Raw genomic sequence first — 112499 nt, forward strand, 5'->3', positions numbered from 1 at the left:
ACTCAACGGCCTCTGTGTCACCACGCCGGAGCGCAGCGATTCCGCACCGAACCTGCCGACGATGCGCGAGGGCGCGCCGGAATTGGCAAAGTTCGACGTCTCGTCCTGGTTCGGCGTGTTCCTGCCGAAGACCGCACCCGCCCCGGTGCTCGACGAGTTGAACCGCCAGGTCAAGGCGATGCTGGAGCGCGACGACGTCAAGAAGAACATCGCCGGCATGGGCGCGCGCGCCGACTACGGCACGCCCCAGCAATTCTCCGATTTCGTCGATGCCGAGACGAAGAAGTTCGCGGCGATCATCGAGAAGGAAGGCCTGCAGATGGAGGTCAAGTGACGGCGTAGCCGTCATTCCGGGACGATGCGAAGCATCGAACCCGGAATCTCAAGATTCCGGGTTCGCCTCTTCGAGGCGCCCCGGAATGACGCTGCAAACATGCGGCTAGACCTATCGGTGGATTACGTTTCGCTAATCCGCCCGACGCTCTGACGCTACGAAGACTTGTTGATCTTCTTGACCTTGGCGTCGGTCGCTTCAATCGACATCGCCAGTTCCATGATCGCGTTCGAGAGCAGCTCGATGGCCTCCTTCTGATCCTGTGATTTGGAGGCGCGGAGCGCGTAGTTCCGTGCGGATGAGAGCGACATCGATTGATCTCCGTGTTGTTCGCGTCTGGTTCAAAAATAAAACCCCGCGGCTTTCACCGCGGGGCTTCGCTTCAGTCGTGTCCGCCGCTCAGTGCGCCAGGATCGCCAGCAGCAGCAGCGCCACGATGTTGGTGATCTTGATCATCGGATTCACCGCCGGGCCCGCCGTATCCTTGTAGGGATCGCCGACGGTATCGCCGGTCACCGCGGACTTGTGGGCGTCAGAGCCCTTGCCGCCGTAGTGGCCGTCCTCGATGTACTTCTTGGCGTTGTCCCATGCGCCGCCACCCGAGGTCATCGAGATCGCGACGAACAGACCGGTGACGATGACGCCGAGCAGCATGGCACCGACCGCGGAGAATGCCGCCGACTTGCCGGCTGCGCCGCCGCCCGCGATCGCATAGATCAGGAAGTAGACCACGATCGGCGACAGCACCGGCAGCAGCGACGGGATGATCATCTCCTTGATCGCCGCCCGGGTCAGCAGGTCGACCGCCTTGCCGTAGTCCGGCTTGTCGGTGCCCTGCATGATGCCGGGCTTCTCGCGGAACTGACGGCGCACTTCCTCGACGATCGCACCGGCGGCACGACCGACTGCGGTCATGCCCATCGCACCGAACAGATACGGCAGCAGGCCGCCGAACAGCAGGCCGACCACGACGTAAGGATTGTTCAGGGAGAAGTCCGGGTTGACGCCCTTGAAGTAGGCATGGGCATTGGCGTCGCTGATGAAGAATTTGAGGTCCTGATTATAGGCCGCAAACAGCACCAGCGCACCGAGACCGGCGGAGCCGATCGCGTAGCCTTTGGTCACCGCCTTGGTGGTGTTGCCGACCGCGTCGAGCGCGTCGGTCGACTTGCGCACCTCCTTCGGCAGCCCCGCCATCTCGGCGATGCCGCCGGCGTTGTCGGTGACCGGGCCGAAGGCGTCGAGCGCGACGATCATGCCGGCCAGCGCCAGCATGGTGGCGGTCGCGATCGCGATGCCGAACAGGCCGGCAAGGCTGTAGGTGACGAGGATGCCGGCGATGATCACGATCGCGGGCAGCGCGGTCGCTTCCATCGAGACCGCCAGGCCCTGGATCACGTTGGTACCGTGACCGGTGACCGAGGCCGAGGCGATCGACTTCACCGGGCGATAGTCGGTGCCGGTGTAGTATTCGGTGATCCAGATGATCAGGCCGGTGACGACGAGACCGACCACGCCGCACCAGAACAGCGCCATGCCGGTATAGTCGACGCCGTCGAGCTTGCCGAAGCCGACCAGCCAATTGATCACGAGCGCGACGCCGACCAGCGACAGGATGCCGGTGGCGATCAGGCCCTTATAGAGGGCGCCCATGATGGACTGGCTGGCACCGAGCTTGACGAAGAAGGTGCCGATGATCGAGGTGATGATGCAGATGCCGCCGATCGCGAGCGGCAGCGTCATCATGTTCACCAGGATCGGCGTCTTGGCGAAGAAGATCGCCGCAAGCACCATGGTGGCGACCGCGGTCACCGCATAGGTCTCGAACAGGTCAGCCGCCATGCCGGCGCAGTCGCCGACATTGTCGCCGACGTTGTCGGCGATGGTGGCCGGGTTACGCGGATCGTCCTCCGGGATACCGGCCTCGACCTTGCCGACGAGGTCGCCGCCGACGTCCGCACCCTTGGTGAAGATGCCGCCGCCGAGACGGGCGAAGATCGAGATCAGCGAGGCGCCGAAGCCGAGCGCCACCATGGCGTCGACCACGGTGCGGCTGCCCGCTTCCAGACCCATGAACTTGACCAGCACCATGAAGTAGATGGTGACGCCGAGCAGCGCGAGCCCCGCAACCAGCATGCCGGTGATCGCGCCCGCCTTGAAGGCGAGCTCGAGGCCGCCGGCGAGCGAGGTGGTTGCCGCCTGAGCGGTGCGGACGTTGGCGCGCACCGAGACGTTCATGCCGATGAAGCCGGCAGCCCCCGACAGGATGGCGCCGATCGCAAAGCCGATCGCCACCGGCAGGCCCAGGAAGTAGGCCAGCACCACGAAGATCACGATACCGACCATGCCGATCGTGGTGTACTGCCGCCGCAGATAGGCCTGTGCGCCCTCGCGCACCGCGGCCGCGATTTCCTGCATGCGCGGATTACCCGCATCCGCGTTCAAGACCGACTGCGTCGCCCAGATCGCGTAGACGATGGAAAGCGCCCCGCAGAGCACAATCAACCATAAAGCTGTCATGTTGCCTCAGATCCTTGATGTAACCCCCGCGCCTTCTTGTGCCGCTAGGGGGGCGGCAGGCGCTTATTTTGCGAGGACAATCCTCCCCAAAAACGGATTGCCTCAAATCGGGCGCGACCTTGCCAAAATCGTTACCGCTGTGCAACGCCACCTGTGGCCGAAAACGCCGATATCGGCAGCTATTTAGAAGGAAAATCGGCGCTATCAGGCGCGGGAAGTCGAGCGCGGCTTCCATTCCGACGGGTTTTCTTAATGCGAACCGGTGCCCGCTTCGCTCGAAAACGCTCTAGAAATGGCTGTAGGACAGCCGCTTCAGCTTCAGTTCCCGGCCCTGCCCGTCAAGGAAGCTCGGTGGCGACAAGCCTGCGATCAAGCCGCCGATTGCGGTCACCGCGACCTTGGCCTGCCGTGCGTCGCGCAGAAACGCGTCGACATGATCGCTCGGGACCGCGCACAAGAGCTCGTAATCATCACCGCCGGCCACCAAGGTCTCGATATCGATCGCCTTGCGTGCGAGCAGCGCTGCGGCCGCGGACGACAACGGGATACTCGTCACGTTGATCACGGCCGCCACACCACTGGCTGCGCAAAGCTTGGTCAGATCGCCGGCAAGACCGTCGGACACATCCATCGCGGCGCTGGCGTGGGTGCGGACGGCTTTGGCCAAGGCGTTGCGCGGCTGCGGAACACGGTAACGGGCGGCAAAGAAATCCCGCCCGACGACATCGTCCGCCAGAGCCGCGGCGACCGGGCCACCCCGGAGCACATCGAGGCCGAGCGCGGCGTCTCCGATCGTGCCGGTGACGAACACACGGTCGCCCGCCTGTGCCCCTGCGCGATGCACCATCGTGCCCTGCGGCACCCGGCCGAACGCAGTGATCGAGATCATCAGCGGCCCCGGCGTCGAGACCGTGTCGCCACCGAGCAGCGGGCAGCCGAAATGCGCGGCGTCCTCGCCGAGCGCCCGGGCAAACGGCTTCAGCCAGGCCTCCTCGGCGCCGCGCAGCGCCAGCGTCAGCACGAAGCCCGCCGGCACCGCGCCCTTGGCAGCGATGTCGGAGAGGTTCACCCGCAGCGCCTTGCGCGCCAGCGTGTCGGGCGGATCATCGCGGAGGAAATGCACGCCCTCGACGATGGCGTCCGTGGTGACCACGATGTCCTCGCCATCTGCCCTTAGCGCGGCGGCGTCGTCGTCGAGCCCGAACGCCCCCGGATCGGTCGCGAGCGGCTTGAAATAGCGCGCGATCAGGGAGTCTTCGCCGGATATCGGTTTGTCGCTCTGCGTCACGATAGCAGCCCCGTCATCCTGAGGTGCGAGCGGAGCGAGCCTCGAAGGATGCACGGCCCCAGCCGGGCCGTCGCCCTTCGAGACGGCCGCCGCGCGGCCTCCTCAGGGTGACGGTCAAGCGATCATATGTCTCCACTCAGCTCCGCACAAACTCGTCGCCGCGGAACTGGCGCGCGATCTGGTCGAGCACGGCGTTGACCATGCCGGTTTCGTCCTTCTCGACGAAAGCATGCGCGACGTCGACATATTCGGAGACCACCACGCGGCCCGGCACGTCCTTGCGGTGCTCGAGCTCGTAGGACCCTGCCCGCAGCACCGCGCGCAGGATGGCGTCGATACGCTTCAGCGGCCAGCCTTTCGACAGCGCCTCGTCGATCAGCGGGTCGAGCCTGGCCTGGTCGCGCACCACGCCGGAGACCACATCGCGGAAAAACGCGGCTTCCGCCGGCAAATATTTCTCGCCCTCGACCTCATTGCCGAGCCAGTGGCTCTCGAACTCGGCGAAGATGTCGTTGATGCCGGCGCCGCCAATGTCCATCTGGTAAAGCGCCTGCACCGCGGCGAGCCGTGCCGCGCCGCGGCGGTTGGCTTTTCTGTCGGGGGCTTTCGCGGGCTTCTTGTTGTCAGCCATGGTCAGGCCTTTGCCAGACGGCGTTTGATCCGCAGCATCGCCAGCGCCGCACGCGCCGCATCGCCGCCCTTGTTGAGCTCGCTGGCGCGCGCCCGCGCCCAGGCCTGCGCCTCGGTGTTGACGGTGAGGATGCCGTTGCCGAGCGGAAATTTCCGGCTGACGGCCAAATCCATCAATCCGCGCGAGGACTCCTGCGAGACGATCTCGAAATGGATGGTGTCGCCGCGCACCACGCAGCCGAGCGCGATCGCCGCGTCATAGGGCTTGCCGTTCGCTTCAGCCGCATCGATCGCGATCGCGATCGCCGCCGGAATCTCCAGCGCGCCCGGCACCGTGATCACATCGTGCGTCGCACCCGCGGCCTTGATCTCGGCCAGCGCGCCTTCTAGCAGCGCATCCTGGATGTCGTCATAGAACCGCGCCTCGACGATCAGCACGCGTGCGCCGGTAATGTCGGTCTGGTCTTTCAGGGGTGCGCGCCGCGCGTCAGCCATTGCAATACCAATCGGAACTTGGGGAGGAGTTGTGCAGCGTTTTAGGCGCAGCAGGGGTTAAAGCCAAGGGCAATACTGCCCTGGATGTCACCGCGATCAGCCCGATTTTTCAGGCCGGGTTCGCTTGCAATGCATAGGCCACCCGGGGCTGAAAATCGCCCGAGGCGAATAGGCAGATAGGGACGTCTGTCTTGGCCGCAATGCCCGAGCCGAAGCTATTTCATCTCCGACAGCCGCGCCGCGTAGCGGGCCATCAGATCGACCTCGATATTGACCTCGCTGCCCGCCTTCCAGCCCCTCAGGGTCGTGACGGAAAGCGTGTGCGGGATGATCAGCACCGAAAAGCTGACGTCGTCGACCGTGTTCACGGTCAGCGACACGCCGTCCAGCGTGACCGACCCCTTCGCCGCGATGAAACGTGCCAGTTCGCGGCTGGTTCGCAGCTCGAAGCGCGCCATGTCGGGCAGATCGTCGCGCTTGACGATGGTGGCGATGCCGTCGGCATGCCCGGCCACGATGTGACCGCCGAGTTCGTCGCCGATCTTGAGCGCGCGCTCAAGATTGAGCCGGCCGCCCTGCCCCCAATGCTTGGCGGTGGTCATGCCGAGCGTCTCGGCCGCCGCATCGACATCGAACCAGGTCTTGCCATCGGCGATGCCGGAGGCGACGACGGTGAGGCAGACGCCATTGCAGGCGATCGAGGCGCCGTCGGCGATCGTGGTCTGGTCGTAGTCGCAAGCAATCCGCATGCGATGCAGCTGCCCCTGCGCCACCTGCTTCAGGCTGGTGATCTCACCGATATCGGTGACAATTCCGGTAAACATTACGCACGCTCGTAGATCATGAGACTGTCTTTGCCGAGGGTTTCGCTAGCACGAAGCCGGAAGACGGGCGACTGCGTGATTGCGTCGAGCGGCATTGCGTCCAGCGCGGGAACGCCGCCGGCACCGATCGCATCAGGTCCGCGCAACAGCCAGATCTCGTCGACAAGGCCGGCTGCCACGAAAGAATTTGCCACGCGCGATCCGCCCTCGACCAGCAGCCGCGAGATCCCCTTCTCCGCCAGCGCATCCAGGACGGACGGCAGATCGAGCCCTTGGGGCGCGCTGGCGGCGACGCGGATCACCTGCGCGCCGGCGGCACCTAACTTCACCGCGGCAGGCGCCTCCGCCATGTCGGATGTCAGCACCCAGAGCGGCGTCTCGCGCGCCGAATGCACCAGGCGGCTGTCGCCTGAAATGCGCAGCGCACGGTCCAGTACCAGGCGCACCGGCGAGCGCGCCGCCATGCCGGGCAGCCGGCAGGTCAAAAGCGGATCGTCGGCCTTGACCGTGCCGATGCCGACCAGGATCGCATCGCTCTGCGCGCGCAGCAGATGCACCCGGGTCCGCGCGGCCTCGCCTGATATCGCAGCCGGCTTGTGGCCATCAGCTGCGATCTTATCGTCGGCGGACACCGCGAGCTTGAGGATCACATGCGGGCGCTTGTCGCGGATGCGGCGGAAGTGTCCGGCGTGGTCGCGCTCAGCTTCCGCCGCACACAGCCCGACATCGACCGCGATGCCGGCGGCACGCAGCTTGGCGTGCCCCTGCCCGGCGACTTCCGGATTGGGATCCTCGATCGCCGAGACGACGCGGGCGAGCCCGGCCGCCACAACGGCGTCGGCGCAAGGCGGCGAGCGGCCGAAATGCGAGCAGGGTTCGAGCGTCACGTAGAGCGTGGCGCCGCGCGCGGCATCGCCGGCGCGCCTGAGTGCCTCGACCTCGGCATGCGGCCGGCCGCCTGCTTGCGTCCAGCCGCGGCCAACGATGACGCCGTCCTTGACGATGACGGCGCCGACCGCCGGATTGGGCCAGGTGCGCCCGAGCCCGCGCCGGCCAAGCGCCAGCGCCAGCTGCATGAAGCGCAGGTCGGCCGCCTTTGCCGCTTCCCTGGCCTCTTTGGCCTTCTGCGCGAACTGGTCTTCCAGAATGCGGAAGATCATTTGCGTAGCGTCGCGAGCCGCGGGTCCTCTTCGCCGGTCAATTCGTCGAGCACGGCCTCGAAGTCCTTGGCCTCGCGGAAGTTGCGATAGACCGAGGCGAAGCGCACATAGGCGACGTCGTCGAGCTGGCGCAGATGCTCCATCACGATCTCGCCGATCGCCTCCGAGGAGACCTCGGCCTCGCCGCCGCTTTCGAGCTCGCGCACGATGGTGGACACCATCTTCTCCACTCGCTCGGATTCCACCGGGCGCTTGCGCAAGGAGATCTGCAGCGAACGCACCAGCTTGTCGCGGTCGAACGGCACGCGGCGGCCGTTGCGCTTGATCACGGTCAGCTCGCGCAGCTGCACCCGCTCGAAGGTCGTGAAGCGGAAGTTGCAGGCCATGCAGACGCGACGCCTGCGAATGACCGCGGAGTCCTCGGTCGGACGCGAGTCCTTGACCTGCGTGTCGAGAGAATTGCAGCTCGGGCAGCGCATCCGACGGGACCTCTGGCAGCGACCTTTTACTGATAGATCGGGAAGCGATCGGTCAGCGCCTTGACGCGCTCCTTGATCGCAGCCTCGACCAGCGGCGCCTTGCCGTCCGGCGACTGCGCCAACGCGTTCAGCACTTCCGCGATCATGCCGCCGACCTGCTTGAACTCGGCGACGCCGAAGCCGCGCGTGGTCGCCGCCGGCGTGCCGAGACGCAGGCCGGAGGTGACGAACGGCTTTTCGGGATCGAACGGGATGCCGTTCTTGTTGCAGGTGATGGCGGCGCGCACCAGCGCCTTCTCGGAGATGTTGCCCTTCAGGCCCTTCGGCCTGAGATCGACCAGCATCAGATGGTTGTCGGTGCCGCCGGAGACGATGTCGAGGCCGTGGCCGCGCAGCGTCTCCGCCAGCGCCTTGGCGTTCTCGACCACGTTCTTGGCGTAGACCTTGAAGTCCGGCCGCAGCGCTTCGGCGAACGCCACCGCCTTGGCGGCGATGACGTGCATCAGCGGACCACCCTGCAGGCCCGGGAAGATCGCCGAGTTCAGCTTCTTGGCCAGCGTCTCGTCATTGGTGAGGATCAGGCCGCCGCGCGGGCCGCGCAGCGACTTGTGCGTCGTCGTGGTGGTGACGTGGGCGTGCGGCACCGGCGAGGCATGCACGCCGCCGGCGACGAGGCCCGCGAAATGCGCCATGTCGACCAGCAGATACGCGCCGACGGAGTCCGCGATCTCGCGGAAGCGCTTGAAGTCCCAGGCGCGCGAATAGGCCGAGCCGCCGGCGATGATCAGCTTCGGCTTGACCTGCTCGGCCTGCTTCTGGACTTCGTCCATGTCGATGATCTGGTCCTCGCGGCGTACCGTGTAGTGCGCGGCCTTGAACCACTTGCCGGACATGTTGACCGGCGAACCGTGGGTGAGATGGCCGCCGGCCGCGAGGTCGAGGCCCATGAAGGTGTCGCCGGGTTGCAGCAGCGCCAGAAACGCCGCCTGGTTCATCTGGCTGCCGGAGTTCGGCTGGACGTTGGCGAAGCCGGCGCCGAACAGCTTCTTGGCGCGCTCGATCGCCAGCGTCTCGGCAACGTCGACCCACTCGCAACCGCCGTAGTAGCGCGCGCCCGGATAACCCTCCGCGTATTTGTTGGTCATCACCGAGCCCTGCGCCTCCAGCACGGCGCGGCTGACGATGTTTTCCGAGGCGATCAGCTCGATCTCGTGACGCTGCCGGCCGAGCTCGCCCTTGATCGCGGCAGCGATTTCGGGATCGGCCTGGGCGAGGGTCGCGGTGAAGAAGGAATCGGGCGCGGAAGCGGTCTTGCTGGATGAGGTCATCGGCGAAATATCTCCACCGCCGCAAGCCTTTAGGCGGGATGCGGACGGTCACAAGTGGCGGTCGAAGCTGGTTTCAGAGCGTTATCACATCGCCCCAAAATGGCCAAGCGGTTGCGGTCCCTGCCGGTCAATTATGCCAGATATGGTGGGGATGGCGGGGATTGCCAGCCGGCCGGACGGCCACCCCCACCGCCCGGTTCCCGCCGCGCGGCCAGCACGGCTGTGGCAGCCGCCAATGGAAGGTGACACCCCTTCCCGGACCGCGCGGGGCCGCGGACAAGACAACAATCGCCTCGAGGTTTCAAAGTCTTGCACGCGCAACCACGCAACTTCGGACTCGCTTGATCATGTCGCGCGCGATCGCGATGCATCGACTCACGAGACGGCGAGACGATTTTTGAATCGTTCGATTTTTGAATCGTTCAACACTGGATCGATTCAAAGCTCTCACGCGATGCGTGCAATTGCGCGTCATACGCCGTTGTCTTCCGGTCACACAGCCAAGCTTTGCGCGCAACTTCGACAGCTTCTAACCGCACGCAGGCTGCTCGCGAAAATCACCGTGATAACGACTCGCTCAAGATTTTTTTACGGAGCGTGGAATAAATGTCGTGCAGGTGGATTCGGCCGCAGCGGTTTGCTGCTTCGGCTGTCGTTGTGTTTTCGGTTGTCGGTGCGGACGATGTCTTCGCCCAGACGCAATTGCCGTCCGTGACAGTCGAAGCGCCGCAGCGGCAAGCGGCGCGATCGCAACAGTCCTCGCAACGGACCACGCGCGCACGCAGCGCCTCGCGCCGCACGACGGCCGCCCCGGTGAGCGCGCAGCCTCAGACCGCTCAGCAGCCCGCGGGCGCCGGCGGCGGGCACGAACGCGCCAACGGCCCGGTCACTGGCTATCTGGCTCGGCTGAGCGCCAGCGGCACCAAGACCAGCACGCCGATCATCCAGACCCCGCAATCGGTGTCGGTCATCAGCGCCGAGCAGATCCGCGACCAGAAGATCGTCAGCAAGTTCGACGAGGTGCTGCGCTACACGCCGGGCGTCATCGGCGGCACCTACGGCGCCGATTTCCGCAACGACTGGTTCATGATCCGCGGCTTCCCGGCGCAGAACGAGTCGCTGTTCCTCGACGGCCTGCAGCTGTTCTACACCTCCTATGCGAGCTGGAAGCTGCAGCCCTTCAATCTCGAGCGCGTCGAGGTGCTGCGCGGTCCGTCCGGCATCCTGTATGGCGGCTCGGCGCCGGGCGGCCTCGTCAACGCAGTGAGCAAGCTGCCGCAGGCCGAGCCCATTCGCTACATCGAGACCGGCGTCAACAATTTCGGCAACGCCTATACCCAGTTCGATATCGGCGGCGCGACGGCGCAGCCCGGCAACGGCCAGGTGCAGTACCGCCTGGTCGGCCAGGCCCAGGGCGGCGGCACCCAGACCGACTATGTCTACGACAACAACTTCTTCTTTGCCCCGTCGGTCACCTGGCGGCCCGATGCCGACACCAGCCTCACCGTGTTCGGCATGGCCTCGCACAGCAACACGCGCGCGCTGAACTTCCTGCCCTATGTCGGCACCGTCACCAACGCGCCGTTCGGCCGGATTCCGACCAGCCTGTTCGTCGGCGATCCCAGCGCCGACCAGTTCCGCCGCGACCAGCAGATGGTCGGCTACCAGTTCCAGAAGAGCGTGACCGACAGCGTCGATTTCCGCCAGAATGCGCGCATGGCGCATGTCGACGTCTATTATGCCGGTCTCTACGGGCTCGGCTACGCGACGACGCCGGCCGCCGCCGACATCGCCCGCGGCAATTTCTACACCCGCGGCATCGCCACCCAGCTCAACCTCGACAATCAGCTCGAATACCGTTTCACCACCGGCGCGCTGCAGCACACCGCGCTGGTCGGCGTCGATCTGAAATATTACGGCATCGACGACCGCCAGGGTTTTGGCATGGGCACCAATCTCAACGTGCTCAATCCGGTCTATGGCACCAACCTGCCGTACAGCGGCCCACTCTATCAGAACGCTTATCTCGCCCAGGGCATGGCCGGCCTCTATCTGCAGGATCAGGTCAAGCTCGACCGCCTGACGGTCGTGCTGTCCGGACGCCAGGACTGGGTCGATCTCACCAACAACAACCGGATCGGCGCGTCCCAGGGCCGCGACGACAGCCAGTTCTCCGGCCGTGTCGGCGCGATCTACAATTTCGACAGCGGCGTTGCGCCCTACGTTTCCTACATGACGGGCTACAATCCGGTCATCGGCACCACCGCGTCCGGCCAATTGCTGCTGCCGGAAACCTCCGAGCAGACCGAGGTCGGCGTCAAGTACGAGCCGGTCGGGCTCAACGCACGGTTCGGCGTCGCGTATTTCGACCTCAAGCGCAAGAACGCGCTGACAACAGATCCGAGCAACCCGCTGTTCCAGACCCAGAACGGCGAAGTCACCTCGCGCGGCGTCGAGCTCGAGGCGGTCGCGAACATCACGCGCGATTTCAAGCTGGTGGCGAGCTACACCAATTACGAGCTGTTCGTCAGCAAGGACCTCAACCCCGCGCTGATCGGCACCGTGCCGACCAACGCGCCGCAGCAGCTCGCATCAGCGTGGACCGACTACACCTTCCGCGACGGCCCGCTCACGGGCTTCGGCTTCGGCGGCGGCGTGCGCTATGTCGGCCCGTCCTTTGCCGACACCGCGAACACCGCACGGGTCCCGGGGGTCGTGCTGGGCGACCTCGCCTTGCATTACGAATGGGACAACAACTGGCGCGCGGCGCTCAATGTCGTGAACGTCACCGACAAGATCTATGTCGCGAGCTGCGCGACCATCAGCTCCTGCTACTACGGCGATCGCCGCCGCATCACGGCGAGCCTTGCCTACAAATGGTGAGCTGAACTTTCCGTTCACGGAAAATCATGTGACCGAGAGGCGGCATTCGGCCGCCTCTCTTTTTTCGCTGTCGTCAGGGTGGTGTCAGCATGTCGCGCTAGGTTTCGCGTCGCGGCGATATTTGCCGTGCCCAGACTGGCCCGCTCCGAAATGCGAGCCCCGGAGCGGGCCTTTTACGGTCTGGTCGCGCCCTAATCCTCGTTCGCCTTGAATCGCCCGAGCCCCTTGAGCACGAACGGCGCCAGCAGCGCGATCAGCGCGATGCCAAGCAGCGTCGCCGACATCGGGCTTTGCAGCAGCACCATGGGATCGCCGAGGCTGATCGCCAGCGCGCGGCGCAGCTGGCTTTCCGCGATCGGCCCAAGGATCAGCCCGATCACGACGGGCGCGATCGGGAAGTCGAACCGGCGCATCAGAAAGCCCATCACGCCGAATGCCGCCAGCATCGACAGCTCGACGACCGACGGCTTCGCCGCGATCGTGCCCATGGTCGCGAACACCAGGATGCCGGCATAGAGCCAGGGCTGCGGGATCGCCAGCAGCCGCACCCAGAGCCCGACCAGCGGCAGATTGAGCACCAGCAACATGCCGTTGGCGATGAACAGGCTCGCGATCAGGCCCCACACCAGGTCCGGCCGCTCCGCGAACAACAGCGGCCCCGGGTTGAGGCCGTATTGCTGGAAGCCCGCCAGCATCATTGCAGCCGTTGCCGAGGTCGGCAGCCCGAGCGTCAACAGCGGCACCAGCGTGCCGGCGGCGGACGCGTTATTCGCCGCTTCCGGCCCTGCGACGCCCTCGATCGCGCCCTTGCCGAATTCCTCCGGATGTTTGGTGAGCCGCCGTTCGGTGGAATAGGACAGGAATGTCGGGATCTCAGCGCCGCCGGCCGGCAGCGCCCCGATCGGAAAGCCGAACAGCGTGCCGCGCAGCCACGGCTTCCACGACCGCCGCCAATCCTCTTTCGTCATCCACAGCGAGCCGCGCACCGGCTCGAGCTTCTCCTCGGCGTGATGGCGGCGCGAGGCGACATAGAGCGCCTCGCCGACCGCGAACAGGCCGACCGCGAGCGTCGTCACCTCGACGCCGTCGAGCAACTCGGGGATGCCGAAGGCAAGCCGCGCCTGACCGGTCAGCTTGTCGATGCCGACCAGCCCGAGCGTGAGGCCGATGAACAGGCTGGTGAGGCCGCGGACCGGCGAGTCGCCGAAGGTTGCCGACACCGTGACGAAGGCGACGCACATCAGCGCGAAGTAATCCTCCGGCCCGAAGCGCACGGCGAAATCGACCAGCCATGGCGCGAGGAATGCGAGGCCGATGGTGGCGATGGTGCCGGCCACGAACGAGCCGATCGCCGAGGTCGCCAGCGCCGGGCCGCCGCGGCCGGCCTTGGCCATCTTGTTGCCCTCGAGCGCGGTCGCCATCGACGCGCTCTCACCCGGCGTGTTGATCAGGATCGCGGTGGTCGATCCGCCATACATGCCGCCGTAATAGATGCCGGCGAACATGATCAGCGAGCCGCCGGGATCGAGCTTGTAGGTCACCGGCAGCAGCAGCGCGACCGTCAGCGCCGGACCGATGCCGGGCAACACGCCGACCGCGGTGCCCAGGAACACGCCGATCAGGGCGTAAAGCAGGTTCATCGGCTGCATGGCGACCGCCATGCCGTGCGCCAGCGCGGCGAAGGTGTCCATCACAGCAGTCGCTCCAGCGGGCCGGCGGGAAGGCTCAGCGTCAACAGCTTGTCGAACGCGAGATAAATCAGCGTCGTGATCACGAGCGCGATGGCGGTGTCGGCCAGCACGGCGCGGCGGCCGAACGCCGCCGACGTGGTGACGAACAGCGCCGAGGTGGCGAGGATGAAACCGCCGCCAAAGCCGATGATGGCGATCAGGAGCGCCAGGCCGCCGATGATCAGCCCCACCGGTTTCGGATCCATGCTCTCGCGCGGCGGCAGGTTGCCGCGCAGCGCGTCGATCAGATTGCCGACCGCGAGGAGGACAAGGCCGATCGCGATGACGACCGGCATCGCCTCCGGCCCCATGCCGTACATGTTGGTGGACGGCAGCTTGCTGGCGTCCCACACCAGCACCGCGGCAAGCCCGGCCAGCGCGGCCGCGATGACCACGCCGGCGCGATCGACGCGTCGCGCCGGCACGGGCGGGAGATCTTCAGACGCCGTGTCCGGCGTCATGACTTCACGAGGCCGACGGACTTGAGCACGTCAGTGACCCGAACGATTTCCTTCTTCAGGAAATCCGCGAAGGCGTCGCCGCCAAGGTAGGCGTCGTCCCAGCCCTTCTGCTTCAGGATCTCCTTCCAGGCATCGGACTTCACCATCTTCTCGACCGCATCGCTCAGCACCTTGCGCTGCTCCGGCGTAATGCCGGGCGGTGCGACCACCGAGCGCCAGTTGGCCAGCACGAGATCGATGCCCTGCTCCTTGAAGGTCGGGATATCGACGCCGGGCAGACGGTTCGCCGACGTCACGCCGAGCGCGCGCAACTTGCCGGCCTTGATCTGGCCTTCGTATTCGCTGAGGCCGGAAATGCCGGCCGTGACCTTGCCGCCGAGAATGGCTGCAAGCGACTCGCCGCCGCCCGAGAACGGAATGTAGTTGATCTTCTTGGCATCGGCGCCGACCGTGCCCGCGAACAGCGCCGCCATCACATGGTCGACGCCGCCGGCCGAGCCGCCGGCAAAGGTCACCTTGGCGATATCGGCCTTCACCGCGGCGGCGAGATCCTGCGCCGTCTTGATCGGCGAGTTCGCCGGCACCACGATGACCTGGGTCTCCTCGGTGAGGCGCGCAATCGGCGTCACCTGATCCAGCGTCACCGGCGACTTGTTCATGGCGAGTGCGCCCACCATGACGAAGCCGTTCACCATCATCTGGTTGCCGTCGCCCTTGGCGCCGTTGACGAACTGCGCGATGCCGACGCTGCCGCCGGCGCCGGGAACGTTAGTGACCTGGACGCTGCGCGCGACACCGGAGGCGACCAGCGCCTGCTGCATCGAGCGCGCGGTCTGATCCCAGCCGCCGCCGGGCGCCGCCGGCGCCATCAGCTTGAGCTCGAGCTGCTGCGCGGGCGCCGGACCGCTCGTCCCAAGCAACAGCGCGACGACCGCGCCGAACAGGCGCATGTGGGACGGCATCATGGGGCTTCCTCCAGAATTTTCGGAAAGCAGCCTGCCGATCGCCGGCTGCATCCGGTCACGTGATCGCATCGCCACTCGGACAGCGCGATCCCTTCGGATCAGGAATCGCTCGCCGATCTCGCGTCTGCGTGTCCCCTAGCGACCATTCGCCACAGCCTTCGGCAAGCCGCAGGGCGCGGCTAGCGAGTGCTGCAAATCGCCGCACCCTCTCGGATCGTTTTTCGCTTGCTTTGATTCGGCGCGGCCCGGCAACGCAAGTTCGGTTCTAGGAACCTTCGCCATTTTCTCTCGTTCCACCTCCGCCGATTGGTACGGCTATTGGAGGAGAGAACATGAAGTTTAAGACCATTGTCGCGGCATCTTTGCTTGCCGCTTTCGTCTCGCCGGCATTTGCAGCGGATGAATTCTACGTCGTGCAGGACGTGAAGACGAAGAAGTGCACGATCGTCGACAAGAAGCCGGTCGACACGACCACCACCGTCGTCAGTCCGTCAGGCACTGTCTACAAGACGCGCACCGAAGCCGAGACCGGCATGAAGAGCGTCAAGGTCTGCAGCTCATACTAGGAGGCGATCGCATGCCAGTCATCATTCTCTGGGCCGTGCCGGCGATCATCGTGATCGGCGGCGGCATCTACCTGATCGGCCATATGCACTGAAGGCAAGGAGACCTCTTATGAAGAAGTTGGCTATCGGCTGCATCATGGCTGCGGCATTCGCCACCGCCGCGCATGCGGCAACCACCATGCCCGCCGCTCCGGCGGACAGTTCGACCATCACCAATTACTACAAGCAGAATGTCTACGACCCGAAGGAATCCAAGATCGGGACGATCGACGACGTGCTTGTCGACAAGTCCGGCAAGGTGACCGGTCTCGTCGTCGGTGTCGGCGGCTTCCTCGGCGCCGGCGAGAAGGACGTGATCGTGCCGTTCACGGCCGTCAAGTCTCAAAAGAAGGACGACAAGTGGTGGCTTACGCTCGACGAGACCAAGGACAGCCTGAAGGCTGCACCTGGTTTCAAATACGATCGCGCCAGCACGACCTGGAAGCCGGAGAACAAGTAACACCGACGGCGTCCCGTCTGCTCACCGAGGGCAGACGGGACGCTGCGGCAGATCACTCACTGGATGGTGGCGCTGTCGAAGCTCGCCCGAAACGCATCAGGTCACGCGCCAAACCACGAAATGGCCCCAGCACCTTTGGGGGCCTGGAGGCCGGTGCTGGGGCCATTTGCCTGATCCGGGGCTGAGCTATTGGAGGCAGGCTCCCCCATCCATCAAGAACCGCGCGGTTCCAGCATTAGCTTATGTAAATCGCCGCCGGGATATCCCAAAGCGAGTGTCTTGCGCGCAACAGCCGATCGGCGGACGGAAGAGAACGCAAAGCCGGCACCTCAAGGCGAGGCCGCCACGACCACCGAACGAAGATTCTCGATGGAGCACTTGGTCGAACCCTGGCAAGTTTCAACCTAACAAAAGCCAGGCCATGGAGGCGATCAGCGCCACAAGCGACACGGTCGCAGCGCTGACAAAGGCAATCTCCACACCGTCGATATGGTGGTGGTTTGTATGCATTGAGCGTCCTCCTAGATGGGTGTCCGCGGACCTTGGGACAGTAGCCACGCCGTCAAATTGGCGGTGGTTTCGTCATGCCGCGCCTGCCTCAAAAGGGTCTCTCGCTCTCGACAGGGAGGAAGGTTCTTGGCCCGTTGACGTAGCCGTTTTGCTTCTTGGGCAAGGCGTTTTTCAAGGGGGAATATCTGCCTAACCCGGCGTCGTCGCTTCATGGCTCCTCTCTCCAACGCTGACGTTTGGCTGCCCCAAAAGCAAAATCAAAAAGCCCGGGAGCGTGAAAAGTTCCCGCCAGCTTCGCGTCAATGAGATCAGACGGAAGGAACTAGCGAAACGGCGTGGAAGTTACAGGGCATGGGCATAGCCAAGGACCTGAAGAAGCAGGCCAAGACCGCCGAGCAGGCGGCGGTGCGGACGGCTGACGAATTCGCGGCCGAGCAAATGAAGAGCCTCGCCCAAGCCTTCCGGGCTCAGGCCGAGGTCGTCAAGCGAAACAAGAAAAAGAAGAAAGATGAGCTTCACCGTAAAAGCTAGGTGCAAGTTTGGAGAGATCGTGCACCGTCGTGGCACGGCCGAGGCAGCTCTGCGCAAGGCAAAGGAGCTCTCACGGTCGCAGTGTTACGACATCCACATCGTGACACCTGAAGGCCGAGACTACGACTCGTCCGAGTTTGGAGATCTTCCCCGCACGCCACTGGCTGTGCGCGTTGCTCAGAAAGGCCACACTTATCCATAGGGCAATAGAGGTTTCAAAAAGGCAGGCTCAAAAAGCGGCCCCGGCTAACCGCATCCCCCGTCGGGTGCGCCCTTCCCCATCCGCCTCGCGCGCGCCATCGGCGAGACAATCAATAGCGGTAGCGATATCCCCGCCGCTGCTGACCATATGCGGCGCGAGGATTGATCCCGCAGGTCACGTTCCTTCCAGAAGCTGACGCGAGACACTGGGCGCGGGTTTGGTACATGCAATCGCCGGGATAGCCGACGCCGCGCCCCTGCACGCACCAGGGATAATCCCGGGCGCTGGCCGGGCTCACATTTGCCAGTTCTGCAACGCCGAACGCCAGGAGAAACGTCAAGACAGCGAATAGGATGGTTGTGCGCATGATCGGCTCCTCACAAGCAATCGAGGACCAACGGAGCGGCAAGATCAGCGTTCCTGTCGGTCGCGGGCGGGCCACAACTCGGAGCGGCCGCGCCGAGCGCAGGAACCATGCTCCGTTGGGCCGGTTGTCGGAAACCATTCATCCCACAGAAGTCACTTGGCATGCCGTCACGACTGCTTTGGTTTCTGGGTTTTCCGGTTCTGGTTGTTCTGGGTGGTTGCGGCGATCAACTCGAGTGCGATTCAATCGAAACCCGGAAGGCCGTGCTCCAGACCATCTCCAACGATCACCGCAATCCGCTTGTCAATTTCGCCGCCAGGGAATCGACGGCAAAGCCCACTGCGGAAAACTCAAAGCCACAATACCTCCTCGATGAAAAGATCGTCACTACGTCGGCCAGTGAGGACAAGCGAACATTGCAATGCAGAGGCGGCATCTCGGTCTCTGTGGGCGACATCAAGGCTTCCAAGGAAGTCGAATTCACCGTGCAGAAATCGAGCGACGGAAAGTTGGCGGTTTCGGTTGCTCCATTTCAGTTTTGAGGTGCGACAAACTCAGTGTCGTCCTGGCGAAAGCCAGGACGACGATCGTGTGTGAGGAGCCCGCACCGTCATCGCCAGGTTGGCGATCCTGTACGCCCGCGGCTTCTCGGCTCAAGCAACGTCTGGAATACTGGATCATCCGCCGAGACAGAGTGCGAAACCAGGCGCGCCGCTACAGCCCGGTATAGCCGGCCTTCACATGGTCGGTACTACCGTCGAGCTGGCGCAGATAGGTCAGCCCGCACACCGTCAACCGATGCGGATCGCGCTCGCCGGCGTCGAACAGCGTCTGCACGTACTCTGTCACCTTCGCCCGCGCTTCCTCGCTCGCAGCTGGCGTGCGGTTGAGCAGCAGATCATACGTCTGCATGATCCGATCGATAGCGGCTTCCATTGAAGTCTCCGGGTTGACGCTCAGGCGACCACCAGCGTCTCGGCCTCGAACTTCGCGATCGCCTTGTTGGCGAGGCGGAGGCGATTCATCTCACCGCGCTGGAACAGCTTCACGATGATGCCGAGCAAGCGCTCATTGGTGGCGAAATTGTCGGGAATGGCGCCGGATTTGCGCAGATAATTCGAGGCGATCGCGTAGGCGTCACCGACGACCTCGACATTCAGCACCTCGATCCCGCGCTCGACCAGCATGTCCTGCTTCTCCATCAGAGCGTTTTCAAGCGAAGTGGACACCGGTTCGCGTGAAGAAAACGCGTCTAAAAAATCCGAGCGTGACGAGATCCGATTAGATTTCGTTCACGCCGGGAGACAGGATAAAGCGCCGGCAACGGCTTGGTTCCTCGCTGGGACCCATTTATTTTCGCAGGTGCAGCATGAAATACGTGCAGCATGAAAAACGCATCGGCCGGGCATAACCGATGCGTTGACTGGAGGAAGGCTGCCGGTCTTCTCGCGCGGCCGGCTTGGCCATCAGGCGAAAACAGGAAGGCTCAGAGGCGATACAGGATCTGGTCGGTCCAGAAGCGCTCGAGGCGATGCAGCGACTTGTTGAGGCTCGCGAACTCCTCGTTCGAGATGCCGCCGACCTGCTCCACCGTCTTGACGTGCTTCTGATAGAGCGCGTCGACGATACGCCGGACCTCCTGGCCCTGCGGAGTCAACCGGATGCGGACCGAGCGGCGATCGACCCGCGAACGCTGATGATCGAGGAAGCCGAGCTCGACGAGCTTCTTCAGATTGTAGGAGACGTTGGAGCCGAGATAGTAGCCGCGGGTGCGCAGCTCGCCGGCGGTCAACTCCTTGTCGCCGATGTTGTACAGGAGCAGCGCCTGCACCGAGTTGATGTCGGCGCGGCCACGACGATCGAATTCGTCCTTGATGACGTCGAGGAGCCGGCGATGCAGCCGCTCCACCAAAGTCAGGGCTTCGAGATAGAGCGGCTGCACCGGAGCTTGACCGGTAGCGCGATCGGCGGCATCCGCCGCCGTTGTCGCAACGGCTTTCATCATGACACTTCCCCTGTTTGTCGTTTTTATCGACTTTATTCGACGAAACTTGTGTCCCGCCTGATAGGTCCAACGTAAGGGGGCCGTTTGAATATCCGCTTAAATAAGAGAATAAAGAGATCATGAATTTAAGACAGTGAATCGTGGATTAAGCCCATGGATCAAAGGCTTTTCGCAACTTTTCATTGACGGTGGCGGACCCTTGTTCACGCTTCGTCTGCCTGCCCTGTCACATTCGGAAACAGCATCGTCTGAATTCGAAACGGTGGCGTAACGGGTATGAGGGAACCCTTTACGGTGACCGATCGGTTACCGGAAAATTCTTTGAAAATTTTATCGGAGTGCATCGGCGGGACGTGCACGCGATGCGCGCAAGCGATGCCGATCTGTTGCGGGGGGCCAGACCGGTTCCGCCGTCGGCCCGCGCAAAGCCGGCCGGCACACGCGCCGAGATCCGGTGAAATGGGCCCCGACGGCAGGTCCCGTAGAGACGTCCCGGAAGGGGTTGTCTCAAACGGATGCGATCTGTCGGCACCCACCTATCAGAACCAGCGATGCTGTCTTCTCGTTGCGCGCACGGCTGCCAAATATTGCCGGCCGCCGTCAGCTATTCGTCGCGCTGTCGCCACGGGGCAACAGGCCATCACTGACGCCGGCCTATGGCGGGCGTTCGCGCGCCGACATCCAGGCCAGCGCGAGATAGGCGGCGAGCATCAGCGCCTCGAGCCCGACCACGGTGAGACTGCCGCCATAGATGCCGGGAAACATCAGCTCGATGACCGCCATCGACACCACGGTGGTCAGCCATACCACGGCGCCCCAGGGCGTCGCGAGCCAGAGCCCGACGGCAGCGACGAGCTCGATGACGGCGAAATAGATCGTGGCGGTCTGCCAGGCCATCGACTGGTTCTCGAAGGCCTCCTCCTCGCCGCCGACGAAGCCGGTCACCTGGGCCCAGTGATAGAGGCCCTTGGCGACCGAGACGACGGCCATGATGCGCAGGAAGATGACGAGGCGCCGCGTCCACGCATTGTCGTCCGGCTCGATCCGGTCGGACGAGATCGCGCTCACCGAGATGGCGTTGTCCCGCGCCTGATCGCGTGCAGAGGTGTCAGACATCCGAATCGCCGCAGAGCGGCTGCAAAATGGGGTTCATGGGCGCAGTCTTGGCCCGCCGGGGACGCAAAATCAATTGCCGTTGCGGCAAATCAAGGGCGCCACGGATGCAATAGCGGCGCAATGACGGCGGCCCTGACAGGTGCTAGAACCGGACTTATATCAGGTCCAGACCAGCCGTCCGTCGAGGAGAAGACAACATGGCGATCAAATTCGGGCGCCCGATCGAACTGCGCGATGCGCCCCGGCGCCAGAGCGATGCCCTCGCCTCACCCTCGCTCGACCTCACGATCCGGATGCGGCGCAATCGCAAGTCGGAATGGGCCCGCCGCCTGGTGCGCGAGAACGTGCTGACCACCAACGACCTGATCTGGCCGATGTTCGTGGTCGATGGCCACAACACCCGCACGCCGGTGGCCTCGATGCCCGGCGTCGACCGGCTCACCGTCGACCAGATCGTCCGCGACGCCGAGCGCGCGGCAAAGCTCAACATCCCCTGCATCGCGCTGTTCCCGTTCACCGAGCCGTCGCTGCGCGACGAGCTGGGCTCGGAGGCGTTCAATCCCGACAATCTGGTCTGCCAGGCGGTGCGCGCGATCAAGAAGGAGTTTCCCGACATCGGCGTGCTGTGCGACGTCGCGCTCGATCCGTTCACCAGCCACGGCCATGACGGGCTGATCGAGGGCAGCAAGATCCTCAATGACGAGACCGTCGCGGTGCTGGTGAAGCAGGCGCTGACCCAGGCCGAGGCCGGCTGCGATGTGATCGCACCGTCGGACATGATGGATGGCCGGATCGGTGCGATCCGCGAGGCGCTCGACGACAACGGCTTCGGCGACGTGCAGATCATGTCCTATGCGGCGAAATACGCCTCCGCCTTCTACGGCCCGTTCCGCGACGCGATCGGCTCGGCCAAGACGCTGACCGGCGACAAGCGCACCTACCAGATGGACAGCGCCAATTCCGACGAGGCGCTGCGCGAGGTCGAGCTCGACATCGCCGAGGGCGCCGACATGGTGATGGTGAAGCCGGGCATGCCCTATCTCGACATCGTCCGCCGTGTGAAGGACCATTTCGCGATGCCGACCTTCGTGTACCAGGTGTCCGGCGAGTACGCGATGATCGCGGGCGCCGCCGCCAACGGCTGGATCGACGGCGAGCGCGCGATGATGGAGAGCCTGGTCGGCTTCAAGCGCGCCGGCGCCGATGGCATCCTCACCTATTTCGCGCCAAAGGCCGCCGAAAAGATCAAGGCGGAGAGCTGACGTATTGCGACAAGTGGGTCGCTTCGCTCCGCTCGCAATGACGGCGTGAAGGTAGAACCGCTCAATCCAGCCCCCGAATCGCCGGAATATTTCGGCTAGTTAATGTTCGCGCAGGCTTGGCGAACGCGCCTCCTGTTCCCATGTCCTGCGCGGGACTTTCATCGGAGGTTGGTCATGTCCTACGGCAATGACGGCGGCACCTGGCGCAACGAGGCCTGGCGCAACGACGGCGGCGTTCCTCCGCATGCGTTCGATCCGTCGATGCAGCCGGACCTGTTCCGCGGCGTGCTAACGCGACGTGTCTTTGCGTTCCTGATCGACCTGTTCGTGCTGTCGGTGCCGGTGATCCTCGCGGTGATTTTCATCGCGGTGTTCGGCCTCGTCACGCTCGGTCTCGGCTGGGCGCTGTTCTGGCTGGTCTCGCCGGCCTCGATCGTCTGGGCGATCGTCTATTACGGCGCCTCGATCGGCGGGCAGCACTCCGCCACCATCGGCATGCGCATGATGGATCTGGAACTGCGGACCTGGTACGGCGCGCGCGGCTATTTCGTGCTCGGCGCCACCCATGCGGTGCTATTCTGGGTGACGATCTCGTTCCTGTCGCCGCTGGTGCTCCTGATCGGGCTGTTCAACGGCCGCCGCCGGCTGCTGCACGACATCATCCTCGGAACCGTCATTATCAACAGCTCGGTTCGGACCCCGGTCGCCCCGGCCGCGCGGACCTCCTATTAGGCCCGCCTAAACCAATTGACCGTTAGCCTCAGGGGGGCGATGCTCACTCGGCTGCCTGTATTGTTTGTGGAGCCCGACGATCTGACGTGACCCAGCATTCGCGTGATACTCCCCAGTTCTATTTGACGGCGCCCTCGCCTTGCCCGTATTTGCCGGGCCGACATGAGCGGAAGGTTTTCACGCACCTGGTCGGTGACAAAGCGGGCGATCTCAACGACTTGCTCACCCATGGCGGCTTCCGCCGCAGCCAGTCGATCGCCTACCGCCCGGCCTGCGACCAGTGTCGGGCCTGCGTCTCGGTCCGGGTGATCGCCAACGAATTCCGCCCCTCCCGCAACTTCCGCAAGGTGCTGGCCCGCAACGCCGACATCATCGGCGAGCAGCGCACCGCGGTGCCGACCTCGGAGCAATATTCGGTGTTCCGGGCCTATCTCGACCGCCGCCATCGCAACGGCGGCATGGCCGACATGACCGTACTGGACTACGCGATGATGGTCGAGGACAGCCATGTCGAGACCCGGATCATCGAGTACCGCAAGCGCAACCCCGACAGCGCCATCACCGGCCGCGGCGACGAGCTGATGGCGGTGGCGCTGACCGACGTGCTCAGCGACGGGCTGTCGATGGTCTATTCGTTCTTCGAGCCCGGGCTGGAGGCCCGCTCGCTCGGCACCTTCATGATCCTCGACCACATCGCCCGCGCCCGCCGGCAGGGCCTGCCCTACGTCTATCTCGGGTACTGGATCGAGGGCTCCAAGAAGATGGACTACAAGGGCCGCTTCCTGCCGCAGCAGCGGCTCGCGCCGTCGGGCTGGCTCCGCGTCGACGCGTCAGGCGAGGTGCTCGCCGAGCCGCAGGACTAAAGCTTGATCCGGAAAAGTGCGAAGCGGTTTTCCGAAAAGATCATGCTCAAACAAAGAGCTAAGGCGCGATGACGATTCAACCTAATCTCATCGCGCTTTAGCTGCCGAAGAACGTATCGATCAGCAGCTTCACGTTCAGGATCACAATCAACCCGGCGACGATCCACGCCGCCACCGCGACGGGACGCGAAATCGCGAGCGCGCCCATCTTGCGCTTGTCGGACACGAAGCGCACCAGCGGGATCACCGCGAACGGCAGCTGCATCGACAGCACGACCTGGCTGAACACCAGCAGCTGCGCCGTGCCGCTCTCGCCGTAGAGAGCGGCGACCACGATGACAGGGACGATCGCGATGCCGCGGGTCACGACCCGCTGCAGCCAGTCGGGCAGCTTGAGGTCGAGGAAGCCCTGCATCACGATCTGGCCGGCCAGCGTCGCCGTCACCGTCGAGTTGAGGCCGGAGGCGAGCAGCGCCACGGCAAACAGCGTCGAGGCGATGCCGAGGCCGAGCAGCGGCGACAGCAGCTCGAACGCCTGGTCGATCTCGGCGACGTCGGAATGGCCGCTCTTGTGGAAGGTCGCGGCCGCCAGCACCAGGATCGCGGCATTGACGAACAGCGCCAACATCAGCGCGATGGTGGAATCGGTGGTCGCCCATTTGATCGCGTCGCGCCGCCCCTCCTCGGTGCGCGGATAGGCGCGGGTCTGTACGATCGAGGAGTGCAGATAGAGATTATGCGGCATCACGGTGGCGCCGATGATGCCGATCGCGATGTACAGCATCTCCGGATTGGTGACGATCTCGCGCGACGGCATGAAGCCGCCGATCACACCGGCAATCGGCGGCGCAGCGGCGGCGATCTGGACCACGAAGCAGACCGCGATGACGATCAAGAGCGCGATCACGAAGGCTTCGAGGAAGCGGAAGCCGCGGCCCATCAGGAGCAGCAGCAGGAACGCATCGAGCGCCGCAAGCAGTGCGCCGCCGATCAGGGGAATGCCGAACAACAGCTTGAGCGCGATCGCGGTGCCGATGACCTCGGCGAGGTCGCAGGCGATGATCGCGGCCTCGCAGGCAAGCCACAGCAGCAAATTCACCGGGCGCGAGTAGGTCGCGCGGCAGGCCTGGGCGAGATCGCGGTCGGTGGCGATGCCAAGCCGCGCGGCGAGCGCCTGCAGCAGGATCGCCATCAGGTTGGAGAGCAGGATGACCGACAGCAGCGTGTAGCCAAACTTCGATCCACCTGCGAGGTCGGTGGCCCAGTTGCCGGGGTCCATATAGCCGACCGAAACCAGATAGCCCGGCCCGGCGAAGGCCAGCAGCCGCCGCCACCAAAGACCGCCTGACGGCACCGCGACGGTCGCGTTCACCTCAGGCAGGCTGCGCACATGTCCGGAATCGCCCCGCCAGCCGCCTGGCAGGGCATTGGGAACGGAAACGGAAGACAGTTCAGGGGTCCGAGCATCCATCCCCCAAGGATGGCCGATCTCTCCCGTTATTGCAACTCATTTGCAACTGCATCTAGGCTCACGAAAATGATATCAGGCGCCCCGCTTGTAAAGCACTGAGGAAGTGCTTTACGTTAGATGCATGATCAAGCTGCCCGTCGAGACGCCCACCGCGACGCTGCGCTACGCCCTCGCCCCTGACCCTTCAGGCATCGAGGCGATCGAGGCGACCTTTGCGGCCTACGACCGGATGATGGCGATCCTCGCCGAGGTCGCCCCTGTCGGTGCCAACCTCGTCTCGCTGCACGCCCAGGCCTACGAGAAGATCCGCAAGGAGACCGGCCTGCCCGCACGGCTGGTGACGCTCGGCCTGCGCGACCGCGCCAATTACATCGCAGGCGCCGCCGTCCGCCGGATACCGCTCGACGACAAGTTGTTTGCGATCAAGGGCCCAACTTCACTGACCATTAGCACTGTCAGCGGACGCGTCTTGGTGCCGTTCGATGTGCCGGGATATGTCTCGGGCTGGGAAAGCCCCTTCCCGGCGCATTTGATCTCGGATGGACGCGGCTACGAAATCCACATCGCCGTCAAATCGAAATCAGCACAACCGGAGGAGAAGACCATGCTTCACGAAGGCATCCTTGCGCGCATGGGCCGGCTTCTTGCCGCCATCGCGAGCCAGACCATCGACAATGTCGAGAACAACAACAGGGTCGCGCTGGTCAAGCAGGCGATCCGCGAGATCGACGCCGGCGCCGACGAGGCGCGCTATGCGCTCGGCAAGTCGCGCGCCGAAGAATTCCGCCTGAAGAAGCGGCGCGAAGAACTGGATACCGAAACGACCAATCTGAACGAAAAGATTCGTCTCGCACTTGCGGAAAATCGCGAGGATCTCGCGCGCGCCGGCGTTGCACGGCAAATTGATCTGGAGTCGCAGGTGATCGCGCTGGAACGCGCGATGGATTTCATCGAGCTCGAAATCGACGAGCAGACCAAGGCGCTGCAGGCCATGCTCGGCGCGCGCCGCGAGGCTGAGACGCGCTTGGCCGATCTCGAACAAAGCCTGATCCGCGAGGCCCAGGACGAAACCAGCCGGGGCCCATCCGCGACCAATACATTGAGTGCTGAGCGTGCCATGGCGGCGATCGCCCGGGTCACGGGCGTTCCCGCTGCAAGCGTGCTCGGCGACAAGGAGCTTGACGAACTCGATCGCCTGCATCGCGAAAAGGAAATCGCGGCGCGGCTTGAAAGGATCAAGTCAGAAAAATGAGTGCAGTTGGCGACATTCTGCTCGCCCCCGACGTGCGGCCCTTCGCGGTCGCAGCTGCGATCATGGTGGCACTTGGCGGTATCGAACTGCTCAGCACCATGGTCGGACTTTCGATCAGCGAATTGATCGGCAAGGATTTCGCGGTCGAGGCCGAGAGCCACAATGCTCTCGGTGGCCTGTTTCTCTGGATCAACGCCGGACGGCTTCCCCTCCTGATCCTGATGATCCTGATCCTCGGCATCTTCTCGATCGGAGGCTTCCTGCTTCAGGGACTGGCGCATGCCGCAGGCACCGCCATCCCGATCTCGCTTGCCGCGGTGGTTGCTGCTGCAGGCAGCATCCCCGTGATCAGAAATGCCAGCCGCGGCCTCGCCCGCATCATTCCGCGCGACGAGAGCTATGCGGTCAACGACAGCGACTTTGTCGGCAAGGTCGCAACCGTGTCGGTCGGCCCGCTCGATCAGGGCCTGCCCGGCCGGGTCCGTCTCAAGGATGTCTTCGGCAACTGGCACACCGTGTCGGCGCGCGCCAGCGCGGAGTCCGAGGCATTGCCGGTCGGCGCCAGCGTGCTGCTGGTCGATCGCGATGCCAGGGGCTTCATCGCGATTGCCGCTCCAGCCGACCTCGTCGAACAACAACGATCTTCCAACAGGGCATAACACATGTGGGAACTTGCTGTACCCGTCGTTATTGGCGTCATCGTCATCCTCGTTATCGGTCTCCTGTTCGCAAAGCTCTACAAGCGCTCGACACGCGACGAGGCCTATGTTCGCACCGGCCTCGGCGGCCAGAAGGTGGTGCTCGACGGCGGCTCGCTCGTGCTGCCGATCTTCCACTCCACCGCGGCTGTGAACCTGAAAACGCTGCGGCTCGAGGTCGCGCGCGGCGGCCCGGACTCGCTGATCACCAAGGACCGCATGCGCGTCGACATCGGCGCCGAGTTCTATCTGCGCGTCAAACCCGACTCGTCGTCGATCGCGCTCGCGGCGCAGACGCTCGGCAACCGCACCAATGACGCCGCCGAGCTGCGCGAACTGGTCGAGGCCAAGTTCGTCGACGGCCTGCGCTCGGTCGCCGCGACCATGAACCTCGAGGAATTGCAGGAGCAGCGCGCGACCTTCGTCAAGGCGGTGCAGGACGCCGTCGGCGCCGACATCCAGAACAACGGTCTCGAGCTTGAATCAGTGTCGCTGACAAAGCTCGACCAGAGCGACATCAAGCACTTCAACCCGAGCAATTTCTTCGATGCGCACGGCCTGACCACGCTGACCAAGATCACCAAGGAGCGTGAGCAGGAGCGCAACCAGATCGTCCGTACCACCGAGGTCAACATCGCCCAGCAGGACCTGGTGGCGCGGCAGACCACGCTGACGATCGAAAGCACCAAGCGCGAGGCCGAGCTCGCCCAGCAGCGCGACATCGCCAACAAGACCGCCGCGATGCGCGCGCAGACGGCGCAGGTCGAACAGACCGCGCTGCAAAACGAGGCCGAATACCGCATCCAGCAGGAGCTCGCGGTCGCCAACAAGCAGACCGAGGCCAATCAGGCCCGCGACACCCGCAAGATCGAGGCCGATCTCGCGGTCAAGCGCCGCAACACCGAGATGGAGCGCGACCTTCAGATCGTGGCGCAGGAAAGCGCCATCGCGGTCGCGGCCAAGAGCAAGGAGCAGTCGGAGGCCCAGACCATCGCCGAGACCGCGCGCGCCGTCGCGATCGCCGCCGAGGAAAAGGTCACCACCGCCCGCGCCACCGAGATCGCCGAGCGCGACAAGATCATCAACGTGATCGCGGCGCGCAAGGCGGCCGAGACCGACGCGATGCCGATAACTGTCATGGCCGAGGCCGAACGCCAGGCCGCCGCCAACAAGGCGGAAGCCACCAACGTGCTCGCCAAGGCCGATGCGGCCGCCGCCACCACCCGCGCTGCCGGCGTCAAGGCGCTCGGCCAGGCCGAAGCCGAGGTCGCGACCATGAAGGCGGAGGCGCGCAACAGGCTGAGCGCCGACATGATCGCCTACGATCTCAACCTCGCGCGGATCAACGTGATCCCGAGCGCGCTCGCCGAGGCGGTGAAGCCGATCGAGAAGATTTCCGACATCCGGATCTTCGACACCGGCAGCATGCTCGGCCGCGGCGGCGCCAACGGCCATGCCAACGGCAATGGCGGTCTCGGGCTCGGCGACGGCCTCGCCGCGCAATTGCTGTCGGTCTCGGCGTTCAAGCCGATGATCGACAAGATCCTCTCGGAGGCGGGCTTCCCCGCAGGGCCCGACGCCATGACCAACCTATTGAGTGCGCTGCGTGCCACTCAAGCGGAAGTGCCGGCCCCGTCCGTCGACAGTCCGGCAACGCCGCCGACCACCATATCGGGATCCGGCCACGCGACGCTTGGCCCGAGGTCGTAGCACAGCGCAGGCGCGATCACGGGCCAACTCGCTTGCGATCCCAATCCTCGATGGCATAGTCAGGTTGTGAACATCGCATCGGCAAGGCCCGCCCTCCCCGGCGGGCCTTTTGCTTGGCGTTGTCGGGAAACGGGTGGGATCGGACGCCCGCCAACCACACACTATGGCCAGATCGAATCTCCCAAGGGTTTTGCCATGTCCGCCGATACGCCTCGCCTGCCGGCCACCTTCAATCGCCTGGCCTGGTCCAATCTCGCCGCGCAATCGGCCGAACAGATTGCGCTTGCGGCTGCGCCGATCGTCGCCGTGCTGCTGCTCGGCGTCGGCGAAGGCCAGACTGGCCTGTTGCAGACCGCGCTGACGCTGCCCTTCATCCTGTTTGCGATCCCCGCCGGCCTCTTGGCCGACCGCGTGTCGCGGCGCTGGGTAATGGCGGGCTCCGAAGCGCTGCGCGCGGTCGCGCTTGCCGCGATCCTGCTGTTGCTGTGGCTCGGCCTGATGACGCTGCCGCTGCTCGCTTTGCTCGGCTTCATCGCGGTCTGCGGCACGGTTGCCTATAGCGTCGCTGCGCCGGCGCTGGTCCCCTCGCTGGTGACGTCACAGCAATTGCCGGCGGCGAACGCCCGCATCGAGCTCGCGCGTACCGTCGCGTTCGCCAGCGGCCCCGCGCTCGGCGGCGTGCTGGTCGGCTGGGTCGGGGCTGCGCCCGCATTCGGCTTTGCCGCGGCATTGTCGGCGATCGCGGTCGTGCTGCTCGCCGGCATCTACGAGCCGGCGCGCCAGCCTGCCCCGCGGCGCCATCCCTTGCAGGACATCAAGGAGGGCGCCGCCTTCGTGATGCACCACGCCTTGCTGCGGCCGGTGTTCATCACCCAGTTCATCTTCAACACCGCGTCGTTCCTGCTGCTCGCCGTGTTCGTGCCCTATGCGGTGCGTCATCTCGGGCTCAGCGCGACCGGTGTCGGCGCCACGCTTGCGATGTACGGCGTCGGCATGGTGGTCGGTGCGCTGTTCGCGACCCGCGTGATGAAGCGGCTGGCGTTCGGCACCGTGATCGGGCTCGGCCCGGTTACCGGCTTCGTCGCCGCAGCCGTGATGGCGCTGACGACCTGGATTGCGACGCCGCTGCTCGCGGGCCTCAGCTTCTTCCTGCTCGGCGTCGGCCCGATCCTGTGGGTGATCTCGACCACCACGCTGCGGCAGTCGGTGACGCCGCCCTCGCTGCTCGGCCGCGTCTCGGCGATCAACATCATGAGTTACGGCGCGCGCCCGCTCGGCTCCGCGCTCGGCGCCGTCGTCGGCGGCCTCTACGGCGCTGAAGCCTGCCTCTATCTCGCGGCCGCGATCTTCGCCGCCCAGGCGCTGGTGATCCTGATGTCGCCCGCAGTGTCGTTGACGCGGCAGCCCGACATGGTCGGCGAACCCGCGCGCTGCTGATCAGCTCGCCAGGTACCGCTCGTATTTGCCGCCGACGACCTCGTCGGCGGCAATCGCCGGATCCAGCGTGTAGAGATCCTGCGCATGGCCGATGCCGCGCAGCACGAAGCGGCCGGTGGAGACCAGATAGTTGCGGCCGGCGGCGTCGAGCCCGGTGCGAAAGTCCGTCGAGGTCAGCAGCTCGCGGTCGACCGAGGCGCACATCGAGGCGATCCGGCTGACCTCGTTGACGGCCGGTCCGACCACCGTGAAATCCAGCCGGTCCTCGCTGCCGATATTGCCGTAGAACACCTGTCCGACATGGAGCCCGACATAGGCCGTGGTGGTCGGCCGGCCCTCGTTCTCGCGGCGATCGTTCAGCACGCGGATGTTATGTCGGAATCTGTGCTCGGCCCGCAGCGCGGCCCGCTTCGCGCCTGCGACGTTCTCGCCGGTGAACATCGCCAGCACGCCGTCGCCGATCAGCTTCAGCACCTCGCCGCCGGCGTCATGGATCGCGTCGATCGAGGCCTGCGCATAGTCGTTGAGGAACGGAATGATCTCGTCCGGGCCGATGCGTTCGCTGATCGCGGTGGAGCCGCGCACGTCGGAGTACCACAGCACGGCCTTGATCTTCTCGGTGATGCCGCGCTGCATGCGTCCGCGCAGCACCTGCTCCGCGGTGTCGCGGCCGAGATAGACCCGTCCGAGCGTGCGGGCGATCTCGACCTGGGCGGCCGACTTGATCGCGAGCCCGAGCACCGGCACCAGGTCGCGCAGCGCCGCCATGTGGCTCTCGTCGAACCCGTCCGAATGGCGGGTGGTGTAGTAGGAGTAGAAGCAGTCCATCTCGCCGATCGTGCCGGCCTCGCCGAAGCGATGCACGAAGGCGGCGAAATGCTTGTGGCCCTTTTCGGCCAGTTCGCCGATCATCGAGAAATCGTGCGAGGTGTCGGCGAGATCGATCACTATCTCGTCATGGCCGTTTTCGAGCATGTGATAGAAGGCCGACCGCCGCCAGGTCTGGCTGGCCTCGCCGGTGCTGGTCGAGCCGTATTCGAAGATGTCGGCCTCGTTGCTCTCGCCGTCGTTCCAGCGGAAACCGCGTCCCTCGAAGATCGGATGCAGGGTATCGATGAAGACGATCGCCCGCGACAGCGGCATGCCCGCGGCCCGGCAGCGCTCGCAGAAACCGCGCAGCAGGTCGTTTTCCGGCAGGCCCGTCAGACCCTGGCGGACCAGCCAATTCATGAGGCGCAAACGGGGCGTCAGTTCCATAAGCTGGATTATGCCGGGCAATTGGTGCGGGAGGAAGGGCTGGTCGTCGCGTGACAGATGCGAACGCCAATGCGGCATTGCAAGGCCGCCCGCCTCACCATTTCGCGCGGAACACGGCCGCCGAATGGTGCCAATTCCGCTTCCTTTTGTCCGAGCCTTCGCGCACAACAGCGCATGGACAACGACGCTGGCCCGCCAAACCCGATCCGACGCCTCATGCAATGGGCGATCACCCCGCCGCAATCCTATGGAGTCTATCTTGTCGGTCTTATCCTGGTGTTCGTCCTGTCGTTCTACGCCGGCACGCTGAAGCCGACGCACTCGCCTGCCCCGCCGGCGGCAACGCCTGCCGCCCTGCGCAGCTGATCAGACCGCTTTGGTTTCCGACGTCGCGATCCAGATCCCGGCGAAGACCGCGATCAGGCCGACGACCAGATTGGTCGTGATCGGCTCGCCGACCAGTTGCTTCGCAAGCAGCCCGGCGGCGATCGGATTGACCGTCATGGTGTTGGCGACGCGGGTCGGCGAGGCCCGCTCGAGCGCCAGCACCCACAGGATGAAGGCCAGCGCGCCGCCGGCTATGCCGAGATAGAGCCCCGCGATCCATTGCGACGCGCCGAACTCGCGCAGCGTCGCCAGGCTGCCAGTGAACGATCCCACCGCCACCAGCGCCGCCGCGCCGGCGCCCATGCCGACGGCAAGGAAACCGAGCGCGCTGGAGCGGCGGATGAACGGCCGCGACAACACGTTGTAGAAGGCCATGCAGAGCACCGCGGCGGCCATGATCAGTTCGCCGCGCCAGGCGCCCACTGGCGCCGCGGCCAGCCCGGATGCCAGCGCCGCCGCCACGCCGAGCACCGCGATCGAGACCCCGATCGATTTGCGCATCGTCAGCGGCTCGATGCCGAGCATGGCGCCGACCACCATGGTGGAGAGCGGCAAGGTCGCCAGCGCCAGGCTGGCGCGCGCCGCCGTCGTGTAGGACATCGCGAGATTATAGAGCACGAAGAACACGCCGAAGAAGGCGACGCCGAGCGCCGCGACCGCCGGCAGGTCTTCACGCCGCGGCCACTTCGCCCCGAGCAGGATCGCCGCCGGAAGCACGCAGAGAAAGCCGATCGCCCAGCGCAGGATCGCCAGTGTGATCGGGTCGGCATTGCCCGCCAGGTAACGGGTGATCGCCGCGGCGGTGCCGCCGAGGCAGCTCGAGACCAGTGCAATCGCAACGCCGATCCACTCGCCCATCCCGATCCCCATGCGTTTTCGGTTCGCTTGTGGCATCTTGCCCGGCGAGATCATTTCGGCAACTACTTCACAGGTATTTATGTCGCAGCAGCGCGATTTTGCAGCCAGCCTGCGCTGGTGGCGGCAGCGTAAGGGGCACTCGCAACTCGAGCTCGCCGGGCGCGCGGATATCTCGCAGCGCCATCTCAGCTTCCTCGAGCTCGGCCGCGCCGCACCGAGCCGCGACATGGTGATCCGGCTTGCCGCAGCGCTCGACGTGCCGTTGCGCCAGCAGAACGCGCTCTTGGTCGCGGCCGGCTTCGCGCCGGTGTGGCGGCAAACCGACCTTGCCGCGCCGGAGCTCGCCCAGATCCGCTACGCACTCGATTTCATGTTGGCACAGCAGGAGCCCTTCCCGGCGGTCGTGGTCGACCGGCACTGGAACCTGCTGCTCGCCAATTCGGGCGCGGGGCAGCTGGTGGAATTCCTGGTCGGGCCACTGGTATCAGGCACGGCGGTCAATCTCGCCGACGCACTGGTCGCGCCCGGCGTGTTGCGCCCCTATCTCACCAACTGGACCGAGGTTGCCGGCTACTTCGTCCGCAGCGTCGAGGCCGATGCGGCCGCCGACGGCACCACCGCGACGGCGGATTTGCTCAAGCGCCTGCTGGCCTATGACGGTGTCGAGGCCGCGTTGGCCGCACCGGCAGGGCCCGCATCCGGGCCGGTGCTGCCGATGCTGTTTCGCAAGGGCGACCTCAGCCTGCAATTGTTCACCACGATCGCGACGCTGGGGACGCCCCAGGACGTCACGCTGCAGGAGCTGCGCATCGAAAGCTTCTTTCCGATGGACGAGGAGACCGCGCAGATTTTTCGAAACTGGTCGAAAGTGAACGCCGCCAAGGCGGCTCAATCATAGAAGTCCGGCGACAGCTTCAGCCCGTCGCGCTGCGCCTTGTCGTGGTTGATCCAGAGCTGCGCCTTCTCTTTCGTCAGCGTATCGGCGATCTTCTGCATCGAGGCCAGGGTCTGCTCCTTGCTCGCGTTCATGCTCGGCGCGCGCCGATTGTCCCAATTATCCCTGAAGTGAACGGCATCGCCGGTCAGCACGATCGCACCGGTCTTCGGCAGTTTCACCAGCAGCGACTGGTGGCCGGGCGTGTGGCCCGGCGTCGACAGGATGGTGACGCTGCCGTCGCCGAACACGTCGCGGTCGCCTTCGAGCTTCGTCACGGGATGCTCGGGCTTGAAGCGCGGCGCGTTGTTGGCGCCCGGCCATTCATATTCCGCCTTCTGCACATACAGCATCGCGGCCGGGAACAGCTCGACATTGCCGATGTGATCGGGATGGGTGTGCGACACGGCGATCGCCTTGATGTCCGACGGCTTGACGCCGAGCTGGTCGAGCTGCGCGGCGAGCGTCTTCGGCCGCCGCCAGGTGACCGCCTTGGGGTCGGCCGGCGCAAGGCCGTTTGGCATTGCCGCCACCGCGTCGGGAATCCCGGTGTCCCACAGGAACCAGCCCTGGGCGTGCTTGATCAGGTAGCAATTGTCGACGAAGTCCATCGACTTGCCTTCATTGACGCCGGGCGACCAGCGCGAAATGTCGCCTGCAACGCCTTCACCGCAGTTGAGGATGTAGAGCTTCTCGACGCCGGATTTCGCCGGCTCGGCGTCCGCATGCGGCAGCGCGCCTACGGCGAAGAACAACATTGCAAGACCGATTGCCTTCTTCACATCGCCCTCCGTTGATCACGCCGGCCATTCGCGCGGTCGCAATGTGCCGTGTCGTGGCCGCCCTTGGAAGACGTGGACATGGGCCGAGCGATCAATTGAATGCGAGTGCGTGGCGGCTGCGTCGGCTAGACCATTTCCGCCGGCGCCAGCCGGCAGGTCTCGCTGCTGATCTCGACCTGCAGCGTCGCGTGGTGGATGCTGAACCGCTCCGAGAGCTCGGCGCAGACATGATGCAGGAAGACATCGTCGTGTCCGCCGGGCCGCACCAGATGCGCGGTCAGCGCGGTCTCGCTGGTGCTCATCGCCCAGATGTGCAGGTCGTGGACCTCGGTGACGCCTTCGAGCGCGGCGAGATAGTCCCTCACCTGCTTGAGATCGATTCCCTTCGGCACTGCGTCGAGCGCGAGGTTGACACTGTCGCGGGCGAGCTCCCAGCCGCTCAGCAGCACCACCACGGCGATGACCAGGCTGATCGCCGGATCGAGCCACTGCCAGCCAGTCGCCATGATCAGCAGTGCGGCGATCACGACGCCGAGCGAGACGCCGGCATCCGCCGCCATGTGCAGATAGGCGCCGCGGACATTGAGGTCGCTGTCGCGGCCGCGCATGAACAGCAACGCGGTGCCGCCATTGATCAGGATGCCGAGCGCCGCGACCCAGACCACGGTCCAGCTTGCGACCTCCGCCGGTTCGCGCAAACGGTTGATGGCCTCGACCGCGATGCCGCCGACCGCGATCAGGAGCAACCCGGCATTGAACAGCGCCGCCAGGATCGAGGCGCGACGGTAGCCATAGGTGTGGGTATCGGTCGGCCGCCTGCCGGCGAGCCATGCCCCGCCCCAGGCCAGCAGCAGCGCGATGACGTCGGAGAAATTGTGAACCGCGTCGGAGACCAGCGCCAGCGAGTTGGCGGAATAGCCGAAGATCAGCTCCGCGACGACGAAGGCGGTGTTCAGCGACGCGCCGACCGCAAAGGCCGTGCCGAAACTGTCGGGCGCGTGGCTGTGCCCGGCATGGGAATGCCCGGCATGTCCGTGAGAATGACCGCTGTGGTCGTGATTGTTCGCCATGGCAACCGTCGCCCGATGTCGTCGGCGACGGTTATAGCGCGGTGAAATGTGGATACTATCACACCGCGCACTGAGCCCCCCGTAGCCCGGATGGAGCGCAGCGCAATCCGGGATCACTGGTGATCCGGCGCGAAATCCCGGATTTCGCTTCGCTTCATCCGGGCTACCGCACGACTACTCCACGCCGCGATTGAACTTGTTCGACTTCGGCAGGCCGTGGGCGAGCCGGCCGGCGTCGGCGCGGTTGCCGCGCCAATCGGCCAGTTCCTTCATGGTCATGCTGTGCTCGCGGCCGGCGGAATCCTTCCAGCTCAGGCCGGCCTTGGCGTCGAACACCGCAACGTCAGACAGCGACGCGCTGGTGTATTTCTGCAGCCGCACGCCGCGGCCGCGCGCCATCTCCGGCACCTGGTCGAGGCCGAACAGCACCATCTTGTGGTTGGTGCCGATCACCGCAACGGTGTCGCCATTCACAGTGGTGATCGCGCGGGCCTCGTTCGGCATCTCGACGTTGAGCACCTGCTTGCCCTTGCGGGTGTTGCCGACGCAGTCCTCTTCCTTGACGATGAAGCCCTGCCCCTCGCTGCTCGCGATCAGGAACTTGCGCTCGCCCTTGTTGACGAACAGCGAGATGATCGCGGCGTCCTGCTCGAGATCGATGAACATGCGGATCGGCTCGCCATGGCCGCGGCCGCCCGGCAGTTTTGCCACGTCGAGCGAGTAGAACTTGCCGTTGGTCGCGAACAGCAGCAGCTTCGAGGTGGTCTCGGCAAAGAACGAGTGCTCGAGCTTGTCGTCGGTCTTGAAGGCAAGCCCCGAGAGATCCTCGACATGGCCCTTCAGCGTCCGCACCCAGCCCTTCTCCGATATCACGACGGTGCAGGGCTCGCGCTCGACGAGGGCTTCCTCGATCGCGGCGAGGTCATGCTCGGGCGCATCGGCGAAGGTGGTGCGTCGCTTGCCGAGCGGCGTCTTCGGTCCGAAGATGTCGCGGACCTTGCGGACCTGATCGCCGACCTTGGCCCATTGCTCGGTCTCGGAGCCAAGCAGGCCCTCGATGCCCTTCAGCTCCTTGCGAAGATCCTTGTCCTCGGTGCGGATCTCCATCTCCTCCAGCCGGCGCAGATTGCGCAAGCGCATGTTGAGGATGGCATCGGCCTGGATCTCTGTGAGGTTGAAGGTCTTCATCAAGACCGGCTTCGGCTCGTCCTCGGTCCGGATGATCTTGATCACCTTGTCGAGGTTCAGATAGGCGACGAGGTGGCCGCCCAGCACTTCCAGGCGGTGCTCGATCTGGGTCTTGCGGAATTTGGTCCGCCGGACGAGCACGTCGCGCAGATGGTCGAGCCATTCGCGCAGGCACTCGGCAAGGCCGACCACCTTGGGGATGCGGCCTTTGATCAGCACGTTGAGGTTCAGCGAGATCTTGCTTTCCAGCTCGGTCAGCCGGAATAGCGACTCCATCATCAGCGCCGGATCGACGGTGCGCGATTTCGGCTCGATCACGAGCCGCACGTCCTCGGCCGACTCGTCACGGACGTCGGCGACCAGCGGCAGCTTCTTCTCGTTGATGAGCTCGGCGATCTTCTCGACGATCCGCGACTTCTGCACCAGCCACGGGATTTCGGTGACGACGACCACCCAGGTGCCGCGGGCTCCCTCCTCCTGGATCCAGCGCGAACGGGTGCGGAACGAGCCGCGCCCCGTGGTGTAGGCCTCGACGATCGCTTCCTTGGAATCGACCACGATGCCGCCGGTCGGGAAGTCCGGACCCTTCACCCACTTCAGCAGCGCCTTCGACTTGGCGTCGGGCTTCTCGATCAGATGCAGCGCGGCGTCGCAGAGTTCGGCGGCGTTGTGCGGCGGGATCGAGGTCGCCATGCCGACCGCGATGCCCTGCGCGCCGTTGGCGAGCAGGTTCGGGAAGCCGCCCGGCAGCACCACCGGCTCTTTCGACTGGCCGTCATAGTTGAGGCGAAACTCGACGCCGTCCTCGTCGATGCCTTCGAGCAAGAGGCGCGCGACCTCGGTCATGCGCGCTTCGGTGTAGCGGTAGGCGGCCGGGTTGTCGCCGTCGATATTGCCGAAATTGCCCTGGCCGTCGACCAGCGGGTAGCGCGAGGAGAAATCCTGCGCCAGGCGCACCATGGCGTCATAGATCGCCTGGTCACCATGCGGATGGAACGAGCCCATCACGTCGCCGACGATCTTGGCCGACTTCTTGAACGCGGCGCGCGGGTCGAGCCCGAGCAGGTCCATGCCGTAGAGGATGCGCCGGTGCACCGGCTTCAGCCCGTCGCGGGCGTCCGGCAGCGCGCGATGCATGATCGTCGAGAGCGCATAGGCGAGATAGCGCTCCTCGAGCGCATCACGCAGCGGCACCTCGTGAATTTCGGCCGGCTCTTCCGGCGGTATCTGTCGTTTTCCCATGGGGAGGCGTTAAACCTTGGCGCTGAATCGGGCAAGCCGCGAATCAGCGGGAATTTAAGGCCCGAATCGGCCTTACGGAACTGCGCTCCGGCCCCGCCGCCTCGTCACGGCATTGATAAATCCGTCGCGGGCGTCGGAATGGCCCTGGCCGCGGGGCTCCAGCACGTGGCGGAGCAGGAACAGGCCGGTGATCTGGAAACCGTCGAGCAGGTCCTGGTCCGACCAGCTGTTGGCGCCGCCCTCGCCTTCGCGCAGGAACGCCGGCAGCGGCAACAGCCGGTCGCGCCACGGCTCGCCGGCGGCGCGTGACACCGCGCCGCCGGATTTCGGCGACACGTAGATCAGGTCGGTGGTCTCCCCGCTGGCCGCGCAGTTTTCCAGGTCGAGCCCGAAGCCGAGCTCAGTCAGCATCGCGAGCTCGAACCGGATCAGGTGCACGGCGGCAACGCCGGCGTCCTCGAAATCGTCGAGCGTCCCCTGCAGCATCCAGTAGATGTCCTCATGCGGATCGCGCTCCGGCAGCAGCCGGGCCAGCGCCGCCAGATGCGTGACGCCATAGACCGCATGCGACGAGCCGAGCAGCGTCGCCGCCCGCAGCCGCGTGCCCTCCAGCGCATACATGCCGAGATGCTCGTCGAGCCGCGCCCGCCACACCGCGGTGACGCTGTTGCCGGGCTGCAGCAGCGGCCGCATCCGCGAGCTGGCGCCGCCGCGCACCAGGCCGAGATGGCGGCCGTGCTCGCGCGTCAACAGCTCGACAATGGCGGAGGATTCGCCATGCCGCCGCACGCCCAGCACGATGCCTTCGTCGCTCCATTCCATGTGCGGAGTCTAGCAGGATTCCGCGGATGAACGCAGCTTTCCTCGCGCGTCATTCGCTACGCGTTGAACCAGCCCCGCGCGTCGCCGGTGAAGGAATAATACAGCCCGGCCGTGGTCAGGATGCATGACACCACCTCGATGGCGCTGTCGATCTCCATGCCCCTTGCGCCGATGACCTGCACCAGGGACATCACCGACAAGACGAGCACCGCGAGCAGCGCCCAGCGCGGCCAGTTCTTGCGGTGCTGCGCGGCAAGCCGGACGAAATACATCAGGAGCAGGATCATGCAGCCGGCCGTCAGGGTCTCACCCATGATCACCTGCTCGGTCTTCAGGACGGTCGGCGTGCGGTCCTGGAACGCCACCGACAGCGCATCCAGCGTCAGCGACAGATAGAGCAGAACCTCAAACCACAGCACATTTCTGGGCACGTTCATGCAAACGTCGACTCTTATTCCTTGGGGAATTCCAATCCCATTTCCTTGTAGCGGTCGGGATCGTCACCCCAGTTCTCGCGCACCTTGACGAACAGGAACAGATGCACGGGGACGCCCATGATCTCGGCGATCTCGGCACGCGCCTGCGCGCCGATCGACTTGATCGTGGCGCCGCCCTTGCCGAGCACGATCTTGCGCTGGCTCTCGCGCTCGACAAAAATCGTCTGCTCGATGCGGATCGACTTGTCCTTGCGGTCGGTCCAGCTGTCGGTCTCGACCGTCGACTGGTACGGCAGTTCCTGATGCAGATGGCTGTAGATCTTCTCGCGCGTGATCTCGGCCGCCAGATGCCGCATCGGCGCATCCGACATCTGATCCTCGGGATAGAGGAACGGCCCCGCCGGCACCAGCTTGGCCAGCGTCTGACGCAAATCGGCAACGCCGTCGCCGGACAGCGCCGAAATCATGAAGGTGTGCTCGAAGCGCATCCGCTCGTTGGCGGCCTGCGCCAGCGCCAGCAGCTTCTCGCGCTGCACGAGATCGACCTTGTTCAGCACCAGGATCTTCGGATGCGCGACGGTTTCGAGCTTGGCCAGGATCGCGTTGGCTTCTTCGTCGAGGCCCAACTTCGCATCGAGCAGCACGCAGACGAGATCGGCGTCGTGCGCGCCGCTCCAGGCGGTCGATACCATGGCGCGGTCAAGCCGGCGCCGCGGCGCGAAGATGCCGGGCGTGTCGACCAGGATGATCTGCGCGTTGCCCTCGATCACGATGCCGCGGATCAGTGCGCGCGTGGTCTGCACCTTGCGCGAGACGATCGTGACCTTGGAGCCCACCAGCGCGTTGACCAGCGTCGACTTGCCGACATTGGGCGCACCGATCAGCGCGACGAAGCCACAGCGCGTCGCGTCCCCTTGCCCTTTGGTCTCGTCAGTCATTGGTGCCGACGCCTTCGCGCTCGATCATCGCGGATGCCGCCGCCTTCTCGGCCGCGCGCTTGTTGCCACCGAGGCCCTCGGCGGAGGCCAGGCCCGGCAGGTCGACCGCAACGCGGAATTGTGGATCGTGATGCGGGCCGGTGCGTTCGACCTCGCGATAGACCGGCGTCGGCAGTCCCTTGCCCTGGGCCCATTCCTGCAACACGGTCTTGGGATCGCGCAGCGGCCGGCGCAGCTTGTGCATCCGTTCAGTCCAGTTGCGCTCGACGAACTGACGCGCGGCCTCGTAGCCGCCGTCGAGAAAGATCGCTCCGATCACCGCTTCGCAGATATCGCCGAGCACGGACTTGCGCAGCCGGGCGCCTTCGACCGCCTTCACCATGCCGAGCTTGATGTCCTCGAGCAGCCCGAGCGCCTTGGCGACGTCGGCGCAACTCTCCTTGCGCACGAGGTCGGCGAGCCGCTTCGACAATTCGCCCTCGTCGGCCTTTGGGAACGACCGGAACAGCATGTCCGATACGATCAGCCCGAGCACGTGGTCGCCGAGGAACTCCAGCCGCTGGTAGCTGTCGGCGCGGTTGCGGGTGGCGGGCTTCAGTGCGGAGACGTGGGTGAAGGCGGTGGTCAGCAGCGCGGGATCCTGGAACGTGTACCCGATCCGCGCCTCGGTGCCCGCGATCGCGGCCTTCTCCTCAGCGGCCTTGGCCGCCTTGCTGCGCCGCTTCTTCGGCGCGGCTGTGCTGTCGGCGGCAGGCGTCTGGCTCGGCTCGCCGGTCGGCGCTGGATCGTTGATGGCTGCGGTATCGTCGTTCATCGCACGATAGAGAATAGGCGATTCCACCGCACGGCAAGCGGCCAGCGCCAGATCATCCATGCCTGCTCGCCCTCGGCGATCGAGAAGAAGATCATCTGGGCTCGCCCGATGATGTTCTCGAACGGCACGTAGCCGACCTGCGACAGGAAGCGGCTGTCGGTGGAGTTGTCGCGGTTGTCGCCCATCATGAAGAAATGCCCGGGCGGAACGGTGTAGACGATGGTGTTGTCCATGTAGCTGTTGTCGGTGCAGTCCAGCGTCTCATAGCTGACGCCGTTCGGCAGCGTCTCCTTCCAGCGCTTGACGCGGGCGGTCGCATCCGCCGAGCCGCAGGGATCCTCGCCGACGAAATCGCTCAGCCGCTCCCGCTTGATCGGCTCATCGTTGATGTAGAGCAGCCCGCTCTTCACCTCGATGCGATCGCCGGGCAGCCCGATGACGCGCTTGATGTAGTCGGTGGAGTCATCCCGCGGCAGGCGGAACACCACGATGTCGCCGCGGTTCGGCTCCGAGCCGAAGATGCGGCCCGAGAAAATGTTCGGCGAGAACGGGATCGAATAGTGGCTGTAGCCATAGGAATATTTCGAGACGAACAGGTAGTCGCCGACCAGGAGCGTCGCCTTCATCGACCCGGAGGGGATGTTGAACGGCTGGAACAGGAAGGTGCGGATAACGAGCGCGATCAGAAGGGCATGGATGACGACGCGGATGGTCTCGCCCAAGCCGCTTTCAGATTTGGTCCCGGTGGTCACGCTCATTGCTTTCCCAATTCCCGTGGACTGATGTCCACGCGGTGGCAGAACGTTCTCTTCGCGCGAAGCGTTCGGCCTTCGCGTGAGGAAAATGGCCTTGATTCTGATCTTGAGGGCAAATTCCGGCCTAAACCCGGAATCAGCGTCTCGCTCGATATAACCCTGCGGCGTTTTAGACGGTTGTTCGCAGGGGCGCAATCAATCGCCGCCTCAAAACTTCGCAATTCATTGAAATATCAATGATTTTTTAGTTTGCTGAAGTTTTCCGGCAGAATCCTGCACCGCGGGCTCATCTGGCGGGGGCAACCGCCGAAATTATGACGAAGGCCTGGGCCAACGGCCAATCGTCGGTGATCGAAAGGTCGATCTGCGCCTGCATGCCCTCGGGCGTCAGTTCCTGCAGCCGGGCCAGCGCCCCGCCGGTTAGCCGCATCGACGGCCGCCCGCCCGGCAGGTTCACCACGCCCATGTCCTTCCACCACACCCCGCGCCGGATACCGGTGCCCAGCGCTTTGGAGCAGGCTTCCTTGGCGGCGAAGCGCTTGGCGTAGGTGGCGACCACCATCTTCTCATTGTTGGCGCGGCGCATCGCCTTGGCGCGCTCGGCATCGGTGAAGATGCGGTCGAGGAATCGCTCGCCATGGCGCTCGATCACCTTGGCCACCCGGGTGATGTCGATCAGGTCCGAGCCGATGCCGATGATCATGCGCTGACCGCACCCTGCGCCCTGGCGCGGCCGCGGTCCATCGCCGCACGCATCTCACGCACCGTCCCGGCGATGCCGACGAACAGCGCCTCGCCCATCATGAAATAGCCGATGTTCAACTCCCGGATTTCGGGCAGCGCGGAAATCGTCTCCGCGGTGTCGTAGTCGAGCCCGTGGCCGGCATGGACCTCGAGCCCGGCCGCCTGCGCGAGCTTGGCGCCGGCTACGATGCGCTTCCATTCGGCGTCCGCCTTGTCCTGGTGGCCGTCGACCACGGCGTCGCACCAGCCACCGGTGTGGATCTCGATCACCGGCGCCTTCAGCTTCGCGGCCATCTCGATCTGCCTGGGATCGGCGGCAATGAACAGCGAGACGCGGATGCCGGCGTCATTGAGCCGCGCGATGAACGGCGCCAGCGCGTTGTGCTGGCCGACCACGTCGAGGCCGCCTTCGGTGGTGAGCTCCTGGCGCCGTTCCGGCACCAGGCAAACCGCGTGCGGCTTGGTGGCGAGCGAGATCCGCAACATGTCGTCGGTCGCCGCCATCTCGAAATTCAACGGCTTGGAGATCTCGGCCTTGAGCCGCGCCATGTCCTCATCGCGGATGTGGCGGCGATCCTCGCGCAAATGCGCGGTGATGCCGTCGGCGCCGGCCGCGATCGCGGCAAGCGCCAGCCGCACCGGATCTGGCCGCGCTCCGGCCCGCGCATTGCGCAGAGTGGCGACGTGATCAACATTGATACCGAGACGCAGCGGCGGAGACGACATCAAATCACTCTCTGACAAACCAGTTGAACCATCCCCTCATCCTGAGGAGCGGCGCCTGCGCCGCGTCTCGAAGGATGCGGCCCCGTCTCGGGCCGCATGGTTCGAGACGGCGCTGACGCGCCTCCTCACCATGAGGGCCGATGACAGGCGGAACCCTAACCATTGACGCGCTCGACCCGAGCGACGACGGCCTTGGCGCGCAACTGGGCGATGATAGCGCTGAGATGCTTGAGGTCATAGACCTCAAGATCGATGGTCAGCTCCGTGAAGTCAGGCGATTGGCGCGACATGTGGATGTTGTCGATATTGCCGTCGTGCTCGGCGATCACGGTTGCGATCTGGGCGAGGCTGCCGGGCTCGTTGACATTGTGGACCAGGATGCGGGCCGGGAAGCGTTGCGGCATGGTCTCGTCGATATCCCAGCGCACGTCGAGCCAGCGCTCCGGCTCCTCCTCGAAATCCTTCAGCGCCGGCGACTGGATCGGATAGATCGTGATCCCCTCGCCCGGCGTGACGATGCCGACGATCCGGTCGCCCGGCACCGCACCGCCGTTCGGCGCGAACTTCACCGGCAGGTCGGAATTTATGCCGCGCACCGGGATCACCGAGGTGGCGCGCGCCGGATGCGGCGGGTTCTGCGTCTTCAGCTTGGCGGCGAGACCCTTCTTGGCGCCATAGCGCACCAGCCGCTCTTCCTTGTAGTCCGGATACATCGCGCGTGCGACGTCGGAGGCCTTGATCTCGCCGCGCCCGACCGAGGCCATCACGTCCTCGATCGAGCTGCGCGCGAGCCGCGGCAACGCGCCCTTCAGCTTGTCGTCGGCGTATTCGATCTTGGCGCGGGCAAACAGGCGGTCGACGATGCGGCGGCCGAGGCCGGCATACTGGTCGCGCACCGCGTCGCGGGTGGCACGGCGGATCGCGGCGCGCGCCTTGCCGGTGCGGGCGAGCGCTTCCCAGGCCGACGGCGGCGCCGACTGCGCCTTCGAGGTCAGCACCTCGACCTCGTCACCGTTCTGCAGCTCGGAGGACAGCGGCGCGAACTTGCCGTTGATCTTGCAGCCGACCGCGCTGTTGCCGACGCCGGTGTGCACGGCATAGGCGAAATCGATCACGTTGGCGTTGCGCGGCAGCGCGATCAGCTTGCCTTTCGGCGTGAAGCAGAACACCTGGTCGTGGAACAGCTCGAGCTTGGTGTGCTCGAGGAATTCTTCCGGATTGGCGCTTTCCGAGAGGATGCCGATGGTGTGGCGCAGCCAGGCGAAGGCGTTGGACTCATGCTTCAGCCGCTCGTGCGGCGAGCCCGCGCCCTCCTTGTAGAAGGCGTGCGCGGCGATACCGAACTCGGCGATCTGGTTCATGTCCTCGGTGCGGATCTGCAGCTCGACGCGCTGCTTGCCCGGCCCGATCACCGTGGTGTGGATCGAGCGGTAGTCGTTCTGCTTCGGGGTGGAGATGTAGTCCTTGAAGCGGCCCGGCACCACCGGCCAGGTGGTGTGGACGATGCCGAGCGCGCGGTAGCAGGCTCCGACATCGTCGAGGATGATGCGGAAGCCGTAGATATCGGACAGCTGCTCGAAGCCGACCGACTTGCGCTCCATCTTGGTCCAGATCGAAAACGGCTGCTTGCGGCGGCCGAACACCCGTGCGGTGATGCCGTTCTTCTGCAAATTCTTGGAGAGCTGGGTTTCGATCTCGCCGATCAAATTGCGGTTGCGCTCGGCCAGTGAATCGAGCCGCTGCTTGACCACCGCATAGGCCTCGGGATCGAGCACGAAGAACGACAGGTCCTCGAGCTCCTCGCGCATCTCGTGCATACCCATGCGGCCGGCCAGCGGCGCATAGATATCCAGCGTCTCCTCGGCGATGCGCCGGCGCGAGGCCGGCGGCACGAACTCCAGCGTGCGCATGTTGTGCAGCCGGTCGGCGAGCTTGATCAGCAGCACGCGTACGTCGTCGGCGATCGCAAGCAGCAGCTTGCGCAAGTTCTCGGCCTGCTTGGCTTCGCGCGACACCAGTTCCAGCCGCTTCAGCTTGGTCAGGCCTTCGACCAGCGCGCCGATCTCGTGGCCGAATACATTGTCGATCTCGGCCCGCGTCGCCTCGGTGTCCTCGATCGTGTCGTGCAGCAGCGCCGCCACGATCGTGGCGTCGTCGAGCTTGAGGTTGGTGAGGATCGCGGCGACCTCGAGCGGATGCGAGAAATAGGGATCGCCGGAGGCACGGGTCTGCGTGCCGTGCGCCTTCATGGCGTAGACATAGGCGCGGTTGAGCAGGTCTTCGTTGGTGTCGGGGTTATAGGAGCGGACGCGCTCGACGAGGTCATATTGTCGCATCATTCGCGTCCGCGGCTTGGCCGGCCTCTCCGCCGTGGACGACGTCGGCGCCACCGCGACCGTTTCGGTTGCAGCCTGCATCTGGATGGAACTGCGGCGTCGATACGCCATGAACTCGCTGCCTCTCGCGCGGGACCGGAACGTCCCACCTTTTCTCAATCTAGTGCGCTTTCCAATGAAGCAGCACCCCACGCGGGCCCTGGAACCATTCAATTTCCCGCGTCCGCATAGGACGCACCGTAACAGCAAAATTGTCAACAAAAGCAAAGGCCCGGAGCAATGTCCGGGCCTTCGGCAAATCTGTTCGAAACGACGGCGAGCTTACTCGTCTTCCTCGGGCTGCTCCTCCGGGGGCGCCAGTCCCTCGAGGCCCTTCAGCAACTCCTCCTCGGTCATCCGCTCGACCGCCACCTCGGTGTCGTCGGCGTCGACGCTGGCACCGGCGGAACCGATCAGCGGCACGGTGTCGGGCTCGGGCTCGTCGACCTCGACGAACTTCTGCAGGGAGTGCACGAGTTCCTCTTTCAGGTCTTCCGGCGAGATCGTCGAATCGGCAATCTCGCGCAGCGAGACGACCGGATTCTTGTCGTTGTCGCGATCAACCGTGAGTTGCGACCCCGACGAGATCATCCGGGCGCGATGCGCGGCCAACAGGACGAGGTCGAAACGATTGTCGACCTTGTCAATGCAATCTTCGACGGTGACGCGAGCCATCTCGAGGCGCTCCGTGGTAAAAGGGACCGAACATGTAGGTTATGAGGGTTAGTTATAGGCCTAGCCCCGGTTTCGCAAGGTAAAATTTGTGATTTGCCTTCCGAACAGGCTCTGATAACCCGGTCTGACGGGGGCCAGAAGGGCCGGAGCGTCTGACGACATGGCCAGGTTGCTGTCCCAGGCGAGTAAATCTCTTCATTGCAATGTCAAGGGTCTAGGCTTTTTGCCCTCGCCTCACCATAATTGCGGTGGTGACTGTCGCGGGGAAAGATTCACAGAACTTTAGGCAGCAACGCCGGAAATTGCGCGCGGTTGATCACCGCCGCGCTAAGAACACTAACAACCACGCGAGAACACTTTGATGTCGTCACCTGTTTCCAACAAGATCGCGCTCTTCATCGACGGAGCGAATCTTTACGCCACCGCAAAGACGCTGGGCTTCGACATCGACTACAAGCGCCTCCTCAAGGAGTTCCAGAGTCGCGGCACGTTGCTCCGTGCGTTCTACTACACGGCGATCATCGAGGATCAGGAGTATTCGTCGATCCGCCCGTTGATCGACTGGCTCGATTACAACGGCTACACCGTCGTCACCAAGGCGACCAAGGAATTCATCGACGCCAGCGGCCGCCGCAAGGTGAAGGGCAACATGGACATCGAGCTTGCCGTCGATGCCATGGAACTAGCCGAGCACATCGACCAGATGATTCTGTTTTCCGGCGATGGCGACTTCCGCTCGCTGGTGGAAGCAGTGCAGCGCCGCGGCGTTCGCGTCACGGTCATCTCCACCATCGCCAGCCAGCCGCCGATGATCGCCGACGAGTTGCGCCGCCAGGCCGACGTTTTCACCGACCTCGTCGAGCTGCAATCCAAGCTCGGCCGCGATCCGTCGGAACGTCCGGCCCCGCGCGAACCGCGCCACCACTCCCCGCAATTCCTGCAGCGCGCGACCACCATGGCCCCACGGGGAGCCGATGACGATTTCGACGAGTAATCTCGTCACCGCTGCCACGCGCCCCGACAGCAACTGTCCGCTCTGTCCACGGCTGGCCGAGTTCCGCGCGCAGGCGCGCGCGCGCGAGCCGGGCTGGTTCAACTCACCGGTGGAATCGTTCGGCGATCCGAATGCGCGGCTGTTGATCGTTGGGCTCGCCCCGGGCCTGCAGGGCGCCAACCGCACCGGCCGCCCCTTCACCGGCGACTACGCCGGTGATCTGCTCTACGCGACCTTGCTCGAATATGGTTTTGCCAGCGGCGTCTATCAGGCGCGGCCGGACGACGGCCTGAAGCTGGTCGACGCCCGGATCAGTAATGCGGTGCGCTGCGTGCCGCCGCAGAACAAGCCGCTGCCGGCCGAGATCAACACCTGCCGGCAATTCCTCCGCGCGACCATCGCGACGATGCCGAAGCTGCGTGCGATCGTGCTGCTCGGGCGAATCGCGCACGAATCGACTCTCAAGGCATTGGATGTTCGCTTGGCGGCCGCGCCCTTTGTGCACGGTGCCGTGCATAGTGCGGGCAAATTCAAGCTCTACGACAGCTACCACTGCTCGCGCTACAACACGAACACCGGCGTGTTGACGACCGACATGTTCCGCAAGGTGTTCGCGACCGTGCGCAAGGAGCTCGGCTAGCGCCCCTTCCGGTATCCGCTTTGCGAACCGCTATCCAAAGCCTGCAAATGCTACAGGACACTCGCGCGACTTCGGAATAATAGAAAAATATCCCTGAATTGCCCGACGTGTCAAGTTGCCTGGGCGAACGCCGGCCGCTGCCGGCTACTTTGCATGGGGTTGTTTTCAATATTCTGGCAGCGTGACCTGCGACCGCCCCACGACTTCATATTGCTCTAGGTGGTGTTGACACTTATCGCATCCATAGGACGATTGCAGCGAGCGTGACGATGGCTCGGTAATTTCGGGCGGTCTTTTCGAAGCGGGTTGCGACGCGACGGAACTGCTTGAGCTTGCTGAAGCAGCATTCCACGAGGTGGCGCTGGACATAGAGATGCTTGTCGAGCGGATGTTTGAGGGCTCGCGAGGGGTTGTTGGGGATGACGGCGATCGCGCCTTTGGCTGCGATGGCCTGGCGCAAATGATCGGCGTCATAGGCTGCATCGGCCATGACGACCTCGGCGGGCAATCCCTCGATCAACGTGGCGGCTTGCGGGGCATCGCCCTTCTGGCCTGCGGTGAGGGTGAACCGCACGGGACATCCCAAACCTCGAACGGCCATATGTATCTTGGTGCTCAAGCCGCCGCGCGAGCGCCCGATCGCTTGATCTTCAGACCCCCTTTTTTTGCCCCGGCGGCGTGCTGATGCGCCCGGACGATGGTGGAATCGACGATCAAATATTCGAAGTCCGGATCATCGGACATCGCCTCGAAGATCCGCAACCAGACACCCTTGGTGCTCCATCGACTGAAGCGCCGGAACACGCTGTTCCAATCCCCAAACGCCTCCGGAAGATCACGCCAGGGAGAGCCCGTGCGAACGATCCAGAGCACCCCTTCCACGAACATCCGGTTGTCGCGTCCGGTCGAACCTTTCTGGTCGGGCCGGCCAATGATGAGCGGCGCCATGCGCTCCCAAGCCGCGTCGCTCAACACCAAACGATCCATCACACCCAAGGCCGCCTCCCAAAAGAAGCCTTGAATCTGATTTGGCCTCAAAAGGGAATCCCTAGAGTCCACACCGCCTAGTTCGTCCACGGATTGGCCTTCAGCCATTCCAGCACGTCTCCGGCGTTCCGGTCGGGCGGGAACACCGGATAGAACACGTGGCTGATGCGCGCGTCGTCGATGACCAGCGCGAGCCGCTTGATCAGGGTCAGCCCCGCCACCAACATCGTCGGCAACTTCAGCGTGTGCGTCAGTTCCAACGCTTCGTCGGACAGCACCGGGAACGGCAGATGCAGCCGCGAGGCCATCTCGGTCTGGTACGCGTTGCTTTGCGTCGACAGCCCGAACACCTGGGCAGCACCGGCCGCCTTCAGCTCGGCGAACAGGTCGCGGAACGCGCAGGTCTGCGGCGTGCAGCCGCGGGCGCCCGGGATCATGTCCCAATCGTCGACCAGCCCGATCTTGCCGGGCTCGCCGGTTCGCGGATAGGCGAACACCACGGTGCGGCCCGCAAGTGCCGACAGCGCCACCGCGGTGTCGTCGGTGGCGCGCAGCCTGACCGGCGGGATCGTCATGCCGGTCAGATGCGCCGCGCCGCCGTCATCCGTGGGCGCCGGGATCTTGCTCCAGTCGACATCGGTAAGGCTCGATTGGCTCATGGCCCAAATCTCCATCCACCGTCATCGCGAGGAGCGATTGCGTCGCTTCGCTCGCAATGACGACAAATCAACCGCCCTACCCGCGCGCCCGCATCAGGCGGCCCTTCTCGCGGCCCCAGTCGCGCTTCTTCACGGTCTCGCGCTTGTCGTGCAGCTTCTTGCCCTTGGCGACCGCCAGCAGCAGTTTGGCACGGCCGCGCTCGTTGAAATACAGCTTCAGCGGAATGAGCGTCATGCCCTCGCGGTCGACCGCTCCGAGCAGCTTGTTGATCTGCTTGCGATGCAGCAGCAGCTTCCGCGGCCGCTTCGGCTCGTGGTTGAAGCGGTTGGCCTGGAGATACTCAGGAATATTGGCGTTGATCAGCCACAGCTCGCCGTTCTTGGAATCCGCATAGGATTCCGCGATCGTGCTCTTGCCGCTGCGGATTGATTTCACCTCGGTGCCGGTCAGCGAAATGCCGGCCTCGATCGTGTCCTCGATCGCGTAATTGAAGCGGGCCTTGCGGTTCTCGGCAACGACCTTGATGGGACGTTCGTTCTTCTCGGCCACTTTAGCTCTTCTTGAGAAGGTCGCGGATTTCCGTCAGCAGCACGACCTCGGCGGACGGCTTCGGCGGCTCGGCAGGCTTGACCTCTTCCTTGCGCTTGAACTGGTTCATGGCGCGGATGACCATGAACAGCACGAAGGCGACGATCAGGAAGTTGAGCGTCAGCGTCAGGAAGTTTCCCCAGGCCAGCACCGCGCCCTGCTTCTTGGCGTCGGCGAGGTTGGTTGCGGTGACGGCCTTGGAAAGCCCGGTGAAATAGTTGGAGAAGTCGAGACCGCCCGTGATCGCGCCGATGATCGGCATGATGACGTCGCCGACCAGCGAGGTGACGATCGCGCCGAAGGCCGCACCGATGATGACGCCGACGGCGAGGTCGACGACATTGCCCTTCATGGCGAACTCGCGGAATTCCTTCAGCATGCCCATCCCCTTCTGCTCGACATTGCGCACGGCACCGTTCACGGCGGTCGCGGTCCGGCTCAGTTGATCAGGCCGGCATGGACCATGGCGCTGCGGACCGCCTGGCGGGTCGCTTCGGTGACCGGCACCATCGGCAGGCGCAGCTTCTCGTCCAGCTTGCCGAGCAGCGACATCGCGTACTTCACCGGCGCCGGATTGCTTTCGATGAACAGGTTGGTGTGCAGCGGCATCAGCTTGTCATGGATCTTCAGTGCCGTGGTGACGTCGCCCTTCTGCCAGGCGGTCTGGAACTCCGAGCACAGCCGCGGCGCGACGTTCGAAGTCACCGAGATGCAGCCATGGCCGCCATGGGCCATGTAGCCGATGATGGTGGCGTCCTCGCCCGAGAGCTGGTTGAAATCCTCGCCCATCGCGGCGCGCTGCTGCGAGACCCGCACCATGCTCGCGGTGGCGTCCTTGACGCCGGCGATGTTCTTCAGCTCGAACAGCCGCTTCATGGTGTCGACCGACATGTCGATCACCGAGCGCGGCGGGATGTTGTAGATGATGATCGGAATGCCGATCGCATCGTTGATCGCCTTGAAGTGCTGGTACATGCCTTCCTGGGTCGGCTTGTTGTAGTACGGCGTCACGACCAGCACCGCGGTGGCGCCGGCCTTCTCGGCGTGCTCGGCGAGCTCGATCGCCTCCTTGGTCGAATTCGAGCCGGCGCCGGCGATCACCGGCACCCGGCCCTTGGCCTCCTCGATGCACCACTCGACCACCCGCTTGTGCTCGTCGTGGCTCAGCGTCGGGCTCTCGCCTGTGGTGCCGACTGGCACCAGGCCATGCGTCCCCTCGGCGATCTGCCAGTTCACGAGGCTGCGGAAGACGGCTTCGTCCACCGAGCCGTTCTTGAAGGGCGTCACCAAGGCAGTGAATGATCCCCGGAATTTTGTCTTGGCTGCCATGGACTTCCTCCAAACGCTTCAGGCTAAAGGCTAGGTCGACGGACCTTTGCTGTTGGCGCGCTTCACGTCCGTGCGACCGGCACCCGGTTGTTGCGAAACGCCATGAAAGGCAATTCATATCGGGTCTGGCCGACAGGCGAAAGGGCCGTACCGTACCTATTCCCAACGGTAATCTGCGGCGCGCGAAATCGTTTCCAGCCGCGATTTTGCCGTTGTGCTGGCGCAAACAGCCGCACCGGCAGGCTTCTTAGTATTTTGTGTACGTTTTCAATCAAATAAGAACCCATGGCCCAAACGACCAGATGATTCGGGGCCGCAGAGGACTTCTGTGATCCGTTCCGTTCGTGCAGGCACATTGCGGTCGACGGCGCTGGCGACGAGCCTGGCGCTCGTTGTCGGCCTTGCCGCCATCACGGCCGATGCCTGGGCCGCCGAGGATGCTCCAACCGCAAAGCCGGCTGCCCAAGACACGGCTTCCAAACCTGCTCCTCCCAAGACCACGCCGAAGTCCACGGCTCCGAAGGCTGCGGCTTCAAAGCCAGCGACAACCAAACCCGGCGCCGTCAAGACCGACGCTGCCAAGACCAGCGCTGAAAAGACTGACACTCACAAGACTGAGGCTCACAAGACAACGTCGTCCAAGTCCGGCGCGGTCAAGACGGACGGGGCCAAGGCCGCTCCTGCCAAGACCGAAGCTCACAAGCCAACGGCTCCGAAGACCACGGAATCCAAGAGTACCACGTCCAAGACCACCGCGGCCAAGACCACCGCGTCAAAGCCCGCCGCTCCGGTTGCAACCGGAACTGTATCGAACAGGTCGGTGCCCGCGCCCGCACTGGTTCCGGCAACCCGCCAGCATGCCGCGCCGATCGCGCGCAAGCCCGTCCTGCCCGCGGCCGTGGCCGCGACATCCTCGACGTCGCACTCGGACAAGGAAGCGCTTGCAAGCGTCGTCGAGCTGCTGCGCAAGCGCAAGCCGGCGGACGCCACCGAGGCCGAGGCCTCGATCTCCGATCCGGTCGCGCGCAAGCTTGCCGAATGGCTGATCCTGCGCAGCGAGGACAACGGCGCCTCGGTCGAGCGCTACCGCGCCTTCCTCGATGCCAATCCGAGCTGGCCGTCGCAGACCTTCCTGCGTCGCCGTATCGAGGCCTCGCTGTGGGACGACCGCCGCGACGACTCCGCGGTCTGGGCCTGGTTCCAGAATGAATCGCCGGTCTCGGCCAAGGGCCGGCTCGCGCTCGCCAAGGTCATGATCGGACGCGGCGACCGCGGCAATGCCGAGCGCCTGGTCCGCGAGGCCTGGCGCAACGACGGGATGAGCGAGGACACCGAAAACACCGCGCTTGAGCTGTTCGGCTCCTTCCTGACTGCCGGCGACCACAAGGCACGCATGGACACCATGCTGTACGGCACCGACAACGAGGCCGCCGGCATGCGCGAGGCCAAACGCCTTGGCTCCGGCTATGTGGCGCTCGCGAAGGCACGCATCGCCGCCACCCGCAAGGGTTCGAACCTGCGCGCGCTGCTGGAGGCCGTGCCGAGCGAGCTCTCCGGTGACACCGGCTACTTGTTCGCCAGGATTCAGTTGCTCCGCCGCGAGGAGAAGTTCGCCGAGGCCGCGCGGCTGATGCTGAGCGCACCGAAGGAAGCCTCGCGCCTCTACAATGTCGACGAATGGTGGATCGAGCGCCGGCTGCTGGCGCGCAAGATGATCGACACCAACGAGTTTCGCACCGCCTATCTGATCGCGCGCGACGCGGCGCTGCCGGCCCGCGACATCTACAAGACCGAGCAGGAATTCACCTCGGGCTGGATCGCGCTGCGCTTCCTCAACGATCCCGCCCTCGCCGCTCAGCATTTCGCGCGGATCGGCGTCGGCAGCGCCAACCCGACCGCGCTGGCGCGTGCCGGCTATTGGCAGGGCCGCGCCGCGGAGGCCGCCGGCCGCGGCCAGGAGGCGCGCGCCGCCTACGGACGCGCGGCCGAGCAGTCCACCAGCTATTACGGCCAGCTCGCGCGCGCCAAGCTTGGCCTGCCGCAGATCGAGCTGAACAGCGCGCCGCGCGGCCGCGGCGCCGAGCGGCTGGAGATTGTACGCGCGGTGGCGCTGCTCTACGAAATCGACGCGCGCGAGCTCGCGATCCCGATCTTCGGCGACATGGGCGACAATGGCGATCCGGAGGCCCTCGCCGGCCTCGGCGAACTCACCGCGCGCCACGGCGATGGCCGCGGCATGCTGCTGATGGGCAAGGCCGCGCTCAACCGCGGACTGCCGTTCGACCACTACGCCTATCCGGTCAACGGCATTCCCTCGTTCCGCCAGGTCGGGCCGGAGGTCGAGCAGAGCGTCGTCTACGCGATCGCGCGCCAGGAAAGCGCGTTCAATCCGGCGGTGGTGTCACCGGCCCAGGCCTACGGCCTGATGCAGGTGACGCCGGACGCCGGACGCTACGTCTGCAAGCGCGCCGGCATCGGCTTCGACCTCAACCGGATGAAGACCGATCCGGTCTACAACGCGATGCTCGGCGCCGCCGAGCTCGGTGGCCTGCTCGAGGACTATCGCGGCTCCTACATCCTGACCTTCGCCGCCTACAATGCCGGTCGCGGCAGCGTGCGGAAGTGGATCGAGCGCTATGGCGATCCGCGCGATCCCAAGATCGACGCGGTCGACTGGGTCGAGCTGATTCCGTTCTCGGAGACGCGGAACTACGTGCAGCGGATCATGGAAAACCTGCAGGTCTATCGCGCCCGGTTCGGCGGCGGCACCAAATTGCAGATCGAGGCCGATTTACGCCGCGGCGCCAGCGTGGAATGAGCCGGCGCAACCGGTTTTCAACAGGCTGGGCGACAGCAGCTTCCAGCCTCGACCAAAAATCACGCTAATCTATTGTTATACCTTGCGTTTTAAGTATCCGCGCGCTCCGATACGAGCCGATCGGCGCGATATATTCGGCGCGATATATAAAGGCTTGGGGACGGCCGGCGGCCGAGCTGCCCTCAAATCACCTTGGCGCAATCTGAATCTGCCGCTTGCGGCTCAGCGTCCACTCGGGCATATCGGCGCCATTGGAGAGGTGGCCGAGTGGCTGAAGGCAACGCTTTGCTAAAGCGTCATACGGTCTCAAGCTGTATCGAGGGTTCGAATCCCTCCCTCTCCGCCAGCCAGCTAATGTCCAGCCCGGAGACATGGGGGACAGCCTCGTGCGAGAGCACGGTCTTCATCTTCCAGAATCGCGCCGATTTTCCGAAACTTGAGACGGCGATCAGTTCGACCGTTACTGCAAATATGACCAAGGCTGGATAAACAGGCGCCGCCGGGACAATGCCATTTAGAGCCCGGCGGCGTACTTTTGGCGTGCTGGGCAGCGTTCCCTCAAAGTTCAATCTCGATCGCCATGTTCGCGCGCACAAGGGTGGTCAAACCCGCTTTCAATCTTTTCGCTTGCCAGGTCTGGAAAGCTGGATCGGCGTTTAGCTTATCAACCGCCGCGCCATAAGCCGAAAAGGTCTCGAAATTTACTGAGAAAACGAAATTGCCGGCTTCACCGACGGCGACAGACCAGAACCTTGGCTTGCCACCGTGCTTGCGCCAAAGCCCGGCACTCTCCTTTGCCAATTCGAGTATTCCTGCGAGGTCACCGCCTGGATTCGGCTTGACCACGTACTGCACGACTACTGCCATGCTACCCTCCAATTGGAAATTACAGGGGAGCACATGCGAGGCTGTTTTTCGGTAGTTGGGTTTGATCTAGGTCAAGCAATCCAGCGACGCGGCATGGGTACTTAGCCGCCCGCACCGACCGCGATGGCATAGTGTCTGCACTTTTGACCGTGCTGGGGATTTCAGTGTCCCAGTTCAGGAAGGAAACGCCGCCGGGCGTGTATTTTTGAGACCGGCGGCGTACTTTTTGGGGATTCGATCAGATCCAGTCGGTTGCCCGGCCGGGCGGACGATCTGGGAGCGGCCTATCGAGCAGGCCAGCGACCAATGAGCGGTGGTCCTAAGGGGTCATCGCAGAGAAATGCCGGCATCGGCCCCGGGCCTGGACCGGTTGTCACCTCCGCGTGAACGAAACATCATTCCCGGCGCCGCGAAGCGAGCGCGCAACAAACCGCGCCCACCATCCCCGCATTGTTTATTTCACCTGAGCATTTCCGGGGTAAAGCCATGCAGCAAGACAGTGGCATCCAATTCCAGGATACCGACCAGGTTCTGCGTAACGCCCAGCTTCGCCGATCCGCCGACTTAGGTCCCTGGTTACGGCATCGCTTCTCATCCAAGGCAGGCAGGCTCGTGGTCGCAACTTCGCTGGCTTGCATTGTTGTTGTGCTGGCGATCGTTGCTGCCCCGCGGCCCGTCTCGAGCGCTGCGCTCGGCAGCGAGTGGCAATGCAGCAAGGCGGCGTTTGTCCTGACGACCTGCCGTCAAGCCGACCCTGCCCGTTCATAGCAAGCGGCCGCATCGGGGGGCGTACGGTAGCGATGGCAATTGGCACTGGTGAAACCATCTGCCCGGCGACTCCGTAGCTGGAGCGCCGGCCTATTTCTTCCATTTTGGCACTACGGGCCGGCTGGGGCCGTTCGGTCTTTCCCAGTCACGAACGGCCTCACTTTTAGGTCCACCTATGAACCGCGTCAGCTTTCCCTCGGCTTGATTATTTGGCATCAAATGGTCAAGGCGCCCGCGCGAAGAATCCGCCGGCCGGTCGAGATCGAGCTGAAGGCGAAGAAATAGATGGATGGTTCAAGTCGCGGTCTCAGGTTAGCGATCTGTTTCGCGCTGGTTCTCGTTCTGCCTGCTGCGCAGACGCCGCCGACACTGCATTCGCGGGACGAGTGGCGTGTGGTTGACAAGGAATGCCGCGACGTCTTGCCCGCCCAGGCAAAGATACGGGCGTGTCTCAACCTGCTGAGCGATCGACACCTCTCGACCGCTTATCTAGCGTCGATCACCGGCGAAATATCGAGCACCTTCCAAGGCTTGCGAGACTACGGCAACGCCATCAAGTACAAGAAGATCGAAATTGAACGCACCTCGGCGAGGCAACCGTCTTCGTCGGGTGACGCACTTCCTGCCAGTTTCGGTGCGATGTCTCTGCGTTACACGGAGCTCGGGACACTCCAGGCGCTCAATCGCCAAACCAATTTCGGCAGTCAGTCGGATGAAGCACGCCGAGGCGCCACTGAGGAGCAAAACAGCTACAACCTTGCGCTTCAGTACAACCCGATGAACTACAGGGCATATCGATACCGGGCTGAAATTCGCAGCCAATTCTGCGATAGCGCGTCCGCCGCTCAAGACATGGAAGCAGCGGTTAGGTTTGCCGAACAGGCTGGAGATCAGGGCGCCGCACGAGACTACGAGCGCGTCACGCTAGGTGCCTGCGTTCCGGCGTGGCGGCGAGAATAGTCCGCGCCATCAGACTGTCCCCACCCGGCGGGCATACGCCGCGCCGCACCGCCCCGACAGTATTCTTACGGACCCCCAACTGGCAGGGAACTTGCGATGTATCCGTGAATAGTTCGGTGCCAGCTGTTCTCGGTGTGCCGAACTCAGACATTCGGAGCACGCAATGAACATGCATCATCGTTTTGAGACAGGTCGCGGACGTGGCGGACGCGAGTCGACGGTCAGCAAGATGCTGTCTGATCTGATCCTGGCCTGCCAGCAGATCGAAGCCGACATCGCGACCGAAGAAGCGCGCGTGGGAATTCATGACCGATCGGACGCGAGGTATCCGATTTTGGCAAGGTCGCTCAATGAGCGGCACGCCAATCTCAAGGGAACGATTGCTACCCTCAAAAAGCGTGTAGCCGAGAGCTCTCAGCACAAGATGGTGACCGACGCAGCATAGCTCGGTCTTTGACCAGCTCCTTGCACGCGGGCAGAGCGATCGATGCGATGAAGCATCAGTGCGGCGGCGACGACGTCAGCCGCTGCCGCGGGTGGATGGATCGAGGTTTCGGTTCTCGCCGGGCGGGATCGGGCCAAAGCCCGGATATACGTACCGGTCCGGAGGGACGACCTGTTCACTTGGACGGATGATGAGGTGCTGTCGCACGCGACGATGATGCGCCGTTGCGGCGCCGGCAACCGAGCTCCACAGCACCACAAGCGGCAACGCCAAGACCAAGGAAATAGCCAAGCATAGACGCAAGGCAACACGCATCGCGATCACTCCGTTTCACCGAACAGGTGATCGCCAAGCGTAGCGCTGTATTCTGCGCTGGCTTCTCACATGCGATCAAAACAGCGAGATCGGCGATCCGTCACTTCGTTATCGCAGCGATCGCGGTCTTCAGCGGCCGCGGCAGGGCTTGCGCGATGGCGACACCGAGCAACGCGAGGCCGCGGATGTTAGGGGCGCGCCTCAACCGAGCGAGTGGATGCCCACTCTGCCCAGTACTTCACGAGCGGGATCGCGCTTCCAACCCAACCTCCCGCCATCTTGGCCTCTTCTTCTCGATCTAACATGTTCCCGGCAGCGGCAAGTTCGTCGATAGAATAACGCCGCGATGGACACAGGATTTCACTCGCCTGCGCCCAGCAATCCCACTCGCCAATCGCTACGCCACCCAGTGCACCCGTCTTGCGATTGTAGAGAATTGCCCTGGGTGATGAATTGGAGACGACTACTAGCCAGTTTTGATCGCTAGCAATGCCGGTAACGTAAAAAGGCCATTCGCCGCCAAACAGGTCTTCGCGGGCAGGCATCATCAACAGCTTGCCGTCGCTCGTTGCCAGTGCGCCGTAGGCAGCGCGCACAGTCTTGTCGAACATCTGATAGCTCGGCGCATCGAATTGGACAGATCCGCGCGACGTAGCCGAGGGATATCGAAATCTCGATTGATCAGCGATGTATTTCCATCGTGGGTATCCGAACTCAAGAGACGTTGTCACCCTCCCGCTGATGGCGACGATCCTGTCCTGATAGGTGGACAAAATATAGACTGCGTCTTTGTCCCGATAGGCGCAGAACGGAGCCGACAGATTTGCAAAGGTCGGACCATTGGCACCATATACGTCCTTCGGTTGAAGGCTTTTCGTCATCGTGAAGACGATGCCGGACATTGGATCCGAACCAATCAGATCGCCCGTACTCTCGTCTTCGTTGATGCAAGTGGCAAACTGAATCGATTCGGAACCGATGTTTGCGATCCTGGCAAGCTCTTGCCCGGTCTCAATCGACAGCTTGACAATACTCCCCTGCCCCGAAGCGAAAACTTCATCTCCGATAATGGTGATGCCGTGAGAGGCCACCAGATCCCGCTTCCAGCGCAGAATCCATTTATCATCCACTCGTTCGAACATGGAGACGACGTTGCCGTCGTAGTCCGCCACGCCCATGAATCGACCTCCTCGCGAGATCGCCACTCCCTCCGCCCCCTTTATGCCAACATCCGCTATGCGCTCGGTTAGATGAAGCTTCGCGCCGGATCCCGTATGCTCCAGCTGAGCGACGATAATGTCTCCTCCAACGTAGTTCGCAATGAAGATCCTGTCGTAGAAGGCGGAGTAGAATACGGCCGTTGGATTCCAGACAGGGAGTTCGACGTCAATCTCAAGTGGCACCGCGATGCGCTGATCTTGGTCGAACAGATAGATATCCCGGTAGTTGGCGATAAGAAACTCTCGCGCTGAGAGTTTCGTCATGGAGACCGGCGTCATCGGTCCATCTTCGTTTTTAAGCAGCGAAACGTGAATTGAGTTGCCTTGCAGATCAGGCGCGGGCCGACCGCGCTTCTGCCGGTCGATTACTCCGCCAATATCGGTGCGCAATTTATTTGCTGTCTGCTCGTGCTTGGTTGCCGCCTGTTCGTGCTTGGTTACGGCCTGCTCCAGCTTGTTTGCGGTCTGCTCGCGCTTGCCTGCGCCCTGCTCCAGTTCGCTTGCAGTCTGTTCCAGTTGGCTTGCAGTCTGCTCCAGCTTGCCTGTAGCTTGCTCCAGTTCGTTTGCAGTCCGCTGCAGCTTGCCGGCAGCCTGCTCCAGCTTGTTTGCAGCCTGCTCCTGCGCGTCCAGGCGGCCGATAATAGTAGCCATCCGTTGGCCGCTAAATAGCAGCGTCTCCGTTAGAAGATTCGCGGCGGTCTTAATTTTGTGCGCGAACGAAACTAGGATGATTACGCCAACTAGAATCGCACCATATGCGATCTTCTTGTTCATGACCTGCTCGCGACAACTACCGATGAAACTAAGAAACCCTCACGACTCGAAGTGAGAAGCTAGATATCCTTTAGTTTGATCGCGCTCGATGTGAAGCTCAATGACCCAAGCGAGCTATAAGCACTTCGATTCGGCAGTCATCGAACATCAGTCAGCAAAGATCGGAAATATCTTCACACATTCTGGAACTCGTTGCGCCCGCACGGTATCACGACGCCAATCCCCTCGACACGATTCGGGAACGCGTGTCTGGTAGCGCTCCTGCGAGGTCGGGCACGGCTCGCACAGTCGCGTCATCAGCTACCAGTCGTCATCGCTCGGAAAATTGAAACGTGCTCCAACCAAATCATCCCGTCGAATAGAGCTTCCGCAGACCGATTTGCAGCTCTCACGCGTGGCGACTTCGGTCATTCAGTCCCTCGATCGTCGAGGGGCGATGAGTCTCAGGCCCATGCGTCCCGCATAGACCCGAGCATGGCCTTACTGATTGCAGTCTTGGCATCCCTCGGCGAGTAAACCGCGCGGCAATATCGTCGCAAACCTTGTTTTAATGTCGAGCGGCAATCGGCCGATCTGCATGTGCTTTGCACGCGGCCGCAATGCGGCGTGAAGCCGCGGATAAGGACAACCTCAAAAAATAAGATCGGACCAGCGCTCCACGATCGGTCACCTCGACGGAATCATCGCGTCGTCATGCTCACGCGTGCCGCGCTCGCGTCAGCGGCCGCGGCAGGGCTTGCGCGATGGCGACACCGAGCAGCGCGAGGCCGCCGCCGATGACGTGGAATGGCCTCACCGGCTCGCCGAGCATCACGATCGCGGCCACAGCGGTCAGCACCGGCAAGAGATTCATGAAGATCGCGCAGCGGTTCGGGCCGAGCTGCGCGACGCCGCGGATCCAGAGGAACGGCAGCACGACCGACGCGAGCGCACCGGCATACACGATCAGCGGCAAGGTCTCGGCGTTGACCTGACGCAGCGGCGCCGGCGTCGCGAGGAACGCGGGAAACATCACGGCCAGCGCGCACAGCGCCTGCATGTAGGTGGATTGCCATCCAGTGATCGGCAAATTCCAGCGTTTCAGCAGCACGCCGTACAGCGCATAAACGATCGCGGCCAGCAGCATCAGCGCGTCGCCCGCATGCACGCCGTTCTGCAACACCGACCACAAGTCGCCGCCGCTGACGAGATAGACGAGGCCCGCAAACGACAGCGGAGCGCCGCAGATCATGCCAAGCGTCGGCGGTTCGCCGAGCAGCGCGGCACTGAGGGCGACCGTCAACAGCGGCGTCAGCGCGGTGAAGACAGCCATGTTGGTCGCGGTGGTGGTTTCGGCCGCCAGATACGACAGGCTCTGGAACAGGCACATCGCAAGGAAGCCGAGGATCGCGAGTGGACCGAGATGCGGCCAGATCGCACGGCGATTGCGCCAGGCGCCGCGCGCCACGAACGGAGACATCAGCAGCACCGCGACCAGCAGGCGATAGAAGGTGATCGCCTGCGGACCGATCGTGTGCGCCGAGAGGCGAGAGACGATGACGTTGCCCGCCCACAGCACGATGGCAACGAAGGGATAGAGAAGTGCGACTTTCTGCTTGAACATGACCCGGCAGCGCGTTGGTGAAGGACACTCCAGCAACTACCTGTCGCCCTAACGTCCGTCTCACGCTAGAATGACCTCACCTAGCGAGATTGGGACATGCGAGATGAAGACGTGTTGGACGAGCTGATCACACGGCACCTCGACTATCACGCCACGGCGCGGCCGATGGCGGCGATGGAGATCGACTATCCGAGCGGCGCGTCGACCGGCCTGCACGCGCATCCACGCGGCCAGCTGCTCTATGCGATCGAAGGCGTGATGGTCGTGCGCTGCGCTGAAGGCACCTGGGTGGTACCGCCCAACCGGGCGGTGTGGCTCGTGGCCGATCTCGCGCACGAGGTCCGGATGTGCGGCGCGGTCAAGATCCGCACCGTGTTCGTGGACGCCGACGCGGCTCCCAATCTGCCGCGGGCCAGCTGCGTGTTCGCGGTCTCGCCGCTGCTGCGCGAATTGTTCGTCGCCGCGATGCGCGTCCCGCTGGACTACGCGCCCGCAACCAGCGACGAGCGCCTGATGCAGGTGCTGCTCGACCAGCTGCGCGAAGTCGATGTGCTGCCGCTGCACCTGCCGATGCCGCGCGACGAAAGGCTCGCGTGGATCTGCGCCGCGCTGCTGGCTCGCCCTGACGATGCCTCGACCGCCGAGCAATGGGCGCGAAGGCTGAAGCTGACGTCGAAGACCATCCATCGTCTGTTCGCCAGGGAAACCGGCATGACGTTCGGCGAATGGCGTCAGCAGGCCCGCCTGCTGTTTGCGCTCGAGCGCCTCGCGCGCGGCACGCGGGTGGTCGATGTCGCGCTCGATGCCGGCTATGCCAGCCAGAGCGCCTTCACCGCCATGTTCCGCAAGCATTTTGGCGTGCCGCCCAACGCGTTCTATCGATAGGCCGCCACCGGATAGTTAGCGCTCAGCACCCGCCGACCGCGCAGCCGGTCCCAGGATCCATTCCCTGAACGCCGCGATCTTCGGAAGCGACTGCCGGTTGTCGGGACAGACGAGATAGTAGGCGAACTCCTCGAGATGCGCGGTCTCGAGCAGCTGGACCAGTTCGCCGCTCGCGATCTCATTTGCCACCATCGCGGCCGGCAGCAGGCCCGCGCCCTGCCCGGTCAGCACGGCCTTCAGCAGGAGGCCGCTGTCATCGAACGAGGGTCCGCGCGGCGTGCGAACCTCCGCGATGCCGTTGGCCTGAAACCACAGGCTCCACCCCTTGCGATCGGCGTCATGCACCTGCGGCCAGCCCGCGAGTTCGCCCGGCGATGCCGGCCGGCCGAGGCGCCCAACCAGCGACGGCGATGCCACCGCCACCATCTCCACCGTGACGACGCGGTCGCTGCGCAGCCCCGGATAGCGGCCAAGGCCGTGGCGCACCGCGACGTCGACGCCGCTGCGCGAGAAATCGACCACCGTGTTGCTGGTGACGATCTGCAGATCGATCTCGGGATGCGTGTTCTGAAACGACGCCATGCGCGGCACCAGCCAGGCCGACGCAAAGAACGGCGTGACGCTCACCGTCAGCGTACCGACATCGACAGATGCCGCGACGCGGCGCGAGGCATCCGCGATCTGGCGAAACGCGTTGCGGATCGACGGCAGATAGTCGCGGCCGGCGTCGGTGAGATAGATGCCGCGCGGCACCCGCTCGAACAGCTTCACGCCGAGATCGGCTTCGAGCGTCTTGAGCATCTGGCTGACCGCGCCCGGCGTCACGCATAGCTCCTCGGCCGCGAGCTTCACCGAGAGATGGCGAGCGGCGGATTCGAACGCCTTGAGCGCGTTCAGGGGTGGAAGCCTGCTTTCCATGGTTTAGAATTTCTAATCTGAATTGCTCAGCAAATCTGGTTTGCCAACTCGGCGTTTGGGGCGCTCTATCAGCTTAATCTGACGCTGAAAGCCGCGTCAACGCAGAGAAAGTCGAACCATGGAACTTAGATTTTCTAACCTCCTTTGCCGCTCTGACGGCTCCGTTTCTTGATGGAGCCAAGCCATGACTGAGGTCGCAGGCAAGCTCGCCCCCCGCGAGATCGCTGCAGGCGGCGAGACCGGCCCGCTCGCCGACCGCATCAACGCGTCGCAAGCCGGCAGCCTGCCCGGCCTGCTGGGCTTTCAATGGCTCGAAGCCGGACGTGGCCACATCCGCGGCCGCTTCGAGATTGCCGCAAAACACTTCTCGCCGCACGGGCTGCTGCACGGCGCAAGCATCGTCGCATTGGCCGATACCGCATGCGGGTTCGGCTGCCTCGCGTCGTTGCCGGACGGCGCCATCGGCTTCGCCACCGGAGAGTTGAAGACCAACTTCATCGGCGCCGCGCGCGAAGGCGGCGTGAGCTGCGAGGCGCGCCTCGTTCACGCCGGGCGCACCACCCAGGTGTGGGACACCGAGATCCGCAGCGAGGCGACGGGCAAGACCATCGCGCTGTTCCGCTGCACGCAGATGCTGCTCTATCCGCCGAGCAAGGCCGGTGGCCATGCGGCACAGGGAGAACGATCATGAGGAATGCCGTCATGCACGCCGGTTATCAACGAGCCAAGCCGTTCTACGGCTGGTACGTGGTCGCAGCAGCCTTCGTCGTGACGCTGATCGGCTTCGGCAGCGCCTACACATTCTCGTCCTTCGTCGAGTCCCTGCAGCGGGAGTTCGGCGCCTCGCGCGGCTCGGTGTCGCTGGTGTTCTCCTTCGCGGGCTTCCTGTATTTCGGCCTGGGAGTGATCTCCGGTCCGCTAGCCGATCGCTGGGGCGCACGCAGGCTCGCTGGCCTCGGAATGGCGCTGGTCGGTCTCGGCATGGTGCTGGCGGGACAGGCGCAGACCATCCTCCAGGTCTATGCCGCCTACAGCATCGGGATCGGCGCCGGCGTCGGCTGCGCCTACGTGCCGACCTTGGGCGCCGTGCAGCGCTGGTTCGTCAGGCGACGCGGCTTTGCGTCGGGCCTCGCCGTCAGCGGGATCGGGGTCGGCACACTGGTGATGCCGCCGCTCGCGACCTGGCTGATCACGAGCCTCGGCTGGCGCGATGCCTATGTCGTGCTGGGCGTTGTCGCCGCCGGCGCCGGGATCGGTGCATCGCTGCTGATCGCGGACGATCCGCGCCGCCACGGCACCGGACCGGACGGCGATCCGCTCGATACGGTTTCGGGCGCGCCGCTCCGTCAGGATGTTGCGATCCGCGCTGCGGTACGGAGCGCGCGCTTCACCGGGCTCTATGCCGCCTGCCTGATCAGCGCATTCGGCGTGTTCGTGCCCTTCGTGCACCTCGTGCCGTTTGCGGTCGATCATCAGGTGGCGCCGACGCTGGCCGTGCTGCTGCTCGGAATGATCGGGGTCGGTAGCACGGCCGGCCGGTTCTTCCTCGGCGGCATCGCCGACCGCGTCGGCCGCGATGCATTCCTGGTCGCGATGTATCTCGGCATGGCCGTCTCGCTGGCGATCTGGGCGATCGCCGGCACCTTCTGGTCGCTCACGGCCTTCGCACTGCTGTTCGGCCTGTTCTATGGCGGCTGGGTCGCGATCCTGCCCGCTGTCGTCACCGACCATTTCGGCGGCCGCAATGTCGGCGGCATCATCGGCATCCTCTACACCAGCGTCGCGGTTGGCACGTTGCTGGGCCCGAGCGCGGCCGGCTTCGCCTACGACATCAGCCACAGCTACTTCATTCCGGTGGCGATCAGCGCAGCCGCCAACCTCGTCGCCGCCCTCATCGCAATGGCGACCATGCGCACGGCCTCGCCGATCGCCTCGGTTGCGCAGCGGTGACGTCCCATGACGGTCGGTGATCCCCGTGCTACGCTTGGGGATCACCACCCCATCGGTTCGAGACCTCCGTGATCACTCGCCTCGCCATGACCAATGCCTGGACTTATCGGCGAACCGACAGTGACGGCATCGTCGAACTGGCATCGTGGCGCGGCGCCGGCTCGCTTGGCCTCAAGCCGCACTTCCATGACGAGAGCCAGATCGTGCTGGTGCTGTCGGGGTCGCGCGCCTTTCGCATCGGCGGCGCGACCGTCACCGTGCCTGCCGGCCATGCCGCGCTCATTCCGGCGGGGATGCTGCATGCGCCGATGACGATGTCGGACGAGGAAACGGTCTGCCTGAACGCCTATGTCCCTGCCGGCCGCGTCTGCTCATCGGTGCGGATCAACCGTTTCGGGCAGCATTGGCGGAACGTCGACGAGATCTCGCCTGAGCATGTCAGCGAAATCGCCGACGACATGCTGTCGTGCGCGCCGCCCCACGCCGCCGGGTACACCGACAGGACGAAGCTCGGCATCGCGCTGACCGAAAGCGTCGCGCCGATCGGCGCGATTGCCGCCGGCTTCGGGCGAAGCCGCGAAGGGTTCAGCCGCATGGTCAGCCGCGAGCTCGGCATCCCGCCACATACCTTCCGCCTGCTGGCCCGCCTCAATCTTGCCCGGCAATTGCTGCGCGCCGGCGCGCCGATCGCAGCAGTCGCGGCCGATGCGGGCTTTTCCGACCAGAGCCACCTCACCCGACTGTTCCGCCGCACCTTTGGCACGACGCCTGGCGTCTATTGGCGCGGCTGAAGTGACGTCACAGATGTTCCAGACCGATCGGAGCGCCGCCCGCTAGCCTGCTCACCCTCACGAGGGTGAAGAATGGATATCCAGACAAGTCTTCTGCTGCTGGCGGCCGGGGTTGCCGGAGGCATCATCAATGCGCTGGCGGGCGGCGCGACGCTCATCACCTTTCCGGCGATGCTCGCGGCGGGCCTGCCGGCCGTCATCGCCAATGCGTCGAATGCGGTGGCGATCTCGCCGGGACATTTGATCGCCGCGCTCGCCGATCGCGGCAAACTGCCGCCGCCGACGCGGCGCACGATCAGCTACGTCGCGGTCGCCACGGTGGGCGGCGCGGTCGGCGCCGGCGTGCTGTTGCTGCTTCCCGAGCGGCTGTTCCTGCTGCCGGTACCGGCCTTGATTGCATTCGCGACGTTGCTGTTCGGCTTCGCGCCGCAGATCCAGGGATGGACCGTCGGGCGCCACAAGGCCGCGGCCCTGCCTTCGACCGGCGCGAGCGGTGCTATCCTGGGATTGTCGTGCATCTATGGAGGCTTCTTCGGCGCCGGTCTCGGCGTCATCCTGACCGCGGTGCTGTCGATCACCGAGCCCAACGACATCCGGGCGATCAAGGCGTTGAAGAACCTGCTCGCGACCTGCGTGTCGCTCGCTGCCACATTGATCTTTATCTTGCAGGGGGCGGTGCGGTGGCCGGAGACCTTGGCGATGCTGCTCGGCGCCATGGTCGGCGGCTTTGCCGGAGGCTTCCTGATCAGGATCCTTCCCGCCCACATCGTCCGGCAGTTCGTCATCGTGGCCGGAGCGCTGATGACGGTGGTCTACGCGGCGCGATACTGGTTCTAGGTGGAGCGAGGGAGCCGAGGCTCCCATCGATATCGGTTGGCTTAGTGCGTCGTCATCCAGGCGCGGGCTTCACGCTGGGCGGCCGCGATCTCGACATCGGACATCTGCTCGGCGACTTCGCGGCGGTGCGCGATCGCGTCAGTGCGTCCCTTGAGGGCCGCCAGGTTGAACCATTTGTGCGCCGCGACGAGGTTGACCACGCCGGAGCGACCGCTCGCCCAATACATGCCACGTTCGAACAGCACGTCCTGGATCGCCGTTGCGGCAACCGGGACAGCGCTTTCCTGATCGATGACCCCCTGAAACATTCTCAATCCCCTTTTTGTTGTTGGCCGCCCTCCCCCGAGCGCGGCCCCCGTCCACTGTTAAAACTACCCTGTCATTTCCTGGCTGATCTTTGATCATGCCCGGGCTGATCTCTTGATCATGCCCCGCGCTGATCCTCGGGATCACCGCGTGCCGTTTGCCGGCTTGTTGGGATGATCATGGCCCATCAAATTTGAAGAGCGGTTTAAGTATCGCGATGAACGGGATGTAAATCGGCGTCGCCAAGGGCGCCTCCAGGAATCGCAGAAGTACCTGTGCCGCAGGCACTTCCTTGCATTCGTGAACGCCGGTTTACCCTGGTGTTTGGGACAACGATAACCATGGCGGACATTGGCCGCGGGCGCCGGCGGGCCCCACCAGGCGATCAGTTTCGAAATTGACGGAGGGTGGCGCGACCAATCGACGAGCCGCGGAGCGGCGTGCGGTCGGGTGCACAGACAAAAGCAACGCGAGGCCGTCAGGCCCAACGTCGATCCGGAATGGGATGGGGAAAGTGGCTGCCGGGCGCGGACTGCGCGGGCCGCCGGAACGAGGGGGTCGGCGAACACGTCAGGACCAGATTTCAGCTCGGCATTCTCGCCGGTGAAATTGCGGAACCAAGCGGGCTCCGCACCGAACGAAGAAATCTCTGTTTCTTCTGCCGGACCGGTTTTGGGAAGGTTGCCCTCTCCGAAATTCGATCCAGCCGTTTGACCTGATGTCTCGCCGACACCCTCTTTCGTCAGCCAGAGCCTTGGGGGTGGGATGTGCCTCTCAGCAGTCCGTCCGCTGGCTCTCGCGACGTGCCGGCGTCAAGCCGCCGGCAATCCTCTCGAGGCGAGAGGCTTACTTCTTCTTGGCGACCTTGCGGGTCTTCTTCGCAGTCTTCTTCACTGCGCTCTTCGCCTTCTTCGCCTTCTTCGCCTTCTTTGCCTTCTTAGCCATGTTGCCCTCCAGTATGTGAGATGGCTCTACTTCGCTGCGTGCACTCGGGAATCGATATGCACTACTTCCCGAATACACCAACAGACCGAAAAAAACAGTGTCCCGCTTAAGGAAGTGTTGACGCAGCGATGGCAACGCGCACCGCGCGCGGCGCCGTTCAAATCGACGATGCATTCACGCGACGATGCAAGAAGTGCAACAGCCGCCGACATCGGCATTTGTCAACGTTGCAGGAAATGCCTTCTGTTGTAGGCTTTTCTTGAATTCGCATTGAAGCGATCGACGCGAGATCGTCGTTGCGCTGAGTCGCGAGCGGAGACGAAAAGGGGCACGTCGCCGACGCCGAGTCGCAATTTTTGGCAACGAAAAAATTTTCGTGGGAAAGACGGCTTTTGCCTCGTTTGAGGTCGGCCGAGGCGGATTCGCGAACGAATCGCAGCTTCGGCGATTCGGCGCCGATGGCGCCGGCGCGCCACGAACGGAGGGTGTGAGGCAGGATCACGCCGCGTTCACGCGCGCGCGACGACACCGAAGTTGACGGCAACGGAGCATGCAAGGGCGCATGATCCGGCTGGATCATGCGCCAAGGACAACATCATTGTCCTGTTGTTCAGATGCCGAGCTTCGACTTCAGGAGGTCGTTGACCGCCTGCGGGTTCGCCTTGCCGCCTGACGACTTCATCACCTGACCGACGAACCAGCCGACCAGTTGCGGCTTCGCCTTCGCTTGCTCGACCTTGTCGGGATTGGCCGCGATGATGTCGTCGACCACCTTCTCGATCGCGCCGAGGTCGGTGACCTGCTTCATGCCGCGCGCCTCGACGAGCGCGCGCGGATCGCCGCCCTCCCGCCAGACGATCTCGAACAAGTCCTTGGCGATCTTGCCGGAAATCGTTCCCTCGCCAATCAAATCGACGATCGCGGCGAGCTGCTCCGCCGACACCGGCGAGGCTGCGATCTCGACGCCTTCCTTGTTGAGACGACCGAACAGTTCGTTGATCACCCAGTTGGCGGCGAGCTTGCCGTCGCGCGCCTTGTCGGCAAGACCTGACAGCACCGTTTCGTAGAACTCCGCGCTCTCGCGCTCGGCGACCAGCACGCTCGCATCATAGGGCGACAGGCCGAAGCCCGTAATAAAACGGGACTTCTTCTCGTCCGGCAGTTCCGGCAGCTGCGCCTTGAGATCGTCGACGAAGGCCTGGCTGAACTCGAGCGGCAACAGATCGGGATCGGGGAAGTACCGGTAGTCGTGCGCCTCTTCCTTGGAGCGCATCGAGCGGGTCTCGCCCTTGTTCGGGTCGAACAGCCGGGTTTCCTGGTCGATCGAGCCGCCGTCCTCGATGATCTCGATCTGACGCCGTGCCTCGTACTCGATCGCCTGGCCGATGAAGTTGACCGAGTTCATGTTCTTGATTTCGCAGCGGGTGCCGAACGCGGTCTCGCCGTAACGGCGCACCGAGACGTTGACGTCGGCGCGCAAATTGCCCTTCTCCATGTCGCCGTCGCAGGTGCCGAGGTAGCGCAGGATCGAGCGCAGCTTGGTGACGTAGGCCTTGGCCTGCTCGGCGTCGCGGATGTCGGGCTTGGAGACGATCTCCATCAGCGCGACGCCGCAACGGTTGAGGTCGACATAGGACATCGTCGGCGACTGATCGTGCAGCAACTTGCCGGCGTCCTGCTCCAGGTGCAGCCGCTCGATCCCGATCGTGACGCTGCGGCCGCCGTCGAGCTCGAGCGACACCTCGCCCTCGCCCACGATCGGCGACTTGTACTGGCTGATCTGGTAGCCCTGCGGCGAGTCCGGATAGAAATAGTTCTTGCGGTCGAACACCGAGCGCAGGTTGATCTTCGCATTCAGCCCGAGACCGGTGCGCACCGCCTGGCGGACGCACTCCTCATTGATCACGGGCAACATGCCCGGCATCGCGGCATCGACCAGCGAGACATGGGAATTGGGCTCGCCGCCGAACGCGGTCGATGCGCCGGAGAACAGCTTCGCGTTCGAGGTGACCTGGGCATGGATCTCCATGCCGATCACGACCTCCCAATCGCCGGTGGCGCTCTTGATCAGTTTGTGCGGGGCGGCAGATGCGGTCATGGATCTCGGTTTCCGGATAAAAGGATATCTGGGATGGATTGGGCTTCGCGCAACCAATCGCGCCAGTCAAGCCGCCTTGCGGTCCCCTTGCAGCCCGCAGCCGTCGCCCGAGGTGGGATCAGAGACCGCGCCGGAACTGCTGGTAGGCCTTGCTCGAGCGCAGCGCGTCGGCGCCGCCCGCGATCAGCTGGTCGACCTGCTCCGGCGGCAGCGACAGCCGCGTCGGGATGGCGTTCAGGATGCCGGCGCGATCCGGTCCGAGCCGGTCGAAGCCGAGCCGCTCGACATAGATCGCGACGTCACCGCATTTCCAACCAGCGCCGATGCCGAGCCGGCTGCGCTCCGCCGCCGACAGCCCGCAGCGCCAGCGCTTCAGCTTGCCGGACCAGTCCTCGGCGAGCGCCGTGAAGGCGGCGTAGCTGGAGCGCACGCTGGCATCGATCGCGGTGTCGGCGGCCGCGGACACCAGTTCGACGCCGCTCGGCCCTTCGAGCGTCTGCACGAAGTCGCCGGAGATGCCGCGGCCGGCGTCGACCACCAGGAACAGAATGCGTTTCAGCTTGGCCGCCTGCCGCTCGTTCAGCGGCTCGTAGGGACGCTGCGCGGCGAGCAAGCCGATGCTCAGCCCCGACAGGCCGTAATTGTCGACGAGGCCGCCATCGAGCAGCTTGACGTAGCGCATCGAGCCGTCGCGGTAATGTGCCTGGGCCTCGGCGTAGGCGCGCAGCAACGGCTGTGCGTTCGGATCGTTGCGCACCCGCTCGAGCCAGGCCGGCAGCGGCGCGGCGCAGCCGCCGGGATAGGTTTGCAGCACGATCGGGGCGAATGCCAGCGGCACCGCGGCGGATGCCGCCACCGCTTCGGCGACACGATACGATCTGATGTCGCTGCACAAGGCATCGAACGACGTCTTGCCGAACACGAACGGCGTGCGGTTGTAGATATCAGACGCGTTGATCCAGACCCGCGGCCGGCGATCGTCGGCCAATGCGTCGAACCGCGCGCCGTCGAACACATTCTGATCGAGCCAGTCGGTGAACTGGCTGTCGTTGACGCCGCCGCCGAGTGCGCGCCCGATATTGCCGAGCGAGATCCGGGTCTTCAGTCCCTCCTCGGCGTTACGCAGCAGGAAGCGCTGGCGGAAATCGTCGAGCGCCGCTCGGCGCTTCAATCCGAAATAGGCGGCGGTGACCGATCCGCCGGAGACGCCGGAGACGAAGTCGACGCGGTCGAGCAGCGTCTTGGTGCCCGCCGCACTCGAACGCGTGTGGTCAAGCTCCTCCAGCACGCCGAACGAAAACGCCGCCGCGCGGGTGCCGCCTCCGGAGAACGACAGTGCGAGCAGCAGATCATCTTCGTAGGCCGGAATGTCGCGGGCGCTGCTGTTGTCGGCGAGCGCGGCGCCGAGCGGGACGTTGCCGGGCAGATTGTAGACGGAGGCGCAACCGGCAAGGCCCGCCGCCACCACGGCCACCAGCATTGCTGACAGCCATCCCCCTATGCCCGACCCACGCACGAATACTCTCTTTTGCCGCTGGCCCCCGCCCGGTTCCATTAGCCTATCACGGCCAATCTGGGCAGCGGCATGGCGGCCGAAACAGGGTTAATGCTCGCGGTGCCTCCGCACCGGCGTCCTTTAACCGCGCTGCGCAAGCAGCGTGGCAACGATCCGCTCCCACTCGGCCTCGAGCGTGTCCTTTGCGACCGGCCGGCCGGCCTGGCGATACCAGTAGCCGGCATTGCCAAGATCGCCCTCGACGCGATGCAGATGGGCATGCACCCAGGCCGAATTGGCGTCGCTCTCGTCCTGTACGATGCGGTGCGCCTGGTCCCAATCGCCCTTCTTCGCCCACCACAACGCGGCGAGCGGCGGCGACAGCGCCGCATCGGGCGCGGTGTCGGCGAGACTGGCGCGGAAATCCGCCATCGCTCACCACCATCTGGGCGCCGTGAACCGGCCGGCCGCCTGCTCGATCACCTCGCCGAGCGAGAACAGCGTCTCCTCGTCGAACGGACGGCCGATCAGTTGCAGGCCGAGCGGCAGACCTTGCGTGTCCTTGCCGGCGGGCACGGCGATGCCCGGCAGGCCCGCCATGTTCACGGTCACCGTGAAGATGTCGTTGAGATACATCTCGACCGGATCGGCGCCGCCCTTCTCGCCGATGCCGAACGCCGCCGACGGCGTCGCCGGCGTCAGGATCGCGTTGACACCCTTGGCGAAGCAGTCCTCGAAATCCTTCTTGATCAGCGTCCGGACCTTTTGCGCACGCAGATAATAGGCATCGTAGTAACCGGCCGACAGCACATAGGTGCCGATCAGCACGCGGCGGCGCACCTCGTCGCCAAAACCATCGGCGCGGGTGTTCTCGTACATCTCGATGATGTTCTTGCCCGGATCGCGCAATCCGTAGCGCACGCCGTCATAGCGCGCGAGGTTCGACGAGGCCTCGGCCGGCGCCACGATGTAATAGGCCGGCAGCGCGTATTTGGTGTGCGGCAGCGACACCTCGACGAGCTCGGCGCCGGCGGCCTTCAGCCACTGCGCGCCCTCGCTCCAGAGCTTTTCGATCTCGGCCGGCATGCCGTCGAGCCGATATTCCCTGGGGATGCCGATCTTCATGCCCTTCACGGACTTGCCGATCGCGGCCTCGTAGTCCGGCACGGCGATGTCGACCGACGTGGTGTCCTTGGGATCGTGCCCCGCCATCGAGCGCATCAGGATCGCGGCATCGCGGGTCGAGCGCGCGATCGGGCCGGCCTGGTCGAGCGAGGATGCAAACGCGACGATGCCCCAGCGCGAGCAGCGGCCATAGGTCGGCTTGATGCCGACGGTTGCGGTGAACGCGGCGGGCTGGCGGATCGAGCCGCCGGTGTCGGTCGCGGTCGCGCCCATGCAGAGAGCAGCCGCCACCGCCGAAGCCGAGCCGCCGGACGAGCCGCCCGGCACCAGCGTGGTGTTGGAGCCTTCGCGCCGCCACGGGTTGGTGACCGGGCCGAAGCACGAGGTCTCGTTCGACGAGCCCATCGCGAATTCGTCATTGTTGAGCTTGCCGAGCAGCACTGCACCGTCGCGCCACAGCTGCGAGGTCACCGTCGACTCGTAGGGCGGAATGAAATTGCCGAGGATATTTGAGCACGCAGTGGTCCTGATGTCGCGGGTCGCGAACAGGTCCTTGATGCCGAGCGGGATGCCGGCGAGCGGTCCGCCCTCGCCTTTTGCAATTTTCGCGTCGGCAGCCTTGGCCATCTCGCGGGCGCGGTCGGGCGTTTCGAGCACATAGGCATTGAGCACACGCGCGGCTTCGATTGCGGCGAGATGCGCGTCGGTCAGTTCGCGGGCGGTGAAAGACTTGCTCGCCAGGCCCTCGCGGGCCTCGGCGATCGTCAGCGATGTCAAATCAGTCATTTATTGATCGGGCTGCAGAAGAACGGAGACAGGGTCTTGTCGTTGGCGGGGTCGTCTTGGCGCGCCAGGTTATTTGCCTTGGCATTTTCCTTGGCGCGGGCGGCGTCAAGCGCCTCGAGATGGTCGAGCACGGCGTCCATCGCCGCGTTGGGATCGGCGACCTTCCCCTTGCGCTCCATGGCATCGAGGAAGTCCATATAGGCCTTGTAGGCCTTCTCATCGTCGCACAGCAGACACATTGAACTTTGTCGCTTTTGTTTGAAGCGTTTTCTTCACGCGAACCGGTATCCACTTCGCTCGAAAACGCGATGCTTGCGTTACTCGACCACCTTCGGCACCAGGAAGAAGCCGTTCACGGTGTCGGGCGCGTTGCGGACGATGACGTCGGCGATCTCGCCGTCATTGACCACGTCGGCGCGCTTCTTCATTTCCATCGGCGTCACCGAGGTCATCGGCTCGACGCCGTCGACATTCACTTCCGACAGCTGCTCCACAAAGGCCAGCATCGCGTTCAGCTCGCCCTGGAGATGGGGAACTTCGGCGTCGCTGACCGCGATCCGCGCCAGATGCGCGATACGGCGGACGGTCGTGGCGTCTACGGACATTATATAGGGCCTCGGGGCTGAAAGGTCAGCCTGCCGTATAGCAGACGCCGGTTTTGCGCCGCAACCGCGCGGATTTGCCCGCCCAACAGGGCTTTGCGCCCCTCTGGCGACCAGGCAAGACACCCTGCCACGCATTCCGGCTGCGAAACACGGCGACGAAACCACTTCGCGGCCGCCGCGAAGTCGTCTCGAAACATTCACGGCGCCTACTCCACCCAAACAAAAAGTTCGGAGCGCGTCATGTCAATGCTCAACGGCAGCCCCCGCCCGGAGGGCTGGGACCCCGCCCTCTGGTCGATCGGCACGGCGCTGGGGGTCGCGATCCTCTACGTGGCATGCCTGGTCTGAATGAGCCCGCGCGTCAGGCCTGAGACAGAGCCGCCATCCGCGCCAGCGCGGCGCCGGCCAGCGCGCGGGTTAACTCGGCCGCCGGCATTTCCTTGCCCATCCGCACCGCCTGTCCGGCCCACAGATTGGTGAAATGGACCTTCCCCTGTTTTTCGGCAGCCGCCTTCAGCGGTCCGAGGGCGGTTGCTGCGTGCGGGAACGCCGGCGCGTCCGGCGAGATCGGCCCGACCTCGCGCATCACACGGTTGGCAACACCGCGCGCCGGACGGCCGGTCATCACATTGGTGATGACGGTGGATTCGTCGCTCGCCTGCGCCAGCGCGATGCGGGCCTGCGCCGTCACCTTGGACTCCGGGCAGCGCAGATAGGCCGAGCCGACCTGCACGCCGGAGGCGCCGAGGGCGAACGCCGCGGCGATCCCGCGCCCGTCGGCGATACCGCCGGCCGCGACGACCGGCACCTTCACCGCATCCACCACCTGCGGCAGCAGCGAGAACGTCCCGGGCTGCTCGGCGATGTTGTCGGTCAGGAACATGGCGCGATGGCCGCCGGCGTCGGCGCCTTGCGCGATGATGACGTCAGCGCCGTTCTCCTCGAGCCAGATCGCTTCCTTCACCGTCGTCGCCGACGACATCACGGTGGCGCCGGTGGCTTTCACCCGCTGCAACAGATTTGGCTCCGGCAGGCCGAAATGGAAGCTGACGACCTCCGGCTTCAGCTCCTCGACCACGGCGCAGAACGCCGCATCGAACGGCGCGCGGTTCGCTGCATTGATCGGCGCATTCGGATCGAGACCATGCTCGCGATAGTAAGGCGCCAGCCGCCGCCGCCAGTTCGCCTCGCGCGCCGGATCGGCGTCGACCGCCTTGTGGCAGAAGAAGTTGAGGTTGACCGGCGCAGAGACGCGTTGACGGATGATGTTGACCTGCTCGCGCGCCTTCTCGGCCGACAGCATCGCACATGGCAGCGAGCCGAGCCCGCCCCCTTGCGCCACCGCAATCACCAGCTCCGCATCCATCACGCCGGCCATCGGTGCCAACACGATCGGGAATTCGGTCTTGAAACGATCGATCAATCGACGGTCCGGCCACATGGTGTGTCTCACGCTTGTTCAGGTCAAAGAGGAAAGAGAGTTGCGCCGGCCCTGCAGCGACTGCTCGGCCTCGGCGACGATGCGACCGACGATCTCGGCCGCCGGAACGATATCATGGATCAGACCGACGGACTCGCCGGCAAACACCGCGGCGACATCGAAATTGGCCGCGGCCTTCGCGGCGGCATACTCCACCGCGACCTCGTCGGCGCGCTGCATCAGCTCGATCTCGTGCCCGCTCCAGCGCCGCAGATGATCGTTGGCAAGCGAACGCGCGGTAAACGGCGCCGGCCACATCAGCTTGCGCGACCAGTCGAACACCACGCCGCGCACCGTCTCGCCGCTCTTTGCCGCACAGATCAGCTGCTTCGCCTGCTCGGCCGCGTCGGCCTCGACGCTGGCGTAGAAGCGCGTTCCCATCAGCACGCCGGATGCGCCGAGCATCATCATCGCCGCGAGGCCACGCCCGTCCGCGATGCCGCCGGCCGCGACCACAGGCACGCGCCCCGCCGCGAAATCGATGATCGCCGGCACGATGTCGAGCGTTGTGCGCGATGCGCCGTGACCGCCCGCCTCGGTGCCCTGCGCGATCAGGATGTCGGCGCCGCAATCGAGCGCCCGCTGTGCCATCTCCTCGCTCTGCACCTGGCAGATCAGGAGCGCGCCCGCCGCCTTGATCTTCGGCGCGAACGGCAGGGGATCGCCGAATGACAGCATCACCGCGCGCGGCCGCGCATCCAGTGCGATGTCGATCAGCTCGGGCTGCCTGGCCAGGCTCCAGGTGATGAAGCCGATGCCGAACGGCTTAGCAAAACCCTTCAGCCTCGCGGTCTCGGTCTGCAGCCGCGTCTTGTCGCCGTAGCCGCCGCCCAGAATACCGAACCCGCCGGCCGCGCTGACCGCCTTGACCAGCCCGCTGCCGGCGATCGTGTCCATCGGCGCCAGCAAAATCGGATGCTCGATGCCCAGACGTGCCGTCAATTCGGTGCTGATCGGCATGCGCTTGCTCCCTGTTCTGAACTTGCTGTTCTGGACTTACAGCCTAAGCGGGCCTAACATTCTCGGATAATGAATACTAGAGATCGCTACCATCTCTAAATCAGAACGGTGATCCCAGATGGAATTGACCGACCTGCTCACCTTTTCCACGGTCGCCCGGCTGGGCGGCATCACCCGGGCCGCCGACGAGCTGAACACCGTGCAGTCGAACGTCACCCAGCGCATCAAGGCGCTGGAGGCCGAGATCGGGACCGCGCTGTTCGAGCGCCACAGCCGCGGCATGTCGCTGACCGGCGCCGGCCGCCGCCTGTTGCCTTATGCACAGCGCATGGCGGCGCTGTCGCGCGAAGCCGTGCTCGCCGCGCGCGACGATGGCGAGCCGAAGGGTCCGCTGTCGATCGGCTCGATGGAAACCACTGCCGCGGTGCGGCTGCCGACGCTGCTCGCCGAGTTTCATCGCCGCTATCCAGCGGTGCGCCTGACCTTGCGCACCGCGCCGACCGCAGACCTCGTTGCCGCCGTGCTCGACGGCTCGCTCGACGGCGCCTTCGTCGCCGGTCCGATCGAGCATGCCGAACTGTCAGCGACATCAGCCTTCACCGAGGAACTGGTGCTGGTCACCGCGCAGCGCTGGAAATCGCTGGCCGCCTTGCGCGCCGGCACGCCGGAGTCGGGCCCGACCGCGCTGGTGTTCCGCACCGGCTGCACCTACCGGCAGCGTCTCGAACAGGTGTTCACCGAATTCGGCTGGCCGTCGGCGGTCCGCTTCGAGTTCGGCACGCTCGACGGCATGGTCGGCTGCGTCGCCGCCGACATGGGCGTCACCCTGCTGCCGCGCGCCGTCGTCGAGCGCGATCACGTCCAGCGCGACATCAACATCCACAAGCTCAATCCGCAGCATGCGCATGTCGAGACGCTGTTCATCCAGCGCCGCACCGCGCATCAGTACAGCGCGTTGCAGGGGCTGGCCGCGTGCCTCGGTGGCGACGAGCGGGTGATCGCCGCCTGACCGGCGTTTTCGCATGGACACCACGGCAGCGCCGGGCTTTGCCTCGGCGCGCGGGTGCGTGCTAAGCGCTAGTGTGCTGAATGCGAAGTTCGTGCGATTTCGCGGCAGCCACTTTCACGAACTTCGCATTCATAAAGCACACTAGAATCATAAGTTTGCTAGTGTCCTTATCGAATCCGAAGTTCGCTCCGAAGGTGCGGCAAATGATGCGAACTTCGGATTCGGGACACTAGCGCCATGCCCGCCCCCATCCTTCCCCTGATCGAAGCTGCGCCGCACTGGCCCGAGCGCGGCGCGCTTGTCGGCCTCGACCTCGGCACCAAGACCATCGGGGTCGCCGCCTCCGATCCGGACCGGCGGCTGGCGACCGGCGTCGAGACCATCCAGCGCAAGCAGTTCAAGGTCGACGCGGCGCGGCTGCTCGCGATCGCCGCCGAACGCAATGCCGTCGGCTTCGTGCTCGGGCTGCCGATCAACATGGACGGCAGCGAAGGCCCGCGCGCGCAATCGACCCGGGCGTTTGCCCGCAACCTCGCCGGCCTCACCGCGCTTGCGATCGGGCTGTGGGACGAGCGGCTCTCGACCGCGGCGGTCGAGCGCGAACTGATCGGGATGGACGTCAGCCGCGCCCGGCGCGCCGAGGTGATCGACGAGCACGCCGCGATCTTCATCCTGCAGGGCGCACTGGACCGGCTCGCGAAGCTGCGCGGGAAGCGCTGACCATGGCCGTGGTGATCGCGGCGCTGCTGCCGGTGTTCCTCTTGATCGTGCTCGGCTTCGTCCTCAAGCGCACGCTGATGCCGCTCGATACGCAATGGCACGGGCTGGAGCGGCTGACCTATTACGTGCTGTTCCCGGTGCTCCTGGTGCAGACACTGTTGAAGGCCGACCTGACCAAGGTGCCGGTCGCGGGCGTCGGCGGCGCGCTGCTGCTTGCGGCGCTGGTGATGTCGCTGTTCTGCCTCGCGCTGCGCGGCCCGCTGGCGCGCTCCGGCGTCGACGGTCCCGCCTTCACCTCGATCTTCCAGGGCGCGACCCGCTGGCAGACCTATGTCGCGCTGTCGGTATCGCGCAATCTGTATGGCAGTACAGGCCTCGCGCTGGCTTCGGTCGCGATGGTCGCAATCATCCCGCTGGTCAATGTGTTCAGCGTCGCCGTGCTGGCGAATTATGCCTCGTCCGCAAAGCGTTCGACCGGCGCCATCGTGATGACTGTCGTGAAGAACCCGCTGATCTGGGCCTGCGTCATCGGGCTCGTCATCAATGTCGTGCACATCCCGCTGCCACAGATCTGGTATGACGTCGCCGACGCGCTCGGCGGATCGTCGCTGGCGATCGGCCTGCTTGTCACCGGGGCCGGGCTGCATCTGGAAGGCATCTTCCGGCCCAGCCTCGCCGCGAGCATCGCGCTGGTGCTGAAACTCGTGCTGATGCCCGTCCTGACCGTCGCGCTCGCGGTGTGGTTCGGCGTTACCGGGCCCGATCTCGCCATCGTCGCGGCCTGCGCCGCGGTGCCGACCTCGCCGTCAGCCTATGTGCTGGCGCGCCAGATGGGCGGCGACGCGCCGCTGCTCGCCCAGATCATCACGCTGCAGACGATCCTGGCCGCGATCACGATGCCGATCGTGATCGCCGCGGTGGGGCTTTAGAGGGCGTACCCAATCGGACTTGACTGGAGCCGAGGCAGCATGGCGCCGCGCCTATCGGTTGCTACCAGACTTCGCGATAGTTCGCGAACTTGCGCAGGGTCTTGTCATAGCGGGCCGGAACTATCCAGGGCAACAGGAGCCTGAAGATCGCGTTCGGAAGCGGAGAGCGAAGCCGCACATAGAGGTCGAGCGGATCGAGGTCATGCCGCATCCGGAATTTCGGTTCGTAGCTGAGACCCGTGCTTCGAAGCCACCTGTAACCGTTGGCGATCGCCCAATTCATCATGTCGCGAATGGTGTAGTAATAAAGATGAAGGTCGAGTGCGACAGCATAGTCGAGGCCGACATACTCCCAGAACAGACTGTCGCCTTCCACCATGCAAAGGCTGAAGGCGATCACCTTCCCGCCACGGCGCCAGATGAAGAAGCGGACCTTGTCCTTCATGTCGCTGCCGAGCCGGCGGAGATAGTCGGCTGTCAGTTTTTCGAAACGGAATTTCGAACGGTCGAAGACCTGCAGGTAGAGCGGATAGATCTCGTCGACGGCATCCCTTGCGTCGTCAGTGACGGTAAGAGCTATGGTTTCACCGTCGGTTGCCTTGAATTTCTTGCGGAGCTGCCAGCGCGCCGACCGCGGCAGCGCATTTTGCATGTAGGCATCGAAGTCGTCGTGCTCGATATTGAGCGCCGTCATCGGCATGCTGGGCGCGCGGGCGAAGCCGCGCCGGACGAAGCAATCCAGCACCGGCCGGTAGCGCGCGGGGAATTCCTTCAGGACGATGAGCTGCGCCCGGCATGATCGTGCGAGAGTGACGATTTCCCCGCAAAGAATCTCGGCGATCTTGCCGGATGGCACCGTGCTTGATCCGGCAAGATGCCCTTCCCCGGCGAAACATCCGACCATCAGGGTTCGCATTTTGAGAAACCCGGGAACGACGCCTCGGATGCGCGCCAGCAGCGGCTGCCATTGCGCTCCAAGTCCTTCGAGAATGTCCTGGTCGAGCAGAAAAAACGGCTGGACGGCATGGAGACAGCCTGCCCGGTCGATGATCGCGAAGTACCGGTACTCGACGCGCTCGCGGAGCGTATCCTCCAGGATTTCGTAGTAACGGTGATCCTTGCGCAAGTCGGCGAAGCTGGCAGCCCAAGCGGGACAACCGGCGATTTCGTCGCGCGTCACGATCTTTACGCGAAAAGGCGCTGTAGCAGCTGCCGCGTCCGCTACGCTTGTTGTATCAGCCAGACTGACTGCGTCTGACGCCAACGCAATGCTCCGGGTGATGAAAAGTCTTTCAATACAGTATCAATGTACCTGATTTGGACGCGGGCTCCTGTGCCATCCGCGCAACAAGTCATTACTTTCGAAATCGCGTCTCCTTCGAAGCCCCGTCGGCGCCGAGCGGCGCGCCCTCCCGCAATAGACCGGCCCGCCGGTCCCAGCGACGTAACACCACAACTCGCCCTTGCGCTTCAGCAAGAGCGAGGGCCAGCAACGATTGGGCGCGGCTTGTACGGCTTCTCCTGATCGCCGCTATTTCCCGGCCGAACCGGCGAACGCCGTATCGAGCACATCCCCGATCGGCTGCCAGCTACGGCCATCGAACTGAAGCAACCGCAATTGCTCGACCGGTCGGAACTGAGCGGTGTTGATCTTGATGCCGGGGAGCAAGGCGGACGCCTGATAATCCCTGAGCGCCGCGGCCTGCTTCATGACATTCTCGCGCGACAGGTCGTTGCCGCATTGCCTGAGCACCTCGACCATCGTTTCGGCGGCGGCATAGCCGTAGACTGCGGCCGCGTCATCCTTGCCGCCGGCTTTGGTATACTTGTCCAGGAAGCTGTACCAGGCGCCCTGCTCCGCTCTCCAGGCCGGATCGCTCGCATCCTTCAGGAACGCGGCGGTGATGACGCCGGTCGCATTCTCCGTGCCGGCCCGCTTGAGCACCGTCTCGATCGATGACGCCATCTGGTTCACGACGAACACCGGCCGCCAACCGTGGTCGGCCGCCGCGCGGATCACCTTGGCGGCATTTTCCGGTACTCCGGCAAACACAAAGACCTCGGCGCCCGATTGCTTCAGGATCGAGACGTGGCCGTCCAGGTGCTGATCGTCGACATCATAGGCGATGTCGACCCTGATGTTGTGGGCGACGTCGCCCAGCCCCTGCACCAGTCCCTTGAACAATTCGCGCCCGAACTGGTCATTCTCCCAAAGCGCCACGATTTTCTTGCCGGGATAGAACGCCTGGATGTAGTTGGCGTAGATGCGCCCTTCCTCGCGATACGAGGGCTGCCAGCCCATGGTCCACGGATAGGCCGCCGGCTCACTGAGCTCGTGATCGCCGGAAGCAACGAAAAGCTGGGGGATCTTCCGTTCGTTGAGATACTTCCGCACCGCGAGATTCCCAGGCGTGCCGAACGAACCGAACATCAAGAGCACATTGTCGGTTTCGACCAGAATGCGCGTGAGATCCATGGCGTTGGAGGGATCCGACAGATCGTCATAGGACATGAAGCGGATCTTGCGGCCATTGATGCCGCCGCGTTCGTTGATCATCTCGAAATAGGCGGCTTCCGCCTTGCCGATCTGGCCGAAAATCTCCAGCGCGCCGCTATACGGCATGACATTGCCGATCCGGATTTCGGTGTCGGTAACGCCCTGGTCGCGCACCTGCTGCGTGATGGCGCCGAGAGACGCCAGCGCGACGACGCCGGCCAGGAGCGCTCGGATCAAGATAGCCATGAGAAGAGCTCGCACGACGGCAGCCGCCGCTGCCTAGTTTCGGACCGGCCCGCGCTCATTCATTGATCTGGATCATAGCACTCCGACGGGAGCACCGACATCCCCTTGGTCCACACTCCCGCCATTGCGAGCGAAGCGGAGCAATCCATCTTTCCGCGTGCAGAGACGTCGATTGCTTCGTCGCGGAACCTGTCGTCGCGCGCGCGTCCGCGCGACCTGTTGGCTCCTAGCAATTGGACAGGGCGTTACGATCCCGCCAGCCACCAGGTCTGGATCGTCGCCGCGAAATTGTTCAGCCCGTGCAGCAGGATGGTCAGCCAGGTCGAGCCGGTGCGGAAGCGCAAATAGCCGAACAGGAGGCCGATCGTCAGCACCTGGCAGAGGAAGAACCAATCGTATTGCAGGTGCATCACGGTCCAGACGATCGACGACAGCAGGATCGCGCCATAGGGTCCGAGCGCGGATTCCGACCAGCCGCGGTAGAGCCAGCCGCGTGCGAACAGTTCCTCCCAGAGCGGCGCGGCTACGGCGAAGGCGATCACCAGGAGCCACAGTGCGCTGTGCTCCTGCGCCGATTTCAGCACGTCGCCCATGAAGCCCGGCGACACCTCGCGGCCGGCGGCTCGGGACACCATGTCCCAGGCCCCGACCAGTACGACGAGCGCGACGACGCCGATGATCACGTTCTTCCACGACGTCCCGCGCAGCCCGAGATAATCGGCGAACGAGATCCGGGTCCTGCGGATCGCGAACCACAGCACCAGCAACACCATCGGCAGGCCGGCGAGGACCGAGAGCGAGATCGTCAGGCCGTCGGCGACCACGTGGGTGATGCCGGCCGTCGACACCTCCCCGCCCTGCGCGACGATGCGCCAGACGATGACCGTGACCTGGCCGACGAACATCGCGGCGAAAATCAAAAGGCCCCACAGTGCGGTGCCCCAGAATTTCCAGACCCGCGGGGGGAGCGGCGGCGGTTCGACAGCCGACGGCGAAGTATCGGGATTGAGTGCGTCCATCAGCAAACCTTCATGGCAGCGCCCGCGCCAGCAGCGCGCGCTGATCGGTATCGGATAAGTCCACCGCGCCGTACATCCCGGCGTGGCGTTCGGCAAGCCGTGTCGCCGCCAACAGCTCGGCGTTTTTCGGCGAGACCTGGTTGAGCGCCGCAGTTGCCGCCAGGAGCGCCAGCTGCTCGACCGCAAGCCGCGCGACGCGCTCGCTGTCCGGCCGGCGGAACGACTGCCCGATCGAGCCAACGGCCTCGGCGGCGCCCGGCAGGCCCTTGGTCTCCTCGGCGAGAGCGCGCAGCACGGCGAGTGCGGCGTCAGCCTCGCGGCCGAGTGCGCGCAGCACGTCGAGGCACATCACGTTGCCGGACCCCTCCCAGATTGCGTTGACCGGCGACTCCCGGTAGTGGCGCGCCAAAATGCCTTCCTCAACATAGCCATTGCCGCCGAGGCACTCCATTGCCTCATAGAGGAAGCCGGGCGCGCTCTTGCAGGTCCAGTATTTGATCGCCGGCGTCAGCAGCCGCATATAGGCGGCCTCGCCCGCATCGGCCGGCGCGCGATCGAAAGCACGGCAGAGCCGCATCACCAGCGCGATCGACGCCTCGACATGCAGCGCCATGTCCGACAGCACCGCCTGCATCAGCGGCTGGTCGGCGAGGTGTTTCTGGAACACGCTGCGATGCCGCGCGTGATGGAGCGCGTGCGCCAGTCCCGAGCGCATCAGCCCAGCGGATGCGATCGCGCAATCCTGCCGCGTCAGCTGCACCATCTGGATGATGGTGCGGATGCCCTTGCCCTCCTCGCCGATCAGCTCGGCATAAGCGCCGTGGAATTCGACCTCCGACGAGGCATTGGAGCGATTGCCGAGCTTGTCCTTCAGGCGCTGGAAGTGGATTGCGTTGACCGTGCCGTCGGGCGCAAAGCGCGGCATGAAGAAGCAGCTCAGCCCATTCATCGTCTGCGCCAGCACCAGGAAGGCGTCGCACATCGGCGCCGACATGAACCATTTGTGCCCGGTGATGCGCCAGGCCTCGCCGTTGCGCTCGGCGCGCGTCATGTTGGCGCGCACATCCGTGCCGCCCTGCTTTTCGGTCATGCCCATGCCGAGAGTCATGCCGCGCTTGGTCCACCATGGCGCAAAGCTGGGGTCGTAGGCGCGCGTTCCGATCACCGGCATCGTCTTCGCCAGAATATCCGGCTGCGAGGCCAGCGCCGCGACCGAGGCGCGCGTCATCGTGATCGGGCAGAGATGGCCGGTCTCGACCTGGGAAGCGATGTAGAACCTTGCCGCGCGCACCACCTCGGCCGCCCCGCCGGCCGGCTTGCCGTCGGCGCTCCAGGTCGAGTTGTGCACGCCGGCATGCGCGGAGTGCGCCATCAGCTCGTGATAGGCCGGGTGAAACTCGACCTCGTCGCGGCGATTGCCCCTGGCATCGAACAGCCGCAGCTTCGGCGTGTTCTCGTTGGCAACGCGGCCGCGCTCCGCCATGGCAGCGGATCCCCACTGCTTGCCGAAATCGGACAGCTCAGCCGTTGCCGCCTCCCCGCCATTGGCAGCGACCGCCGCGGCGAGCGGCGCGTCCACCGTGAACAGGTCGACATTTTCGAACGGCGGCGACTGGTTGAAGACGTCGTGGGTGGCAAACGGAGCCTGCGTCATGGTCTCCTCGGCAACTGGTCTGCACGCATGCGGCCTGGACAACAGGCCTTCCCCGGCCGGGATCACGGGCCAGCCGCGGCGCAATGGAATCGGAGGATCATAAGCCTGCGAGCCGGCGCGGGGCAGCGAAAAGTACACGTCCGCCAGATGCTTCTATGCTTTAGACGCTTGCGCGCTTGGGCGCGTGGCGGCCGAGCCAGCGGTCGACCCAGTCATTGACGCGGGTCCGGTTCGCCTCCTTCCTGGAAGCCTGGACCGGAAAAATGTCGCCGCTGCTCAATTGCCGATTATCGGGATAGGCCGCCCACTGCATGTTGGACTCATGCGCGGCGCCATCCACCGGCGAGATGTAGGCAAACCGGATCTCGATCTTGTGCTTGATGTCGGCGCCTTGCCATTTCGGATGATGGCGCGCCAGAAGCTCGGTAAGCTCGCACGGCAACAGATCGGAGGTCGAGCTTCGCGATCCCTCGGTCTTCTCCATGTAGCATTGTTCCTTGACGCTGCTGACGCGCGCGTCGATCGGCCGGAAGTTCAACCGCTTGTCGAGCTCGCTATAGACATAGAAGCTCGCGACGGCGACAGCGATCATAGCGTAGAGGCCAAGGCGCATGGTTGTGCTTCCGTCCTGTCGAACCGCGTCGGTCAGATCGAACGCGTCTTGTCCGCCTTGGTCTTGGAGGCGAGCACAGGAAACACATCCCCGGCGCGCAGCGGCTTGCCATTGGGGAAATAGGACATCTGCAGGCTCGACTGGTGCGTGGCCCCGTCGACCGGCGAGACATAGACGACCTTCACCTCGATCTTGTGCTTCACGTCATAGCCCTGCCACTTCGGATGCTCCTTGCGCAGCAACTCGGCAATCTCGCAGCGGGTCAGGTCGGAGGTCGACGTCGTCTTGGTGATGACCCCGCGCTCGACCTTTTCCAGATAGCATTGCTCGCTGACGCCGCTGATGCGGGCATCGACGCGCTGATAATTCGCGCTCTTGTCGTGTCGATCGTAGATCAAGACGCCGGCGACGCCGACGACAACAATTGCAATGGCTGCGAAACGCATGCTGCATGCTCCCGTGTTGCCCGCACTTCATACGGCCACAATTAAGGAGTGTTGAAAGGTCGCTCGGCTACTTTTGCGATGGCAAGCGTCGTCTTGCGAAAATGCTTCGGATTTGAGGAAAATCCTGCGCTGGAGCTTCGGTTCTGATTGAATCAGAATCGAAGCTCTAGTCTCTTGTTCTGACGCGTTTTCTTCACGCGAACCGGCGTCCACTTCGCTCGAAAACGCTTTAGCGCGCCCGGACGATCGGGAAGTCGTAGGCCGGCCCGCCTGCCCCCGGCAGCGAAAAGTGCCACCATTCCTTGGCATAATTCGCGAACCCCTGACGGGCCATCGCCGCGACCAGCTTGGTGCGCCAGCGTCTCTGCGCCGGCGCGATCCAACCGGCCGCGGTGTGGGCCTTCACGTCGGAACAATCGTAGCCGGTGCCCATGTCGACGCTGCCCTCCGGGGCGCGCGCGGCGGCCGGCGCGGTGCAGTCGGCATAGTCCCTGGCCGGATCGAACTTGCGCGAATTGTCGGCGCCAAGATCGACCAGCGTGAGATCGACCGCGGCCCCTGTCGAATGCCCCGAATGGGTGGCGATGTAGCCGAGGCGGAACAGGTCGGCCTTCGAGAAGGCCGGGTTGTAGCGCCGCTCGGCGGCGCTCTCGGTGCCGTTTTTCGACCACGCCACCATGTCGGCGACGGCACGGGCCGGCCGGTAGCAATCGAACATCTTCAGCGACAGTCTTTGCCGGGCCAGTTCCTGCTGCACGGCCTTGAGCCTGAGTCCGACCTCCCGCTTCACCACGCATTCCGCCGCGCCATAGCCCGCGAGCGGCCGGCCCATGAAATTGTTCGCGGCGGCGTAGCGGATGTCCTGAATGATGGTCGGATCGATGTTGCGGAGGAACGCGAAGTCGCCGGGCAGGTTCTGAGCGAAGGCAGGCGAGATCGCCCCCGGGATCAACGCGATGGTCATCCATGCGATCACGACAATTTTCACGAGGTCTCGCTCCGGCGTCACGGCCGGGTATAGCCCGTCAGGAGGACGGCGTCGCTGCCGCTCCGCCTATGCCCGGCCATCCACGTCTTGTTCCGGAAAACCCCGCAAAAGCAAGGCGCGGATGTCCCGCGGCGAGCCCCGGCAGGACCGCCGAGAAGGCAACGACATCTTACTCGGGGAAAACTCCCGCGAGCCCTCTTCGCGCTTGCCCCACCGGCCATCCGCGCCTATAGCTCTCGCTTTAATGACCCCATCGTTGAAATCGACTTTTGTCCTCGGTCACCGGCATCTGCTGGGCATCGAGGGCCTTTCCGCTGACGACATCACGGGCCTGCTCGACCTCTCCGAGGAGTATGTCGAGCTCAACCGCCAGGTCGACAAGAAGCGCGCCAGCCTGCGCGGCCGTACCCAGGTCAATCTGTTCTTCGAGGCCTCGACCCGGACCCAGTCCTCGTTCGAGATCGCCGGAAAACGCCTGGGCGCCGACGTCATGAACATGTCGGTGTCGTCGATGTCGACCCGCAAGGGCGAGACGTTGATGGACACCGCGGTGACGCTGAACGCGATGCACCCGGACATCCTGGTGGTACGCCACCACGCCTCCGGCGCGGTCGAGCTCCTGGCACGCAAGGTTGACGGTTCCGTGATCAATGCCGGCGACGGCAGCCACGAGCACCCGACCCAGGCGCTGCTCGACGCCCTGACGATCCGCCGCAACAAGGGCCGGCTGGAGGGGCTGACGATCGCGATCTGCGGCGACGTGCTGCATTCGCGCGTGGCGCGCTCCAACATCTTCCTGCTCAACACCATGGGCGCCCGCGTCCGCGTGGTGGCCCCCTCCACCCTGCTGCCGCCCGGCATCGAGCGGATGGGCGTCGAGGTCGCGCGCGACATGCGCGAGGGGCTGAACGGCGCCGACATCGTGATGATGCTGCGGCTGCAGCGCGAGCGCATGAACGGCTCCTTCGTGCCGTCGTCGGGCGAGTATTTCCACTATTTCGGCCTCGACCAGAAGAAGCTCGGCTATGCCAAGCCGGACGCGCTGGTGATGCATCCGGGCCCGATGAACCGCGGTGTCGAGATCGACACCTTCGTCGCCGACGGCGCGCAGTCGCTGATCCGTGAACAAGTCGAAATGGGTGTGGCAGTGCGCATGGCGGTGCTGGAAGCGCTCGCCCGCAACCTGCCGAACGCGTGAGACCGATGCTGACCGATCGCCGCCCCATCCTGCTCGCCAACGCCCGCGTCATCGATCCGTCGCGCGATTTCGACGGTCCGGGCGATGTCCTGATCGCCGACGGCGTGATCCGTGACGCCAAGCGCGGCATCGGCGCCGCCGGCGTCCCCGAAGGCACCGACATCGTCAATTGCGCCGGCAAGATCGTGGCCCCCGGCCTGATCGACATGCGCGCCTTTGTCGGCGAGCCCGGCGCCAGCCATCGCGAGACTTTTGCCTCTGCCAGCCAGGCCGCCGCGGCCGGCGGCATCACCACCATCATCTGCCAGCCCGACACCTCGCCGGTGATCGACAATTCCGCGACCGTCGACTTCGTGCTGCGCCGCGCCCGCGACACCGCGATCGTCAACATCCATCCGATGGCGGCGCTGACCAAGGGCATGCAGGGCCAGGAGATGACCGAGATCGGCCTGCTCAAGGCCGCCGGCGCCGTCGCCTTCACCGACGGCGACCGCAGCGTCACCAACGCCCAGGTGATGCGGCGCGCGCTGACCTATGCCCGCGATTTCGACGCGCTGATCGTGCATCACACCGAGGACCCGCATCTGGTCGGCGAAGGCGTGATGAACGAGGGCGAATTCGCCACAAGGCTCGGCCTTGCCGGCATTCCCACGGCGGCCGAGTCGATCATGCTCGAGCGCGACATGCGGCTCGCAGGCTTGACCGGCGGGCGCTATCACGCAGCCTCGCTGACCTCGATCGAGTCGCTGGAGATCCTCAAGCGCGCCCGCGACGCCGGCCACAATGTCTCGGCCTCGGTCTCGATCAACCACGTGACGCTGAACGAGAACGACATCGGCCCCTACCGCACCTTCCTCAAGCTGGCGCCGCCGCTGCGCACCGAGGAGGACCGCAAGGCGCTGGTGGCCGCGCTCGCCTCCGGACTGATCGACGTCGTGATGAGCGACCACAATCCGCAGGACGTCGAGGTCAAGCGGCTGCCGTTCGCGGAAGCGGCCAGCGGCGCAGTCGGCCTGCAGACCATGCTGCCGGCGGCGCTGCGGCTGATCCACAATGGCGAGATGGACTTCAAGACGCTGATCCGGGCGATGTCGACCCGGCCGGCGGAGCTGCTCGGCCTGGCCGGCGGCACGCTGCGCGCGGGTGCACCGGCCGACGTCATCGTGATCGACGCCGACACGCCCTGGGTGCTCGACCGCGACGATCTCAAATCACTGTGCAAGAACACGCCGTTTGACGACGCCCGCTTCTCGGGCCGCGTGACGCGGACGATCGTCGGTGGACGGACCGTGTACGAGCACGTCTGAAACTGGGGTGGAACTCAGCGCGACGCGAGTTGCGACATCGCTTCCATCGTTGTGCCAACGACGATGGCCGCGACGTAAACGACAAAGAAAAACTGCTCCAGCCGCCTGCGAACAGAAGCCATGATAAGCTCCCTCATTACCAAGGCCATGGTGCGGATTTATGGTTAATATTTCATTGACGGCACTGCCCCGTTTTGGGTGAGACCGCTCCAGGGAACCACCGCGATGTCTGCTGATGGGCTGCTGCCGCTCGCTTTCCTGATCGGCTACCTGCTGGGCTCGATCCCGTTCGGCATGGTGCTGACCAGGATGGCCGGCACGCAGGATCTGCGCACGGTCGGCTCGGGCAATATCGGCGCCACCAATGTGCTGCGCACCGGCCGCAAGGGCCTCGCCGCGGCGACGCTGCTCGGCGACATGCTGAAGGGCACCGTCGCCGTCATCATCGCCGGCACCATCGACGGCCCGAACGCGGCGATGCTGGCGGCGCTGGGGGCTTTCCTCGGCCACCTCTTCCCGGTCTGGCTCAAATTTCGCGGCGGCAAGGGTGTCGCGACCTATATCGGCGTGCTGCTCGGCCTGTTCTGGCCGGCGGCGCTGATCTTCGCCGCGATCTGGCTCGGCACCGCCTACACCACCCGCTACTCGTCGCTGTCGGCGCTGATCGCCGCGTTCGTGACGCCGCTGTTCCTGTGGTGGTTCGGCCACAACGCGCTCGCCTCGCTGTTCGCCGTGCTGACGCTGCTGCTGTTCTACATGCACCGCGAGAACATCCAGCGCCTGCAGGCCGGCACCGAGGGCAAGATCGGCGAGCGGAAGTGACGTCAGTCATTCCGGGGCATCGCGTCAGCGATGAGCCCGGAATCCAGAGGTTGTGGCGCGAGATTCCGGGTTCGATGCTGCGCATCGCCCGGAATGACGAGGCCTATTTCCTCAGCGCGTCCTCGACAAAGCTCGCCGCCGCCAGCGCCTTCGCATCATCGCCAAAACCCGCGATCACGGTCACGCCGACCGGCAATCCGCCCTCGGCGGTCAGCGTCGGCACGTTGACGCAAGGCACGCCCATCAAGGTCCAGAGCCGGTTGTAACGGGGATCGCCGGTCGACGCCAAACCCTCGGGTGCCGCGCCCGGCGCCGACAGCGTCAGCAGCACGTCGACCTCCGAGAGGATCGTGGCCAGCGCCTGCCGCGCGCGCAGCGTGACGGCCATCGCCGCGTCGTATTCCGCCGGCGTGCCGCCCTTGCTCTCGTCGAGCCGGCCGCGCAGGAGCGGCGGCATCGCATCGTAGTTCTGGCCGTATTCCCAGGCGAACGACTGATGCGCCTCGAACTCCTGCACCACCGGATGGATCCGCCACGCCTCCGCGACGACCTCGGGCATCGCGAGCTCGCGCACGGTCGCACCCGCCTGCTCCGCCGCACGCGCGGCCTTCTGCAACGCCTCCGCGCCGGAAGGTTCCGGCGAACCGGCGAAGGCCTGCGTCACCACGCCGATGTGCGGCGCGGAAACCTTCGACGGCCCCACCAGCTCAGGCCGCCTGGTCATCGCAGCGAGCCCCAGCGCGACGTCGCGCACGCCGGCGCCGAACAGCCCGACGGTGTCGAGCGTCCAGGAGAAGCATTTCACGCCGACGGTCGGCAGCAGGCGGTAGCTCGGCTTGATCGCGGCGACGCCACAGAACGACGCCGGCCGGATCACCGAACCGCCGGTCTGCGTGCCGAGCGCCAGCGGGATCATCCCGGCCGCGACCGCGGCGGCCGAACCCGACGACGAGCCGCCCGGCGTGTGCGCGTGATTGTGCGGATTGAGCGTTGCGGTCGGATCGTTCGCCGCGAATGCCGTCGTCGTGGTCTTGCCGATGATGGTGGCGCCGGCCTGCTTCAGCGCCATCACCACCGGCGCATCGGCGCGCGGCTGATGCCCGCGATAGATCGCGGCGCCCATCTCGGTCGGGAGGTCAGCGGTATCGATGATGTCCTTGATACCGACCGCAATCCCGCGCAGCGGCCCGGCCTGTTGCGCACGCGCCGTCTCGTCGAGGCGAACGAAGGCGCCGATGGTTCTGTCCCGCGCCGCGATGGCGTCCCGCGTCTGCGTGATGGCGGCATCGGTGGACAATTCGCCGGAGGCGATGCGGTGTTGGAGATCGGCAAGCGAAATCATCGGCAGACGTCCTGTTTCTTGATGGTTCTTGACGGTTTTTTGGCAGCTTCTTGCCAAGCGCTTTTAGCGCGTCGCGCGCGGCTGCGCCAATGTCGCAGTTGATCACAATCTCAGGTTGGGCGAAGCTAAGCCCCGCATGCATGACCGCTCGCCCAGCCCTCCAAAACTCACCGACACCGAACGGCTCAACCGCCTGCGGCTGATCCGCTCCGACAATGTCGGCCCGCGCACCTTTGCATCGCTGCTCCGCCATTTTGGCGATGCGGCGCACGCGCTGGAGCGCCTGCCTGACCTCGCGCGCCGCGGCGGCGCCTCCGGCCCCGGACGCATCTGCAGCGAGGCCGACGCTGCGGCAGAGCTCGCAGCCTGCCGCAAATTCGGCATCGATCTCGTCGCGCCGGAGGAAGCGCATTATCCGGCGCGGCTTGCCACCATCGACGATGCGCCGCCGCTGCTTGCCGTGCGCGGCGCGCGCGACACCCTGATGCGGCCGATGATCGCGATCGTCGGCTCGCGCAACGCCTCCGGCGCCGGGCTGAAATTTGCCGGCCAGCTCGCGCGCGATCTCGGTGACGCCGGCTTTGTCGTGATCTCGGGCCTCGCCCGCGGCATCGATCAGGCAGCTCACCGCGCCACCGTTGCCAGCGGCACGGTCGCCGTGCTCGCCGGCGGCCACGACAGGATCTACCCGCCGGAGCACGAGGATCTGCTGGCCGCCCTCCTCGAACACGGCGCGGCGATCTCGGAGATGCCGCTCGGCCATGTGCCGCGGGCGCGCGACTTCCCGCGCCGCAACCGTTTGATCTCGGGCGCCTCGCTCGGCGTCGTGATCGTCGAGGCCGCGCATCGGTCGGGCTCGCTGATCACGGCGCGGATGGCTGCCGAACAGGGCCGCGAGGTGTTCGCGGTGCCGGGCTCGCCGATCGATCCGCGCGCCGCCGGCGCCAACGACCTGATCAAGCAAGGCGCCACGCTGGTCACCGAAGCCGCCGACGTCATCAGCGCGGTCACGCCGATCATGGAACGGCCGGTGATGCCTGGCTTGCGCGAGGACGACGAGCCGCTGGACTTTGCCACTGACAGCGGCGATCGCGCCCGCATCATCGATCTGCTCGGGCCGAGCCCGATCAGCATCGACGATCTGATCCGGATGGCCGACGTGTCGCCGGCCGTTGTGCGCGCCGTGCTGCTTGAGCTCGAGCTCGCCGGCAGGCTCGAACGCCACGGCGGTGGGCTGGTGTCGCTGATTTAGTGCTCCGGCTTGACGGCTTACGCCAATCCGTCACCGTGATCCTGAGGAGCCGCGCAGCAGGCGTCTCGAAGGACGCACGGCCCCGCTGGTGGCTGTCGCCCCTTCGAGACGGCCACGTTGCGGCCTCCTCAGGGTAACGGACAACACGTTTCAACCTTCCCCATTCCGCGCATCGAAGTCGTTTCGCGCCCCCTCGATCTCCGGCAGATGCGCGAATGCCCACTGGCCGAGCGCCTTCACGGGCGCCGCCAGTCCGCGGCCGAGATCCGTCAGCTCATAATCGACCCGCGGCGGGATGGTCGGAAACACCGTACGCGTCACCAAGCCGTCGCGCTCGAGCCCGCGCAGCGTGAGCGTCAGCATCCGCTGCGAGATGCCATTGATCATGCGCTTCAACTCGTTGAAGCGCTTCGGCCCGTCGATCAGCATCATGATCACGAACACGCTCCATTTGTCGCCGACCCGCGCCAGCACGGAGGCGACCGCGCGGCAATCGCTGTGGTCGGGGCTGGGCCGCGGCAGCGGAGCGGTCACATCGATGTTCTCGGGTCTCATTTCTGTGCTCTGGTTTCAAAAATGTGCGTTCTTGCGGAGATTTAGGGTGGTCACTCATATAGCGCCAGTTACAAACCTATACCAAAGGTGACCTCTGCCATGAAACTTCTGCACATCGATTCCTCGGTCCTCGGCCCCCACTCCGTCAGCCGCCAGGTCTCCGCCGCCGCCGTCGAGCGGCTGCGCCAGGCCAATCCGCGCCTCGTCGTCAACTACCGCGACCTCAGCCAGACCCCGCTCGCCCACCTCTCCGGCCTGCACCTCGCCGCCAGCCAGGGCGCGGCGCCGGACCCGTCGGTGCGCGACGACATCGCGACCGGCCAGGCGGTGCTGGACGAGTTCCTCGCCGCCGACATCGTCGTGATCGGCGCGCCCATGTACAATTTCACGATTCCGAGCCAGCTCAAGGCCTGGATCGACCGCATCCTGGTTGCGGGCAAGACCTTCAAGTATGGCGCCGGCGGCGTCGAGGGACTGGCCGGCAACAAGCGCGTCATCATCGCGATCTCGCGCGGCGGCTATTACGGCGCCGACACGCCGATGGCCGCGCTCGAGCACCTCGAGACCTACCTGCGCGGTGTGTTCGGCTTCATCGGCGTCAGGAATGTTGAGTTCATCCCCGCCGACGGCATCCAAGTCGGCCCCGAGCATCGCGAAAAGGCGGTTGCGGGCGCGCTGCAGGCCGCCGGCAATCTGAACGCAGCCTGATGTGATTCAAAGCGCCTGCTGTCGCCTGGCGGCGGCAGGCCGTTCAGGCGGAGGAACTCAGAACCAGACGCCCTGAATGCCGAGGATGACGGCGACCAGCGAAATCAACAGGCCGATGCCGGAGAACAGCGCGACCGTCACGAATTGCGTCGTATCTGAACTTTCGAATGCGGGCGAAACCGGGATCGACGTCGAAATGCGGGCTGCTTTCGGCATGGCGGCACTCCAAATGATTCCGTGGTGAAAAATCCCCCGCCCATTCAAGAGTCCGGCGAGTACGTCAAAGGTTCAAGCATGATCCGGAAAAGTGCGAAGCGGTTTTCCGGAAAGATCATGCTCAGACAACAAACTATTGCGCGATGATAGTCGCAAACGAAATCGGCCGGTATGAAACGCTTCACACCGGCCGTTCGATACAATGAGAAACAAATTATCCGCGATAGATCGGCGCGCCCGCCGGTGATGCGGTTGCACCGCCGTCGATGAACAGCTCCTGCCCTTGCACATGCGCGGCGTCGTCCGACGCCAGGAATAGCACGGTCTTTGAAATGTGATCGGGCTCGCCGATCCGCCCGAGCGGCGTGGTCTTGCCGATCCGCTGCTCAAATGTCTTCTCGGCCTCGGGCGTTGCGATCGCCGCGCCCCAGATCGGGGTGCGCACGGCACCCGGCGCCACCACGTTGACGCGGATGTTGCGCGGCGAGAATTCTGACGCCATCACCCGCGCCATCGCGCGCACGCCGGCCTTGCTCGCGGCATAGGCCGAGTAGCCGGGATTGCCGAGCACGGAAATCACCGACCCGTTGAGAATGATCGATGCGCCGTCGTTGAGATACGGCGCGACCGCCTGCACCGTGAAGAACACACCGGTGAGATTGGTCCGGATCACATTCTCGAATGCGGCCAGCGTGGTGCCGCCGACCGGCGTCTGGCCGGGAATGCCGGCATTGGCGAACAGCACGTCATACTTGCCGAACTTCTCGGTGCCCTGCTTCACCGCGGCTTCCAGCGCCGCGACGTCGGTGGCATCGGCCGCCACCGCGAGCGCGTTCGGCCCGAGCTCCCTGGATGCCGCCGCAAGCGTCTCCTTGTTGCGCCCGGTGATGACGACCTTGGCGCCCTCCGCCACGAACAGCTTCGCTGTCGCGAGCCCGATGCCGCTGTTGCCGCCGGTGATCAACGCCGTCTTGTTCGCCAGTCTCATGTCCGCCTCCAATTGGTTGCATTATTAAACTTCATTGCCTAGCTAGGGCATACGGTTTAATATTGCAACCACACAAGGTCGTGATGGCCCGAATTCCTGGAGACGGTCGGTGAAACGAACCAGCCTTGCAGGCGACAGCTGTCCCGTCGCACGCGCGCTCGACGTGTTCGGCGACTGGTGGTCGCTCCTGATCATCCGCGACGCCAGCCTCGGCCGGCGCCGCTTCGGCGAATTCCAGGCAAGCCTCGGGCTTGCCAAAAACATCCTTGCCACACGGCTGCGCACGCTGGTCGAGCGCGGCATCCTGAAGACGGTTCCCGCCTCGGACGGCAGCGCCTATCAGGAATATGTGCTGACGCCGAAGGGCCACGGCATCTTTCCGATCCTGGTCGCGCTGCGGCAATGGACCGAGGAATTCGACGAGCATCCAAACGAGATCGCGACCATCCTGGTCGACCGCGACAAGGGCAAGCCGGTGAAGAAGCTCGCGCTCTATTCGCAGGATGGACGCGTGCTTGGCGCGGCCGACACTGCGCTGAAGCCGCGGCCTGCAGCGAAGCGCGCGCGGCGTCTCGCGAGTACGTAGGATGGGTGTTGTTGGTACGACACGACGGGCAACTCAGCAAAAACCTGCCAATGCTTCGCCTGCAAAAATATTTCGCTTTATCCGAAGCGCAACTCAGTGTTATGAATTGCCCGTCTCACCCGATCGAGGGGCGCTTCGCGGTCGTCACGAACGTGGTCACAGACGACGCCACACATTCGGTGTCGTCCCTGCGAAAGCAGGGACCCATAACCACCGATGGTCATTGTTGAGCAGTGCTGCAACGACGAATCCCCTCCACAACACCCGCTGCGGCGTGTGGGTCCCTGCTTTCGCAGGGACGACACCGGTCGATGCGGGGCGATCCAGTACGCCGCGGCCGCACTAAGGCCAGGACGACGAATGGAGAGAGCCCCGACCCCTGCATCCCGCGACGCCCCTCACGACAACCTCCTCCGGCTGCACGAACGCAGTTGCTCGTCGGCCTCCAGGCGGGCCATCACGAACAGGCGCTCGAGGACTTCGAATTTGTGGCGCTGGGCGAGTTTGGCGAGTTCGGTCGCGGCGGCTGCGATCAGGACCAGGGCATCGTCCGGGCCGCCCTCCCCAGCCGTCTCGTCGCCCGCCGGTCGCCGCCGGCCCGACGCCTTGCGCTTCCGGCCGCCCCTGTGCTGCTCAAAAGGCCTAATCCGATTTCCACCCTATATATAGAGAGATACGCCCTTTCCGGACGCAACTCTAGGACGTATTTTGCAACCCCTGGGATAGAAACTCCACAGCTTGGCGCCTCCCTTCAATATCTGGCGATTTGACAGGGACCGCCCCAGCACCCATGTTCGCCCCGACACGGCGGGCCGCGAGTCTAGCGGAACCCACCTTCAAGTTTTCCCACAAGCTATTGGAATGACATGAATATCGTCATTGTGGAGTCGCCGGCCAAGGCCAAGACGATCAACAAATATCTGGGGTCCTCCTACGCGGTCCTGGCGTCGTTCGGCCATGTTCGCGACCTCCCGGCCAAGAATGGTTCCGTCGATCCCGACGCCAATTTCCAGATGATCTGGGAGGTCGATGCGAAGGCCGCGAGCCGGCTCAACGACATCGCCAAGGCGCTCAAGGGTGCCGACCGTCTGATCCTCGCAACCGACCCTGATCGCGAGGGCGAAGCGATCTCCTGGCACGTGCTGGAGGTGATGAAGGAGAAGCGCGCGCTGAAGGACCAGAAGGTCGAGCGCGTCGTGTTCAACGCCATCACCAAGCAGGCCGTCTCCGAGGCGATGAAGGCGCCGCGCCAGATCGATGGCGCGCTGGTCGACGCCTATATGGCGCGTCGCGCGCTGGACTATCTGGTCGGCTTCACCCTCTCCCCCGTGCTGTGGCGCAAGCTGCCCGGCGCCCGCTCCGCCGGCCGCGTGCAGTCGGTCGCGCTGCGGCTGGTCTGCGACCGCGAGCTCGAGATCGAGAAGTTCGTGCCGAAGGAGTACTGGTCGCTGGTCGCGACCTTGCTGACGCCGCGCGGCGACGCCTTCGAGGCGCGGCTGGTCGGCGCCGACGGCAAGAAGATCGCACGGCTCGACATCGGCTCCGGCGCGGAAGCCGAGGATTTCAAGAAGGCGATCGAGGCCGCCCTGTTCAAGGTCGCGACCGTCGAGGCCAAGCCGGCCCGGCGCAATCCGCAGGCGCCGTTCACCACCTCGACCCTGCAGCAGGAAGCGAGCCGCAAGCTCGGCTTCGCGCCGGCGCACACCATGCGCATCGCGCAACGGCTCTATGAGGGCATCGACATCGGCGGCGAGACCACCGGCCTCATCACCTATATGCGAACCGACGGCGTGCAGATCGCGCCCGAAGCGATCACGCAGGCGCGCAAGGTGATCGGCGAGGACTACGGCAACGCCTACGTGCCGGACGCCCCGCGCCAGTACCAGGCCAAGGCCAAGAACGCGCAGGAAGCCCACGAAGCGATCCGCCCGACCGATCTGTCGCGTCGCCCGGCCACCATCGGCCGAAGGCTCGATGCCGATCAGGCGCGGCTCTATGAATTGATCTGGAAGCGCACCATTGCGAGCCAGATGGAGTCGGCCGAGCTCGAGCGCACCACCGTCGACATCGAGGCCAAGGCCGGCTCACGCGTGCTGGAATTGCGCGCCTCCGGCCAGGTCATCAAGTTCGACGGCTTCCTCGCGCTCTATCAGGAAAGCCGCGACGACGAGGAAGACGAGGATTCGCGCCGCCTGCCCGCGATGAGCGAGGGCGAGGCCGTGAAGCGCCAGAGCCTTGCCGTCACCCAGCATTTCACCGAGCCGCCGCCGCGCTTCTCGGAAGCCTCGCTGGTGAAGCGGATGGAGGAGCTCGGCATCGGCCGCCCCTCGACCTACGCCTCGATCCTGCAGGTCCTGAAGGACCGCGGCTATGTCAAGCTCGAGAAGAAGCGGCTGCACGGCGAGGACAAGGGCCGCGTCGTGGTCGCGTTCCTGGAGAACTTCTTCTCGCGCTATGTCGAATACGACTTCACCGCCGATCTCGAGGAGCAGCTCGACCGCATCTCCAACAACGAGATCGCTTGGCAGCAGGTGTTGCAGGACTTCTGGCGCGGCTTCATCGGCGCGGTCAACGACATCAAGGACCTCCGGGTCGCCGAGGTGCTCGACGCGCTCGACGAGATGCTCGGCCCGCACATCTATCCGCCGCGCGCGGATGGCGGCGATGTCAGACAATGCCCGACCTGCGGCACCGGCCGGCTCAACCTCAAGGCCGGCAAGTTCGGCGCCTTCGTCGGCTGCTCGAACTATCCGGAATGCCGCTACACAAGGCCGCTTGCGGCCGACAGCGCCGAGAGCGCCGACCGCGTCCTCGGCACCGATCCCGACACCGGCTTCGATGTCACGGTGAAGGCCGGCCGCTTCGGCCCCTACATCCAGCTCGGCGAGCAGAAGGATTACGCCGAGGGCGAGAAGCCGAAGCGCGCGGGCATTCCAAAAGGCACCTCCCCGGCCGATGTCGACCTCGAACTGGCGCTGAAGCTGTTGTCGCTGCCGCGCGAGATCGGCAAGCATCCGGAAACCGGGCAGCCAATCACCGCCGGCCTTGGGCGGTTCGGGCCGTTCGTCAAGCACGAGAAGACCTATGCCAGCCTCGAGGCCGGCGACGAGGTCTTCGACATCGGGTTGAACCGCGCCGTCACGCTGATCGCTGAGAAGATCGCGAAGGGCCCGAGCGGCCGCCGCTTCGGTGCCGATCCCGGCAAGCCGCTCGGCGATCACCCGACGCTCGGCGCGGTCGCGCTGAAGAACGGTCGCTACGGTGCCTATGTCGCCGCCGGCGGCGTCAACGCGACGATTCCGAGCGACCGCACCCCCGACCAGATCACGCTCGCCGAAGCAATCGCGCTGATCGACGAGCGCGCGGCCAAGGGCGGCGGCAAGAAGGCCAAGAAGGCGAAGGCGGAAAAGCCCGCCAAGGCGAAGAAAGCCAAGTCCGAGGCGACCGAGACTGACGGCGACGCCGACGCCAAGCCCGCCAAGAAGGCGGCGTCGAAGAAAGCCGCAGCGAAGCCGAAAACGGATGCGACCAGCAAGGCGCGCGCGCCGGTCGCCTCCGGTGCCAAGACGTCGCCTGCAAAATCATCGGCACCAGCGAAAGCACCCGCGAAGAAAAGCGCCGGCAAGGCACGAGGATAAGTGAAACGAAAACCCGACAATGGCTTTCCGGGCCGGGATGCCATCGTCGCTTTCATCCGCGCCAATCCAGGCAAGCTCGGCACCCGCGAGATCGCGCGCGAGTTCGGCTTGAAGAACGCCGACCGCGTCGAGCTGAAGCGGATCCTCCGCGAGCTCGCCGACGACGGCACAATTGCCAAGCGCGGCCGCAAGATCCACGAGCCGGCGGCGCCGCCCCCTACCGTGCTGGCCGACATCACCGGGCGCGACAGCGACGGCGAGCTGATCGCTACGCCCGCCGAGTGGGACTCGGACGAGAACGGCACCGCCCCGAAAATCCGCATCGAGACGCCGCGGCGGCCGAAGCCCGGCACCACCGCCGGCGTCGGCGACCGCGCGCTGCTGCGCGTCGAAGTCACGGACGAGCAAGACGGCACGCCCTATCGCGGCCGCGTCATCAAGGTGATCGATCACGGGCGCACGCGGATCCTCGGCATCTTCCGTCGCAATCTCGATGGCGGCGGTCGCCTGATCCCGGTCGACAAGAAGCAGGCCGGCCGCGAGCTCAACATCGCCAAAGCCGACAGCGGCGGCGCCGAAGACGGCGATCTCATCAGCGTCGACCTGATCCGCACCCGCGGCTACGGCCTCGCCTCCGCCCGCGTCAAGGAGCGGCTCGGCTCGATTGCCAGTGAAAAGGCGATCAGTCTGATCGCGATCAACACCCACGATATCCCGCAGGTGTTCTCCACTTCTGCGCTGCGCGAAGCTGAAGACGCCAAGCCCGCGACCTTGCAGGGCCGCGAGGACTGGCGCGACGTGCCGCTCGTCACCATCGATCCGCCGGATGCCAAGGATCACGACGACGCGGTGCATGCGGAAGTCGATCACGATCCCAATAACAAGGGCGGCTTCATCGTCCATGTCGCGATCGCCGACGTCGCCTTCTATGTGCGGCCCGGCTCGGCGCTCGACCGCGACGCGCTCCAGCGCGGCAACTCGGTGTATTTCCCTGATCGCGTCGTGCCGATGCTGCCCGAGCGCATCTCCAACGATCTCTGCTCGCTGGTGCCGGGCGAGCCGCGCGGCGCGCTGGCGGTGCGGATGGTGATCGGCGCCGACGGCCGCAAGCGCTCGCATACCTTCCACCGCGTGCTGATGCGTTCGGCCGCAAAGCTCCATTATGCGCAGGCGCAGGCCGCGATCGACGGCAGGCCGGACGACACGACGGGCCCTATCCTCGATCCGATCCTGAAGCCGCTGTGGTCGGCCTACGAGCTGGTCAAGCTTGCACGCAACGAGCGCGACCCGCTCGATCTCGATCTGCCCGAGCGCAAGATCCTGCTGAAAGCCGACGGCACCGTCGATCGGGTGATCGTGCCGCAGCGGCTCGATGCGCACCGGCTGATCGAGGAATTCATGATCCTCGCCAACGTCGCCGCGGCCGAGATGCTGGAGAAGAAGGCGCTGCCGCTGATCTACCGCGTGCACGACGAGCCGAGCCAGGAGAAGGTGCACAATCTGCAGGAATTCCTCAAGACGCTCGACCTGCCCTTCACCAAGCAGGGCGCACTGCGTCCCACCCAATTCAACCGCGTGCTGGCGCAGGTCGCCGGCGAGGACTACGAGCCGCTGGTCAACGAGGTGGTGCTGCGTTCGCAGGCGCAGGCCGAATACTCCGCCGAGAACTACGGCCATTTCGGCTTGAACCTGCGCCGCTACGCCCACTTCACCTCGCCGATCCGTCGCTATGCCGATCTGATCGTGCATCGCGCGCTGATCCGCGCGCTCGGGCTTGGCGAAGGCGCCCTGCCGACGGATGAGACCGTGGAGACGCTCGCCGAGATCGCCGCGCAGATTTCCGTCACCGAGCGCCGCGCGATGAAGGCGGAGCGCGAGACCACCGACCGGCTGATCGCGCATTTCCTTGCCGATAAGGTCGGCGCCTCGTTCCAGGGCCGCATTTCCGGCGTGACGCGATCCGGCCTGTTCGTGAAACTCGACGACACCGGCGCCGACGGCCTGATCCCGATCCGAACCATCGGCAGCGAATATTTCAACTACGACGAAACCCGCCACGCGCTGATCGGCACGCGCAGCGGCACCAAGTATCGGCTCGGCGACGTCGTCGATGTGCGTCTGGTGGAAGCCGCGCCGATAGCCGGCGCGCTGCGATTTGAGTTATTATCCGATGGTCAGGCAATTCCGCGCGGCAGAAAACACGACAGCGTAAGGGCCGAGCGCCGCGCCGCCGGATTTGGCAAGGGACCAAAAGGATCAGGCAAGAAGGCGCACAAGGAGCGGAAATCGCGCAAGAAGGATCGCACGCCGGCGCAGCAGAAGTCCGGCAAATCGAAGCGAGGCAAGTCATGGAAGTGACACCGCCGACGGTGGTCTGGACTCGCGAGGCGGCCGAGCCCGAGAAGCGCGACGCGTGGAGCGCGATGAAGCGCGGGTTCCGCTGCCGCTGTCCGCGCTGCGGAAAAGGCAGACTGTTCCGCAAGTTTCTCAAATGCGACGGCCATTGCCCGGTCTGCGATCTCGACTTCACGCCGCATCGCGCCGACGATCTGCCTGCCTATCTCGTCATCGTTATCGTCGGCCATATCGTGGTACCGATGGCGCTGTGGATCGAGACTAATTATTCGCCGCCGGTGTGGCTGCAGCTTGCGATCTATCTGCCCTTCACGCTGTTAGCATCGCTGGCTTTGTTGCAGCCGGTGAAGGGAGCCGTGATCGGCTTGCAATGGGCCCTGCGCATGCATGGCTTTGACGAGAATCCCCCTAGCGACATCCCGCCGGTCTAGCTAAACCGGGCCGCAAGAAGAAATGAAAGGGATGAAATGACTGAAGCTGCCGCACCCGCCGCTGTCGTCCACCAGGGCGAAAAAGAAGCCGATCATCATGCGTATTTCCGGCCGAAGGATGCCGCGACGCTGATCCTGATCGATCGCTCCGGCGCCAAGCCGAAGGTGCTGGTCGGCAAGCGCCACGACAAGGTCGTGTTCATGCCCGGCAAATTCGTTTTCCCCGGCGGCCGCGTCGACAAGGCCGACAATCGCGTGCCGGTCGCAGCGCCGATCACGCCGGAGCTCGAAGCCAATTTGTTGAAGGGCAGCCCGAAGATCACGCCCGGCCGCGCGCGTGCGCTTGCCAACGCCGCGATCCGCGAGGCCTGCGAGGAGACCGGGCTCTGCCTTGGCCGCAAGGTCGAGAAGCGGCACAAGCTCGACGGGCCCTGGGCGCCGTTCGCCGACGCAGACCTCTTGCCCGATCCGTCCGGCCTGTTCCTGATCGCGCGTGCGATCACCCCGCCCGGCCGCGTCCGCCGCTTCGATACGCGCTTCTTCACTGCCGACGCGTCGACGATCGCCCATCGTGTCGAGGGCGTGGTGCATGCCGATGCCGAGCTCGTCGAGCTGGTCTGGGTCGAGATCGGCTCCGAGCCGCTCGCCGACGCGCATGCCATGACCAAGAACGTGCTCGCCGAGCTCGACCGCCGTCTAGCCACCGGCCCGCTCCGCCACGACGCGCCCGTGCCGTTCTTCCATTTCTACGGCGGCAAGATGCAGAAGGATGTGCTGGGGACGTAGTAGCGCCCCGTCCTTGGGAGAAGCTCGCGACGAAATTGCAAAGCAATTTTGCGCCGAAGCGACGAAGCAATCCACGGTTCAAGAAGCGGTGAGATGGATTGCTTTGCTTCGCTCGCGATGACGACCGTAAGGCGAGCGTGGACTTATCCTCTGACCGGCCCTCAAATTGCAAAAATCTTCTGGCGCCGTCAGGATGGCGCGCCGCGAAACGCCTCCCTATCTGTTCCGCTAACGACATCAAGGACGGAACGGGGCAATGGCGAAGCGTCAACTCAAGCTCGGCGCGTTCATGCGGCCGATCAGCATTCACACCGGTGCCTGGCGCTATCCCGGGGCCTGGCCCGACGCCAATTTCAACTTCGACCACATCAAGACGCTGATCCGCAAGCTCGAGGCCGGCAAGTTCGACGCCTTCTTCATGGCCGACCATCTGGCCGTGCTGAACATGCCGATCAACGCGCTGAAGCGCAGCCACACCGTGACCTCGTTCGAGCCGTTCACGCTGCTGTCGGCGCTCGCCGCCGTGACGGAGAATATCGGCCTGATCGCGACCGGCTCGACCACCTTCGACGAGCCCTATCACGTCGCGCGGCGCTTCGCCTCGCTCGACCACATCTCGGGCGGCCGCGCCGGCTGGAATATCGTCACCACGTCCAATCCCGATGCAGCGCTGAATTTCGGCCTCGACGACCATATGGAGCACGCCGAGCGCTACAAGCGCGCCCGCGAGTTCTACGACGTCGTCACCGGCCTGTGGGATTCCTTCGCCGACGATGCGTTCGTGCGCGATGTCGGGTCCGGGCTGTTCGTCGATCCCGACAAGATGCATGTGCTCAATCACAAGGGCAAATATCTCTCGGTCCGCGGTCCGCTGAACATCGCCCGCCCCGTGCAGGGCTGGCCTGTCATCGTGCAGGCCGGCGCTTCCGATGACGGCAGGCAGCTTGCGGCCGAGACCGCGGAAGCCGTGTTCACCGGCGGCGGCAGCCTGGCCGACGGACAGAAGCTCTACGCCGACATCAAGGGCCGCATGGAGAAGGTTGGCCGCGATCCGGAGCATCTGAAGATCCTGCCCGGCGCCTTCGTCGTCGTCGGTGACAGCGTCGAAGAAGCAAAAGAGAAACGCGCGCTGCTCGACAGCCGCGTGCATTACGACAGCGCGATCGCCTCACTGTCGGTGATCCTCGGCACCGATGCGTCCGGCTTCGATCCCGACGGACAGTTGCCGCCGATCCCCGAAACCAATGCCAGCAAGAGCGGCCGGCAGCGCCTCGTCGATGTCGCAGCGCGCGACAAGCTCACCGTGCGCCAACTCGCCCAGCGCGTCGGCGGTTATGGCGGGCTCGCCTTCGTCGGCACGCCGCAGACCATCGCCGACCAGATGGAGGAATGGCTGACCGGCCGCGGCAGCGACGGCTTCAACATCATGTTCCCCTATCTGCCGCAGGGCCTGTTCGACTTCGTCGACAAGGTGGTCCCGGAACTGCAAAAGCGCGGGATTTTCCGCAAAGAGTATGAGGGGCGGACCTTGCGCGAGAATTTGGGCCTGCCGCGGCCGAAAAATCAGTTCTTCGAGGGGTAATAGGCCCGGAATCGGGGTGATCTTGGCTCAGAAATCCTTGACTTTGGGCTGTTTCTGGCTAGTTTCCGGGCCAAACGCGGGCCGATTTGGCCGGCTCCCGAATTCCCCCGATTTTCGAGGTTTTGCACATGGCCAAGGCGGTCACAATCAAGGTCAAGCTCGTGTCGACGGCCGACACCGGCTTCTATTACGTTGCCAAGAAGAATTCGCGCACCATGACCGACAAGCTGGTCAAGAAGAAGTACGACCCGGTCGCGCGCAAGCACGTCGAGTTCAAGGAAGCCAAGATCAAGTAAGATCGGCTACTTCCGACGTTCAAACGGGGCCCCTTGGGCCCCGTTTTGCGTTTCTATGCGACTTTGAGCAGTGGCGGTTGCGCCGGCCGGATCAGCGCGAAGGCGAGCTGGATGATGCCGCCGGCAAGACCCAGCGCGACGCCGATGCGCCAGGCCATGGCGTAGGAGCCGAGCGAGTCGTAGATCAGCCCTCCTCCGTAAGCGCCGAGGAAGCTGCCGACCTGGTGGCTCATGAAGGCGAGGCCCTGGATCATCGCCTGCCAGCGCAAGCCGAACATCTCGGCCACCGCGCCCGCGACCAGCGGACCGACGCCCATCCAGAGGACGCCCATGATGGCGCCGAACAGCAGCGTCGAGCCGGGCGTTGCCGGCAGCATGAAGTACCAGGCGAGCGCCAGCGAGCGCAGGATGTAGATCGCGCCGAGCAGCGCCAGCTTGTTCCAGCGCTGGCCGGCCCAGCCGAAGAACAGCGAGCCCAGCACGTTGAAGCCGCCGATCATGCCGAGCGTCTGCGCGCTCAGCATCGGATCGAGCCCGCAGATCGCGAGATACGACGGCAGATGCGTGGTGAGGAAGACAAGCTGCATGCCGCAGACCATGTAGGCGCAGGTCATCACCACGAAGGCTGCGTTGCTGAACGCGGTCTTCGCCGCTGTCGCCGCGGTGGCGTTGCCGATATCGTCGGCCGCGGGCTTCGGCAGCGGGATCTTGTCGACGCGGCCGGCGTACAACGCAGCCGGAATCATGAAGACCGAGAGGATCACGAAGCCGGCAAGTCCGACGCGCCAGCCGAAACCTTCATTGAGCATCTGGCCGATCGGCGCCGACAGCAGCGCGCCGAGCGAGCCCGCGGCGGAGACCATGCCGAGCACGGTCGAGCGTACCGTCTCCGGCACCGCGCGCGCCGAGACCGACATTGCGATCGCATTCGCGGTGCAGGCGAGCGAAAGGCCGATCAGGACACCTGCGCCGATCATGATGGCAACGAGCCCATGCGCCGTGGTCATCAGTACGAGGCCCGCGATGTAGGCCAGCGCGCCGACCACCATGATCGGGCGGAAGCCGTAACGCACCGTCATCGCGCCGGCGACCGGCTGCAGAAAGCCCCAGGCGAGGTTCTGCACCGCGAGCGCCAGCGTGAAGTGGGATATCGAGATGCCGATGTCGTGCGTCAGCGGCTGCATGAAGATACCGAGGCTCTGCCGCAGCCCCATGCTCAGCGTGAGCATGATGGAGGCGCCGATCAGGATGGGAAGCGTGGGACGCAGGACCTGCAACAGGGACATTGTTCTTGTTCTCCCATAACGGCACGGCACGCGTGCCATGGCCTGCGATTCATGCATGTTTTGGTTACACAGACCTGTGTACTTAGGCTATACAGGGGGCCGACTGTCAAGCGAAGAGGATCACGGCTGGCGCATGGCTTCCCCGCCTCCCAAACAGACCATGAAGGAGCGGATCCTCGAGACCGCCGACAGACTGTTCTACCTGCAGGGCATTCGCGCCATCGGCGTCGACACCATCGCGGCCGAGATCGGCATCAGCAAGCGCACGCTCTACAACCACTTCCCATCGAAGGACGCGCTGATCGAAGCCTATCTGCAACGCCGCTTCGTGCAGCCGCGTCCCTCCGACAAGCCGCCGGCCGAGCAGATTCTCGCGACTTTCGATTCGCTGGAGCGGCGCTTCTCGGCGAAGGACTTTCGCGGCTGCCCGTTCGTGAACGCAGTGGCCGAGCTCGGCCCGGAGGACGAGGACCGCACCTTCAGAAACATCGCAATCGCCTTCAAGGAAAGCCGCCGGCTCTGGTTTCGCGACCTGCTGCGGCAGCTCGGCGTCACGGACGCCGAGGGACTTGCGACCCAGCTCACGTTGCTGGTCGACGGCTCGATCGCGCAGGATCTGGTGCGCGACGATCCGGCGATGGCGCGCGCGGCCAGGGAAGCCGCGCGCGTGTTGCTGGCAAATGCAGGCGTCAAGGTCGGCAGCCCCGCCCCCGCGGGCAAGAAACGCGCCGGATAAATCCGGTTGCGTGCCGAAGTCAGGTTTGGTTGTTAACACCGACCGCAGGCCACGGCATTCCCGATTGGATATTCCGTCCGGCGAGATTGACAGCGACCGCGCAAAGACCTGCTCCACAGAAGACCTGCGGCACAACAGGGAACGACCATGGAAGATCTGAAAGTAACGGCCACCGGGTATGATTTCGCGCCGGCGCGCGCGGCCATGCAGCGCTATATCGACAACGATCTCCTGTCCGGCATCTCCTGGACGGTTCTGGTCGGGCGCGACGTCGCTGACACGGGCTGCGTCGGATGGGCCGACAAGGAAGCGCAGATTCCGCTGCGCACCGATCACATCTTCCGCGTCTTCTCCAACACCAAGCTGATCACCTCCTGCGCAGCGCTGCTGCTGGTCGAGGAGGGCCGCTTCCGGCTCGACGATCCGATCGAGACCTTCATCCCGCAACTCAGAAACCGGAAGGTGCTGCGGCCGGGCGCGACGTCGATCGACGACACCGGGCCGGCACAGCGGTCGATCACCATTCGCCATCTGCTGAGTCACTCGGCCGGCCTCAGCTACGGCCTGTTCGATCCAGGGACACCGATCTTCAAGGCCTACAACGAGCGCAAGATCCTCAATCCGATGACGACGCTCGCCGACATGGTCGACGGTCTGTCCGATCTGCCGCTGGTGTTCCATCCCGGCTCGTCATGGGAATATTCGGTTGCGATCGACGTGGTCGCACGACTGGTCGAGGTGGTGAGCGGCCAGCCGTTCGACAAGTTCATCAAGGCGCGCATCCTCGATCCGCTCGGCATGGTCGACACCGGCTTCCATGTTCCGGAGAAGGACCACAACCGGCTCGTCGCCTATTACGCCGGCGCCGATCTGATGGATCCGATGAAGCCGGGCCTGACACGCACCGACAATGCTCCCTATCCGGGCGCTTATTTGCGGCCGGTGCCGCGCTTCAATGGCGGCGGCGGTCTCGTCTCGACGCTCCATGACATGGTCGCGCTGATCCGCAGCCTGCTGCCCGGCGGACCGACGCTGCTGAAGCCGGAGACGATCGCAGAGGCGATGACCAACCAGCTCACACCGGGCCAATGGATCCGCTTCGCGATGATGGGCGAGCAGCCCGGCAAGACCTACGGTCTCGCCGGCGGGTTGATCCTCAACCCCTCCCCGATCGATCATCCCGACGCCGCCGGCGAACTCTATTGGGGCGGCGTCGCAGGCACGCAGTGGTGGACTTCGCCCAAAACGGGCATCGCCGGCGTCATGATGGCGCAGCGCCAGATGGCGTTCGTCCATCCGTTCTCGTTCGAGTTCAAGCGGATGGCCTATGACGCGGTGAAGCGCGGCAGATAGTGCAACTGGGTAAGCCCGGATGGAACCAACGGGTCGCGCGAATGCGCGCCCGATGACAGGCTCCGCGAAATCCGGGTACCGCGCCACATGCACCGGCCTCCCGGATTACGCTTCGCTCCATCCGGGCTACGAGATGCGGCTAGGCTGCGGCCGACACCACGCGGTTGCGGCCGTCGTGCTTGGCGCGATAGAGCGCGGTGTCGGCGCGCTTGAGCACATCGGTGACCTGCTCGCCCTTGCGCTCCAGCGTGGTGAGACCGATCGAGATCGTGACGGTGATCCGCTTGCCGCCCTTGTCGACGGTGAAGGGCTCGCCGGCGATCGAGCGGCGCAGCCGTTCGGCGACCATGCCGGCGACATGCAGGTCGGTCTCGGGCATCACGATGACGAACTCTTCACCGCCATAGCGGCAGGCCAGATCGATGCCGCGGATCGACTTGCGGATACGGACGGCGAATTCGCGCAGCACGTCGTCGCCGGCATCGTGGCCGTAGGTGTCGTTGATCGCCTTGAAGTAGTCGATGTCGAGGATCATCAGCGCCAGCGGCTTGCCGCGGATCGAGGCCTGCTCCGCCAGCGTCGCGAGATGGCTTTCCATGTAGCGCCGGTTATTGAGACCGGTCAGCGCATCCGTGATCGCCATCTCGATCGAGTTCTGCACATTATCGCGCAGATGATCGGTGTAGCGGCGGCGGCGGATCTGGGTGCGCGCACGCGCCAACAGCTCGTTCTTGTCGACCGGACGCAGCAGGTAGTCGTTGACGCCGATCTCGAGCCCGCGCATCAGCCGCGTGTTGTTGTCGGCATCCGAGATGGCGAGGATCGGGACCTGGCGCGTGCGCTCCAGCGAGCGGGCCTGGCTGCACAGCCGCAGGCCATCGTAATTGTCGAGGCTCAGCGACACGATCAGCAGATCGTAATTGCCCTCGGCGGCGTGGAACAAGGCTTCCGACGGATTGATCTCGACGTCGACCGTGTGTTCGGCGGAGAGGATCGGCGCCAGCTTCTCGTAGGACGACGGCCGGTCGTCGACGAGGAGAATGCGGCCGCCGGTGCCCTTGTCGGCGATCGCGCTGCGCTCGGGCGCCTGCATGCCGATCTCGAGCGAGGTGATGGCGCGCATGCGCAGTTCGTCGGTCATCATCTTCAGCCGCGTCAGCGAGCGCACGCGCGCGATCAGCACGACGTCGGATACCGGTTTGGTCAGGAAGTCATCGGCGCCGGCTTCAAGGCCGCGCACGCGATCGGCCGGACTGTCGAGCGCGGTGACGATGACGACCGGAATGAAATGGGTCGCCGGATTCGACTTCAGCCGGCGGCAGACCTCGAAGCCGTCCATGTCGGGCATCATGACATCGAGCAGGATGATGTCGCATTCGGCGCGTGCGCAAATTTCCAGTGCCTCGGTCCCGTTGGAGGCAGTCAGTACATCGAAATATTCGGCTGACAGACGGGCTTCCAACAACTTGACGTTCGCCGGAACGTCATCGACCACGAGGATACGCGCGGACATTGCACCACAACTCCCCTATCCGATAAAGCGTCGGACAGTCTCAATAAATTTGCCGACCGAGATCGGCTTGGACAAATAGGCTTCGCAGCCGCCCTCGCGGATGCGTTCTTCGTCGCCCTTCATGGCGAAGGCGGTGACCGCGACCACCGGAATTGCGCGCAGATCGGGATCGTCCTTGATCCAGCGCGTCACCTCCAGGCCGGAAACCTGGGGTAGCTGGATGTCCATCAGGATGAGGTCGGGGCGCAGCTTGCGGACAAGGTCGAGCGCTTCGAAGCCATTGCTGGTGCCCGAAGTCTGATAGCCGTGCGCTTCCAACAGATCGCGAAAGAGCTTCATGTTGAGCTCATTGTCCTCCACGATCAGGACGGTTTTGGCCATCCCGTCCCTCCCAAACCCAGGAGACGGGCCCGGCTGCGGCACCTCACGCACCGCGCTCGGGGCGCGTCGAAAATGTGAATTCAAACTAGCGCCAGAATCGCTCTAACCCGTTAACCCGAACTCCAACTTCCACAGCGTGGTTTCCGTTGCTTGAACACACGCGGAAGACTCGGGCATGATGGGCCTCTCAATAGAGACCATAAGTTAACGGAAAGGCAAACCGGCGCGTTGAAAAAGCCTGTTCACAACCCCCGGGAAGTTGCTGAAATCGTTGCGATTCAGGCGCTCGGCTTTATTGCCGGCGATCAGGAGCGGCTGGGCCTGTTCCTGGCCGAAACCGGAATCGGTCCAGAGACGCTGCGGAACGCCGCGTCCGATCCTCAATTTCTTGCGAGCGTGCTCGATTTCGTGATGCGCGACGACGCCACCGTGACGGCGTTTGCCAAGGCCTCGGAACTGCACCCGACCAATATCGCCGCCGCCCGTCAGGCGCTGGGCGACCCGAAATGGGAGCGCGACGTGCCGTGACGACGGCAGCGGCAGCTTCCGACGGCCCCCTCAGTTTCTGCCGAGACTGCCTCGGCGACCTCGATATCAAGGTGAAGCGCTGCAGCCATTGCGGCTCGCCGCGGCTGGTGCGTCATCGCGCCCTGCCCGCGCTGGCGCTGGCCCACATCGACTGCGACGCGTTCTATGCCACCGTCGAGAAGCGCGACAATCCTGACATCGCCGATCGCCCGGTCATCATCGGCGGCGGCAAGCGCGGCGTGGTGTCCGCCGCCTGCTACATCGCCCGCACCTACGGCGTCCGCTCGGCGATGCCGATGTTCAAGGCGCTGGAACTCTGCCCGGACGCGACCGTGATCCCGCCGGACATGGCGAAGTATGTCCGGGTCGGACGCGAGGTGCGGCAGGCGATGCAGGCGCTGACGCCGCTGGTCGAGCCGCTGTCGATCGACGAAGCCTTCCTCGATCTCGCCGGCACGCAGCGCGTCCACGGCATGATCCCGGCCAAGGTGCTCGCCAAATTCGCCCGCGAGGTCGAGCGCGACATCGGCATCACGGTGTCGGTCGGCCTGTCCTGCAACAAGTTCCTCGCCAAGATCGCCTCCGACCTCGACAAGCCGAGGGGCTTTGCCGCGCTCGACCAGGACGAGGCGCGCGAGATGCTGGCCAGCAAACCGGTCGGGTTCATCTACGGCGTCGGCCCTGCGACCCAGGAAAAGCTGGTGCAGCGCGGCTTCCGCATCATCGCCGACCTGCAGCGCGCCGACGAGAACGAATTGATGAAACAGTTCGCGAGCGAAGGCCGCCGGCTGTGGCGGCTGGCACGCGGCATCGACGACCGGAGCGTGGTGGCCGATCGCGGCGCGAAGACAATCTCGAGCGAGACCACCTTCGAGACCGACATCCGCGACTTCGCAACGCTGGAAAGACTGCTCTGGAAACTGTCCGAGAAAGTCTCGGCGCGGCTGAAGACCAGCGAGCTCTCGGGCTGCACCATCACGCTGAAGCTGAAGACCGCGGACTTCCGCCAGCGCACCCGTTCGCAATCGATCCAGACGCCGACCCAGCTTGCGGCCAAGATCTTTGCGGTGTCGCGCGAGATGCTGGTGAAGGAAATCGACGGCACCGCCTTCCGCCTGATGGGCACCGGCGTCAGCGCGCTGCGCCCGGGCGTGCAGGCCAACGATTCCGACATGCTCGACCGCCGCTCGGCGCACGCCGAACGCGCGATGGACAATCTGCGCAAGAAATTCGGCAATGCCGCCGTGATCAGGGGCATTGCCTATGAGGGGCCGCAGAAGAGCGCGGAGGAGTAATCGGTCGTCATGGCCGGGCTTGACCCGGCCATCCATCAAAACAAGGACTCTTTGAAAGGCGATGGATGCGCGGGTCGCGCCCGCGCATGACGACTGCGCAGCCCGTCAATCCGTGACCGCCACCGCCTCGATCTCGATCAGCCATTCCGGCGCCGCGAGCGCGGTGACGCCGACCAGCGTGGAGGCCGGCGGCTCCATGCCCTCGAAGAATGCCGAGCGCGCCTTACCGATGATCGGGCGGAGCTCCGGCTTGTAGCCGACGACGAAGGTCGTGATCTTCACGATATTGGAATAGCTGGCCCCGGCGGCCTTCAGCGCCATGCCGAGGTTCTGCATCACCTGCGTCGTCTGCGCGGCGAGATCGCCGGCGCCGACCACGCGGCCCTCCTCGTCGACGGAGACCTGTCCCGAAATGTAGATCGTGCGCGCGCCGGAGGCGACGACGACGTGGGAGTAAGCCGGATTGTGATGCAGGCCGCTGGGGCGAAGGTGGTCGAGCTTGCTCATGAAGTGCCTCCCTGACACGTGCGTTTTGGGAAGCGTACTCGTGTCGGACGGCTACGGCCAGTGCGGTCTCGCGGGGAGCTTGCTCCGCCGTCGTCCCGGCGAAAGCCGGGACCCATAACCACCGAAGGTGATAGTTACGCGACCTTGGGGCCACAGCCTCCTTCAACAACTCAACCCTGCGGTTATGGTCCCGGGTCGCGCTTCGCTTGCCCGGGACGACGCTGGGTGGGTGGCGATAGCCAGCCC

The 112499-nt window shown here is 64.7% G+C and carries 109 protein-coding genes, 1 tRNA gene and 1 pseudogene (1 of these 111 running past the window's edge); 45 read left to right on the forward strand and 66 right to left on the reverse strand.

All coding sequences use genetic code 11. The annotated features are described in order from the left end of the window. A protein-coding gene (locus QA639_RS24570; RefSeq protein WP_092077993.1) for a Bug family tripartite tricarboxylate transporter substrate binding protein crosses the window boundary here: on the forward strand, positions 1–334 show its 3' portion. Its footprint begins 674 nt before the window's first position; 334 of the gene's 1008 nt are visible here — the last part of the coding sequence; the start codon falls outside the window, past its left edge; it ends in the stop codon at positions 332–334. 155 nt (positions 335–489) lie between these two features. On the opposite strand, the gene QA639_RS24575 is transcribed toward QA639_RS24570, so the two are convergent. From QA639_RS24575 to glyA, 9 genes are all read right to left on the reverse strand, one after another. Beyond that, on the reverse strand, positions 490–645 hold the full coding sequence (locus QA639_RS24575) for a hypothetical protein (protein ID WP_198400077.1): 156 nt from the start codon (positions 643–645) through the stop codon (positions 490–492). An 88-nt stretch (positions 646–733) separates the two neighbouring features. Beyond that, a complete protein-coding gene (locus tag QA639_RS24580) occupies positions 734–2854 on the reverse strand; it encodes a sodium-translocating pyrophosphatase (protein ID WP_028333872.1) in 2121 nt (706 codons plus the stop codon). A gap of 286 nt (positions 2855–3140) precedes the next feature. After that, positions 3141–4142, reverse strand: coding sequence for a thiamine-phosphate kinase (gene thiL, locus QA639_RS24585; RefSeq protein WP_283087571.1), 1002 nt, complete (start codon positions 4140–4142; stop codon positions 3141–3143). A gap of 136 nt (positions 4143–4278) precedes the next feature. After that, positions 4279–4773: a transcription antitermination factor NusB gene (gene nusB, locus QA639_RS24590; protein WP_016844994.1), complete on the reverse strand. Its 495-nt coding sequence runs from the start codon at positions 4771–4773 to the stop codon at positions 4279–4281. A gap of 2 nt (positions 4774–4775) precedes the next feature. Then, a complete protein-coding gene (ribH, locus tag QA639_RS24595) occupies positions 4776–5267 on the reverse strand; it encodes a 6,7-dimethyl-8-ribityllumazine synthase (RefSeq protein ID WP_028333870.1) in 492 nt (163 codons plus the stop codon). A gap of 215 nt (positions 5268–5482) precedes the next feature. After that, a complete protein-coding gene (locus QA639_RS24600; protein ID WP_157341030.1) occupies positions 5483–6091 on the reverse strand; it encodes a riboflavin synthase in 609 nt (202 codons plus the stop codon). After that, entirely contained in the window at positions 6091–7251 is a 1161-nt protein-coding gene (gene ribD / locus QA639_RS24605) for a bifunctional diaminohydroxyphosphoribosylaminopyrimidine deaminase/5-amino-6-(5-phosphoribosylamino)uracil reductase RibD (protein WP_283087572.1), read from the reverse strand. Before ribD ends, QA639_RS24600 begins: the two co-directional genes overlap by 1 nt. Further along, positions 7248–7730 carry a transcriptional regulator NrdR gene (gene nrdR, locus QA639_RS24610; protein ID WP_016844999.1) on the reverse strand — a complete coding sequence of 161 codons (483 nt, stop codon included), beginning with the start codon at positions 7728–7730 and terminating at the stop codon, positions 7248–7250. The genes ribD and nrdR overlap by 4 nt, the downstream gene beginning before the upstream one ends. A gap of 26 nt (positions 7731–7756) precedes the next feature. Further along, positions 7757–9058: a serine hydroxymethyltransferase gene (glyA, locus tag QA639_RS24615; RefSeq protein WP_157341026.1), complete on the reverse strand. Its 1302-nt coding sequence runs from the start codon at positions 9056–9058 to the stop codon at positions 7757–7759. A gap of 606 nt (positions 9059–9664) precedes the next feature. Between glyA and QA639_RS24620 the strand changes: the two genes are divergently transcribed. Next, positions 9665–11941: a TonB-dependent siderophore receptor gene (locus QA639_RS24620; RefSeq protein WP_283087573.1), complete on the forward strand. Its 2277-nt coding sequence runs from the start codon at positions 9665–9667 to the stop codon at positions 11939–11941. Between the two features lie 191 nt (positions 11942–12132). Here QA639_RS24620 and QA639_RS24625 read toward each other — a convergent pair whose 3' ends face one another. From QA639_RS24625 to QA639_RS24635, 3 genes are read right to left on the reverse strand one after another with little or no spacing between them, the layout of a single operon-like run. Beyond that, positions 12133–13632, reverse strand: coding sequence for a tripartite tricarboxylate transporter permease (locus QA639_RS24625; RefSeq protein WP_028333865.1), 1500 nt, complete (start codon positions 13630–13632; stop codon positions 12133–12135). Beyond that, the gene (locus tag QA639_RS24630; protein ID WP_157341022.1) at positions 13632–14132 is read right to left on the reverse strand and encodes a tripartite tricarboxylate transporter TctB family protein; all 501 of its coding nucleotides are present in this window, start codon (positions 14130–14132) and stop codon (positions 13632–13634) included. Before QA639_RS24630 ends, QA639_RS24625 begins: the two co-directional genes overlap by 1 nt. Further along, a complete protein-coding gene (locus tag QA639_RS24635; RefSeq protein WP_428841185.1) occupies positions 14129–15094 on the reverse strand; it encodes a Bug family tripartite tricarboxylate transporter substrate binding protein in 966 nt (321 codons plus the stop codon). The genes QA639_RS24630 and QA639_RS24635 overlap by 4 nt, the downstream gene beginning before the upstream one ends. A 335-nt stretch (positions 15095–15429) precedes the next feature. Between QA639_RS24635 and QA639_RS24640 the strand changes: the two genes are divergently transcribed. The 3 genes from QA639_RS24640 to QA639_RS24655 all read left to right on the forward strand — a co-directional run bounded on the left by QA639_RS24640 (position 15430) and on the right by QA639_RS24655 (position 17203). Next, complete coding sequence (locus QA639_RS24640; protein WP_028333862.1) at positions 15430–15663, forward strand: hypothetical protein; 234 nt, start codon at positions 15430–15432, stop codon at positions 15661–15663. A gap of 109 nt (positions 15664–15772) precedes the next feature. Continuing rightward, entirely contained in the window at positions 15773–16162 is a 390-nt protein-coding gene (locus tag QA639_RS24645) for a PRC-barrel domain-containing protein (protein ID WP_028340955.1), read from the forward strand. 861 nt (positions 16163–17023) lie between these two features. After that, on the forward strand, positions 17024–17203 hold the full coding sequence (locus QA639_RS24655) for a hypothetical protein (protein ID WP_016845008.1): 180 nt from the start codon (positions 17024–17026) through the stop codon (positions 17201–17203). 311 nt (positions 17204–17514) lie between these two features. On the opposite strand, the gene QA639_RS24660 is transcribed toward QA639_RS24655, so the two are convergent. Then, positions 17515–17772 (reverse strand): DUF3551 domain-containing protein, encoded by a 258-nt coding sequence (locus QA639_RS24660; RefSeq protein ID WP_283087574.1) that lies wholly within the window; start codon positions 17770–17772, stop codon positions 17515–17517. Positions 17773–17933: 161 nt separating this feature from the next. On the opposite strand from QA639_RS24660, the gene QA639_RS24665 reads away from it, so the two are divergent. Next, positions 17934–18314, forward strand: a complete 381-nt coding sequence (locus QA639_RS24665; RefSeq protein ID WP_283087575.1) for a hypothetical protein — start codon at positions 17934–17936, stop codon at positions 18312–18314. Positions 18315–18486: 172 nt separating this feature from the next. Here the strand turns inward: QA639_RS24665 and QA639_RS24670 are convergent, their stop codons facing one another. The 4 genes from QA639_RS24670 to QA639_RS24685 all read right to left on the reverse strand — a co-directional run bounded on the left by QA639_RS24670 (position 18487) and on the right by QA639_RS24685 (position 20893). Continuing rightward, positions 18487–18708: a hypothetical protein gene (locus QA639_RS24670; protein WP_050384934.1), complete on the reverse strand. Its 222-nt coding sequence runs from the start codon at positions 18706–18708 to the stop codon at positions 18487–18489. Between the two features lie 20 nt (positions 18709–18728). Beyond that, positions 18729–18959 (reverse strand): hypothetical protein, encoded by a 231-nt coding sequence (locus QA639_RS24675; protein ID WP_028333858.1) that lies wholly within the window; start codon positions 18957–18959, stop codon positions 18729–18731. 299 nt (positions 18960–19258) lie between these two features. After that, a complete protein-coding gene (ldtR, locus tag QA639_RS24680) occupies positions 19259–19777 on the reverse strand; it encodes a transcriptional regulator LdtR (RefSeq protein ID WP_028333857.1) in 519 nt (172 codons plus the stop codon). A 654-nt stretch (positions 19778–20431) separates the two neighbouring features. Next, on the reverse strand, positions 20432–20893 hold the full coding sequence (locus QA639_RS24685; protein ID WP_016845013.1) for a DUF6163 family protein: 462 nt from the start codon (positions 20891–20893) through the stop codon (positions 20432–20434). 197 nt (positions 20894–21090) lie between these two features. Between QA639_RS24685 and hemB the strand changes: the two genes are divergently transcribed. From hemB to QA639_RS24700, 3 genes are all read left to right on the forward strand, one after another. Further along, positions 21091–22155: a porphobilinogen synthase gene (gene hemB / locus QA639_RS24690; RefSeq protein ID WP_283087576.1), complete on the forward strand. Its 1065-nt coding sequence runs from the start codon at positions 21091–21093 to the stop codon at positions 22153–22155. A 174-nt stretch (positions 22156–22329) separates the two neighbouring features. Beyond that, positions 22330–22887, forward strand: coding sequence for an RDD family protein (locus tag QA639_RS24695; protein WP_028333855.1), 558 nt, complete (start codon positions 22330–22332; stop codon positions 22885–22887). Between the two features lie 86 nt (positions 22888–22973). Continuing rightward, complete coding sequence (locus tag QA639_RS24700) at positions 22974–23750, forward strand: arginyltransferase (RefSeq protein ID WP_028333854.1); 777 nt, start codon at positions 22974–22976, stop codon at positions 23748–23750. Positions 23751–23847: 97 nt separating this feature from the next. On the opposite strand, the gene QA639_RS24705 is transcribed toward QA639_RS24700, so the two are convergent. Beyond that, positions 23848–25221 carry an Nramp family divalent metal transporter gene (locus tag QA639_RS24705; RefSeq protein WP_283087577.1) on the reverse strand — a complete coding sequence of 458 codons (1374 nt, stop codon included), beginning with the start codon at positions 25219–25221 and terminating at the stop codon, positions 23848–23850. A gap of 121 nt (positions 25222–25342) precedes the next feature. On the opposite strand from QA639_RS24705, the gene QA639_RS24710 reads away from it, so the two are divergent. From QA639_RS24710 to QA639_RS24725, 4 genes are all read left to right on the forward strand, one after another. Further along, positions 25343–26473 (forward strand): PspA/IM30 family protein, encoded by a 1131-nt coding sequence (locus tag QA639_RS24710; protein ID WP_283087578.1) that lies wholly within the window; start codon positions 25343–25345, stop codon positions 26471–26473. Next, a complete protein-coding gene (locus QA639_RS24715) occupies positions 26470–27132 on the forward strand; it encodes an OB-fold-containig protein (protein ID WP_283087579.1) in 663 nt (220 codons plus the stop codon). Before QA639_RS24710 ends, QA639_RS24715 begins: the two co-directional genes overlap by 4 nt. 3 nt (positions 27133–27135) lie before the next feature. Next, a complete protein-coding gene (locus tag QA639_RS24720; protein ID WP_050384939.1) occupies positions 27136–28881 on the forward strand; it encodes a flotillin family protein in 1746 nt (581 codons plus the stop codon). Between the two features lie 195 nt (positions 28882–29076). Further along, the gene (locus QA639_RS24725; RefSeq protein ID WP_283087580.1) at positions 29077–30318 is read left to right on the forward strand and encodes an MFS transporter; all 1242 of its coding nucleotides are present in this window, start codon (positions 29077–29079) and stop codon (positions 30316–30318) included. On the opposite strand, the gene QA639_RS24730 is transcribed toward QA639_RS24725, so the two are convergent. After that, positions 30319–31575 (reverse strand): adenylate/guanylate cyclase domain-containing protein, encoded by a 1257-nt coding sequence (locus QA639_RS24730; protein ID WP_157341005.1) that lies wholly within the window; start codon positions 31573–31575, stop codon positions 30319–30321. Between the two features lie 174 nt (positions 31576–31749). Here QA639_RS24730 and QA639_RS24735 point away from each other — a divergent pair, with 174 nt between their 5' ends. Continuing rightward, positions 31750–31941, forward strand: coding sequence for a hypothetical protein (locus QA639_RS24735; RefSeq protein ID WP_283087581.1), 192 nt, complete (start codon positions 31750–31752; stop codon positions 31939–31941). On the opposite strand, the gene QA639_RS24740 is transcribed toward QA639_RS24735, so the two are convergent. After that, entirely contained in the window at positions 31942–32820 is an 879-nt protein-coding gene (locus QA639_RS24740; protein ID WP_283087582.1) for a DMT family transporter, read from the reverse strand. A gap of 79 nt (positions 32821–32899) precedes the next feature. Between QA639_RS24740 and QA639_RS24745 the strand changes: the two genes are divergently transcribed. Continuing rightward, positions 32900–33718, forward strand: a complete 819-nt coding sequence (locus QA639_RS24745; protein ID WP_157340999.1) for a helix-turn-helix domain-containing protein — start codon at positions 32900–32902, stop codon at positions 33716–33718. Here the strand turns inward: QA639_RS24745 and QA639_RS24750 are convergent. The 12 genes from QA639_RS24750 to rpoZ all read right to left on the reverse strand — a co-directional run bounded on the left by QA639_RS24750 (position 33709) and on the right by rpoZ (position 46322). Continuing rightward, positions 33709–34512 carry an N-acyl homoserine lactonase family protein gene (locus QA639_RS24750; protein WP_283090620.1) on the reverse strand — a complete coding sequence of 268 codons (804 nt, stop codon included), beginning with the start codon at positions 34510–34512 and terminating at the stop codon, positions 33709–33711. The two genes, QA639_RS24745 and QA639_RS24750, sit on opposite strands and share 10 nt — an antisense overlap. A 149-nt stretch (positions 34513–34661) precedes the next feature. Continuing rightward, a complete protein-coding gene (locus QA639_RS24755; RefSeq protein WP_283087583.1) occupies positions 34662–35606 on the reverse strand; it encodes a cation diffusion facilitator family transporter in 945 nt (314 codons plus the stop codon). A gap of 174 nt (positions 35607–35780) precedes the next feature. Further along, positions 35781–38036 (reverse strand): DNA topoisomerase IV subunit A, encoded by a 2256-nt coding sequence (gene parC, locus QA639_RS24760; protein WP_283087584.1) that lies wholly within the window; start codon positions 38034–38036, stop codon positions 35781–35783. A 72-nt stretch (positions 38037–38108) separates the two neighbouring features. Then, positions 38109–38858 (reverse strand): DNA repair protein RecO, encoded by a 750-nt coding sequence (recO, locus tag QA639_RS24765; protein WP_157340993.1) that lies wholly within the window; start codon positions 38856–38858, stop codon positions 38109–38111. Positions 38859–38914: 56 nt separating this feature from the next. After that, positions 38915–39295 carry a hypothetical protein gene (locus tag QA639_RS24770; RefSeq protein ID WP_028333841.1) on the reverse strand — a complete coding sequence of 127 codons (381 nt, stop codon included), beginning with the start codon at positions 39293–39295 and terminating at the stop codon, positions 38915–38917. Between the two features lie 14 nt (positions 39296–39309). After that, on the reverse strand, positions 39310–40233 hold the full coding sequence (era, locus tag QA639_RS24775; protein WP_157340991.1) for a GTPase Era: 924 nt from the start codon (positions 40231–40233) through the stop codon (positions 39310–39312). Next, positions 40226–41047, reverse strand: coding sequence for a ribonuclease III (rnc, locus tag QA639_RS24780; RefSeq protein WP_018271941.1), 822 nt, complete (start codon positions 41045–41047; stop codon positions 40226–40228). The genes era and rnc overlap by 8 nt, the downstream gene beginning before the upstream one ends. After that, positions 41044–41805: a signal peptidase I gene (gene lepB / locus QA639_RS24785; RefSeq protein ID WP_028333840.1), complete on the reverse strand. Its 762-nt coding sequence runs from the start codon at positions 41803–41805 to the stop codon at positions 41044–41046. Before lepB ends, rnc begins: the two co-directional genes overlap by 4 nt. 283 nt (positions 41806–42088) lie before the next feature. Continuing rightward, positions 42089–42505 (reverse strand): holo-ACP synthase, encoded by a 417-nt coding sequence (gene acpS / locus QA639_RS24790; RefSeq protein ID WP_021078359.1) that lies wholly within the window; start codon positions 42503–42505, stop codon positions 42089–42091. Next, entirely contained in the window at positions 42502–43272 is a 771-nt protein-coding gene (locus QA639_RS24795) for a pyridoxine 5'-phosphate synthase (protein ID WP_157340989.1), read from the reverse strand. Before QA639_RS24795 ends, acpS begins: the two co-directional genes overlap by 4 nt. Before the next feature lie 155 nt (positions 43273–43427). Continuing rightward, positions 43428–45719, reverse strand: a complete 2292-nt coding sequence (locus QA639_RS24800) for a RelA/SpoT family protein (protein WP_026192848.1) — start codon at positions 45717–45719, stop codon at positions 43428–43430. 210 nt (positions 45720–45929) lie between these two features. Then, positions 45930–46322 (reverse strand): DNA-directed RNA polymerase subunit omega, encoded by a 393-nt coding sequence (gene rpoZ / locus QA639_RS24805; RefSeq protein ID WP_016844003.1) that lies wholly within the window; start codon positions 46320–46322, stop codon positions 45930–45932. A gap of 361 nt (positions 46323–46683) precedes the next feature. On the opposite strand from rpoZ, the gene QA639_RS24810 reads away from it, so the two are divergent. Both QA639_RS24810 and QA639_RS24815 read left to right on the forward strand, forming a co-directional pair. Beyond that, positions 46684–47316 carry a LabA-like NYN domain-containing protein gene (locus QA639_RS24810; RefSeq protein WP_016844002.1) on the forward strand — a complete coding sequence of 211 codons (633 nt, stop codon included), beginning with the start codon at positions 46684–46686 and terminating at the stop codon, positions 47314–47316. Next, entirely contained in the window at positions 47297–47956 is a 660-nt protein-coding gene (locus QA639_RS24815) for a uracil-DNA glycosylase (protein ID WP_028333838.1), read from the forward strand. Before QA639_RS24810 ends, QA639_RS24815 begins: the two co-directional genes overlap by 20 nt. A gap of 232 nt (positions 47957–48188) precedes the next feature. Here the strand turns inward: QA639_RS24815 and QA639_RS41940 are convergent. The 5 genes and pseudogenes from QA639_RS41940 to dapA form a co-directional block, all read right to left on the reverse strand. Beyond that, positions 48189–48952: pseudogene (locus QA639_RS41940) on the reverse strand (IS5 family transposase). Between the two features lie 68 nt (positions 48953–49020). Then, positions 49021–49602 (reverse strand): peroxiredoxin, encoded by a 582-nt coding sequence (locus QA639_RS24830; RefSeq protein ID WP_028333837.1) that lies wholly within the window; start codon positions 49600–49602, stop codon positions 49021–49023. 76 nt (positions 49603–49678) lie between these two features. Further along, positions 49679–50152 (reverse strand): SsrA-binding protein SmpB, encoded by a 474-nt coding sequence (gene smpB / locus QA639_RS24835; protein ID WP_016843999.1) that lies wholly within the window; start codon positions 50150–50152, stop codon positions 49679–49681. Position 50153: 1 nt separating this feature from the next. Continuing rightward, complete coding sequence (gene mscL / locus QA639_RS24840) at positions 50154–50570, reverse strand: large conductance mechanosensitive channel protein MscL (RefSeq protein WP_198400085.1); 417 nt, start codon at positions 50568–50570, stop codon at positions 50154–50156. Between the two features lie 59 nt (positions 50571–50629). After that, entirely contained in the window at positions 50630–51520 is an 891-nt protein-coding gene (gene dapA / locus QA639_RS24845; protein WP_050385799.1) for a 4-hydroxy-tetrahydrodipicolinate synthase, read from the reverse strand. Between the two features lie 328 nt (positions 51521–51848). Between dapA and QA639_RS24850 the strand changes: the two genes are divergently transcribed. Both QA639_RS24850 and QA639_RS24855 read left to right on the forward strand, forming a co-directional pair. Then, positions 51849–54338 carry a transglycosylase SLT domain-containing protein gene (locus QA639_RS24850; protein ID WP_428841062.1) on the forward strand — a complete coding sequence of 830 codons (2490 nt, stop codon included), beginning with the start codon at positions 51849–51851 and terminating at the stop codon, positions 54336–54338. A gap of 253 nt (positions 54339–54591) precedes the next feature. Further along, a tRNA-Ser gene (locus tag QA639_RS24855) sits at positions 54592–54684 on the forward strand. A 212-nt stretch (positions 54685–54896) separates the two neighbouring features. Here QA639_RS24855 and QA639_RS24860 read toward each other — a convergent pair. Next, positions 54897–55205, reverse strand: a complete 309-nt coding sequence (locus QA639_RS24860; RefSeq protein WP_157340985.1) for a hypothetical protein — start codon at positions 55203–55205, stop codon at positions 54897–54899. Between the two features lie 1161 nt (positions 55206–56366). On the opposite strand from QA639_RS24860, the gene QA639_RS24865 reads away from it, so the two are divergent. Continuing rightward, complete coding sequence (locus tag QA639_RS24865; protein WP_283087585.1) at positions 56367–56933, forward strand: hypothetical protein; 567 nt, start codon at positions 56367–56369, stop codon at positions 56931–56933. Positions 56934–57096: 163 nt separating this feature from the next. Beyond that, complete coding sequence (locus QA639_RS24870; protein WP_028333831.1) at positions 57097–57378, forward strand: hypothetical protein; 282 nt, start codon at positions 57097–57099, stop codon at positions 57376–57378. Positions 57379–57881: 503 nt separating this feature from the next. Here QA639_RS24870 and QA639_RS24875 read toward each other — a convergent pair. Together QA639_RS24875 and QA639_RS24880 are read right to left on the reverse strand one after the other, a co-directional pair. After that, a complete protein-coding gene (locus tag QA639_RS24875; RefSeq protein ID WP_157340981.1) occupies positions 57882–59687 on the reverse strand; it encodes a flagellar export protein FliJ in 1806 nt (601 codons plus the stop codon). Positions 59688–60384: 697 nt separating this feature from the next. After that, complete coding sequence (locus tag QA639_RS24880; RefSeq protein WP_157340979.1) at positions 60385–61290, reverse strand: DMT family transporter; 906 nt, start codon at positions 61288–61290, stop codon at positions 60385–60387. A gap of 96 nt (positions 61291–61386) precedes the next feature. Between QA639_RS24880 and QA639_RS24885 the strand changes: the two genes are divergently transcribed. Further along, entirely contained in the window at positions 61387–62175 is a 789-nt protein-coding gene (locus QA639_RS24885; protein WP_157340977.1) for an AraC family transcriptional regulator, read from the forward strand. A 15-nt stretch (positions 62176–62190) separates the two neighbouring features. Here the strand turns inward: QA639_RS24885 and gcvA are convergent, their stop codons facing one another. After that, entirely contained in the window at positions 62191–63093 is a 903-nt protein-coding gene (gene gcvA, locus QA639_RS24890) for a transcriptional regulator GcvA (RefSeq protein WP_157340975.1), read from the reverse strand. Positions 63094–63277: 184 nt separating this feature from the next. Between gcvA and QA639_RS24895 the strand changes: the two genes are divergently transcribed. From QA639_RS24895 to QA639_RS24910, 4 genes are all read left to right on the forward strand, one after another. Beyond that, complete coding sequence (locus tag QA639_RS24895; RefSeq protein WP_198400076.1) at positions 63278–63784, forward strand: PaaI family thioesterase; 507 nt, start codon at positions 63278–63280, stop codon at positions 63782–63784. Next, positions 63781–65043 (forward strand): MFS transporter, encoded by a 1263-nt coding sequence (locus tag QA639_RS24900; RefSeq protein WP_157340973.1) that lies wholly within the window; start codon positions 63781–63783, stop codon positions 65041–65043. The genes QA639_RS24895 and QA639_RS24900 overlap by 4 nt, the downstream gene beginning before the upstream one ends. Positions 65044–65111: 68 nt before the next feature. Next, positions 65112–65834, forward strand: coding sequence for an AraC family transcriptional regulator (locus QA639_RS24905; protein WP_028333825.1), 723 nt, complete (start codon positions 65112–65114; stop codon positions 65832–65834). Between the two features lie 72 nt (positions 65835–65906). Continuing rightward, a complete protein-coding gene (locus tag QA639_RS24910) occupies positions 65907–66671 on the forward strand; it encodes a sulfite exporter TauE/SafE family protein (RefSeq protein WP_157340971.1) in 765 nt (254 codons plus the stop codon). Between the two features lie 41 nt (positions 66672–66712). Here the strand turns inward: QA639_RS24910 and QA639_RS24915 are convergent, their stop codons facing one another. From QA639_RS24915 to QA639_RS24960, 10 genes are all read right to left on the reverse strand, one after another. Continuing rightward, complete coding sequence (locus tag QA639_RS24915; protein ID WP_021078341.1) at positions 66713–66979, reverse strand: hypothetical protein; 267 nt, start codon at positions 66977–66979, stop codon at positions 66713–66715. A gap of 1100 nt (positions 66980–68079) precedes the next feature. Beyond that, a complete protein-coding gene (locus QA639_RS24920) occupies positions 68080–68502 on the reverse strand; it encodes a hypothetical protein (RefSeq protein WP_157340969.1) in 423 nt (140 codons plus the stop codon). Positions 68503–68532: 30 nt separating this feature from the next. Continuing rightward, the gene (gatB, locus tag QA639_RS24925) at positions 68533–70020 is read right to left on the reverse strand and encodes an Asp-tRNA(Asn)/Glu-tRNA(Gln) amidotransferase subunit GatB (protein WP_028333823.1); all 1488 of its coding nucleotides are present in this window, start codon (positions 70018–70020) and stop codon (positions 68533–68535) included. Positions 70021–70138: 118 nt separating this feature from the next. Continuing rightward, complete coding sequence (locus QA639_RS24930; protein WP_028333822.1) at positions 70139–71500, reverse strand: patatin-like phospholipase family protein; 1362 nt, start codon at positions 71498–71500, stop codon at positions 70139–70141. A 156-nt stretch (positions 71501–71656) separates the two neighbouring features. Then, positions 71657–71947 (reverse strand): hypothetical protein, encoded by a 291-nt coding sequence (locus QA639_RS24935; protein ID WP_028333821.1) that lies wholly within the window; start codon positions 71945–71947, stop codon positions 71657–71659. Positions 71948–71950: 3 nt separating this feature from the next. After that, on the reverse strand, positions 71951–73426 hold the full coding sequence (gene gatA / locus QA639_RS24940; RefSeq protein WP_050385790.1) for an Asp-tRNA(Asn)/Glu-tRNA(Gln) amidotransferase subunit GatA: 1476 nt from the start codon (positions 73424–73426) through the stop codon (positions 71951–71953). After that, positions 73423–73665 (reverse strand): hypothetical protein, encoded by a 243-nt coding sequence (locus QA639_RS24945; protein WP_028333819.1) that lies wholly within the window; start codon positions 73663–73665, stop codon positions 73423–73425. The genes gatA and QA639_RS24945 overlap by 4 nt, the downstream gene beginning before the upstream one ends. 78 nt (positions 73666–73743) lie before the next feature. Next, on the reverse strand, positions 73744–74031 hold the full coding sequence (gene gatC, locus QA639_RS24950; RefSeq protein ID WP_050385789.1) for an Asp-tRNA(Asn)/Glu-tRNA(Gln) amidotransferase subunit GatC: 288 nt from the start codon (positions 74029–74031) through the stop codon (positions 73744–73746). A 361-nt stretch (positions 74032–74392) separates the two neighbouring features. Further along, entirely contained in the window at positions 74393–75472 is a 1080-nt protein-coding gene (locus tag QA639_RS24955; protein WP_157340967.1) for an NAD(P)H-dependent flavin oxidoreductase, read from the reverse strand. An 18-nt stretch (positions 75473–75490) separates the two neighbouring features. Next, the gene (locus QA639_RS24960; RefSeq protein ID WP_157340965.1) at positions 75491–76471 is read right to left on the reverse strand and encodes an NAD(P)H-dependent flavin oxidoreductase; all 981 of its coding nucleotides are present in this window, start codon (positions 76469–76471) and stop codon (positions 75491–75493) included. A 118-nt stretch (positions 76472–76589) separates the two neighbouring features. Here QA639_RS24960 and QA639_RS24965 point away from each other — a divergent pair, with 118 nt between their 5' ends. The 3 genes from QA639_RS24965 (at position 76590) to QA639_RS24975 (ending at position 79129) form a co-directional block, all read left to right on the forward strand. Continuing rightward, positions 76590–77480, forward strand: coding sequence for a LysR family transcriptional regulator (locus QA639_RS24965; protein WP_028333815.1), 891 nt, complete (start codon positions 76590–76592; stop codon positions 77478–77480). Positions 77481–77717: 237 nt separating this feature from the next. After that, on the forward strand, positions 77718–78200 hold the full coding sequence (ruvX, locus tag QA639_RS24970) for a Holliday junction resolvase RuvX (RefSeq protein WP_157340963.1): 483 nt from the start codon (positions 77718–77720) through the stop codon (positions 78198–78200). A gap of 2 nt (positions 78201–78202) precedes the next feature. Then, on the forward strand, positions 78203–79129 hold the full coding sequence (locus QA639_RS24975) for an AEC family transporter (RefSeq protein WP_050385785.1): 927 nt from the start codon (positions 78203–78205) through the stop codon (positions 79127–79129). Between the two features lie 61 nt (positions 79130–79190). Here QA639_RS24975 and QA639_RS24980 read toward each other — a convergent pair whose 3' ends face one another. From QA639_RS24980 to QA639_RS25010, 7 genes are all read right to left on the reverse strand, one after another. Further along, entirely contained in the window at positions 79191–80309 is a 1119-nt protein-coding gene (locus QA639_RS24980) for a GNAT family N-acetyltransferase (RefSeq protein WP_283087586.1), read from the reverse strand. A 351-nt stretch (positions 80310–80660) separates the two neighbouring features. Continuing rightward, a complete protein-coding gene (locus tag QA639_RS24985; RefSeq protein WP_157340961.1) occupies positions 80661–81872 on the reverse strand; it encodes an ABC transporter substrate-binding protein in 1212 nt (403 codons plus the stop codon). A gap of 245 nt (positions 81873–82117) precedes the next feature. Then, positions 82118–82891, reverse strand: coding sequence for a CPBP family intramembrane glutamic endopeptidase (locus QA639_RS24990; RefSeq protein ID WP_283087587.1), 774 nt, complete (start codon positions 82889–82891; stop codon positions 82118–82120). Between the two features lie 10 nt (positions 82892–82901). Then, positions 82902–84545 (reverse strand): isovaleryl-CoA dehydrogenase, encoded by a 1644-nt coding sequence (locus QA639_RS24995; RefSeq protein ID WP_157340959.1) that lies wholly within the window; start codon positions 84543–84545, stop codon positions 82902–82904. 160 nt (positions 84546–84705) lie between these two features. Continuing rightward, complete coding sequence (locus tag QA639_RS25000; RefSeq protein WP_283087588.1) at positions 84706–85158, reverse strand: hypothetical protein; 453 nt, start codon at positions 85156–85158, stop codon at positions 84706–84708. Between the two features lie 32 nt (positions 85159–85190). Next, positions 85191–85604: a hypothetical protein gene (locus tag QA639_RS25005; RefSeq protein ID WP_092078151.1), complete on the reverse strand. Its 414-nt coding sequence runs from the start codon at positions 85602–85604 to the stop codon at positions 85191–85193. A gap of 229 nt (positions 85605–85833) precedes the next feature. Next, positions 85834–86568, reverse strand: coding sequence for a M15 family metallopeptidase (locus QA639_RS25010; protein ID WP_157341302.1), 735 nt, complete (start codon positions 86566–86568; stop codon positions 85834–85836). A gap of 268 nt (positions 86569–86836) precedes the next feature. On the opposite strand from QA639_RS25010, the gene QA639_RS25015 reads away from it, so the two are divergent. From QA639_RS25015 to plsY, 3 genes are all read left to right on the forward strand, one after another. After that, positions 86837–87790: an aspartate carbamoyltransferase catalytic subunit gene (locus QA639_RS25015; RefSeq protein ID WP_026192854.1), complete on the forward strand. Its 954-nt coding sequence runs from the start codon at positions 86837–86839 to the stop codon at positions 87788–87790. A 5-nt stretch (positions 87791–87795) separates the two neighbouring features. Beyond that, on the forward strand, positions 87796–89097 hold the full coding sequence (locus tag QA639_RS25020) for a dihydroorotase (protein WP_028336372.1): 1302 nt from the start codon (positions 87796–87798) through the stop codon (positions 89095–89097). A gap of 225 nt (positions 89098–89322) precedes the next feature. Beyond that, positions 89323–89919 carry a glycerol-3-phosphate 1-O-acyltransferase PlsY gene (gene plsY, locus QA639_RS25025; RefSeq protein ID WP_157340955.1) on the forward strand — a complete coding sequence of 199 codons (597 nt, stop codon included), beginning with the start codon at positions 89323–89325 and terminating at the stop codon, positions 89917–89919. 103 nt (positions 89920–90022) lie between these two features. On the opposite strand, the gene QA639_RS25030 is transcribed toward plsY, so the two are convergent. Continuing rightward, positions 90023–91261: an amidase gene (locus QA639_RS25030; protein ID WP_283087589.1), complete on the reverse strand. Its 1239-nt coding sequence runs from the start codon at positions 91259–91261 to the stop codon at positions 90023–90025. Positions 91262–91397: 136 nt separating this feature from the next. Between QA639_RS25030 and dprA the strand changes: the two genes are divergently transcribed. Then, positions 91398–92513, forward strand: coding sequence for a DNA-processing protein DprA (gene dprA, locus QA639_RS25035; protein ID WP_028336375.1), 1116 nt, complete (start codon positions 91398–91400; stop codon positions 92511–92513). Positions 92514–92663: 150 nt separating this feature from the next. Here dprA and QA639_RS25040 read toward each other — a convergent pair whose 3' ends face one another. Continuing rightward, positions 92664–93068, reverse strand: a complete 405-nt coding sequence (locus QA639_RS25040) for a winged helix-turn-helix transcriptional regulator (protein WP_157340953.1) — start codon at positions 93066–93068, stop codon at positions 92664–92666. Between the two features lie 99 nt (positions 93069–93167). Here QA639_RS25040 and QA639_RS25045 point away from each other — a divergent pair, with 99 nt between their 5' ends. After that, the gene (locus QA639_RS25045; protein WP_157340951.1) at positions 93168–93776 is read left to right on the forward strand and encodes an FMN-dependent NADH-azoreductase; all 609 of its coding nucleotides are present in this window, start codon (positions 93168–93170) and stop codon (positions 93774–93776) included. Between the two features lie 57 nt (positions 93777–93833). Here QA639_RS25045 and QA639_RS25050 read toward each other — a convergent pair whose 3' ends face one another. Together QA639_RS25050 and QA639_RS25055 are read right to left on the reverse strand one after the other, a co-directional pair. Further along, positions 93834–93992, reverse strand: coding sequence for a hypothetical protein (locus QA639_RS25050; RefSeq protein ID WP_198400075.1), 159 nt, complete (start codon positions 93990–93992; stop codon positions 93834–93836). A gap of 214 nt (positions 93993–94206) precedes the next feature. Beyond that, positions 94207–94980, reverse strand: coding sequence for an SDR family NAD(P)-dependent oxidoreductase (locus tag QA639_RS25055; protein ID WP_028336378.1), 774 nt, complete (start codon positions 94978–94980; stop codon positions 94207–94209). Positions 94981–95089: 109 nt separating this feature from the next. On the opposite strand from QA639_RS25055, the gene QA639_RS25060 reads away from it, so the two are divergent. The 7 genes from QA639_RS25060 to rpmG all read left to right on the forward strand — a co-directional run bounded on the left by QA639_RS25060 (position 95090) and on the right by rpmG (position 104654). Beyond that, the gene (locus QA639_RS25060; RefSeq protein WP_028336379.1) at positions 95090–95566 is read left to right on the forward strand and encodes a winged helix-turn-helix transcriptional regulator; all 477 of its coding nucleotides are present in this window, start codon (positions 95090–95092) and stop codon (positions 95564–95566) included. 866 nt (positions 95567–96432) lie between these two features. Continuing rightward, positions 96433–99204, forward strand: coding sequence for a type I DNA topoisomerase (topA, locus tag QA639_RS25065; protein WP_157340945.1), 2772 nt, complete (start codon positions 96433–96435; stop codon positions 99202–99204). Beyond that, positions 99205–101562: a ribonuclease R gene (gene rnr / locus QA639_RS25070; protein WP_283087590.1), complete on the forward strand. Its 2358-nt coding sequence runs from the start codon at positions 99205–99207 to the stop codon at positions 101560–101562. After that, a complete protein-coding gene (locus tag QA639_RS25075) occupies positions 101553–101990 on the forward strand; it encodes a DUF983 domain-containing protein (RefSeq protein WP_028336383.1) in 438 nt (145 codons plus the stop codon). The genes rnr and QA639_RS25075 overlap by 10 nt, the downstream gene beginning before the upstream one ends. Positions 101991–102026: 36 nt before the next feature. Then, on the forward strand, positions 102027–102776 hold the full coding sequence (locus QA639_RS25080) for an NUDIX hydrolase (RefSeq protein ID WP_028336384.1): 750 nt from the start codon (positions 102027–102029) through the stop codon (positions 102774–102776). Positions 102777–103032: 256 nt separating this feature from the next. Beyond that, the gene (locus QA639_RS25085; RefSeq protein ID WP_157340940.1) at positions 103033–104358 is read left to right on the forward strand and encodes an LLM class flavin-dependent oxidoreductase; all 1326 of its coding nucleotides are present in this window, start codon (positions 103033–103035) and stop codon (positions 104356–104358) included. Positions 104359–104486: 128 nt separating this feature from the next. Next, positions 104487–104654: a 50S ribosomal protein L33 gene (gene rpmG, locus QA639_RS25090; RefSeq protein ID WP_018271988.1), complete on the forward strand. Its 168-nt coding sequence runs from the start codon at positions 104487–104489 to the stop codon at positions 104652–104654. A gap of 53 nt (positions 104655–104707) precedes the next feature. Here rpmG and QA639_RS25095 read toward each other — a convergent pair whose 3' ends face one another. Continuing rightward, positions 104708–105940, reverse strand: coding sequence for an MFS transporter (locus QA639_RS25095; protein WP_283087591.1), 1233 nt, complete (start codon positions 105938–105940; stop codon positions 104708–104710). A 133-nt stretch (positions 105941–106073) separates the two neighbouring features. Between QA639_RS25095 and QA639_RS25100 the strand changes: the two genes are divergently transcribed. Together QA639_RS25100 and QA639_RS25105 are read left to right on the forward strand one after the other, a co-directional pair. Beyond that, positions 106074–106676: a TetR/AcrR family transcriptional regulator gene (locus QA639_RS25100; RefSeq protein ID WP_028336387.1), complete on the forward strand. Its 603-nt coding sequence runs from the start codon at positions 106074–106076 to the stop codon at positions 106674–106676. 147 nt (positions 106677–106823) lie between these two features. Beyond that, complete coding sequence (locus tag QA639_RS25105) at positions 106824–108029, forward strand: serine hydrolase domain-containing protein (RefSeq protein WP_244482326.1); 1206 nt, start codon at positions 106824–106826, stop codon at positions 108027–108029. Between the two features lie 139 nt (positions 108030–108168). On the opposite strand, the gene QA639_RS25110 is transcribed toward QA639_RS25105, so the two are convergent. Together QA639_RS25110 and QA639_RS25115 are read right to left on the reverse strand one after the other, a co-directional pair. After that, complete coding sequence (locus QA639_RS25110) at positions 108169–109542, reverse strand: PleD family two-component system response regulator (protein WP_028336389.1); 1374 nt, start codon at positions 109540–109542, stop codon at positions 108169–108171. Between the two features lie 15 nt (positions 109543–109557). Next, entirely contained in the window at positions 109558–109923 is a 366-nt protein-coding gene (locus QA639_RS25115) for a response regulator (protein WP_028336390.1), read from the reverse strand. Between the two features lie 228 nt (positions 109924–110151). On the opposite strand from QA639_RS25115, the gene QA639_RS25120 reads away from it, so the two are divergent. After that, entirely contained in the window at positions 110152–110451 is a 300-nt protein-coding gene (locus tag QA639_RS25120; protein ID WP_283087592.1) for a DUF3572 domain-containing protein, read from the forward strand. Further along, positions 110430–111746, forward strand: coding sequence for a DNA polymerase IV (locus QA639_RS25125; protein WP_283087593.1), 1317 nt, complete (start codon positions 110430–110432; stop codon positions 111744–111746). Before QA639_RS25120 ends, QA639_RS25125 begins: the two co-directional genes overlap by 22 nt. Positions 111747–111851: 105 nt before the next feature. Here the strand turns inward: QA639_RS25125 and QA639_RS25130 are convergent, their stop codons facing one another. Continuing rightward, positions 111852–112253, reverse strand: coding sequence for a RidA family protein (locus tag QA639_RS25130; RefSeq protein ID WP_283087594.1), 402 nt, complete (start codon positions 112251–112253; stop codon positions 111852–111854). Positions 112254–112499: the final 246 nt, after the last annotated feature.

The sequence above is a fragment of the Bradyrhizobium pachyrhizi genome (assembly GCF_029714545.1).
In the GTDB taxonomy this organism is placed as follows: Bacteria; Pseudomonadota; Alphaproteobacteria; order Rhizobiales; family Xanthobacteraceae; genus Bradyrhizobium; species Bradyrhizobium pachyrhizi.

What these genes read in the sequence shown, in the direction of transcription:
- QA639_RS24575 (WP_198400077.1), bottom strand. Translation starts at nt 645, where the DNA reads ATGTCGCTCTCATCCGCACGGAACTACGCGCTCCGCGCCTCCAAATCA.
- QA639_RS24580 (WP_028333872.1), bottom strand. Translation starts at nt 2,854, where the DNA reads ATGACAGCTTTATGGTTGATTGTGCTCTGCGGGGCGCTTTCCATCGTC.
- nusB (WP_016844994.1), bottom strand. Translation starts at nt 4,773, where the DNA reads ATGGCTGACAACAAGAAGCCCGCGAAAGCCCCCGACAGAAAAGCCAAC.
- ribH (WP_028333870.1), bottom strand. Translation starts at nt 5,267, where the DNA reads ATGGCTGACGCGCGGCGCGCACCCCTGAAAGACCAGACCGACATTACC.
- QA639_RS24600 (WP_157341030.1), bottom strand. Translation starts at nt 6,091, where the DNA reads ATGTTTACCGGAATTGTCACCGATATCGGTGAGATCACCAGCCTGAAG.
- ribD (WP_283087572.1), bottom strand. Translation starts at nt 7,251, where the DNA reads ATGATCTTCCGCATTCTGGAAGACCAGTTCGCGCAGAAGGCCAAAGAG.
- nrdR (WP_016844999.1), bottom strand. Translation starts at nt 7,730, where the DNA reads ATGCGCTGCCCGAGCTGCAATTCTCTCGACACGCAGGTCAAGGACTCG.
- glyA (WP_157341026.1), bottom strand. Translation starts at nt 9,058, where the DNA reads ATGACCTCATCCAGCAAGACCGCTTCCGCGCCCGATTCCTTCTTCACC.
- QA639_RS24620 (WP_283087573.1), top strand. Translation starts at nt 9,665, where the DNA reads ATGTCGTGCAGGTGGATTCGGCCGCAGCGGTTTGCTGCTTCGGCTGTC.
- QA639_RS24625 (WP_028333865.1), bottom strand. Translation starts at nt 13,632, where the DNA reads ATGGACACCTTCGCCGCGCTGGCGCACGGCATGGCGGTCGCCATGCAG.
- QA639_RS24630 (WP_157341022.1), bottom strand. Translation starts at nt 14,132, where the DNA reads ATGACGCCGGACACGGCGTCTGAAGATCTCCCGCCCGTGCCGGCGCGA.
- QA639_RS24635 (WP_428841185.1), bottom strand. Translation starts at nt 15,094, where the DNA reads ATGCCGTCCCACATGCGCCTGTTCGGCGCGGTCGTCGCGCTGTTGCTT.
- QA639_RS24640 (WP_028333862.1), top strand. Translation starts at nt 15,430, where the DNA reads ATGAAGTTTAAGACCATTGTCGCGGCATCTTTGCTTGCCGCTTTCGTC.
- QA639_RS24645 (WP_028340955.1), top strand. Translation starts at nt 15,773, where the DNA reads ATGAAGAAGTTGGCTATCGGCTGCATCATGGCTGCGGCATTCGCCACC.
- QA639_RS24655 (WP_016845008.1), top strand. Translation starts at nt 17,024, where the DNA reads ATGGGCATAGCCAAGGACCTGAAGAAGCAGGCCAAGACCGCCGAGCAG.
- QA639_RS24660 (WP_283087574.1), bottom strand. Translation starts at nt 17,772, where the DNA reads ATGCGCACAACCATCCTATTCGCTGTCTTGACGTTTCTCCTGGCGTTC.
- QA639_RS24665 (WP_283087575.1), top strand. Translation starts at nt 17,934, where the DNA reads ATGCCGTCACGACTGCTTTGGTTTCTGGGTTTTCCGGTTCTGGTTGTT.
- QA639_RS24670 (WP_050384934.1), bottom strand. Translation starts at nt 18,708, where the DNA reads ATGGAAGCCGCTATCGATCGGATCATGCAGACGTATGATCTGCTGCTC.
- QA639_RS24675 (WP_028333858.1), bottom strand. Translation starts at nt 18,959, where the DNA reads ATGCTGGTCGAGCGCGGGATCGAGGTGCTGAATGTCGAGGTCGTCGGT.
- ldtR (WP_028333857.1), bottom strand. Translation starts at nt 19,777, where the DNA reads ATGATGAAAGCCGTTGCGACAACGGCGGCGGATGCCGCCGATCGCGCT.
- QA639_RS24685 (WP_016845013.1), bottom strand. Translation starts at nt 20,893, where the DNA reads ATGTCTGACACCTCTGCACGCGATCAGGCGCGGGACAACGCCATCTCG.
- hemB (WP_283087576.1), top strand. Translation starts at nt 21,091, where the DNA reads ATGGCGATCAAATTCGGGCGCCCGATCGAACTGCGCGATGCGCCCCGG.
- QA639_RS24695 (WP_028333855.1), top strand. Translation starts at nt 22,330, where the DNA reads ATGTCCTACGGCAATGACGGCGGCACCTGGCGCAACGAGGCCTGGCGC.
- QA639_RS24705 (WP_283087577.1), bottom strand. Translation starts at nt 25,221, where the DNA reads ATGGATGCTCGGACCCCTGAACTGTCTTCCGTTTCCGTTCCCAATGCC.
- QA639_RS24710 (WP_283087578.1), top strand. Translation starts at nt 25,343, where the DNA reads ATGATCAAGCTGCCCGTCGAGACGCCCACCGCGACGCTGCGCTACGCC.
- QA639_RS24715 (WP_283087579.1), top strand. Translation starts at nt 26,470, where the DNA reads ATGAGTGCAGTTGGCGACATTCTGCTCGCCCCCGACGTGCGGCCCTTC.
- QA639_RS24720 (WP_050384939.1), top strand. Translation starts at nt 27,136, where the DNA reads ATGTGGGAACTTGCTGTACCCGTCGTTATTGGCGTCATCGTCATCCTC.
- QA639_RS24725 (WP_283087580.1), top strand. Translation starts at nt 29,077, where the DNA reads ATGTCCGCCGATACGCCTCGCCTGCCGGCCACCTTCAATCGCCTGGCC.
- QA639_RS24730 (WP_157341005.1), bottom strand. Translation starts at nt 31,575, where the DNA reads ATGGAACTGACGCCCCGTTTGCGCCTCATGAATTGGCTGGTCCGCCAG.
- QA639_RS24735 (WP_283087581.1), top strand. Translation starts at nt 31,750, where the DNA reads ATGGACAACGACGCTGGCCCGCCAAACCCGATCCGACGCCTCATGCAA.
- QA639_RS24740 (WP_283087582.1), bottom strand. Translation starts at nt 32,820, where the DNA reads ATGGGCGAGTGGATCGGCGTTGCGATTGCACTGGTCTCGAGCTGCCTC.
- QA639_RS24745 (WP_157340999.1), top strand. Translation starts at nt 32,900, where the DNA reads ATGTCGCAGCAGCGCGATTTTGCAGCCAGCCTGCGCTGGTGGCGGCAG.
- QA639_RS24750 (WP_283090620.1), bottom strand. Translation starts at nt 34,512, where the DNA reads ATGTTGTTCTTCGCCGTAGGCGCGCTGCCGCATGCGGACGCCGAGCCG.
- QA639_RS24755 (WP_283087583.1), bottom strand. Translation starts at nt 35,606, where the DNA reads ATGGCGAACAATCACGACCACAGCGGTCATTCTCACGGACATGCCGGG.
- parC (WP_283087584.1), bottom strand. Translation starts at nt 38,036, where the DNA reads ATGGGAAAACGACAGATACCGCCGGAAGAGCCGGCCGAAATTCACGAG.
- recO (WP_157340993.1), bottom strand. Translation starts at nt 38,858, where the DNA reads ATGGAATGGAGCGACGAAGGCATCGTGCTGGGCGTGCGGCGGCATGGC.
- QA639_RS24770 (WP_028333841.1), bottom strand. Translation starts at nt 39,295, where the DNA reads ATGAACGTGCCCAGAAATGTGCTGTGGTTTGAGGTTCTGCTCTATCTG.
- era (WP_157340991.1), bottom strand. Translation starts at nt 40,233, where the DNA reads ATGACTGACGAGACCAAAGGGCAAGGGGACGCGACGCGCTGTGGCTTC.
- rnc (WP_018271941.1), bottom strand. Translation starts at nt 41,047, where the DNA reads ATGAACGACGATACCGCAGCCATCAACGATCCAGCGCCGACCGGCGAG.
- lepB (WP_028333840.1), bottom strand. Translation starts at nt 41,805, where the DNA reads ATGAGCGTGACCACCGGGACCAAATCTGAAAGCGGCTTGGGCGAGACC.
- acpS (WP_021078359.1), bottom strand. Translation starts at nt 42,505, where the DNA reads ATGATCATCGGCATCGGCTCGGACCTGATCGACATCACCCGGGTGGCC.
- QA639_RS24795 (WP_157340989.1), bottom strand. Translation starts at nt 43,272, where the DNA reads ATGTCGTCTCCGCCGCTGCGTCTCGGTATCAATGTTGATCACGTCGCC.
- QA639_RS24800 (WP_026192848.1), bottom strand. Translation starts at nt 45,719, where the DNA reads ATGGCGTATCGACGCCGCAGTTCCATCCAGATGCAGGCTGCAACCGAA.
- rpoZ (WP_016844003.1), bottom strand. Translation starts at nt 46,322, where the DNA reads ATGGCTCGCGTCACCGTCGAAGATTGCATTGACAAGGTCGACAATCGT.
- QA639_RS24810 (WP_016844002.1), top strand. Translation starts at nt 46,684, where the DNA reads ATGTCGTCACCTGTTTCCAACAAGATCGCGCTCTTCATCGACGGAGCG.
- QA639_RS24815 (WP_028333838.1), top strand. Translation starts at nt 47,297, where the DNA reads ATGACGATTTCGACGAGTAATCTCGTCACCGCTGCCACGCGCCCCGAC.
- QA639_RS24830 (WP_028333837.1), bottom strand. Translation starts at nt 49,602, where the DNA reads ATGAGCCAATCGAGCCTTACCGATGTCGACTGGAGCAAGATCCCGGCG.
- mscL (WP_198400085.1), bottom strand. Translation starts at nt 50,570, where the DNA reads ATGCTGAAGGAATTCCGCGAGTTCGCCATGAAGGGCAATGTCGTCGAC.
- dapA (WP_050385799.1), bottom strand. Translation starts at nt 51,520, where the DNA reads ATGGCAGCCAAGACAAAATTCCGGGGATCATTCACTGCCTTGGTGACG.
- QA639_RS24860 (WP_157340985.1), bottom strand. Translation starts at nt 55,205, where the DNA reads ATGGCAGTAGTCGTGCAGTACGTGGTCAAGCCGAATCCAGGCGGTGAC.
- QA639_RS24870 (WP_028333831.1), top strand. Translation starts at nt 57,097, where the DNA reads ATGAACATGCATCATCGTTTTGAGACAGGTCGCGGACGTGGCGGACGC.
- QA639_RS24875 (WP_157340981.1), bottom strand. Translation starts at nt 59,687, where the DNA reads ATGAACAAGAAGATCGCATATGGTGCGATTCTAGTTGGCGTAATCATC.
- QA639_RS24880 (WP_157340979.1), bottom strand. Translation starts at nt 61,290, where the DNA reads ATGTTCAAGCAGAAAGTCGCACTTCTCTATCCCTTCGTTGCCATCGTG.
- QA639_RS24885 (WP_157340977.1), top strand. Translation starts at nt 61,387, where the DNA reads ATGCGAGATGAAGACGTGTTGGACGAGCTGATCACACGGCACCTCGAC.
- gcvA (WP_157340975.1), bottom strand. Translation starts at nt 63,093, where the DNA reads ATGGAAAGCAGGCTTCCACCCCTGAACGCGCTCAAGGCGTTCGAATCC.
- QA639_RS24895 (WP_198400076.1), top strand. Translation starts at nt 63,278, where the DNA reads ATGACTGAGGTCGCAGGCAAGCTCGCCCCCCGCGAGATCGCTGCAGGC.
- QA639_RS24900 (WP_157340973.1), top strand. Translation starts at nt 63,781, where the DNA reads ATGAGGAATGCCGTCATGCACGCCGGTTATCAACGAGCCAAGCCGTTC.
- QA639_RS24910 (WP_157340971.1), top strand. Translation starts at nt 65,907, where the DNA reads ATGGATATCCAGACAAGTCTTCTGCTGCTGGCGGCCGGGGTTGCCGGA.
- QA639_RS24915 (WP_021078341.1), bottom strand. Translation starts at nt 66,979, where the DNA reads ATGTTTCAGGGGGTCATCGATCAGGAAAGCGCTGTCCCGGTTGCCGCA.
- QA639_RS24920 (WP_157340969.1), bottom strand. Translation starts at nt 68,502, where the DNA reads ATGATCCAGCCGGATCATGCGCCCTTGCATGCTCCGTTGCCGTCAACT.
- gatB (WP_028333823.1), bottom strand. Translation starts at nt 70,020, where the DNA reads ATGACCGCATCTGCCGCCCCGCACAAACTGATCAAGAGCGCCACCGGC.
- QA639_RS24930 (WP_028333822.1), bottom strand. Translation starts at nt 71,500, where the DNA reads ATGCTGGTGGCCGTGGTGGCGGCGGGCCTTGCCGGTTGCGCCTCCGTC.
- QA639_RS24935 (WP_028333821.1), bottom strand. Translation starts at nt 71,947, where the DNA reads ATGGCGGATTTCCGCGCCAGTCTCGCCGACACCGCGCCCGATGCGGCG.
- gatA (WP_050385790.1), bottom strand. Translation starts at nt 73,426, where the DNA reads ATGACTGATTTGACATCGCTGACGATCGCCGAGGCCCGCGAGGGCCTG.
- QA639_RS24945 (WP_028333819.1), bottom strand. Translation starts at nt 73,665, where the DNA reads ATGTGTCTGCTGTGCGACGATGAGAAGGCCTACAAGGCCTATATGGAC.
- gatC (WP_050385789.1), bottom strand. Translation starts at nt 74,031, where the DNA reads ATGTCCGTAGACGCCACGACCGTCCGCCGTATCGCGCATCTGGCGCGG.
- QA639_RS24955 (WP_157340967.1), bottom strand. Translation starts at nt 75,472, where the DNA reads ATGTGGCCGGACCGTCGATTGATCGATCGTTTCAAGACCGAATTCCCG.
- QA639_RS24960 (WP_157340965.1), bottom strand. Translation starts at nt 76,471, where the DNA reads ATGCCGATCAGCACCGAATTGACGGCACGTCTGGGCATCGAGCATCCG.
- QA639_RS24965 (WP_028333815.1), top strand. Translation starts at nt 76,590, where the DNA reads ATGGAATTGACCGACCTGCTCACCTTTTCCACGGTCGCCCGGCTGGGC.
- ruvX (WP_157340963.1), top strand. Translation starts at nt 77,718, where the DNA reads ATGCCCGCCCCCATCCTTCCCCTGATCGAAGCTGCGCCGCACTGGCCC.
- QA639_RS24975 (WP_050385785.1), top strand. Translation starts at nt 78,203, where the DNA reads ATGGCCGTGGTGATCGCGGCGCTGCTGCCGGTGTTCCTCTTGATCGTG.
- QA639_RS24985 (WP_157340961.1), bottom strand. Translation starts at nt 81,872, where the DNA reads ATGGCTATCTTGATCCGAGCGCTCCTGGCCGGCGTCGTCGCGCTGGCG.
- QA639_RS24990 (WP_283087587.1), bottom strand. Translation starts at nt 82,891, where the DNA reads ATGGACGCACTCAATCCCGATACTTCGCCGTCGGCTGTCGAACCGCCG.
- QA639_RS24995 (WP_157340959.1), bottom strand. Translation starts at nt 84,545, where the DNA reads ATGACGCAGGCTCCGTTTGCCACCCACGACGTCTTCAACCAGTCGCCG.
- QA639_RS25000 (WP_283087588.1), bottom strand. Translation starts at nt 85,158, where the DNA reads ATGCGCCTTGGCCTCTACGCTATGATCGCTGTCGCCGTCGCGAGCTTC.
- QA639_RS25005 (WP_092078151.1), bottom strand. Translation starts at nt 85,604, where the DNA reads ATGCGTTTCGCAGCCATTGCAATTGTTGTCGTCGGCGTCGCCGGCGTC.
- QA639_RS25010 (WP_157341302.1), bottom strand. Translation starts at nt 86,568, where the DNA reads ATGACCATCGCGTTGATCCCGGGGGCGATCTCGCCTGCCTTCGCTCAG.
- QA639_RS25015 (WP_026192854.1), top strand. Translation starts at nt 86,837, where the DNA reads ATGACCCCATCGTTGAAATCGACTTTTGTCCTCGGTCACCGGCATCTG.
- QA639_RS25020 (WP_028336372.1), top strand. Translation starts at nt 87,796, where the DNA reads ATGCTGACCGATCGCCGCCCCATCCTGCTCGCCAACGCCCGCGTCATC.
- plsY (WP_157340955.1), top strand. Translation starts at nt 89,323, where the DNA reads ATGTCTGCTGATGGGCTGCTGCCGCTCGCTTTCCTGATCGGCTACCTG.
- QA639_RS25030 (WP_283087589.1), bottom strand. Translation starts at nt 91,261, where the DNA reads ATGATTTCGCTTGCCGATCTCCAACACCGCATCGCCTCCGGCGAATTG.
- dprA (WP_028336375.1), top strand. Translation starts at nt 91,398, where the DNA reads ATGCATGACCGCTCGCCCAGCCCTCCAAAACTCACCGACACCGAACGG.
- QA639_RS25040 (WP_157340953.1), bottom strand. Translation starts at nt 93,068, where the DNA reads ATGAGACCCGAGAACATCGATGTGACCGCTCCGCTGCCGCGGCCCAGC.
- QA639_RS25045 (WP_157340951.1), top strand. Translation starts at nt 93,168, where the DNA reads ATGAAACTTCTGCACATCGATTCCTCGGTCCTCGGCCCCCACTCCGTC.
- QA639_RS25050 (WP_198400075.1), bottom strand. Translation starts at nt 93,992, where the DNA reads ATGCCGAAAGCAGCCCGCATTTCGACGTCGATCCCGGTTTCGCCCGCA.
- QA639_RS25055 (WP_028336378.1), bottom strand. Translation starts at nt 94,980, where the DNA reads ATGAGACTGGCGAACAAGACGGCGTTGATCACCGGCGGCAACAGCGGC.
- topA (WP_157340945.1), top strand. Translation starts at nt 96,433, where the DNA reads ATGAATATCGTCATTGTGGAGTCGCCGGCCAAGGCCAAGACGATCAAC.
- QA639_RS25075 (WP_028336383.1), top strand. Translation starts at nt 101,553, where the DNA reads ATGGAAGTGACACCGCCGACGGTGGTCTGGACTCGCGAGGCGGCCGAG.
- QA639_RS25080 (WP_028336384.1), top strand. Translation starts at nt 102,027, where the DNA reads ATGACTGAAGCTGCCGCACCCGCCGCTGTCGTCCACCAGGGCGAAAAA.
- QA639_RS25085 (WP_157340940.1), top strand. Translation starts at nt 103,033, where the DNA reads ATGGCGAAGCGTCAACTCAAGCTCGGCGCGTTCATGCGGCCGATCAGC.
- rpmG (WP_018271988.1), top strand. Translation starts at nt 104,487, where the DNA reads ATGGCCAAGGCGGTCACAATCAAGGTCAAGCTCGTGTCGACGGCCGAC.
- QA639_RS25095 (WP_283087591.1), bottom strand. Translation starts at nt 105,940, where the DNA reads ATGTCCCTGTTGCAGGTCCTGCGTCCCACGCTTCCCATCCTGATCGGC.
- QA639_RS25100 (WP_028336387.1), top strand. Translation starts at nt 106,074, where the DNA reads ATGGCTTCCCCGCCTCCCAAACAGACCATGAAGGAGCGGATCCTCGAG.
- QA639_RS25105 (WP_244482326.1), top strand. Translation starts at nt 106,824, where the DNA reads ATGGAAGATCTGAAAGTAACGGCCACCGGGTATGATTTCGCGCCGGCG.
- QA639_RS25110 (WP_028336389.1), bottom strand. Translation starts at nt 109,542, where the DNA reads ATGTCCGCGCGTATCCTCGTGGTCGATGACGTTCCGGCGAACGTCAAG.
- QA639_RS25115 (WP_028336390.1), bottom strand. Translation starts at nt 109,923, where the DNA reads ATGGCCAAAACCGTCCTGATCGTGGAGGACAATGAGCTCAACATGAAG.
- QA639_RS25125 (WP_283087593.1), top strand. Translation starts at nt 110,430, where the DNA reads ATGGGAGCGCGACGTGCCGTGACGACGGCAGCGGCAGCTTCCGACGGC.
- QA639_RS25130 (WP_283087594.1), bottom strand. Translation starts at nt 112,253, where the DNA reads ATGAGCAAGCTCGACCACCTTCGCCCCAGCGGCCTGCATCACAATCCG.